The following is a 112,000-nucleotide window of genomic DNA, read 5'->3' as shown; positions in this document are numbered from 1 at the left end:
ATAAAACAGCCAGTGCCGAGGGACGGGCACTGGCTGAGGTTATGCAACTCACTGAGGGGGATGTGAGTTGGCAACCGGCGGTATGCCTCCGACGTCACATTGGGGGCGATGTGCGTCACCGCTCGGCTATCCGCAATAATGCGCAAGCGAGAAAAAGGTTCCGCGAAATAGCGAAGTTTCAGCTATTCGATCGATTCCAGTTCGGCGCGGTGGCGATAGAGCGCCAGCAAGCGCCGATAGTCGCGGTCGTAGAGATCGCGCCTTGCCGGGTTCGGTCGCCTCTCCTGCCCGGCCGAGGCCATGGCGCCGCCCGCATGCGCAAGGTCCGGATAGAGGTTTCCAGCCACGGCGGCGGCCATGGCCGTTCCAAGCAGAACGGCATCCGGCGCCTCGGGCACGACCACCCGGCAGCCGGTCGCGTCGGAGTAAAGCTCCATCAATAGGGGATTGCGCACGTGGCCGCCGGTCACATGCAGCGTATCGAGGTCGTAGCCCGCCTCCTTCATCATCTCGAGGATGTGGCGGATGCCGAGCGCGATGGCGACGCAGGTCCGCCAATAGAGGCGGCAAAGCGCGTCGAAAGAGGAATCGAGCGCCAGTCCGCTGATCACGCCGAGCGCATGCGGATCGGCAAGCGGCGAGCGATTGCCGTGGAAATCAGGAAGGACGTGCAGCCGGTCGGCGAAGCCGTCGCCATGCTCGGCGCGCAATTCCTGGACGCGCTCGATGATCTTCCTGTGGGTCTCGGCCGTCGGCTCCAGCCCGCCGCCATGCAGCCGCACGACATGATCGAGCAGCGCGCCCGTCGCCGATTGGCCGCCCTCGATCAGCCAGAGGCCGGGCAGCACCGCCTCGAAATAGGGTCCCCACATGCCGTAACCCGGCTTCATCTCCTTCGAAAAAGCGACGATGCAGCTCGACGTGCCGGCGATCAGCGCCAGTTGACGTTCGAGCTTCGCCGTATCGCCGGCGAATCCCCCGAGCACACCGAGCGCGCCGGCATAGGCGTCGATCAAGCCCGGCGCGACCCGGCATTCGGTATCGAGTCCGAGGTCGGCTGCCGCGGTCGCCGTCAGCTTCCCGACAGCGCGCTCAACCGGCAGCGTCTCCTCGGGCAAGCCGCCGCGCGTCAGAAGGTCTTCGAGACCGATCCGCTCGAGATAGTCCTGTTGCCAGCCGCGGTCCTTGTGCGCGAGATAGTTCCATTTCGCCGTCAGCGTGCAACGCGACCGCGCCGCGCTCCCCGTCGCCCGCCAGGACATGTAGTCCGCGAGATCGAAGAAATAGCCTGCCCTCTCCCACTGATGCGGCAGGTTTTTCTTCAGCCACATCAGCTTCGGCATCTCCATCTCCGGCGACATCACCCGACCCGAATGATCGAGGACCGGATGGGCCGTCGCCGTACAGAAATCCGCCTCCGCGAGCGCCCGGTGGTCGAGCCAGACGATCGTGTCCCAGCGCGGCTCGCCGCGGCGGTTGACCGAAAGCGGCGCGCCGTCATGGTCGCGCACGACCAGCGAACAGGTGGCGTCGAAGCCGATTGCCGCAACGCCATCGGCGCCTATTGCTGCCCTCTCGCGCGCCACCCGCACGACTTCGCAGACGGCAGCCCAGATATCTTCGGAATCGTGCTCGGCATGGTTCTCCTCGGGGCGGTTCATGGCAATGGCCCGGTCGGCACGCGCAAGAAGCGCACCCTTCCGGTCGAAGATGCCAGCGCGCGCACTGCCGGTTCCTATATCGACCGCCACGACATATTCGCGCATCAATGGATGACCCCGTCCCGAGATAATGATGGATTTTCAGTGTGCCCGAGGAGAGCGCCGGGCCGCTCCACCCTGCCCTGCCTATTGACGGACAAACTGTACCAATTCGCCCATGTCGTCAAACAGGAGGTCGGGCCCGAGACCGGCGAGCGTCTGCCGATGCCGCTCGCTGCGGGCGTGGCTGGCGCCCGCAAAGGCAAAGACCCGCATGCCCGCCGCCTTGGCCGCCTCGATGCCGGCCGGACTGTCCTCGACGACGATGCAGTCGGCTGGCGCGTAGCCCATTTCAGCACTCGCATGCAGGAACAGGTCCGGTGCTGGCTTGCCATGCGACACCATGGTGGCGCTGAAGATATGCGGCTCGAAAAGATCGATGAGGCCGGTGACGCTCAGCGACAGACGAATGCGCTCCGGCTGGCTCGAGGACGCGACGCAGCAGACAGCGTCAAGCTGCTCCACGGCCTCACGTATGCCAGGAACCGGCTTCAACTCTTGGCGGAAGCGCGCATAGAGCCGCGTCCGCATCGCTTCGAGAAATGCATGGTCCGTCGCAAGTCCGTATTCGTCATGCAGGATTGCCGACATGCTCTGAAGGCTGCGGCCGAGGAAGCGCTCGCTCGCCTCCTCCGTCGACATCGAAACGCCGGCCGCCTGCAATGATTCCACCAGCACGCTGAGCGAGATCGGTTCGCTGTCCACAAGCACGCCGTCGCAGTCGAAGATGACCAGTCTGGAGGCGTGCCCCGCCATCGCGCTATTCTCCGAGTTTATCGTCCAGATAAAGTTGCAGCGTGGCGCGCGTACCCTTTTTCCAAAGTGTTTTCAAGGCATGGGCAAAGCGGCGGCGGAAAAGATCGGACTGAGCGACCTCGCCGAAAATATCGGAAAGCGCGAGGAAGGCCATCGGATCGTCTTTCGCCGCAAGGGCTGCTGCCTGCAATCGATCGGCGTTGGCGTCGTTGAAGACGATCTCCTTGCCGCTGTCGGATGTGCCGGCGAAATAACGGCACCAGAGTGCGGAGACGAGAGACAGGCCGACCACGTCCTCGCCGCGCCGCAGGCGATCGGCCGTCGACGGCAGGATGAATTTCGGCTGCCGGTTCGAGCCGTCCTGCGCCAGTCGGGCGACCGTGTCGCCGATCTTCGGATTGGCGAACCGTGTTTCGATCAGCGTGTAATAGTCTCTCAAGTCCGTATCCGGTACAGGCGGAATGACCGGGATGATCTCCTCGTGTTCCAGCTTCGCCAGGAAAGCACGGATCAGCGGCTCCTCCATCGCCTCATGGACGAAATGAACGTCGAGCAGTGCCGCCGGATAGGCGATCGCCGCATGGCCGCCGTTGAGGATGCGGATCTTCATGTGCTCATAGGGTGAAACGTCCGGGACGAACTGCACCCCGACCTCTTCGAGCGCCGGGCGGCCTTGCGGGAAATTGTCCTCCAGCACCCATTGCTTGAACTCTTCGCAAAAGACCGGCCAGGCGTCGTCGATGCCGTAGTCCGAAGCGACGATGCCGATCTCGCGCGGCCCCGTCGCCGGCGTGATCCGGTCGACCATGCCGTTCGGGAAGGCGACATTGGCATCGATCCAGTCGGCGAAGGCCGGATCCGACAGGCGTGCGAGGCCCGACACCGCCGCATGGGTAACTTCGCCATTGCCGGGAATATTGTCGCAGGACATGACGGTGAACGGTGGAACGCCGCGCGCCCTGCGCTCGGCAAGGCCAGCCAGGATGAGCCCGAACACCGTCTTCGGCGATGCCGGGTTGCGAGCGTCCTCGGCGATCGCCGGGTGAGCAGGGTTGAACTCGCCCGAGGCCGGGTCGATGAAGTAGCCGCCCTCGGTGATCGTCAGCGAAACGATGCGAATGTGCGGACTCGCCAGTTGCGCGACGATCGCCGGAATATCGCCCGGCTTCAAATAGGCGATCATCGCGCCGGTGACATGCGCGCCGGTGCGGTTGTTGTCCTGCTCGACCACCGTCGTCAGAAAATCCTGCGCCTCGAGTTTGGCGCGCATGACCTCGTCCGATGCCAGGACGCCGGCACCAATGATCGCCCAGTCGTGGTCGCGCCCCAGATTGAAGAGGTCATCGAGATAGACGGCCTGATGGGCGCGATGAAAGTTGCCGACGCCGAAATGGACGATCCCGGCGCGCAGGTCGTGCCGGTCATAGTTCGGGACGCCGGCCCTGGCCCTGATGACGTCGAGTGCGGCAAGCGAGAGTTTGGTCGTCATGCTATCGTTCCTTTCGAGAACCCGTCCGTTGGACGAAGCCTCAGCTCATCCATTGGCCGCCGTCGACGTTGTAGGTCTGCGCCACCACGTAGTCGCTTTCGGAGGAAGCGAGAAAGATCGCCATGCCGGTCAAATCTTCGGCCGTACCCATGCGCCCGTAGGGAACCGCCTCGCCCACCAGACGCTTCTTTTCGCCAAGAGGCCTATTTTCGTATTTGGCGAAGAGCGCATCGACGCCGTCCCAGTGCTCGCCCTCGACGACGCCCGGAGCGATGGCGTTCACATTGATGCGGTGCTTGATGAGATCTAGGCCCGCGGATTGGGTGAGGCTGATGACCGCCGCCTTCGTCGCGCAGTAGACCGCGACCAGGGCCTCACCCCGCCGCCCAGCCTGGCTTGCCATATTGATGATCTTGCCGCCCCGCCCCTGCCCGATCATCTGCTTTGCCGCCGCCTGCAGCGTGAAGAGCGTTCCGGCGACGTTGATCGAGAACAGCCGCTCATAGCTTCCGCGCGTGATCTCGACGATCGGCGCAAGGTCGAAGAGGGCGGCATTGTTGACGAGGATGTCGAGACCGCCGGCCTGGCGAACCACCGCGGCGATCGCCGCATCGATGGAGTCCTGCCGGGTGACGTCGATCTCGACCGCGAAGGCCGCCGATCCGATCTCCGCCGCCGTCTGCCTTGCCCGCTCGATATTGATATCGGCGATCGCCACGGTGGCGCCTTCGCGCACATAGGCTTCCGCGAAGGCGCGGCCGATTCCCCGCGCCGATCCGGTGATCAGCGCGCTCTTTCCTTCAAGACGTTTCATCGAATTGCCAGTCCCTTCTCGTCGAACCTGTGCAGGCGCTGCGGGTCCGGCGTCAGGAAGACCCGGTCTCCATGCGTGACGGCGAAATCGCCGCTCACACGCGCCGTCATCGTGCCGATGCCATCGGCGTTCACATGAAGGAAGGTGTCGGAGCCGAGATGCTCGGCCACACCGACAGTCCCCTGCCACATGCCGTGGTCCTTCGACAGCACCAGATGCTCCGGACGGACGCCGATCGTGTGGGCCTGATGGCTGGCCGCCGGGCCACCGGAAATGAAGTTCATCTTCGGCGAGCCGATGAAGCCGGCGACGAAGAGATTGTCGGGCCGGTGGTAGAGCTCGAGCGGCGAGCCGACCTGCTCGATGCGGCCGCGGTTCAGGACGACGATCTTGTCGGCCATCGTCATCGCCTCCACCTGGTCGTGGGTGACATAGACCATCGTCGTCTTCAGCTGCTGGTGAAGCTGGCTGATCTCGAGCCGCATGTTGACGCGCAGCGCCGCGTCGAGGTTCGAAAGCGGCTCGTCGAACAGGAAGGCCTCCGGCTGGCGTACGATCGCCCGGCCGATCGCCACGCGCTGGCGCTGGCCGCCGGAAAGCTGGCGCGGCTTGCGGTCGAGATAGTCCGTGAGGTTCAGCACGCGCGCCGCATCCTCCACCTTCTTGTCGATCACCGCCTTGTCCTCGCCCGCCATCTTGAGAGGGAAGGCGATGTTGGCGCGCACGCTCATATGCGGATAGAGTGCGTAAGACTGGAACACCATCGACAGGCCGCGCTTGGCCGGCGGCAGTTCGGTGGCGTTCTTGCCGTCGATGACGATCGCGCCGTCGCTGACGTCCTCGAGGCCGGCAATCAGCCTCAGAAGCGTCGACTTGCCGCAGCCGGAGGGGCCGACGAAGACGACGAACTCGCCGTCATTGATGTCGAGGTCGATCGACGGGATCACGGCATGGGCGCCGAAGACCTTCGAGACGTTCTTGAGTGTGATGCTTCCCATGAGTCTGACCCTTATTTGACCGCGCCGAAGGTGAGGCCGCGCACGAGCTGCTTCTGCGAGAACCAGCCGAGAATGAGGATGGGGGCGATCGCCATCGTCGAGGCCGCCGACAGCTTCGCGTAGAAGAGGCCTTCAGGGCTCGAATATGAGGCGATGAAGGCGGTGAGCGGCGCCGCTTTGGCGGCACTGAGATTCAAGGTCCAGAACGCCTCATTCCAGGCGAGGATGATGTTCAGGAGCAGCGTCGAGGCAATGCCGGGGATCGCCATCGGCGTCAGCACATAGATGATCTCCTTGGCGAGCGAGGCGCCGTCCATGCGAGCCGCCTCGAGGATCTCGCCCGGTATTTCCTTGAAATAGGTGTAGAGCATCCAGATGATGATCGGCAGGTTGATGAGGGTCAGCACCATCACCAGCCCGCTGCGCGTATCGAGCAGCCCGGTGTTGCGGAAGATCAGATACATCGGCACGAGGACGCCGACCGGCGGCATCATCTTGGTGGAGAGCATCCACATCAGGACGTCCTTGGTGCGCTTGGTCGGCGAGAAGGCCATCGCCCAGGCGGACGGGATGGCGATTAGGAGGCCGAGCAGCGTCGAGCCGAAGGATACGACGACCGAATTCATGAAGTGCTTGAAATAGTCCGAGCGGCTTTGCACCTCGAAATAATTCTCCGTGGTCCAGTCGAAGAACAGGAATGCCGGCGGCGATGCAATCGCCTGCGCCTCCGTCTTGAAGCTCGTCAGGAAGGTCCAGAGGATCGGGAAGAAGATCAGGATGCCGATCGTCCAGGCCAGAACGGTGGTGACCAGTTTGCGCTGGGTCGAGACGTTGCGTGCCATGGGTATCAAGCCTCCAGCGTCTTGCCGATCATGCGCATCAGGAAGAATGCGACGATATTGGCGAGAATGACCGCGATGATGCCGCCGGCGGACGCGCCGCCCACGTCGAACTGCAGCAGCGCCTGGGCATAGACCAGGAAGGTGAGAGTCGTGCTCTGCGTGCCGGGGCCGCCATTGGTCGTGACGAGAATTTCCGCAAAGACCGAAAGCAGAAAGATCGTCTGGATCAGGATGACGACGGTGATCGCGCGCGAAAGATGCGGCAGGACAAGATAGATGAAGCGGCTCAAGGCGCCGGCGCCGTCCATCTGCGCCGCCTCCTTCTGCTCCTCGTCGAGCGACTGCAGCGCCGTCAGCAGAATGAGCGTCGCAAAGGGCAGCCATTGCCAGGCGACGATCAGGATGATCGAGAAGAGCGGCGCATTGGCGAGGAAGTCGAAGGGCTGCAGGCCGACGAGCTTGGCGAGCCAGGCGAAGAGCCCGTTGACCGGGTTCATGAACATGTTCTTCCAGACGAGCGCCGCGACCGTCGGCATGATCAGGAAAGGCGCGATCACCAGGATCCGCACGATCCCCTGCCCGAACATCGGCTGGTCGAGCAGCAACGCCAGTCCGATGCCGCCGACGACCGTGATGAAGAGCACGCCGAGCACGATCGCGAGCGTGTTGAAGACGGCCTGGAAAAAGGCGGGGTCGGTCAGAAAATAGGTGTAGTTGGTGAGGCCGGCGAACTCCTCCATCCCTGGCATCAGCAGGTTGTAACGCAGGAGCGAGAAATAGATCGTCAGCGCCAGCGGCACGATCATCCAGGCCAGAAGCAGAAGCACCGACGGGGCGATCATCAGCCGCGCGGCGGAGCGGGTATGCAAGGTCGCCATGGCGTCCCCCATGTGTTCTCAAAGGTGTTCCAAGAAGAGGCGTGCGCATCGTGCCTGCCGAACGCGCCCCATTGGCAAAAAAGACAGAGCGGGACGCGGGTGAGGGCGGGGTTCGCCCCTCCCTCGTCCCGCTCTGGAGGTGGCCGGGGCGCCGGCCGTTTCCGGACGGCGCCCCGGCCCCTTGGGAGCCTCACTTGATGTAGCCGGCCTTGGTCATCTCGCGTGTGGTCAGCTGCTGCGCGCTGGCGAGCGCCTGATCGACACTCATCTGACCGGCGAGCGCGGCCGAGAACACCTGGCCGACCGCCGTGCCAAGACCCTGGAATTCCGGGATCGCCACGAACTGCACGCCGACATAGGGCACCGGCTTCACCGCCGGGTTCTTCGGGTCGGCGGCGTTGATCGAGTCGAGCGTCATTTTCGCAAATGGCGCCGCCTTCTGGTATTCCGGGTTCTCATAGAGCGAGGTGCGGGTGCCGGGAGGCACGTTCGCCCAGCCTTCCTTCTCGGCAACAAGCTTCAGATAGTCCTTGCCTGTTGCCCAGGCGATGAACTTCTGGGCCGCTTCCGCCTTCTGCGAACCCGCCGGGATGGCGAGGTTCCAGGCCCAGAGCCAGTTGCCGCGCTTACCGAGACCGGTATCCGGGGCGAGCGCGAAGCCGACCTTGTCGGCAACCGTCGATTCATGCGGGTTGGTTACGAAGGAGGCCGCCACCGTGGCGTCGATCCACATGCCGCATTTGCCGGTCTGGAACAGCGACAGGTTTTCGTTGAAGCCGTTGGAGGAGGCGCCGGGCGGGCCGGCATCGTTCATCAGCTTGACATAGAAATCGAGCGCGTTCTTCCACTCCGGCTGGTCGAACTGCGGCTTCCAGTTCTCGTCGAACCAGCGCGCCCCGAAGGCGTTGGCCGTCGCCGTGAGGAAGGCCATGTTCTCGCCCCAGCCGGCCTTGCCGCGCAGGCAGATGCCGTAGATCTCATTGTTCTTGTCGGTGATCTTGCGGGCCGCATCCGCGATGAACTCCCAGGTCGGCGCCTCCGGCATGGTGAGGCCGGCCTTTTCGAACAGGTCCTTGCGATACATGACCATCGAGCTCTCGCCGTAGAACGGCGCGGCATAGAGCTTGCCGTCGATGGTCAGGCCGCTGCGGATCGCCGGCAAGAGGTCATCGACGTCGTAGTCGGCACCGAGATTGTCGAGCGGCAAGAGCCAGCCCTGCTTGGCCCAGATCGGCACTTCATAGGTGCCGATCGTCATGATGTCGTACTGGCCACCCTTCGTGGCGATGTCGGTCGTCACACGCTGGCGCAGCACGTTTTCCTCGAGCGTCACCCACTCGAGCTGAATGTCCGGGTTTTTCGAGGTGAATGCGTCCGTCAGCTTCTGCATCCGGATCATGTCGCCGTTGTTCACGGTCGCGATGGTCAGGGTCTCTGCTTGGGCCAGGCCTGCCAAAGCGACTGCCGAGCACGTGCCCAGCAGGAAAGTTCTCAAATTCATCGACTTCCTCCCAGAAGAAAATGAGCATTTGCCTTGCTCGTGGGCAATTACTCGCCTGTTGGCGGAAAAAGTCAATGCGCATTCGTCGCCGCCAGACCGCGAACGCGCTAAGGGTTCATTTTTGTTGAAGAATATTTTATTCCGACAGACTGGGAGGGCGCATCACATCCGGCCAATCGCCGCTGCCGGACTGCTCCCCAGAGGTAGACTCAAGCGCCGAGCAGGTACTCAGCAGTTGTCTCATCGGTGATGAGGCCGTTTATGATCCGTCCCTTGAGCGCCGCTTTCAGGGCTGCGTATTTTCGCTTGCCCTTGGCGATGCCGATCACCGCGGCCCGCTCGCGCGGCGGCAGCGGCACGGAGGCCACGCGCTCGTTGATGCTGCCGGTGAGCAGTGCGCCGTCATGATCGAACATCCAGCCGCAGATCTCGCCGGCCGCGCCCGCCGCCGTCAGCCGTTCCATCTCGTCGCGCGCCAGAAAGCCATCCTCGCAAAGGGGGGCATTTGGCCCGAGCTCGCCGACGCCGACAAAGGCGGCATCGGCTTCCGCGCCAAGCTCCAGAGCCATTCTGACGAGACTCTGTTTGTGCAGCACTTCTCGCTCCTCGGCCGACGAGACGAGCACCGGCAAGGGCATCGGGAAATGCCGTGCATTGATTGTGTCGGCCATGCTGAAGATGACGTTGTAATAAGCGGCCGAACCGTCGAGGCGGATGTTGCCGGTGAGAGAGACAATGCGGTGCTGCGGACATTCCATCGATGGCAGTTGATCGATCGTCGCCTTCAGCGTCCGGCCGGTGCCGATGGCAAGCACAACCGGATCGGTCGACTTCAGCCAGCGCTCGATTTCTGCCGCCCCGGCTTCCGCGATGCCCACGGTCGTCGAACTGGATCCGGGATCGCTCGGTACGACATCGACATGCCGCAACTCGTACTTTTCCTTGAGCCGCGCCGCCGCTTGCAGGCAGGCGGCTATCGGATGATCGAGCCGCACCTTGATCAGCCGTTCTGCCATGGCGAGTGACACGAGGCGCTGCGCCGACTGGCGCGAAATCCCCATGATCGCCGCGATCTCGTCCTGCGTCCGGCCGGCCACGTAATAGAGCCAGCCCGCCCGGGCCGCGTCGTCCAGCCTGTTGTTGCTTTCCGCCCTGCGCGCCATCGCCAGCGAGTCTCCTTCCCCCGATTTGCTGCCATTATTTGCCGTCCACTGTCAAACAAAGGCGTAACGCGTCGGTGCTGGCAAAAACGCCCGCAGCACCAGGAATTCGCGGAAAGCGCGACCAAAATTTTACCGTTTGATAAAAAAATAAAGCGTGTTACCGTTCCCTATCCTGAGAATACATTGGGAGCCAAAAATGGGAACGACGCAATCTGGGATTCTCTACGGGCGGTTGCCGCTCGCGGAGTACGAAACCAATTTCTCCGATCTGCATCCGCCGCTCGACAGGCACGAGGCGCTGGTTGCTTCTGACCGCTGTTACTTCTGTCATGACGCGCCGTGCATGACGGCCTGTCCCACCTCCATCGATATCCCGCTGTTCATCCGGCAGATATCGACAGGCAACCCGGTCGGCTCGGCCAAGACGATCTTCGATCAGAACATCCTCGGCGGCATGTGCGCCCGCGTCTGTCCCACCGAAACGCTCTGCGAGCAGGCCTGCGTGCGCAACACGGCGGAGGAGCGGCCGGTCGAGATCGGCCGTCTGCAGCGCTACGCGACCGACGTCGCGGTGATGGAGAACAAGCAATTCTATGCGCGCGCCGCCGCAACGGGTCGCCGCATCGCCGTCGTCGGCGCCGGGCCGGCGGGCCTGGCCTGCGCCCACCGGCTTGCCGTCAAGGGCCACGACGTGGTGATCTACGATGCGCGCGAGAAATCCGGTGGCCTCAACGAATACGGCATCGCCGCCTACAAGACTGTGGACGATTTCGCCCAGAAGGAAGTCGACTACGTTCTGTCGATCGGCGGCATCGAGGTGCGCCACGGCGAGGCCCTTGGACGCGATTTCTCGCTCGCCGACCTCACGGAGCAATATGACGCCGTCTTCCTCGGCCTCGGCCTCGCCGGCGTCAACGCACTGCGGATCGACGGCGAGAACGCTGAAGGCGTCGACGATGCAGTCGATTTCATCGCGGCACTTCGCCAGTCGAAGACCAAGGCCGACATTCCCGTCGGCCGGCGGGTCGTGGTGCTCGGCGGCGGCATGACAGCGATCGACGCCGCCGTCCAGGCGAAGCTGCTTGGCGCAGAGGAAGTGACGATCTGCTATCGCCGCGGCAAGGAGCACATGAACGCCTCCGAATTCGAGCAGGATCTGGCGGCATCCAAGGGCGTCACCATCCGCCACTGGCTGCAGCCGAAGCGCATTGCCGTGAAGGACGGCAAGGTCGCCGGCATCGAGCTCGAATACACCACGCTTGAGAACGGCAAGCTGACGACGACCGGGGAAACGGGTATTATTGCAGCCGAGCAGATCTTCAAGGCGATCGGCCAGACATTCCAGGCCTCCGGCCTCGGTGCCTTGCGGATGGAAAGCGGACGCATCGTCGTCGATGAAGAGGGTCACACCTCGCTCGCCAAGGTCTGGGCGGGCGGCGACTGCGTGCTCGGCGGAGAGGACCTGACGGTTTCCGCCGTGGCGATGGGACGCGATAGCGCCGAATCGATCAACCGGGCTTTCGCCGCGGACGCGCCGCGGGCGAGCGCCGTCGCTTGAACAGGATCGAGAGGACGAGACAATGGCTGATCTTCGCAACAATTTTGTCGGCATCAAATCCCCGAACCCGTTCTGGCTCGCCTCGGCGCCCCCGACGGACAAGGCTTATAATGTCGAGCGCGCCTTCAAGGCGGGCTGGGGCGGCGTCGTCTGGAAGACGCTTGGCGAGGAAGGACCGCCGGTGGTCAACGTCAATGGCCCGCGCTATGGCGCGATCTGGGGCGCCGACCGCCGCCTGCTCGGGTTGAACAATATCGAGCTCATCACCGACCGCGATCTTTACGTGAACCTGCGCGAGATGAAGCAGGTGAAGATGAACTGGCCGGACCGGGCGCTAATCGCCTCGATCATGGTTCCCTGCGAGGAGCAGGCATGGAAGGCGATCCTGCCGCTGGTCGAGGAAACCGGGGCCGACGGCATCGAGCTCAACTTCGGCTGTCCGCACGGCATGTCCGAGCGCGGCATGGGTTCCGCGGTCGGCCAGGTGCCGGAATATATCGAGATGGTGGTGCGCTGGTGCAAACAGTACACGCGCATGCCGGTGATCACCAAGTTGACGCCGAACATCACCGATGTCCGTAAGCCGGCCCGCGCCGCCAAGGCCGGCGGGACTGACGCCGTGTCGTTGATCAACACGATCAACTCGATCACCTCGGTCAATCTCGACACCTTCTCGCCGGAGCCCTCGATCGACGGTCGCGGCAGCCATGGCGGCTATTGCGGACCGGCGGTGAAGCCGATCGCGCTCAACATGGTCGCCGAGATCGCCCGCGATCCGGAGACCTACGGCCTGCCGATCTCCGGCATCGGCGGCATCACCACCTGGCGCGATGCGGCCGAATTCCTGGCGCTCGGCGCCGGCAACGTACAGGTCTGCACGGCGGCGATGACCTACGGCTTCAAGATCGTCCAGGAAATGATCTCCGGCCTTTCCGACTGGATGGACGCCAAGGGGCACAGGACGCTCGACGACATCTGCGGCCGTGCGGTGCCGAACGTCACCGATTGGCAGTATCTCAACCTCAACTATGTCAGCAAGGCAAGGATCGATCAGGACGCCTGCATCAAGTGCGGCCGCTGTCATATCGCCTGCGAGGACACCTCGCACCAGGCGATCACCCAGTTCGTCAACGGCGTGCGTCACTTCGAAGTGATCGACGAGGAATGCGTCGGCTGCAATCTCTGCGTCAATGTCTGTCCGGTTGAGAACTGCATCACCATGGAGCCGCTCGCCGCCGGCACGCTCGACAAGCGCACCGGCAAGCCGGTCGACCCCAACTACGCCAACTGGACGACCCACCCGAACAACCCGATGGCGCGCCAGGCGGCCGAGTAAGAAAGGTCGAGAGAACAGGAAGGCCGCCGACGACTATCGGCGGCCTTCTTCGTCATGCCGGCACGCGACGACGTGCAACTGCCGCTCCCGCTTCCGTTGCGATCACAAAAACGAAACAGATTGTGTAGAAACGGTAAGTTGTTCGTTCCGGCGATCTGGTGAATAAGGGAAAGAATTCAGATCCGGCCGGCGGCCGCCGGCAGACCCAGGCAGACTGTTTGACGATCATTTCCGCCACTGCACGCAAGAAGACGCACCTGATCTCCGGAGCCGTGCTCGGCGTTTTCGTGCTCTCGCATTTCACAAATCACGCGCTCGGCCTGATCTCCATCGAAGCCATGGAAGCGGGCCGGCGGATCTTTACCTTCGTCTGGCAGAGCGCACCCGGAACCATCCTGCTCTACGGCGCCTTGCTTGCGCATGTCGCAATGGCGCTCGACAGTCTCTATCGCCGACAGACGCTTCGCATGCCGGTAGGCGAGGCGCTGAAGATCATTTTCGGCCTGAGCCTGCCCTTCCTGCTCATCCCCCATGTGGTTGCCACCCGGGTTGAGCCGCTCCTGACCGGGGTCGATGCCGATTATCCGGCCATCCTGCGCGCCCTCTGGTCGAGTTCGATCGGCACGACCCGACAGACAGTCGCGCTTCTTTTTGTCTGGAGCCACGCCTGCCTCGGTGCCTGGTTCTGGATGCGCGGACGTGACTGGTTTCCGCGCTACGAATTCCTGCTCTATACCGTTGCCCTGCTCGTGCCGATCTTCGCGCTGCTCGGCTTCATCAACGGCGCCCGTTCTCTGGGGCGCGACTATGCGGAGCATGGCGGCTATGGCGACCAGGCCTATGTCAGCGAGCGGCCGCGCCTCGATCCGGCCCTCGCCGAGACCATCCGGCTCGCCTTCTATGGCGGCTTTGCCGGCCTGATCGGCGGGACCTTGGCGCTGCGTGCCATGCCGGCACGCGGCCGCATCCGCGTGCGCTATCCGGATGGGCGCGTGGCGGCGGTCGGCCTCGGCTTCAGCGTACTCGAGGCAAGCCGCGCCGCCGGGTTCCCGCATGTCTCGGTCTGCGGCGGTCGCGGGCGGTGCTCGACCTGCCGGGTACGCGTCATCGAAGGTCTTGACGGCCAGCCCGCGCCGGAAGCCGCGGAACGAGCCACACTCGGCAGGATCGGTGCCCCCGATAATGTCCGCCTGGCCTGCCAGTTCCGACCCACCCACAACGTCACCGTCGTCCCCATCCTCGACACCGACAGCCTCGGGATCAAGACGCAGCTCGCCCGGCAGAACGGCGGCGGGCGCGAGCGGCGGGTGGCCGTGCTCTTCTGCGACCTACGCGACTTCACCCGCATTGCCGAGCACAAGCTGCCCTACGACACGGTGTTCCTGCTCAACCGCTACTTCGAGATGGTCGGTGAGGCGGTCGAGAGTTCCGGCGGTGTCATCGACAAATTCATCGGCGATGGGGCGCTGGCGATCTTCGGGCTGAAGTCGCCGCTGCCGGACGCATGCCGCCAAGCGCTCGCGGCCGCCTCGCGGCTGTCGACGGGCATTCGCGCGCTCAACCACACATTCGGGGACGAGCTCGAACAGCCGCTGCGGCTCGCGATCGGTCTGCATGCCGGACCGGCAATCGTCGGCGAGATGGGCTATGGTCAGGCGACCTCGCTGACGGCGGTTGGCGACACCATCAACACGGCGAGCCGGCTGGAGGGCCTGGCCAAGGAACACGATGCCGAGCTTGCCGTCTCTGTCGAGCTCGTCGAACGTGCCGGCCTCAGCCTCGAGGGCGACAGGCGATTGGATATCAGCCTGCGTGGCCGCAAGGCAACGCTCGAGACCTGGATCGTAGACGATGCTGCGCGGCTGTTGGAGGTCATTCCGGCGGAAGACTGAGGCTTGCTACTCGCGCACCTGTAGCCCATCGACGAAGAGCCGCTCGAGAAAACGCGCCGCATCCTCGAAGCGCCCCTCGCCCGCGTGCTCCTGGCCGAGCACCGCCCGCACCTGGACGTCGAAATCGGCGTAGTGCTGCGTCGTCGACCAGATCGCGAAGATCAGGTGATAGGGATCGCAATTGGCGATCTTGCCGGCCTTCGCCCAGGCCCGGATGACCTCGGCCTTTTCGTCAACCAATTGCTTCAGCGGCCCCTTCAGCTCGTCTTCGATATGGGGAGCGCCCTGCAGCACTTCATTGGCGAACAGACGGCTTTCCCGTGGGAAATCCCGCGCCATCTCGAGCTTGCGCCGGATATAGCTGCGGATCTCGGCGACCGGATTGCCCTCGGCGTTGAATTCGCGCAGTGGATCGAGCCAGGTATCGAGGACGCGGTCGATCAAGGCGCGGTGCATGGCTTCCTTCGTGCGGAAGTAATAGAGCAGGTTCGGCTTCGACATCCCCGCCACCTCGGCGATCTGGTCGATAGTCGAGCCGCGGAAGCCGCTCGCCGAAAAGACCTCCAGCGCCGCTTCGAGGATCCGCTCCTCCTTCTCCTCCTGGATACGAGTGCGCCTCTGGGTTTTCGCCGCCCTTGGAAGTACCATCTCTCCCCCTGCCGATGACCGCACCGTCGCGTTCTGCCCAAATTTCGGACGCGCCATCCATTGGGCAACAACCTCGTTTTTTTCGTTTTCCGGCTTGAGTGCAGCTACGGAAGTTGTAATGTTTACCAACCGGTCAAATTATCAGTCAGATTGCCGACAAAGGCAACGGCTGATCGAAGGGCATGAAAGACAAAGCTCCGATTTGACCGACGGGAACATGGCTATCCCGGCGTGGGTCTAGCCGACAAAAAAGGAGAGCGCCATGGCTGCACCTGGCGAGAATAGGCGCGTCAATGCCGACCGCCTATGGGATTCGTTGATGGAAATGGCGAAGATCGGCCCCGGCGTTGCCGGCGGCAACAATCGCCAGACCTTGACGGACGCCGACGGCGAGGGCCGCCGGCTCTTCCAATCCTGGTGCGACAAGGCCGGGCTTTCCATGGGCGTCGACAAGATGGGCACCATGTTCATGACCCGCCCCGGCACCGATCCCGACGCGCTTCCCGTCCATATCGGCTCCCATCTCGACACGCAGCCGACCGGCGGCAAATATGACGGCGTGCTCGGCGTCCTGAGCGGCCTCGAAGTTATCCGCACCCTGAACGACCTCGGCATCAAGACGAAGCACCCGATCGTGGTCACCAACTGGACCAATGAGGAAGGCGCCCGCTTCGCGCCGGCGATGCTCGCCTCGGGCGTCTTCGCCGGCGTTCACACGCTCGATTACGCCTATGCCCGCAAGGATCCGGAAGGAAAAAGCTTCGGCGACGAATTGAAGCGCATCGGCTGGGTCGGCGACGAGGAGGTCGGTGCCCGAAAGATGCACGCCTATTTTGAATATCACATCGAGCAGGGGCCGATCCTCGAGGCCGAGAACAAGCAGATCGGCGTCGTCACCCACTGTCAGGGCCTTTGGTGGCTGGAATTCACGCTCACCGGCAAGGAGGCCCATACCGGCTCGACACCGATGAACATGCGCGTCAATGCCGGCCTCGCCATGGCGCGCATCCTCGAAATGGTCCAGACGGTCGCGATGGAAAGCCAGCCGGGCGCCGTCGGCGGCGTCGGGCAGATGTTCTTCTCGCCCAATTCCCGCAACGTATTGCCGGGCAAGGTCGTCTTCACCGTCGACATCCGCTCGCCGGACCAGGCGAAGCTCGACGGCATGCGCGCGCGGATCGAGGCCGAGGCGCCGAAGATTGCCGAGGCACTCGGCGTCGGCTGTTCGATCGAGGCGGTCGGCCATTTCGACCCGGTCACCTTCGATCCGAAGCTGGTCGCCACCGTGCGCGGCGCGGCCGAGAAGCTCGGCTATAGCAACATGAACCTCATCTCCGGCGCCGGCCACGATGCCTGCTGGGCGGCCAAGGTCGCGCCGACGACGATGATCATGTGTCCCTGCGTCGATGGGCTCAGCCACAACGAGGCGGAGGACATTTCCAAGGAATGGGCCGCCGCCGGCGCCGACGTTCTTTTCCACGCTGTTCTGGAAACGGCCGAGATCGTCGAGTGAGTTTGCGGGCGGGACGACAAGTTCCGCCCTTTTTACTTGGTGGCTCCGGCCGCCGAAGCACCATCCAGAGGAAGATATCCAATGAGCACTGTCATCAAGGGTGGAACCATCGTTACCGCCGACCTGACCTACAAGGCCGACGTCAAGGTCGAAGGCGGCAAGATCGTTGAAATCGGGCCCAATCTCTCCGGCACCGAGACGCTGGATGCGACCGGCTGCTACATCATGCCGGGCGGCATCGATCCGCACACGCATCTCGAAATGCCCTTCATGGGCACCTATTCCTCCGACGATTTCGAAAGCGGCACCAGGGCGGCGCTTGCCGGCGGCACGACCATGGTCGTCGATTTCGCGCTCCCCTCGCCCGGCCAGTCGCTGCTCGAGGCGCTGACCATGTGGGACAACAAATCGACCCGCGCCAATTGCGACTATTCCTTCCACATGGCGATCACCTGGTGGAGCGAGCAGGTCTTCAACGAGATGGAGGCGATCGTCAAGGACAAGGGCATCAACACCTTCAAGCACTTCATGGCCTATAAGGGCGCGCTGATGGTGGACGACGACGAGATGTTCTCTTCCTTCCAGCGCTGCGCGGCGCTCGGTGCCCTGCCGCTGGTCCACGCCGAAAACGGCGACGTGGTCGCCCAGCTTCAGGCGAAGCTCCTTGCCGAGGGCAATAGCGGCCCGGAGGCGCACGCCTATTCGCGGCCGGCCGAGGTCGAGGGCGAGGCCACCAACCGCGCCATCATGATCGCCGACATGGCCGGCTGTCCCGTCTATGTCGTCCATACCTCCTGCGAGCAGGCGCATGAGGCGATCCGGCGGGCCCGCGCCAAGGGCATGCGCGTCTTCGGCGAGCCCTTGATCCAGCATCTGACGCTCGACGAGACGGAATATTTCAGCAAGGACTGGGATCATGCGGCCCGCCGGGTGATGTCGCCGCCCTTCCGCAACAAGCGGCATCAGGACAGCCTTTGGGCAGGCCTTGCCTCCGGTTCGCTGCAGGTGGTGGCGACCGACCATTGCGCCTTCACGACGGCGCAGAAGCGCTTCGGCGTCGGCGATTTCACCAAGATCCCCAACGGCACGGGCGGGCTCGAGGACCGCATGCCGATGCTCTGGACCTATGGCGTCAATACCGGCCGCATCACCATGAACGAATTCGTCGCGGTGACGTCCACCAACATCGCCAAGATCCTCAACATCTATCCGAAGAAGGGCGCGATCCTCGTCGGAGCCGATGCCGACCTCGTCGTCTGGGATCCGAAACGGTCGAAGACGATTGCGGCGAACAGCCAGCAATCGGCGATCGACTACAACGTCTTCGAGGGCAAGACCGTCACCGGCCTCCCCCGCTTCACGTTGACGCGCGGCGTCGTCGCGATCGAGGAAGGGGCGGTGAAGACGCAGGAAGGCCACGGCGAATTCGTCCGGCGCGATCCCTTCCCGGCGGTCAGCACGGCGCTGTCGACCTGGAAGGAAGTGACCGCACCGCGCGCCGTGCAGCGCAGCGGCATTCCGGCAACCGGCGTCTGACGGATTTCAGATGCTGCATTCGTCACCCGCCACGTGTGAGAGGATCGGCCGGTACCAGCCCGTCGAGTTCCGGCAGCAGCACGACGCTTTCCTGCTCCTTCGGATCTGTCCGGGCAATGACCGCCGTGCAAGGTGCGCCCGAGAGGTTCGCCGGCAGGTGCGGCACGCCGGCTGGAATGTAGAACATTTCGCCGGCCCTGACGATCACATGCTCCTCGAGGCGGTCGCCGAACCAGGTATGGGCCTCGCCGGCAAGCACGTAGATCGCCGTCTCATGGCTCTCGTGCAGATGCGCCTTGGCGCGCGCACCGGGCGGCATGGTCAAGAGATGCATGCAGATGCCGGTGGAGCCCACCGTCTCCGCGGCAATGCCTTCGAAATAGTTGAGCCCCTGCTTGCCGGCATAGCCACTGCCCGGCCGCACCACGCGACAGCCAGGATTGGATGATCGAGACATGACCGTTCTCCAGAATTCGCTGAAAAACCTTGAACAGGAGCCTTCTGCGGCAAATCCGCGATTGCAAGTTGCTGGCCCCGATAGCAGTCTGGCACAGGCAAGACATAATGAGAATCCATCCATGACATCCAATCCCGCCTCCGTGGTCTCGGCCCGAAATCTCGGCCTGACGTTTCAGACCAGCGACGGACCGGTCAATGCGCTCACAGGCGTGAACCTCGACGTCGCCAAGGGCGACTTCGTCTCCTTCATCGGCCCTTCGGGGTGCGGCAAGACGACATTCCTGCGCATCATCGCCGACCTCGAGACGCCGACCGCCGGAGCGATCACCGTCAACGGGATGACTCCGGAAGAGGCCCGCCACAATCGCGCCTATGGCTACGTGTTCCAGGCGGCGGCGCTCTATCCCTGGCGGACGATCGAGAAGAACATCGCGCTGCCGCTCGAGATCATGGGCCATTCCGGGCACGAGCAGAAGGCGCGCATCGAACGGACGCTGGAGCTCGTCAACCTCACGGGCTTCGGCAAGAAATACCCATGGCAGCTTTCCGGCGGCATGCAGCAGCGCGCCTCGATTGCCCGCGCGCTCGCCTTCGACGCCGACCTGCTGCTGATGGACGAGCCTTTCGGCGCCCTCGACGAAATCGTTCGCGACCACCTGAACGAACAGCTCCTGAAGCTCTGGGCGCGCACCGACAAGACGATCTGTTTCGTCACCCATTCGATCCCGGAGGCCGTCTACCTCTCGACCAAGATCGTCGTGATGAGCCCGCGCCCCGGCCGGGTGACCGACATCATCGAATCGACGCTGCCGAGGGAACGGCCGCTCGGCATCCGCGAAACGCCGGAGTTTCTGGAGATCGCCCACCGGGTGCGCGAGGGACTCAGGGCGGGGCACAGCTATGATGAATAGTGCCGCCCAAGTTCGCTGTCGGGATGCAACCTTGGCGGACATGAAAGCCTGCGCCGACATCTTCAATCGCTGGGTGGATGCTACGGTCTGGATGCCGAGGATCCATGCGCCCGAGGATGTAGAGCGCCATTACCGGGAAACGCTCTTTGCAAACGGCACGGTCATCATTGCCGAGTCCCAAGGCGAAATTGCAGGCTTTCTCGCGCTCGCCGAGGAGCGATTTGTGTCGGCGCTCTATCTCGATCCATCCCACAGGGGCGCGGGAATCGGGGCTGCCCTACTCAGCGAAGCGAAGAGGCGGGCAAAGGGCGAGCTCAAGCTTTGGACCTTTGCAGAAAATGCCCGCGCCCAGCGCTTTTACCAACGCCAGGGCTTCGTGCCGATACGCCGAACGAGCGGCGACAACGAGGAAGGCTTGCCGGATATTCTCTATCTTTGGCGCCCCCTCGCCTCAAAAGAGGCGATACTTGGGACCGGAGGCAGTGATGTATAAACCCAGCTTCCTCCGCGACAAGCTCGTCCCGATCTCCACCGTCGTCCTGCTTCTGATCGCCGTCTGGTACGTCGCCGTCATCTTCCTCAACGCGCCCTTCGAGCGCGACACGGCGGCGCGCGCCGGCACCGAGATCGCGTATTCCGACCTCGTCAGGAACACAATGGCGCAGGAAAGACCGGTGCTGCCAGCGCCGCACCAGGTCATCGCCGAAATCTGGGACACGACCGTCAACAAGGCGATCACCTCGAAGCGCAGCCTCGTCTATCACGCATGGATCACGCTGTCGGCCACCCTGCTCGGCTTCGGCATCGGCGCCGCACTCGGCGTGCTTCTCGCCGTTGGCATCGTTCACAATCGCGCCATGGACCGCTCGCTGATGCCCTGGGTGATCGCCAGCCAGACGATCCCGATCCTGGCGATCGCGCCGATGATCATCGTCGTCTTGAATGCGATCGGCATCGCCGGCCTCTTGCCGAAGGCGTTGATCTCCACCTATCTGTCGTTCTTCCCGGTGGTGGTCGGCATGGTCAAGGGATTGCGCAGTCCCGAAACGATCCAGCTCGACCTGATGCATACCTACAATGCCTCGGCGGCGCAGACCTTCTGGAAGCTGCGCTGGCCCTCCTCCATGCCCTATCTCTTCACCTCGCTAAAGGTCGCCGTCGCCATCTCGCTCGTCGGCGCCATTGTCGGCGAACTGCCGACCGGGGCCGTGGCGGGGCTCGGTGCGCGGCTGCTTGCAGGCTCCTATTACGGCCAGACCGTGCAGATCTGGGCGGCATTGTTCATGGCGGCTGCCCTTGCGGCAGTTCTCGTCATGGTCGTCGGTTTCGCGCACACCGCCGTCCTCAAGCGCATGGGAGCCAAGCCATGAATCTTCCCGCTCTCGCCGGCGCTGTTTTCTTCTGGCTGATCGCCTGGGCCGTCAACGAATGGCTGGTCCGCCAGCGCTTTGAGAGCGAAGCGGCGAACAGTGCGGCGCGCTTCGCGGTGCCGCTCATCTTCGGCGTCACGATCCTGGTCCTGTGGGAAGGCATCGTCCGCGGCTTTGCGGTTCCCTCCGTGCTGCTGCCGGCACCATCGATGATCTGGGAGCGGCTCGTCAATTCGCTGCCGACGCTTGCGGCCGATTTCCGCCAGACCTTCCTGAAATCCGTGCTGACCGGCTATGCGCTCGGCTGCGGCCTCGGTTTCCTGGTGGCGATCCTCATCGACCGCTCCCCCTTCCTGCAGAAAGGTCTGCTGCCGCTCGGCAACTTCGTTTCCGCCCTCCCCGTCATTGGCGTCGCGCCGATCATGGTCATGTGGTTCGGCTTCGACTGGCAGTCGAAGGTCGCCGTGGTCGTCATCATGACCTTCTTCCCGATGCTGGTGAACACCGTGTCGGGCCTTGCCACCGCGAGCCATATGGAGCGCGACCTGATGCGCACCTATGCCGCCACCTGGTGGCAGACGCTCATCAAGCTGCGGCTGCCCGCTGCGTGGCCATTCATTTTCAACGCACTCAAGATTAACTCGACGCTGGCGCTGATCGGCGCGATTGTGGCCGAGTTTTTCGGAACGCCCATTGTCGGCATGGGTTTCCGGATCTCCACGGAAGTGGGGCGCATGAACGTCGACATGGTCTGGGCCGAAATCGCCGTTGCGGCGGTGGCTGGCTCCGCCTTCTACGGGGTGGTCGCGCTCATCGAGCGCGCCGTCACCTTCTGGCATCCGTCCATCCGCAGTGGCCGAGCCTGACAATCAAGCAATGATAAGAGGGAACTGACATGAACAAAAAACTTGCATCTCTGCTGGCAGCGGGCGTCTTTTCGCTTGCCGCCTTCCACGCCAATGCCGCCGACAAGGTCACGCTGCAATTGAAATGGGTGACGCAGGCCCAGTTCGCCGGCTACTACGTCGCCAAGGACAAGGGGTTTTACGAGGAAGAGAGCCTCGACGTCGACATCAAGCCCGGCGGTCCGGACATTGCTCCGCCGCAGGTGATCGCCGGCGGCGGCGCCGACGTCATTGTCGACTGGATGCCGTCCGCTCTCGCCACCCGCGAAAAGGGCGTGCCGCTCGTCAACATCGCCCAGCCGTTCAAGAAATCCGGCATGATGCTCACCTGTCTCAAGGAATCGGGCGTGAAGACTCCCGAGGATTTCAAGGGCAAGACGCTCGGCGTCTGGTTCTTCGGCAACGAGTACCCGTTCCTCTCCTGGATGGCGCAACTGAAAATCCCAACCGATGGCGGCCCGAACGGCGTGACCGTCCTGAAGCAGGGCTTCAACGTCGACCCGCTGATCCAGAAGCAGGCGGCCTGCATTTCGACCATGACCTACAATGAATATTGGCAGGTCATCGACGCGGGCATCAAGGCGGAGGATCTCGTCACCTTCAAATACGAAGACCAGGGCGTAGCCACCCTCGAGGACGGCCTCTATGTCCTCGAGGACAAGCTCAAGGATGCGGCCTTCAAGGAAAAGATGGTGAAGTTCGTCCGCGCATCGATGAAGGGCTGGAAATATGCCGAGGAGAATCCGGACGAAGCGGCGGACATCGTGCTCGAAAACGACTCCACCGGTGCCCAGACGGAAAAGCACCAGAAGCGCATGATGGGCGAAATCGCCAAGCTGACGGCGGGTTCGAACGGCGCGCTCGACGAGGCCGACTACAAGCGTACGGTCCAGTCCCTGCTCTCCGGCGGCTCCGATCCGGTGATCTCCAAGGAACCGGAAGGCGCCTGGACTCATGAGATCACCGACGCAGCGCTGAAGTAAACTGCGGCAGCAGGACCGATTGAGAGGCGCGCGGCAGTATGCCGCGCGCCTTTTGACAACTCGTCCCGGTTGTTAAGCTTGCATTTAGCTCGCCCCACTATAGCCTCGCAAAAGACGGCGGACAAAAAATATTGAGGCACCATCGCTTCTTGGCCCTTGTAAGCATTTGCTACCGCGCTTACATAGCCCGGAACGTTTGACTGGAGAGCGGGTGCAGGGAGGAACCAGTTTTCGTTGAACTCACCTCCTTGAGCAAATCTCTCCCTGCCGGCGCCTGCGGTTTGAGACCTTGGGTCGGACATTTGCGAGTGCGTGGATCGCGATACCGGGCGGAACACGCAGGAAATAGCATGATTGCAGGCGGAGCTTCGCCCTTGATGAGCGGCGAGGCAGCATGATTTACTTCTGTCAGGACGATAGGCCGATGGCTCAGAAACTTCTTCCTCTTCTCGGTGCATGCGTAGCAATCACGCTGGGCGCATTTTCGGGCGTATCGGCCGAGGAGGCCGCAAAGCCGCAGCCGCCGCAGGCACTGCCATCGATCGTTGTGACGGAAGCGGCAGAAGGCAAGATCAGCGACCGGGTCCTTGCCACCGGCTCGATCGAGGCGGTCGAGGAAACCTATGTCGCACCGCTCGTCGACGGGCTTTCGATCCGCTCGTTGAATGTCGATGTCGGCGACCGCGTCGAGGCGGGTAGCATCCTCATCGTTCTCAACGATGACGCGCTGCTCCTGCAGAAGAGCCAGTTCGAAGCCAATCTCGCCAAGGCGGAAGCCTCGCTGGCACAGCTCAACGCGCAGCTTGCCGAAGCGACCGCGAATTCCGAAGAGGCGACGCGCGTCGCCGATCGCGCCGTACGGCTTTCGGAGAACGGCACTGTATCGACCGCCGAAGCGGACCGCCTGAAGGCACTCGCCGCCGCCACGCGCGCCCGCCTTCGCTCGGCTGAGCAATCGGTGGGCGTTGCGAGAGCGGACATCAAGGTTGTCCAGACGCAGATCGACGATATCGACCTCAGGCTTGCCCGCACCGAGGTGAAGGCGCCGGTCAGCGGCGTGATCTCGGCCAAGAACGCCAAGGTCGGCGCGATCGCCAGCGGCAATGGCGAGCCGCTCTTCGCGATGATCCGCGACGGTGCGATCGAGATGAAGGCCGATGTCGCCGAGTCCGATATCGTCAAGCTTGCCGTCGGGCAGCCGGCAACGGTGAAGCTCGCCGGAAGCAATGCGACGGTCGAGGGCAAGATCCGCCTGATCGCGCCGACAGTCGATGCCGACACGCGCCTCGGCAAGGTTCATATCAGCCTGACCGACACGACCGAGGCGCGCGCCGGGATGTATGCGAGTGCGGTGATCACGGTCGAAGAGAAGCAGACTGTCGTCTTGCCGCAAACCGCCGTTACATCGGAAGACGGCAAGACCATCGTGCGCAAGGTCGAAAACGGTATCGTGCGCCTGGTTCCGGTCGAGACCGGCATTCAGGACGGGCAGTTCGTCGAGATCCTTTCCGGCCTCAAGCCGGGCGAGCAGGCCGTGGCCAAGGCCGGCGCCTATGTGCGTGACGGCGACCGGATCAATCCGGTCAAGTCCGACCAGCCGATAACCAATTGACGGGAACAGAGACCATGAACTTCTCCGCCTGGTCCATCCGCAATCCGGTCGCACCGATTCTGGCGTTTTTCGTGCTTGTCGTGCTCGGCTGGCAGTCCTTCAATTCGCTGCCGATTACCCGCTTCCCGAACATCGACGTGCCGATCGTCTCGGTCGCCGTCGCCCAGAGCGGCGCCGCGCCTGCCGAGCTCGAGACCCAGGTCACCAAGGAGATCGAGGACGCGGTCGCCGGTGTCTCCGGCGTCGACCACATCGAATCGACGATCACCGACGGCAGTTCAACCACCGCTGTCATCTTCCGCATGGAAGTGCCGACGGCGCAGGCCGTGCAGGATGTGAAGGACGCGATCGACCGCATCCGCGGTGATCTTCCGACCTCCATTGAGGAACCAATCGTCTCGAAGGTCGATGTCGAAGGTCAGGCGATCCAGACCTTCTCCGTCTCCTCTCCCGGCATGACGCTCGAGGAGCTGTCCTGGTTCGTCGACGACACGATCAAGCGTGCCATCCAGGGCCAGAGCGGCATCGGCCGCATCGACCGCTACGGCGGGTCCGACCGCGAAGTCCGCATCGAACTCGATGAAGATCGTTTGAATTCCTTCGGAATCACCGCCGCCGACGTCAACGGCCAGCTCCGTCGCATGAACATGGATCTCGGCTCGGGCCGCGGTCAGGTCGGCGGCAGCGAACAGGCGATCCGCACGCTCGGCGACGCCCGCGATGTTTCCCAGCTCGCCAATACAATGGTCTCGCTGCCGAACGGACGTTTCGTTCGTCTGTCGGAGCTTGGCAAGGTTACCGATACCTACGAGGAGCCGAAGTCCTTCTCGCGCTTCAACGGCCATCCCGGCGTCACATTCGCGGTGTTCCGCGCCAAGGGCGCGAGCGAGGTCAGCGTCGCCGAAACCGTTGCCAAGACACTCGACGAAATCCGCGCCAAGCACCCGGACGTCACCATCGAGATGGTCGACGATTCGGTTTACTACACCTACGGCAACTACGAGGCGGCTATTCATACACTGATCGAGGGCGCGCTGCTTGCCGTCGTGGTCGTGATGCTGTTCCTGCGCAACTGGCGCGCCACGCTGATCTCGGCCGTTGCCCTGCCGCTTTCGGCCATCCCGACCTTCTGGGTTATGGAACTCCTCGGCTTCTCGCTGAACCTCGTCAGCTTCCTGGCGATGACCCTCGCGACCGGTATCCTCGTCGACGACGCGATTGTCGAGATCGAGAACATCGAGCGTCACATCCGCATGGGCAAGTCGCCCTACAAGGCCGCAATCGAAGCGGCGGACGAGATCGGCCTCGCGGTCATCGCCACCACCTTCACCATCATCGCCGTCTTCGTGCCCGTCTCCTTCATGCCGGGCATTCCAGGCCAGTACTTCATCCAGTTCGGCCTGACGGTGGCCGTGTCCGTCTTCTTCTCGCTGCTGGTCGCCCGTTTCATCACGCCGGTGATGGCCGCCTATCTGATGAAACCGACGGATGTCGGCGGTCATCACGACGACGACGGCTTCATGATGCGCCAGTACATGCACGTCGTGCGCTTCACCACGAAACGCTGGTACACGCGTTATTCGACACTGCTTGTGGCAATCGCGCTTTCGGTCGGTTCTGTGATCGCCTTGCTCGTCTTCGTGCCGGGCAGCTTCCTGCCGCCGGAGGACAATTCACGTGTCAGCCTGTCGATCGAATTGCCGCCGGACGCGATGCTTGCGGATACCGAGCGGACGACGACGGAGATTTATAACCGCATCAAGGATATTGACGGCGTCGAGAACGTCTTCGTGCTCGGCGGCGCCTCGCCGAAGGGCGATCTCGAACTGCGCCGCGCCGCCGTCACGGTGCTCCTGAAGAAGCTCGACCATTCGCTCGTCAACAAGGTGGTCAACGACGTGATCGGCCGCACGCCGGTAATCGGCGAATATTTGCCAAAGTTGCCGCCGGCGGGCCGCACCAAGCCGCAGTCGCAAATCGAGAAGGAAATTCTCGCTCGGCTGCAATCGATCCCGGACCTTCGCGTTACGAAACTCAACGATCGCGGCGAGCGCGACCTGTCGTTCAACCTGCTTTCCAGCAACGAAGCAGATCTGGACCGGGCCGTGGCCATTCTGGAAGCAAAGCTGCGCCGCGACCCGTCGCTTGCCAATGTGAGCCCCGACGGCGCGCTGCCGCGGCCGGAACTGCAGATCCGCCCGCGTGACGAACAGATGTCCCGTCTCGGCATCACGACAGCACAAATATCCGAAGTCATTCGGGTCGCGACGATCGGCGATATCGACGCACTGCTCACGAAGATTGCGCTCGATGGGCGCCTGATCCCGATCCGGGTCCAGCTCAATCGCGATTTCCGTACCGATCTCGCGGCGATCCGCAACCTCAAGGTCCAGACGGCATCCGGCGCGACCGTTCCGCTTTCGAGCGTCGCCGACATCAACTACGCGGAGGGGCCGAGCTCCATCAAGCGCTACGACCGCTATCGCGTCGTCAAGCTCGGCGCCGACCTGCCCGTGGGCGTTGCACTCGATACCGCATCGGCCCGCTTCAAGGCGACAGCAGCCGATGCGAATCTGCCGGCGACTGTCGAGTTCCTCGAGAGCGGTGACGCCGAAGTTCAGGCGGAGATGCAGCAGAGCTTCGGCAACGCCATGCTCTTGGGCCTGATGATGGTGCTGGTCGTGCTCATCCTCCTGTTCAAGGATGTGATCCAGCCCTTCACCATCCTGTTCTCGCTGCCGCTGGCGATCGGCGGCGTTGCGGCGGCGCTCATCCTGACGCAGAACGCGCTTTCAATGCCGGTGCTCATCGGCATCCTGATGCTGATGGGCATCGTTACCAAGAACGCCATCCTGCTCGTCGATTTCGGAATCGAGATGATGCATCACGGCATGGACCGGACGCTGGCGATGGTCGAAGCGGGCCGCAAGCGCGCCCGCCCAATCGTCATGACCTCAATCGCCATGTCGGCAGGCATGTTACCGTCGGCGCTCGGCGTCGGTGAAGGCGGATCGTTCCGCGCCCCGATGGCGATCGCCGTCATCGGCGGCATCATTGTCTCGACGGTGCTCAGCCTCGTCGTCGTCCCCTCCTTCTTCCTGATCATGGACGACCTGTCGCGTCTTCTCGCCTGGGTCTTCGGCCGTATGGTCGGCAAGAAGGAGGAGGAAGATCTGCCGCTCGACCGCGAGGCGCTGAGCAAACTCGCCGCCGAACAGGGCACGACGATCGAAAGCCTGGAGGAGCGCGTCAAGGCGCTCGAGGCGGAGCGGCGCGGCAAGTCCGACCGCAAGGTCATCAGCCATCCGGCACTTGCCGCCGAATAGGATCGTCCACTCTCAGAACAGCGCTGCTGCACCGTGCCGAGCAAGGACGGGCAGCAGCGCCTCTTTTTGCGAAGTTGTTTGATACGGGTCAATTTAAGACCGGCGAGGAACCGCTAGCTTAGTCACGATCTTTTCGGACGAGCGGTATGAAGACCTTGCGATTGACCTCCAGCGACCGGGCCATCCTCCTCAATGCGCGCTTCTTCTCGCGGCTGCCGCGAACCGCGATAGAGGCAATTGTCGAGGGCGCGACAGTATCGACGCACGAAACGCACGATACCCTGTTCCGCCAGGACGACCCGCTCGACGATGTTCTCGTCGTCCTCTCGGGATTAGTCCGCCTCTATCGTCTGGGCAAGGACGGCCGCGAAGCCGATGTCGCAGTTTTCCCGAGGGGCGAATTGATCGGCGTCAACGCCATATTCCTGGATCGCCGCGCGACCGCCAATGCCCAGGCCGCCGAACCGTCGATCATCGCCCGGCTGGAAGGCGCCAAGCTGCGCCGGCTTGCAGCCGAAGACACGGCTGTTGCCCAAGCGCTCCTCGAGCTTCTTTGTCACCACGGCAAGCTGGCCGAGGACTGCCTTGCCGAAGACCGCCTACTCACCGCACCGCAGCGTGTCGCGAACTACATCTTGAGCCATTGCCCGAACGGTTCCGAGAGCTTCTCCTTTCGTCTGCCGTTTCAAAAAAGCGTACTCGCCGGCAAACTCGGCCTCGCCCCCGAGGCACTGTCGCGCGCCTTCTCCACGCTTCGTCAGTCGGGGGTCGTGGTGAAGGGCCGGGTGATCGAAATTCGCGACCGTCAGGCGCTCGAACAGTTTTAAGGTTCCGAGCCTAGAGGCCGCCCTGCAAGGAAAGGAATTCGACGATCCGGTCGATCCCGTCGCCGCGCTTCATGTCGGAAAACACGAACGGCTTTGCGGCGCGCATGCGCGTCGCGTCACGCTCCATCACCTCGAGGTCTGCGCCAACGTAAGGGGCGAGATCCTTCTTGTTGATTACCAGCAGATCGGACTTGGTGATCCCCGGACCTCCCTTGCGCGGAATTTCCTCGCCCTGGCAGACGGAGATTACATAGATCGTCAGGTCTGCCAGATCGGGCGAGAATGTCGCCGCAAGATTGTCGCCGCCCGATTCAATGAAGACCACGTCGAGATCGGGGATGCGGCGGTTGAGCTCGGCGATCGCCTGGAGATTGATCGAGGCGTCTTCGCGAATGGCTGTGTGCGGGCAGCCGCCGGTCTCGACGCCGACGATCCGCTCCGAAGGCAGCGCCTGCATGCGCACCAGCGCCTCGGCATCCTCCTTCGTGTAGATATCGTTGGTGACGACGGCGACCGAATATTTTTCGCGCATCGCCTTGCACAGCTTGTCGGTCAGCGCCGTCTTGCCGGACCCGACCGGGCCGCCGATGCCGACGCGAAGGGGACCGTTTTTCGATGGCATTTTCTATGTCCTTTCCGGGCGCCTGAGTCTTTGCTTTCCATGCATGTCGTTGGCCCAAAACCGTCGCCACTTTTGGGCGACATGCATCATGAACGAAACAGGCGCGAATGCAGGGTTTCATGTCTGAGCGATGCAATATCGGCCATGATCGCCGCCGACCCAAGGTCGTCGAGCGAGCCGCGCGTTGCGCGAGCGGCCACGGCCGCAATTGCCGCCTCCAGCCCGGCAAACAGGCCGACGCCGTCGCGCTGGCCGATGACGCTGCAACGAATGGCGACCGATACGGCATTCGATGCCGTTGCGTTGAGAAATGCCGCGATCGTCGGCTCAAATCCGGTCCGATGCGCACCGGCGACGGCACCAACCGCCACCGGATAGGCTGCCGTCGATCCGAGCGTCTCCAGCACCGGGTGCGGCCAGTGGCCGGCGGCGGCAAGAAACGCCTCGCCAAGAAGCATGGTTTCCATGTGCCGCTCGCGCGAGCCGGCAAGCGCCTCGGCGAGTTCGGCGACTGCCCGCAGCCGTGCCGGATCGTCATGGCCGCGATAGCTTTCCGCCAGCAGCAGCGCGTCGTTCCAGATCGAGCCGCGGTTCATCAGCGTTTCCAGCCACTGCCGCAGATCGCCTGCACTCGCCACGAGGCCGTCATGAACCGCCTGCTCCAATCCGCCGGAATAGGAAAAGGCGCCGACCGGAAAGGCGGGCGAGAGCCAGGTGACGAGGCGCAGCAGGGCCTGCGTGGCGGCCTCGTCAGCCATGGTCGTGGTGGTGACCGTGTCCATGGTGGTGATGGCCGGTGCCGTGATAGGCGCCACGCAAGGGGTGAAAGGGCTCGACCACTTCGCTTACCGTCGCTCCGAGTCCTTCGAGCATGGCACGGATGACGGCATCGCGGGCAATCAAGATCCGCCGCTGCTCGATCGCGGCCGGCAGGTGCCGGTTGCCGAGATGCCAGGCCAGTTCGATCAGATGCAGCCCGTCGCGTGGAAGGATTTCGTAGAGCGCCTCCTCAGCCGCTTTCACTTCAATATAGCCGCCGCCCTCCAGCACCAGCAGGTCGCCGTCGGCGAGCATCACCGGCTCCTTGAGATCGAGCATCACCACATCCTCGTTTTCGAGATGCAGGAGCTTGCGGCGCAGATGCCGCTGGTCGTGGGTGAGCGTTACCCGGTGAAGCGGCGCGCTATCGGCGGCGCCGGGAGAGAGGATTTCCGTCGAACGATAGGGCACGTCAGACGACCTCGACCTTTTCCGGATGCACGACCTCGACACGCGCTTCGACGAGGAGGTCGGCCATCGCCGCCTGGAAGGCCTTCAGATGCGGTTCGGCGAAATGCGCATCGAGGGCCGCCCGGCTCTTCCATGTCTCGACGAAGACGAGCGCGTCCGGTTCGGCGGGCTTTCGATAGAGATCGTAGCTGATGCAGCCCTCCTCGTTGCAGGTGGCCTCGATCAGCGGTGTGGCACGGGCCACGACGTCGTCGCCCTTGCCCGCATGCGCCTTCAGATATGCGATGACGTAAACCATTGAATTCCGTACCTCCGACGGGCCTCACATTAACAAGAAAAAGCCCCGCCGCCAGCAGCAAGAGGAAAATCGCAGCGACTTTCCAACCTGCTTGCGGCGGCGGGGCATACAATCACAATGCCGTATCAGGCAGCGATCTTCTGCGACTTCAGCGCCTCGAGAATCTTCTGCGGCGAAGAAACGCCATAGGGGTCGCTATCGCAATTGTCGGAATAGCCTTCCTCTTCGAACCACTGCTCGACCGTACCATTGTTGACGACGGCGGCGTAGCGCCAGGAGCGCATGCCGAAGCCGAGATTGTCCTTGGCGACCAGCATGCCCATCTTGCGGGTGAACTCGCCCGAACCATCCGGAATGAGCTTGACGTTTTCCAATCCCTGCGATTTGCCCCAGGCGTTCATGACGAAGGCGTCGTTGACCGAGATGCAATAGATCTCGTCGATCCCGAGCGCACGGAACTCGGTCGTCAGCTTCTCGAAATCCGGCAGCTGATAGGTCGAGCAGGTCGGGGTGAAGGCGCCCGGCAGCGAAAACAGCACGACGCGCTTGCCGGCGAAATAATCGTTCGACGAAACGTCCTGCCAGCGGAACGGATTGGGGCCGCCGACGGATTCGTCGCGGACGCGGGTGCGGAAGGTTACAACGGGAACTTTTCTGCCGAGCATCATCATCTCCTTCGAGTGGGCAGCCGGCGTCAAGTCTTGGGAGAAAGCAACCGCCGGCGAAAGGGAAGGCCCCTTCTATCGGAGTTTCCGCTGCAGTGCAGCATCAAAGCGCGGATCGGGACGGCATCGCATGGCAGCCATGTGAATGCCGCATGGCTGCAGCCCATTCTGGGATGTCTAGAACAGGAAGTACCGCTGCGCCATCGGCAGCACCGTCGCCGGTTCGCAGGTCAGCAGCACGCCGTCGGCGCGCACCTCGTAGGTTTCCGGATCAACCTCGATATGCGGCGTCAGCCTGTTGTGGATCATCGACGCCTTGCCGATGCCACCGCGGGTGTTCTGGACGGCGACGAGTTCCTTGGCGACGCCGAGCCTTCCGGCGAGCCCCGCATCGAGCGAGGCCTGCGAGACGAAGGTGACGGAGGAATTCGTCCGGCTACGGCCATAGGCGCCGAACATCGGCCGGTAATGGACCGGCTGCGGCGTCGGGATAGAAGCATTCGGGTCGCCCATCGGGGCGGCCGCGATCGTGCCGCCGAGCAGCACCATGTCCGGCTTCACGCCGAAAAAGGCCGGGTTCCAGATGACGAGGTCGGCGCGCTTGCCGACTTCCAGCGAACCGATCTCATGGCTGAGGCCATGGGCGATCGCCGGGTTGATCGTGTATTTGGCGACGTAGCGCTTGACGCGGAAATTGTCGTTGTCACCGGTCTCCTCCTGCAGCCGGCCGCGCTGGCGCTTCATCTTGTCTGCCGTCTGCCAGGTGCGGATCGCCACCTCGCCGACGCGGCCCATGGCCTGGCTGTCGGAGGAGATGATCGAGAAGGCACCGATATCGTGGAGAATGTCTTCCGCCGCGATCGTCTCCTTGCGGATGCGGCTCTCGGCGAAGGCGATGTCCTCGGGAATGGACGCGGACAGGTGGTGGCAGACCATCAGCATGTCAAGATGTTCGGCAAGCGTGTTCTGAGTATATGGCCGCGTCGGATTGGTCGACGACGGGATGACGTTCGGCTGGCCGCAGATCTTGATGATATCCGGCGCGTGGCCGCCACCCGCCCCTTCCGTGTGGAAGGCGTGGATGGTCCGGCCCTTGATCGCCGCGATCGTGTCCTCGACGAAGCCGCTCTCGTTCAGCGTGTCGGTGTGGATCATCACCTGCACGTCGTATTCGTCGGCGACCGAGAGGCAGCAGTCGATCGCCCCCGGCGTCGTACCCCAGTCCTCGTGAAGCTTTAGCGAAGTGGCACCGCCGAGCACCATTTCGACGAGCGCGCCCGGCAGCGAGGCGTTGCCCTTGCCGGCGAAGGCGAGGTTCATCGGGAACGCATCGGCCGCCTCGATCATCCGCGCGATGTGCCAGGGCCCCGGCGTGCAGGTGGTGGCGAGCGTGCCGTGCGCCGGCCCCGTGCCGCCGCCGAGCATGCAGGTGAGCCCGCTCATCAGCGCCTCTTCGATCTGCTGCGGGCAGATGAAGTGGATATGGCTGTCCATTCCGCCGGCCGTGACGATCTTGCCCTCGCCGGCGATCGCCTCGGTGCCCGGCCCGACGATGATGTTCACGCCCGACTGCGTGTCGGGATTGCCGGCTTTTCCTATTGCCGCGACCCGCCCGTCCTTCAGGCCGATATCCGCCTTGACGATGCCCCAGTGGTCGACGATCAGCGCATTGGTGATGACCGTATCGACCGCGCCGCCCTCGCGCGTCACCTGGCTCTGCCCCATGCCGTCGCGGATGACCTTGCCGCCGCCGAACTTCACTTCCTCGCCATAGATCGTGAAGTCCTTCTCGACCTCGATGAAGAGCTCGGTATCGGCTAGCCGTACCTTGTCGCCCACGGTCGGACCGAACATGTTGGCATAGGCCGCGCGCGACATTTTGTAGGACATGGGTTCAGGCTCCTTGGGACAAGTCTGACGAAGGCAATGGATTGAGGCGACGGAGGCGGCCTGCAGCGGCATGCGCATCGACATAGCGCCGCTCGGCAGCGAAGGGATGCCACTCCCAACCGGTGTGACCAAAACCGGCGAGCACGATCTCGTCGCCGGCGGAAGCGATGCCGGACAGAATATCGGCGATCACCACCAGGCCACTCGAGGGGGCGACGTAAGGCGGCGGCGCGAAACGGGCGAGATCTTGCTCCAGCCGCTCGTGCGTCTCTGGCGGCACGACCCGGTGACGCCGTCCGGTCAGCCGCGCGAAACTCTCGAAACCGGTGGTGTAGTCGTCACAGAAATCGTCGAGGCCCGGATGGGTATTGGCAAGATCTGCCCGCATCGCCGCGAACTTGGCAGCGGAACGCACGCTCCAGATCTCGCGGGCCTGACGCACCGGCTCGCTCGTCTTCCAGCGGCCACCGCCGAGCATTGCAAGAGCCGGGCGGCCCGTGTTGCAGACGGCAACGATGTCGGTCCGAGTGCCGCCCCGGCCGACCGAGCGGCAATCGTTGAAGCGAATCACCAGGTCGGCGGCATCGATCGCGGCGGCAGCACCCTCCGGCACCTCGCCATTGCCCACGATCATGACGCGCCGGCCCATCAACACTTTAGTTCCCCTGCGCCTCAAGAAGTTCCTTGAGTTCGGCGGTGCGCTTTCGGGTCAGCTCTGCGAGGCAACCCGAGACGAGCATGGGCTCCATCGAGCCGCCCCGCGCCTCGAAGCCGGCGAGCTCGCACTCGCCGTCGCGGTAGCCGATCCAGGCCCGCTGCGCCTTTTTCAATGCCTCGATGGCGCCGACATGAGCCGCGTCGATGTCACCGAGTTCCTTGTCAGTTTGCCGCATCACGGCCATCGCCTGGTTGTAGATTTTGTTCAAGTCCGCATCCGCGGCCTGGTATTCCCGATCAGCGCAAATGTTCAAATCCATCTGCGTCTCCGCCTTTTGGCAGTCCACCTCAGGCTCCTGAGCGAAGCTAGACGTCGCAAGAAAGAGCAGCAGCCCGATGGCGGGTGCGACCGCTCTCATAGCTTGCCCATGACCTGCTGGCGGAATCCGAAAACCTCGCGCTTGCCGGAAAGCGGGATCAGCGTGACCTGCCGCGTCTGCCCGGGCTCGAAGCGTACGGCGGTGCCGGCCGGAATATCGAGCCGCTTGCCGCGCGCCGCGTCACGATCGAAGATCAGTCCGGCGTTCGTTTCCGCGAAATGGTAGTGGCTGCCGACCTGGACCGGCCGGTCGCCGGAGTTCGAGACTTCGATGGTGATCGTCGGAAGACCGACATTGAGTTCGATGTCGCCCGCGGACGCGATGATCTCGCCTGGGATCATGCTCGTCTCTCCTTACGCGGCCTTTTCCGGCGCGCAGCCTTGCGGCTTCAGCACGCGCTCGGTCGAGGCCGGATATTTCTTGAGCATTGCCGTCGGCCGCACAGGACGGCGGACCAGCTCGCCGCTGCAGTTTGGGCAGATCCCGCCGAGCTTCCCCTCGGCGCAATCGGCGCAAAAAGTGCATTCGAAAGTGCAGATCATCGCCTCCCGGCTTTCGGGCGGCAGGTCGCGATCGCAGCATTCGCAGTTCGGGCGCAAGCTCAGCATCGTTGTCTCCTAGCGGATGGGCTCGTGAACGGTGACGAGCTTCGTCCCATCCGGGAAGGTCGCCTCGATCTGGATGTCGTGGATCATCTCCGGGATGCCTTCCATGACCTGGTCGCGGGCCAGCACATGGGCGCCCGCCTCCATCAACTCAGCGACGGACCGGCCGTCGCGCGCACCCTCGACGACGAAATCGGTGATGAGGGCGATGGCCTCCGGATGGTTAAGCTTGACGCCTCGCTCCAGACGTCGGCGCGCGACCATTGCCGCCATGGAAATCAACAGCTTGTCCTTTTCGCGCGGAGTGAGATTCATGCGTCGCTATCCGGATTTATTGCGGGATCAGAGAGTCCAGACTTTCGGCACAGATGCGTCCTTACGCAAGTGCGAAATGAGCGGGATCAGGATTTTTCTAAGCGCAAATCCATCGGCCGCGGCGACACGGGCGACGAGCTTGTCGCAGCCGCCGACCTTGTAGTGGCTGACGCCCGCCTGCACCACCGGCGCGAGTATTGTGCGCAGCTTTGAAAGCATGGCTTCACAATCGGCCGCGACGTAAAGCAAAGTGGCGAAGGCAGCCGCGCCGCCGAGCGTCGCCGGCCTTGCAGCAAGCCCTGCAATATCGCCGGCAAGTGTCAGATCCTCGGCATGCACCAACCTGCCACCGCTCCGCACGCGCCAGCGATCGCGAAACAGCCCGCCATGCACCGCCTCGCCCATCGCCTTGCGGCCGAGGAGCACCGCCTCGACCGCGAGAAAGCTTGCATCGGGCGCCAGCTCTACCTCGAGCGAGCGCGACAGCGAGGCGCGGTCGAAGAGGATCGTTTCCTGCGGCAGCCAATCGACCCGCGCTCCGGCGGCGACGGAGATGTGTGTCGCGATCGCGGCCGTGCCGGCGCTCGCCTTATAGATCTTCTCGCAGGCCTGCGTGGTCAGCGTGAGGTCGGTCCCCTCGCCGGCTTCGAAGCCCCATTCGAGCCGGTCGCCGCCGGTAACGCCGCCCGAGGAGTTGATGAGCACCGCTTCCATCGAGGCATCGAAGGTCTTCGGCAAACGGATCTTGGCGCAGCCTTCCTGATAGAGCTCGGCGATGCGCGTGCGTCCGCGTTCGGACTTGGCAACAAGCCGCCCTTTTCCCCACGCCCTTTGCGGAGCGATGATCGCCGCGTCACTCAAGGTGCTCAGATATCCCCAGCCGGCACGCCCCTGCGACATGCATCGTCATGCGCATCGTCCGAAATGGCATGATCAAAGTCAAGCCTATGTTTCGCAAGCATAATCTGCCCCGAAAGCAGCTAGGCGGGAACGGTCAGCTTTGAAATGGGCACCGGCTGTGGCTTGCAAAAAGAGGGCGCCGGCTTGCGACACCCTCCCATAATGCGCTCGAGACGCCCTATCCTAGGACCGAGCGAACTCCAGCAGGTCCCTGTTCAACTGCTCTTTGTGGGTGTCCGTGATGCCGTGCGGCGCACCCGGATAGACTTTGAGTTCCGCGTGCGGAATGAGCGTCTTCGAAGCCCGGGCGGCAGCATCGATCGGCACGATCTGGTCGTCGTCGCCGTGGATGATGAGCGTCGGCACGTCGAACTTCTTCAGGTCCTCGGTGAAGTCGGTCTGCGAGAAGGCGACGATCGAATCATAGGTGTTCTTGTGGCCGCCCGTCAAACCCTGCAGCCAGAAGCTGTCGATCATCCCCTGCGACGGCTTGGCGCCCGGACGGTTGAAGCCGAAGAAGGGACCCGAGGCGATATCCTTGTAGAGCTGTGAACGGTCGGCGAGGCTCGCGGCCTGCAAGCCGTCGAACACGTCTTTCGGCAGGCCGCCTGGGTTCTTGTCGGTCTTGACCATGAGCGGCGGCACTGCTGAGATCAGTCCAGCCTTGGCGACGCGGCTGGTGCCGTGGCGACCGATATAGCGGGTGATCTCACCGCCGCCGGTGGAGAAGCCGGCCAGAAAGATGTCCTTCAGATCCAATTGCTCGATCAGGTCGGCAAGGTCGTCGGCATAGTGATCCATGTCGTTGCCGTCCCAGGGCTGGCTGGACCGGCCGTGACCGCGACGATCATGGGTGACGACTCGGAAACCGTTGCTGGCCAGATGGAAGGCCTGGGCTTCCCAACTGTCGGATGAGAGCGGCCAGCCGTGGCTGAGGATGACGACCGGGCCGTCCTTCGGACCCCAGTCCTTGTAATAGATTTCAACGCCGTCGCGCGTGGTGATCCTGCTTCCCATGGTCCTTGCTCCTTCTGTGGTTGATGGCTCTGCTGTGCCCGCCGCTGCGGCTGGCGGGGCTGCGGCGAATGCGGCGGCCGCGCTTGCGGCACCGAGTGCTCCCGCCAGCATCTCCCTTCTGGAAACTGCGGTCGCGCTGTCTTGAACCTTCGTCATGGAATCGCTCCTTCGCTTCGTGGCGGCAAGTCGGATCGTTGCGATGTAACCCTTGCAGCAAAGCGCATTAGCAGGCGCTTAGTTATGCAACGATTAAATCGTGCACGATATTTATCCTGGCCGGGCAGAACTGTCAATACCTTGCGATTATATCGCGAACGATTTACTGTGGTTCCTAGGCGAATTTGGAATGAAGGCGATGGCGAAGGCAGAAATCCCCTCCCCGGAAGAGTTGATGAAGATCGATAATTTCCTGTGCTTTGCGATCTATTCCGCGAACCACGCGTTTACGCGTGTGTACAAGCCGCTGCTTGACGACCTGGACCTTACCTATCCACAATATCTCGTAATGGTTGTTCTGTGGGAAAAAGATGATCAGACCGTCGGCAGCCTGGGAGACAAGCTCTTTCTCGAATCAAGCACCCTCACGCCCATGCTGAAGCGCCTCGAGGCAATGGGTTATATTTCGAGGGTCCGCGACCGCGCCGACGAGCGGCAGGTTCGCGTGCGCCTGACCGAAACCGGCAGGGCGCTCAAGGAAAAGGCCGGCACCGTCCCGTGCGGCATCATCGAGGCGACCGGAATGGAGCCTGCGCAGATCGGGCGGCTAAAAGAGGAAATCGCCGCGCTCCGGGCATCGCTGCTACGGTAGGCATGCTTGGAGCGGATGCGGCAGGCAGCTTTGCTATTAGATACCGACGAGCACTGCCCCTCCGGTGAGCCCTGCGCCCGCCGCGGTGAGCAGCAGCCTTTCTCCCGGAAGGAAGGCGTTCGCCCTGTGCGCGAGTGATAGCGACAGCGGTATGGTCGCAGCCGACGAGTTCCCGTGCTCCACGATAGTGCGCACGGTTCTGGACGGGGCGATGCCGAGATTGCCGCAAACCGCATCGAAGATCCGGACATTCGCCTGGTGCGGCACGAAGCGACTGACCCCTGACGGACCGATGCCCGCAGCGGCGAGCGCGCGAGCTGCGCACGCCGTCATCATCTCCACCGCGTGGACGAACACTTCGCGGCCGTCGCGCATCGTCATCAGCACGTCCTCCGCCGCCATGCCCGGTGCGAAGGGCCGGCTGCTGCCGCCGGCCGGAATCGTGATCAGATCGTAGCGGCTTCCGTCGGCCGCGAGGTCGACGCCGAGCACGCCCTTCCCCGGATCGTCCGAGGGCGCGACGACAACGGCGCCGGCCGCGTCCGCGAAGAGAACCGCGCTTGCCCTCTCGGCCGGGTTGATGCGCCGACTCAGAATGTTGGCGGCAACGACGAGGACCGCCTTGCCCTGCGCGCGGACGAACCCGTCGGCAAGCGTCAGCGCGTAGAGGAAGCCCGAGCAGGCACCCGCCAGGTCAATCGCACCGGAATTGCCGAGCCCGAGACGATGGGCGAGCAACGGCGCCGAGGGCGGCAAGAGGTGGTCGGGCGTCGAGGTCGCAAGCAGCGTCAAGGCGATGTCGCCGCGTGGGATAGCCGCGTCCTCGAGTGCCGCCTCTCCGGCCCGGGCCGCAAGACCGGTCAGCGTATCTCCGGGTTCGACCCAGCGCCGCGCCCGGATGCCCGTCCGCCGTTCGATCCAGCCGGATTCAAGGCCGAGTTTCGCTTCGATTTCGGCGTTCTCGACGCATCGCGCCGGCACGGCATGACCGAATCCGACAAGGCGGGATGACCGGGCGATGCTCATAGCCGCCCCCTGGCGAAGGCAGACGCGGCCTCGTCAATCGCGTCATAGGCACGATCGAGATCGGCATCGGCGATGCAATAGGGCGGCATCAGATAAATGACATTCCCGAGCGGCCGGATGAGCAGCTTGCGCTCGCGGAAGAAAGCCCTGAGCCGCGGCCCGACATCGGCCAGATAGCCCCCCGCCGGCACGGAAAGGTCGAGCGCGGCGATCGTGCCGGCCTGGCGTACATTCCGGAAGCGCGGATCGGCGACGAAGCGCTTTAGATGTCGCCGCTGGTTGGCGGCGAGCGCTTCGATGCGGCCGCCGACCGGCTCCTCTTTCCAGACGGCGAGATTGGCGACAGCCGCGGCGCAGGCGATCGGATTGGCGGTATAGGAGCTCGAATGAAAGAATGTGCGGCGCCGGTCCCGCGACAGATGCGCGTCGAATATCTCCGCCGTGCAAAGGGTTGCCGCGAGCGGCAGCGCTCCGCCGGTCAAGCCCTTCGACGTGCACAGGATGTCCGGCGCGATCCCCGCCTGCTCGCAGGCAAAGAGTGTGCCGGCGCGGCCCCAGCCGGTCATCACCTCATCGGCAATCAGGAGAGTACCATGCCGTTCGGCGATCCGCTTCAGTTCCGCGAGTACGAGGCCCGGGTAGATCTTCATCCCGCCGGCGCCGAGAACCAGCGGCTCGATGATGAGCGCCGCCACCCGGCCGGAAGCGCAAAAACGCTCGAAGGCATCGAGCGTCTCCTGTTCGCGGCCGGGCTCCGGGAACGGCAAGCGGTCGACGGCAAAAAGAAGCGGCTCGTAGGCTGCATTGAAGACGCCGCGCTCGCCCGCCGACATGGTGCCGATCGTGTCGCCGTGGTAGCTGTGTTCCATCACCGAGATGCGACTGCGCGACGCGCCGATATTGTGGAAGTAGCCGAGCGCCATCTTCAGCGCGACCTCCACGGCGGTCGAGCCGCTGTCGGAATAGAAGACGTGCTTCAAGCCGGCGGGCGCGATCTCGATCAGACCCGTCGCCAGTTCTTCCGCCGGCGCATGGGTGTATTCGGCAAAAATCACCTGGTCGTAGCTTTCCGCGGCCGACCGGATGGCCTCCATGATCGTCGGGTGCCGATGGCCGTGGGTGATCACCCACCAGGACGAGATCGCATCGACAATGGGCGAGCCATCCTCGTCGATGAGATAGGCGCCCTCGGTGCGGACGATGTGTTTCATCGCCGGTTCCAGCGCGTGCTGAGTGAAGGGATGCCAGACGGGAGAGCCTGTCATGCCGGCACCTCGCGGAAATGGTCCAGCTCGAAACATTCGCGGAAGGCCAGTCGCAAGCCATCGGGCGTCAAAGGATCGAGCCGTGGCAAGCGGCCGAGTATGCGAACGCCTCCCAACTCCGCGATCGTCCTTTCCGTATCCGCCTGCTCGTCGCAGATGAAGGCGACTCCGAGAACCGGGATCGATCGAGCCCGCAGCGCTTCGAGCGACAGCAGCGTGTGATTGATTGTGCCGAGCGCCGTGCGGGCGCAAAGGACGACGGGAAACCGCCAGCGCTGAAAGACATCGGCAAAGACCGCCCGCTCCGTCAGCGGCACCAGGAGCCCGCCCGCTCCTTCAATGACGAGCGGCGCCTCGACCGGGGGTGGCGAGAGGCTTTCCGGCCGGATCGTCACCCCGTCGAGCCTGGCAGAGAGATGCGGTGAGGCGGGTGTCGCGAGCCTGTAGGCCTCCGGCAGGATACGGCGAGCCTCTATGCGGCCAAGCCGCCGGACCGCTTCGCTGTCGGTTTCGCCGTCGAGCCCGGACTGAACCGGCTTCCAGTAGCAGCCGGCAAGCGCATCGGTGAGTGCGGCGGCAAAGACGGTCTTGCCGATGCCGGTATCCGTGCCGGTGATCACGACGCGGGCTGTCATCATCGTTCCTCCGCCATCGCCACCTGCAGCCGTGCCAGCATCTGCGCGATCGCCTGCCTGTCGACGTTCAGGGTGATCGCGATCCGGAGCCGCGCCGTGCCCTCAGGAACGGTCGGCGGACGGATCGCGCGGATGTCGAATCCCTCCTCGCGTAGGCGCTCGGCGGTTCTCACGGCGCGGCCATTGTCGCCGATCATCACCGGCAGGATCTGCGATCCGCTGCCTTCGATCCCGGTTGTTGCGGCGAGCGCCGCATTGGCAAAGGCGCTGAGCGCGTCGAAGTCGGCGCGACGCTGCGGCTCATCCGCGGCGATCCGCAAGGCCTCGCGAACCGCGGCAGCCGTCAAGGGCGACGGAGCAGTGGAATAGATGAAGCCACGGGCGCGGTTGACGAGATAGTCGCAAAGGGTTCCGTTGGCGCAGAGCAAAGCGCCGGAAACGCCAAGCGCCTTGCCGCAGGTGTGCAGGACAACGACATTCTCCCGGCCCTCGAGCGCCGCCGATAGGCCGCGGCCGCCGGGACCGAAAACGCCCGTGGCATGCGCCTCGTCGATGACCAGAAAGCCGTCATGCTCTTCGGCGAGCGCCGCAAGCTCGATCAGCGGCGCCCGGTCTCCGTCCATCGAATAGAGGCTTTCAACGGCGATCCACGGGCATCCCGTTCCGCCAGCACGCCGCCATTTCCGGATGGCGTCGGCGAAGGCCCCGACATCGTTGTGGCCGGCCGCGACCGCCTGCGCCCGGCTTGCGGCGATCCCCTCATGGGCGCTCGCATGGATCAGCGCGTCGTGGACGATGATGTCGTCGCGCGGCGGCAGGGTCGAAAACAACGCGACATTGGCGGCATAGCCGCTGCTGAAAAAGAGCGCCCGATCCGCGCCGAAGAACTCGGCCGCCTCCGCCTCAAGCGCCTCATGCTCCGGATGATTGCCGCGCAATAGGCGGGATCCGCCGGCGCCAACCGGCACGTCGCGGTCGACGGCGGAGGCGATCGCCTCCTTCAGTCGCGGAGAGCCTGCGAGACCCAGATAGTCGTTCGAGGTGAAGTCAACGCCCGCTCGAGCGACCAGAGCGCGTCGCCGCCCCTTTCGCTCGAGTCCTGCCAAGATCTTCTCGTAGCGGCCGAGACCCTCGGCGATCATTCGGCCGGCTCCATAGGCTCGAGTGCCATCGGCTTCAGCCCGAGGCGGCGGAACAGCGCCGCATCGTGGTCCTCGCCGGGATTGTCCGCCGTCAACAGCGTTTCGCCGACGAAGATCGAATTCGCCCCGGCGAAGAAACAGAGCGCCTGCATTTCGTCGCTCATTTCGGTCCGGCCGGCCGAAAGGCGGACATGAGATTTTGGCATCAGGATCCGGGCGAGCCCGATCGTCCGGACGAAGTCGATCGGATCGACTGGCGGCGCATCCGCAAGCTTCGACCCGGGCATGGGAATCAGCATGTTGATCGGCACGCTTTCCGGCGCCGCCGGAAGATTGGCGAGCGTCACCAGCATCGAAATGCGATCGTCGACCGTTTCGCCCATGCCCAAGATGCCGCCGGCGCAGACCTTGATGCCCGCTTCGCGGACATTGGCAAGCGTTTCCAGCCGATCGGCAAAGGTTCGCGTGGTGATGATCTCGCTGTAAAAGCGCTCGGAGGTGTCGACATTGTGATTGTAGTAATCGAGGCCGGCCCCTGCGAGCCGCTCCGTCTGCGAAAGCGACAGCATCCCGAGGGTCATGCAGGTTTCCATCCCGAGCGCCTTGACGCCGCGCACCATGGCGACGATCGCCTCCATGTCGCGTTCCTTCGGGCTGCGCCAGGCCGCCCCCATGCAATAGCGCGTCGCGCCGCCGTCCTTGGCCTCGCGCGCCTCCGCGATAACCCGCTCGACTTCCATCAGCTTCGACGCCTTGAGCCCGGTTGGATAGTGCGCCGACTGGCTGCAATAGCCGCAATCCTCGGCACACCCCCCAGTCTTGATCGAAAGGAGTCGGCTCATCTGCACCGCGTTCGGATCGAAATGCGCGCGATGGATGGACTGCGCGCGGAACAGGAGGTCGTTGAACGGCAAATTATAGATTTTTTTCGCCTCGGCGACATCCCATCTCGTAAAATCGGCGCCGGAGCTGATCGAATCCGCTCCGCTCGTTCCCATCGTTTCCTGCATTCGCGGCTGTCCCCCTCTGATCACGGCCATCGATATAGATAGAATCGTATTTTATCTATAGTTCGCCGGTTGAGCGGGATGCAACTCCTATCGATCGTTCCATGCCGTAGCCCAGCCGCGCCGGGACCGGACTGCGGCGAAATATCCGATGGAGGCATGCGCAAAAAGCAAGGGCCCGGCGCTTCCACGCCGGGCCCTTGCTCGCTTTTAAAGCGCCAGAACGAGACTATTCGTTCTGGAAGTAGCTGTACTTGCCGTCTTCACCCTTCTTCCAGGTGTACATGACGTAGTCCGGGCGGGTGATGTCGCCCTTTTCGTCATAGCCGAGCTCGCCGATCGCGGTCTTGAACGGACCCTTGGCCTTGATCGCTTCAGCGACGGCCTGCGAATCGTTGCCGCCGGCTGCCTTGGCAGCGTCGGCGACGACCTGCAGGGCAGCATAGGAGTAAAGGGTGTAGGCTTCCGGCTCGAAGCCGGCGGCACGGAACTTCTCGACGAGGTCCTTGGATGCCGGGTTCTTGCGCGGATCCGGCGCGAAGGTCATCAGCGTGCCGTCGACGGCGTCGCCAGCGATGGAAGCCAGTTCGTTCGAGACGATACCATCGCCCGACATGAACGTTGCCTTGAGGCCCTGGTCCTTCATCTGACGCATGATGAGGCCGGCTTCCGTGTGCAGACCGCCGTAGTAAACGACCCCAACACCGGCTTCCTTCATCTTGGCGATCAGCGCCGAGAAATCCTTGTCGCCGATATTGATGCCTTCGTAGAGGGCTTCGGTGAGGCCGGCTTCATTCATCGACTTCTTGGTTTCGTCGGCGAGACCCTGGCCGTACGGCGTCTTGTCGTGAATGACGGCGATCTTGGCGTCCTTGAAGTTGGCGGCGAGGTAAGCACCGGCGACTGCGCCCTGCTGGTCGTCACGGCCGCAGGTGCGGAACGTGTTCCACAGGCCGCGCTCGGTGAGTTGCGGGTTGGTCGCAGACGGAGTGATGACCAGGATGCCATTCTCGGCATAGACTTCCGAGGCCGGAATCGTCACACCGGAGTTGAAGTGGCCAACGACGAACTTCACGCCGTCAGCGACAAATTTGTTGGCGACCGAAATGCCCTGCTTCGGATCCGAAACGTCGTCGCCGAGCACGATCTTGATCTGTTCCCCGTTGATGCCGCCTGCCGCGTTGATGTCGGCGGCTGCCTGCTCCGCACCTTTCTGGAGCTGGGCGCCGAATGCGGCGTTCGGGCCGGTCAGCGGACCAGCAACGCCGACCAGGAGATCAGCCCATGCGGTGCCGCTGAAGGCGACCATTGCTGTCAGCGCCACAGCCGACAGAAGAGACTTTTTCATTTTGTTACTCCCAAATATTCGAGCGGGTCTCGTTTCATAAGCCTGCGCAATGCCCACTATAATTGCGCCGGTGTTTCTTCGCACCGGCCGCACCCGACCGGCACGCGCTGTTCCCTTATTTGGCCTTCCAGGAGAAAGGTGAGGTCTTCTCATAGAGCCAGTAGTAGTTGTTCGCCATCTGCTTGGTCCGGTAGAACCGGTAACCGGCGGTAGCAAACAACAAAAGTACGAGCGTGTCTACGACATAGTATTGCAGGCTGAACATCGTGCCTTCGAAAAGTGCGTGGTGCACGAAGCGGATGCCGAGCCCCAGGAGCGCCACGTAGATCAGCAGCCGCGGAACCTCTCCCCAGCTTTCCGCAACGCTTTTGCCCGTGCGCCAGGCGGTCCAGCCGCCGAGAACGCAGCTGATGAACAGAAACTGCCAGATGGAGGCTTCTTCGTAGAGAATTCCCTGCATGTCACTTAACTCCAGCGCGCATCAATGACGGCCGCCTTCGAGATAGGCCGCCCGGACCTCCGGATTGGCGAGCAGGTCCTTCCCGGTTCCGCTCATCGTCACCCGGCCGTTGACGAGGACGTAGGCGCGGTCGGAGAGCTTGAGCGCCCCGAAGGCGTTCTGCTCGACCAGGAACACGGTGAGGCCCTCCTGCTTGTTGAGCTTCTTGATCGCCTCGAAAATGCCCTTGACGATCAGCGGCGCAAGGCCGAGCGAAGGCTCGTCGAGCAGCAGGAGCTTCGGCCGTGCCATCAGCGCTCGGCCGATCGACAGCATCTGCTGTTCGCCGCCGGAAAGCGTTCCGCCGCGCTGCGCCTGCCGTTCCTTGAGGCGCGGGAAGAGCGCGAAAACCTTTTCGACGTCTTCCTTGAAGTGTTTCAGATCGTCGAGGCTCGCGCCCATCTGCAGGTTTTCGAGAACCGTCATGCGCGGGAAGATGCGGCGTCCTTCCGGCGACTGGGCGATCCGGAGCCGCGCGATCTGGTGCGTCGGCATACGCGTGATGTCCTGCCCTTCGAAGAAGATCGAACCGGTGCGTGCCTGCGGCTTGCCGCAGATCGTCATCATCAGCGTCGACTTGCCGGCGCCGTTAGCGCCGATCAGCGAGACGATTTCGCCGCGGTGGACCTCAACATCTACGCCGCTCAGGGCCCGGATATTGCCGTAATAGGTCTCGACACCTTTCACATTCAGCAGCGGAGCAGTCATGGCTGGGTGCCTCCCTGCTCGCTTTCGATTTCCACGATCTGTTCGATCACCTCTTCAACCTCTTCGTCCTCGACACCCAGATAGGCCGCGATGACCCGCGGATCGTTCTTCACGAATTCCGGATTGCCGTCGGAAATCTTCTGTCCGTATTCGAGCACGACGACGTGATCGGAGATTTCCATCACCACCGACATGTCGTGCTCGATCAGCAGGATGGAGGTCCCGGTGTCGCGGCGAATGGCCTGCAACAGCTCGTTGAGAGCGGCCGATTCGCGCGGATTGAGACCCGCTGCCGGTTCGTCGAGGCATAGCAGTTCCGGGCCGGTGCACATGGCTCTGGCGATTTCGAGCCGCCGCTGTGCCCCGTAGGGCAGGTCGCCGGCCGGGTCGTCGGCGCGATCGGTGAGCGACGCCATGTCGAGCCAGTGCTTGGCGATCTCGATCGCCTCCCTGGAGGCCTGGCGGTAGGCCGGGAAGCCGAGCAAGCCGAGGACGGTGTAGCCCGACGCCTGCATCAGCTTGTTGTGCTGTGCCACCAGCAGGTTTTCGAGCACCGTCAGGCCGGAGAACATCCGGATGTTCTGGAAGGTACGGGCCACCTTGGCGTGCTTGGTGATCTCGAAGTCCGGCAGGCGCTCCAGCAGGTATTCCTTGCCGGCCTTCTGCTTCATCGTGATCATGCCCATCGTCGGCTTGTAGAAGCCGGTGATGCAGTTGAACACGGTGGTCTTGCCCGCTCCGTTCGGGCCGATCAGCGCGGTAATGTCGCCGCGATAGGCTTCGAAAGAGAAGTCGTTGATGGCCATGAGACCACCGAAGCGCATCGACAGGCGTTCAACCTTGAGAATTGGGTCTTTTGTCATTGTGTTCGTCTCGAAGGTCATCAGCCGTGCCCTTCCTTGGTGAAGCTGCCGGAGACCGCCCTGCGTTCCCGCAGGAAGGCAGTCGGTTCGCGCGATCCGACGAAGCCGCGTGGCTTCCAGACCATGACGACCACCATTGCAAGCCCGAAGATCAGCATGCGATAGAGTTCAGGCGTGAAGTTCGGGCCGAAGACTACCTTCAGGAACGCCAGTTCACGCAGGATCTCCGTGCCGCCGATCATGACGACAGCCGCAATCGCGATGCCGGTCAGCGAACCCATGCCGCCGAGCACGACGATGGCAAGGATCACCGCCGATTCGAGGAAGACAAAGGATTCCGGCGAGACGAAACCCTGACGAACGGCGAAGAATGATCCGGCAAAGCCGCCGAACATGGCGCCCGTGGCGAATGCAGTCAGTTTCGTTGTCGTCGTGTTGATGCCGAGCGAACGGCAGGCGATCTCGTCCTCGCGAAGCGCTTCCCAGGCCCGCCCGATCGGCATGCGGCGCAGCCGGATGGTGACGAAGGCGGTCAGCAGGGCCAGAGCGAGGATGAGATAGAACAGAAAGATCTTGTAATAGGCCGACGACATCGGCAGGCCCATCATTGCCGCGAAGCCGGTTTTCGTCGCATCGAACTTGAGGCCGAACAGCGTCGCCTTGGCAATGCCGGAAACGCCGAACGTGCCCTTGGTGACCTCGGTCCAGTTGATCAGCACGAGGCGGATGATCTCACCGAAAGCGAGCGTGACGATCGCCAGGTAGTCGCCGCGCAGCCGCAGCACCGGAAAGCCGAGGATCACGCCCCAGCAGGCAGCGAGAAGTCCGGCGACCGGCAGCAGCACCCAGAAGGACAGGCCAAAATAGCTGGAAAGCAGCGCATAGGAATAGGCACCGACCGCGTAGAAGGCGACGTAACCGAGGTCGAGCAGACCGGCGAGGCCAACGACGATGTTGAGGCCCCAGGCAAGCATCACATAGATCAGGATCTGGATGCCGAAATTGTCCACCCATTTCAGCGAACCCTGAACGCCGAGGAGCGCGACGATGACCGGCGGATAGAGCACGAGCGCAATGATCGCGATCTTCGAGAAGTTGCGGCTGAAGAAGGTTTCCTCCTTCGCCACGTCCGGGGCGGCAGCCTTGGCGGCCTTGCGCTGAGCAAGCCACGGCTGGGCGTAAGCGACCATCAGGAAGCGGCCGACCATGGCGACGACCACAAAGATCACCAGGAGGCCCCATCGCTGGTTCAGCACCAGCTCGTTGCGGATGTTTTGCGTGGTCTCAAGACCGACAAACAGGACGAACAGCCCCAGAGTGATGAGCCCCGAGAAGACAGCCTCGCGCAGGGCCCGCGCCGTCAGCTCGGTGCCGGCGCTTGCAGTAGTAGATGCAACATTTGCCATGGAACTATACCTTCTCGACTTCCGGTCGTCCGAGAATACCCGACGGCTTGAAAATCAGGACGATCGCGAGAATGGAGAAGGTCGCGACATCCTTGTAGTCGATTGTGAAATAGGCGGACCACAGCGACTCGATGAGGCCGATCAGCAGTCCGCCGAGCACGGCGCCCGGCAGCGAGCCGATGCCTCCGAGAACGGCGGCGGTAAACGCCTTGACGCCCGGAGCGAACCCGTCGGTGAAGACCACGACGCCATAATACATGAGATACAGGGTACCGGCGACGGCCGCGAGCGCTGCGCCCATGATGAAGGTCACCGAGATGGTGCGGTCGACGTCGACGCCGAGCAGCGCCGCCATCTTGCTATCCTGCTCGGTGGCACGCTGGGCACGGCCGAGCGGCGTCCGGTTGACGATATACCAGAAGACGGAAAGCAGAATCGCGGTGATGACGACGATGATGATTTGCTTCAGCGAGACGGTGATTCCGAACAGATCGTAGACCGACGAGACGAGCGGCGGGATCGGCTTGTTGCGCGGCCCCTGCGTCACCTGGATGAAGTTCGACAGCACGATCGACATGCCGATCGCAGTGATTAGCGGCGCCAGACGGAACGAACCGCGCAGCGGACGGTAAGCCACCCGCTCGATCGTCCAGTTCCAAAGCGCCGCCGTCAGCATGCCGACGATCATCATAAGCAAAAGCGCTAGTACAACTGGTACGCCTGCCATGAATGTCGTGAGAAGCAAGAAGACAATCAATGCGGCAAAGCCGCCAAGCATGAATATATCGCCGTGGGCGAAGTTGATCATGCCGATGATGCCGTAGACCATGGTATAACCGATCGCGATCATACCATAAATAGACCCAAGCGTCAGCCCGTTGACGAGCTGCTGGATGAAATACTCCATCAATCTTCCCCTGGACCGGATCCTATTGGTCCGATCTCTTTTTATTAGTTTTCCTTCATGAGCGTGCTCTAGAGGATTTCATACCTCTTTCAAGCGAAAATGAAAGTCAAAAATTGCGGCGCCCGCAGATTCTTCCGCGATAAAATCGATTTGACGTTTTTCCTGCCAGAAAAACCAAAAAAATTGCAGCTCTCACTCTGAAAATGATCAATTTTCGCCCGGAAACGGAAGAACCGCGGTATCGGCGGCATCAACCCATGACGAAAAGGCATGACTTCCTCTCCGTTGGTTTGCAGTTGATCTGGTCTAGCGCATCGTGATTTAGAACCATCGGCCACCCGCACGGAGTGCCGCCGCAATACACCTCAGAGCAGGGGAACGATGCTGGAGATTTTGGAACGATCGGCGATCGCGGCCGGGCGTGCGATCATGGAAATCTACAATGCCGGACCGGCCGTGACCTACAAGGCGGACACCTCGCCCGTGACCGACGCGGATCACCGCGCCGAGCGCATCATCCTTGACGAGCTTGCCACCGCCTTTCCCGACATACCCGTCATCGCCGAGGAAGCCGTCGCGGCCGGGCACGTTCCGAACATTGCCGGCAAGCGATTCTTCCTCGTCGATCCTCTCGATGGCACCAAAGAATTTGTCGAGCGCAATGATCACTTCACGGTCAACATCGCGCTCATCGAAAACGGGATTCCCGTGGCGGGTGTCGTCCATGCGCCGGCTCTCAGGGTGATCCATGCAGCAAGCCGCGGAATGGCGCGAAAGGCGCCGGTCGAAGGCGGCCAGATCGGATCCTGGCAGCCTATCGGCTGCCGCCCATGCGGCGGGCGACCGGTTGCGCTGATCAGCCGGTGGCACAACAGCGCCGAAACGCTCGCCCACCTCGCCGAAAACGGCATCAACGACTACGAGGCGGTCGGCTCGTCGCTGAAGTTCTGCCTGCTCGCCGAGGGCAAGGCCGACATCTATCCGCGCTTCAGCCGCACGATGGAGTGGGATACCGCCGCCGGCGATGCTATTCTCCGCGCGGCAGGCGGCGAAACGATCGTCATCGAAGGCAGTCCGCTCGCCTATGGGAAGCGCAACCAGCCGAACGATAGCGACTTCGCCAATCCCTGGTTCGTCGCACGCGGCAGGATGTGATTCGCCGCTTAAGGGTTTCCGGGGCGGAAAGCGGCCGCGATGAGGCTGCTGAGACTGCCCTCGCTGAAAGGCTTTTCGATCCGCGGAATCTCGCGGAGATGGCCGGGCAGAGTAAGCAAATCGCTGTAGCCGCTGGTAAATCCGAAGTTGATCCCCCGCGCCATCAGCGATTCGGCAACGGCGAAGCTCGTCTCGTCGCCGAGATTGATATCGAGAACCGCGAAGTCGACCGGGTGTGCCGCGACGATCTCCATCGCCTTCTCGACGGTGGTGGCGATGTGCACTTTCTTGACGCCGAGCGCACCGAGGATTTCTCCCATATCCATGGCGATGAGGAAATTATCCTCGAGAACGAGGACCGATTCGATGGCCGGCGAAATCTGACTTGTCATCTATTTGCATCCCTCGGTCTCCTCGCTCTGCCGAGACCCGACCACTTCGCGCACGCTAGGCCAGACGGATAGACCCCGCATTTAAAAAAGACATGTCGCGCTCCTCGCGCCGTGCACTCCGCGTCAAATCAGCGGCCGCTTCGTTTCGCTGAACCCCTCCCATCCGGCCAATTCCAACAGGCCGTCGATGTCGAGGACATTGCAGCCTTTGTCGACCCAGCGAAGGAGATTCAGCGCGGCCAGTTTCCTGAGGGTCTTGTTGGTGTGGACGATCGACAGGCCGAGCGTATCGGCAAGATGTTGCTGTGTGACCGGTATGACGCCGCGGCCGCCACGAAAAAGCTCCAGCGTCTCTGCCCTCTGATAGAGAAAGGCGACGAGATAGGCCGCCCGTTCGAGCGCGGAACGCCGGCCGATGCTCAAGAGGTTCTCGTCCAAAATACGCTCCTCACGGGCGGCGATCCAGGTCAGGTCATAGGCGAGTTCAGGATAGAGGCGGTAGAGCTCGGCAAGCCGGCTTCGCTTGAACACGCACAGGGTAACCGGCGACAGCGCCTCGATCGAGTGCTGCATCTCTCCCATGAGACTGCCCTGCAATCCGACCATGTCGCCGGGCATCACATAGTTCAGAATCTGCCGGCGGCCATCGTCCAGCATTTTGTAGCGGAACCCCCAGCCGGAAAGCACGGTGAAGAGATGTGCGCTCGTCTCGCCCTCGGCAAGGATGGTCCCGCCGCTTTCGACCGTTTGCTCGCCGATCTTGAAGTCCGACACGAAGGCAAGTTCCTCACCTGTGAAAGGACGGAACACCTCAAGCGGCCGCAGGGGACAGTTCTGACAGGGTATGGCTTTGCCGAACTTGCCTTCAACAGTCATGGAATGTCTCGCGGGGGGTGGACGCGCGCACTCAACGACCGGGCAGGCGGGAGAATGCTTCGAGGAAATGGCGGCGTCCATCCCTCATGGACTTGTGCGTCGCCGGGCCCTATCTCTCGTCGATCGACCGTCGCAAGCAGGATTGTGAACCATGTTGTCCTTTTCCGCCATCGCCAAAAACAACCTCGCCGTCGTCACCGGCTCCGCCTCCGGTATCGGGCTTGCCGCAGCGAAATGTTTCGCTGATCGCGGCATGAAGGTCGTGCTGGCCGATCTCGCCGGCGAGCGGCTGCAGGCGGCCGCGGCGGAAGTGGCGAAGCTTGCCCCGGGCGGAGCGGCTGACGTCGCCGCAATCGCCACGGACATCTCCCGGCCCGATGAACTGGTGGCCCTGGCGCGGGCGACGTACGAGCGGTTCGGCCACGTGCATGTGCTGATGAACAATGCCGGCATTCAGCCCGGCAGCTCCATGTTCGGCCCGCTGGAGAACTGGGAATCGGTGCTCGGCGTCAATCTGTGGGGCGTCATCAACGGCTCGCGCGTTTTCGCGCCCGCCATGATCGCCCATGGCGAGCCGGCGCTGATCATCAATACCGGCTCCAAGCAGGGAATCACCACGCCACCCGGAGACCCGGCCTACAATGTCTCGAAGGCCGGCGTGAAGGTCTTCACTGAGGCGCTGCAGCACGAGTTGCGCAATACCGAGAACTGCCAGGTCAATGCGCATCTGTTGATCCCCGGCTTCGTCTACACGGGGCTGACCGCGCATGGCCGCCCCGAAAAGCCGGCCGGCGCCTGGACGCCCGAACAGACAGTCGATTTCATGCTGGAAAGCCTCAGCCGCGGCGATTTCTACATTCTCTGCCCCGACAATGAAGTCGAAAGGCCCACCGACGAAAAGCGCATCCTGTGGGCGGTCGGCGACATCGTCGAGAACCGCCCTCCCCTTTCGCGCTGGCACCCGGATCACGGCGAGGCGTTCCGCTCCTTCCTCACCGGAAAACGGGATTGATCCACATTCCGGCTTGATCGATCCTTTGGCAATGAACCGCCACAACGGTGGCAAGGAGGGCTAAGACCGTGACCAGCGGCATTCACCACATCACGCTGATCAGCCGCAGGGTCCAGGCAAATGTCGACTTCTATGTCGGATTCCTCGGCCTGCACCTCGTCAAGCGAACCGGCGGCTTCGAAGATCCCAATCAGTTGCATCTCTTCTACGGCGATGCGTCGGGATCGCCCGGCTCGCTCGTCTCCTTCCTGATCTGGGAGGATGGCTCGCCGGGGCGCGTCGGCTCCGGCCAGCCGAGCGAGATCGCCTTCGCCATCCCGACGCAGAGCATCGGCTTCTGGCTGACGCGCGCCCTGCAGTTCAACATCCAGGCGACCGGCCCGGCACAGGAGTTCGGCGAACCGGTGCTGCGGCTCAAGGACCCGGACGGGGTGATCGTCAAGCTGGTCGGCACTGACGCGCTCGCCGAGCCGGCGCCCTGGGCGAGCCGCGACATTCCGGAATCGGATTCGATCAGGCGCCTGCGTGGAGCCACCGTGCTCACCGAAAAGCCGAAGGAAACGGCGCATTTTCTTCAGAGCCATTTCGGCTATCGCGAGGCCGCTGCGACGGAGACGATCCATCGCCTCGTCTCCTCATCCGGCGATGTTGTCGACGTGCGCGACGCGACCGGCTTCTGGGCTGCCGCGCCCGGCACCGGGACGATCGATCACATCGCCTTCCGCGCCCCGGACGAGGGGACGGTCCTTGCGGTGCGCGCCGATCTCGAGCAGGAACACGCCGGCGCCACCAATGCCCACGACCGGAAGTATTTCTTCTCGCTCTATGTGCGCGAGCCTGGCGGTTCACTTTACGAACTGGCCACCGACGGCCCCGGCTTTGCGGTCGATGAACTTCCCGACGCGCTCGGTTCCAAACTCTTTCTGCCGCCGCATTTGAGCAGCGATCCCGCCGCGACCGTGGTCCGGCTACCGCAATTCGCGCTTCCCGGTGAGCCCCGGCTGACGCTCCGTGACCTGCCCTTCATCCACCGCTTCTATCATCCGGAGCGGATGAACGACCGGAGCTTCGTGCTGCTGCACGGCAGCGGCGGCAACGAGACCGACATGCTCCCCTTCGGCCACCAGCTCGATCCGCGCGCGACGCTGATCGGCCTGCGCGGCCGCAGCACCGAGGAAGGCTTTCCCCGCTGGTTTCGCCGCCTCTCGATGACCACGTTCGACCAGCGCGACATCCGCTCGGAAGCAGAAGCCTTCGCCGCTTTCGTCGAGGAGGCGCGCGAGACCTACGGGCTGGATCTCGCAAGGACCGTGTTCATCGGCTATTCGAACGGCGCCAATCTGCTCGCGGCCGTCATGCTCCTTCACCCGGGCGCCATCAGGAATGCGGTGCTGATGCGGGCCATGGCGGCCCTCGAGGATGCGCCGAAGGCGGACCTCTCGGGCACGAATGTCCTGATGCTGACCGGCAAGGACGACATCTACGGCAGACATGCGCCGCAATTGCAGACGGAACTGCGGGAAAGCGGCGCGAATTTTGAGGCCGTCGACCTCGACACCGGGCACGGCATCGGGCCGGAAGACGTCGCCGTCATTCGCCCGTGGCTCGCCGGATTGGGTGTTTAAGCCCGAGAGAGTGAACAAGACGGAGACCAGGCGACCTCCCGGGCTTCCGTCCGCATAGGGCAAGTGCTCTCATCCGAAGCGGCTAGACAAGCAGGAAGTCACCGGAGTTGAAGCCTGCAAGGCCGCCCACCGTGGTAATATTGTCCAGTTCGGCAACAAGCACCGCGCCCCCGGCTGCACTCGGGTTAGAGTCGTAATAGACCGCTGCATGGCCGATCTCCGTATTGTGGAACACGAAAAAGGCGCCGGTCGTTATGTTGTTGTAGCCATTGATTGTGCTCTGAACGCTGGCATTGGTGACGCTCGCATCAGTTTTCATCGCAACTTCAGTTCCCGCGACATTGATCGCCCCATTGTCGCCCGACTTGCAATTGTCAACGACGTTATTGTTGTTGCCGACGGCAAACTCGGAGGTTCCGCTTCCAACATCGAACTCTAGCCTGTCCACGGTGGTACTGCTCGTGCCGGCATTGAAATCGGTCACGTGATTGGCAGTGCTGGAGAACTTCTCGAAGACGAAAATGTCGTCTCCTGCACCTCCGGTCAGGTCGTTGTTGTTGCCGCTGCCGCCATCCAGCGTGTCGTTTCCGTCGCCACCGTCCAGCGTGTCGTTTCCACTTTGACCGAACAGAGTGTCGTCTCCGCCAAGACCAAAAACCATATCCCTGCCACCGCCGCCATAGAGCACGTCATCGGCAACGCTTAGGTTTGGCGAACTATTGCCATTGCTGCCGGTTACGATCGTAAACGTTTCCGTCTTGTCGAAGCCGTCCGGATCCCCGACCTGTACCGCCTTTATGGTTACCGTATAGGTGCTGCTCGGAGAGAGGCTGCCGGAGCTCAGCGTATTACCGCTGACCGAAAAAAGGCCGGTCTCAGACTGCGAAGCGATGCTGAAGATAAATCCGCCGCTGTCAACATCAGTTGCAGTCAGCGATCCGCTGAACTGAAACATATTGAAGTTGACGCTGTCCGGCGGAAAAACCGGGGTCAACTTGATGTCGGTCGGCGCCTGCCTCGGCGGCGCATCGTCAGCGCCGGTAATGTTGACGACGATCGCGTGGCTGGCGGTGCCGTCGAGCGAGGTGACCGTCAGCGTGTCGCTGACGGCCTGGCCCGCTGTCAGCGCCTGGGTCACTGCCCGCTCGTTGTCGAGTATGTAATCCCACTCGCCCGTCGCTGCATCGAAACTGAAACTACCGTAGATGCCCGTGAGCGAGGCCGGCGTCTGGAACGCCGCCTCGCCGGCATCGACATCCGAGACGCTGAGCCTGCCGGAGGCATCCGGGTCACCGTTGCCGGCGGCGCCGGCTTCGCTCACAGAGCGATCGTCCACCACGGTCGCGTCGACGACGATCGCCGCCGCGTCGTTGCTGCCGGTGATGTTGACGACGATCGCATGGCTGGCGGTGCCGTCGAGCGAGGTGACGGTCAGCGTGTCGCTGACCGACTGCCCCGCCGTGAGCGCCTGCGTCGCCGCCCGGCCGTTGTCGAGCGTGTAGCTCCAGGTGCCGGTCGCCGGATCGAACGCGAAGGTACCATAGGCGCCGTCGAGCGAGGCCGGTGTCTGGAACGCCGCCTCGCCGGCATCGACATCCGCGACGCTGAGCCTGCCGGAGGCATCCGGGTCGCCGCTGCCGGCGGCGCCGGCTTCGCTCACACCTCGGTCGTCCGCCACGGTCGCGTCGACGACGATCGCCGCCGCGTCGTTGCTGCCGGTGATGTTGACGACGATCGCATGGCTGGCGGTGCCGTCGAGCGAGGTGACGGTCAGCGTGTCGCTGACCGACTGCCCCGCCGTGAGCGCCTGCGTCGCCGCCCGGCCGTTGTCGAGCGTGTAAGTCCAGGTGCCGGTCGCCGGATCGAACGCGAAGCTGCCGTAGGCGCCGTCGAGCGAGGCCGGCGTCTGGAACGCCGCCTCGCCGGCGTCGACATCCGAGATGCCGAGCTTGCCGGAGGCATCCGGGGCACCGTTGCCAGCCACCCCGGCTTCACTCACAGAGCGATCGTCCGCCACGGTCGGATCGACGACGATTGCCGCAACATCGTTGCCGCCGGTGATGTTGACGACGATCGCATGGCTGGCGGTACCGTCCAGCGACGTCACGGTCAGCGTGTCACAGACCGGCTCACCCTCCTTGAGGGCCTGCGTCGCCGCCCGGTCGTTGTCGAGGATGTAGCTCCACGCGCCGGTCGCCGCGTCGAAGCTGAAGCTGCCGTAGACGCCTTCGAGCGACGCCGGCGTCCGGAACACCGCCTCGCCGGCATCGACATCGGCGACGCTGAGCGTGCCGGAGGCATCCGGGTCACCGGAACTTGCGGTCCCCGCCTCGTAGACCGAGCGATCATCGACAACAGAGGTATCGACGACAATCGCAGCCATATCGTTGCTGCCGGTGATGTTGACGACGATCGCATGGCTGGCGGTGCCGTCCAGCGACGTCACATTCAGCGTGTCGCTAACCGGCTGATCCTCCTTGAGAGCCTGCGTCGCAGTCCGATCATTGTCGAGCGTGTAAGTCCAGGTGCCGGTCGCCGGATCGAACGTGAAGCTGCCGTAGGCGCCGTCGAGCGAGGCAGGCGTCTGGAACGCCGCCTCGCCGGCGTCGACATCGGCAACGCTGAGCGTGCCGGAGGCATCCGGATCGCCGCTGCCGGCGCCGCCCGCCTCGACGACCGCCCGGTCGTCGGCAATGCTCGCATCGACGACGATAGTCGCAGCATCGTTTGCGCCGGTGATGTTGACGACGATCGCATGGCTGGCGGTCCCGTCCAGCGACGTCACGGTCAGCGTGTCGCTGACCGGCTCACCCTCCTTGAGGGCCTGCGTCGCCGCCCGGTCGTTGTCGAGGATGTAGCTCCACGCGCCGGTCGCCGCGTCGAAGCTGAAGCTGCCGTAGACGCCTTCGAGCAACGCCGGCGTCCGGAACACCGCCTCGCCGGCATCGGCATCCGAAATGCTGAGCTTGCCGGAGGCATCCGGGTCGCCAACGCCGTCCGCCCCTGCTTCGATCACAGCCAGCTTTGCGGTCGCCGTCGTATCGATTCCGATTGCCGCCGCATCATTGGCACCAGTCAGCGTCAACGACACATTCGCCTCGCTCAACGTACCATTGCCGAGCCGTATCGCGTAAACGAAGCTGTCCTTGATGGTTTCGCCGGCCGAGAGGGAATTGATATCAACGCCGGCCCCGGGAATTCCGCTTCCGTCGCTCAGACGATATTCGATTTTCCCGTTATTGATCCTGACCCAGTTGCCGAGCAGCGTCTTCTCCCAGGCCGACACGCCGGTCGATCCGACGTCTTTCGCGAGTAGATCATAATCCGCGGTGATCGGGTTGCCGTCGCCGTCCTCTACCGAAAAAAGGGACTTGGCCTTTCCACCGAGATCATTCGCCATCACGTCGAGAATGATGGTGTTGTTGACCGGGTCGTAGTTCTGCAGATCGAGGATCTGGTCTTCTGACCAGAGGTAGGTATCGTCCTGTGCCTGGGGAGTATTGGTGAACGAAGTCGCACTGCCGCCGCTGCTCTGCGTAGCCATTAAAGTACCTCTTAATAAAAAATAATTAGATAATAATGATTATAGTAAAATTCGAACGGAGACTTTTTCTCTATAGCGTTACTCGAGGATAATGCTCCGTATTCCATAAAAAAGACGGATCAACTTGTCTCTTTGCGAATTTTTACCACATCGCCTGTGAAAGGGAAGTAGTTTTTATAGATCACTTGATTTAACGCAGCGGAACCCCGCTGCGCCCCGCGCTAATGCGCTTTCCCGGCTGCAACATAGTCCGCAAAACCCTTGACAAAGCCGCGTAGACGCTCCCGGGTCTCTTCGTCAGTTAGCTGTCCCTGGCCGTCAAAGAGCGTCGCGGCCTTCGGCACCATCAGCCGCTTGCCCGACCAAAGGTCGGCGCCGAGCGTCCGCATCACCGGAAGCCAGGCGTTCTGGCTGAGAATGGTGCCGAAACCCCCGGGCGAGGCGCCGGCAAGCGCGAAGGGGCGTCCGCCGAACACTTTGCGAATATCGGCCGGCGGGCGGCTCAGCCAGTCGATGGCGTTCTTGAAGACGCCGGGCACGGAGTTGTTGTATTCCGGCGTGAAGAGAATGACGCCGTCCGCCGCGATGATCCGCTGTTTCAGCGCCTCTACCGCAGCCGGCACGCCGCTTTCGGCCTCGACGTCCCCGTCATAGAGCGGAATGCCGTGCAGCGTCGCCGTCTCGAACTCGACGCCCTCTGGTGCGACCGCTTTCGCGGCTTTAAGCAGTCCGGTGTTGAAGGAAGCCTTGCGCAGGCTTCCCGATATGCCGAGTAGTTTCGTCATCGATAGGTGCATCCTCGGGTCTGTTCGGTCGCGAATTCCTGGTTGCCAAGAAAACTAGGAGGGATGAGGCGAAAGGAAAGCCAGCGCCCCCTCTCGGCTTGAATGTGGGGCGGCGAATGTGCGCTACCCTATTCCAGCGGCTTCAGCCGCGCCTCGATCTGCGCCCGCTTCGGCTCCAGGAAGGGCGGCAGCGACAGGCTTTCCCCGAGCGACTCCAAAGGCTCGTCCACGGCGAAGCCGGGACCGTCCGTGGCGATCTCGAACAGAATGCCGTTCGGCTCGCGGAAATAGAGCGAACGGAAATAGAAGCGCTCCACCTCGCCGCTCGACGGCAGATGAAACGCCTTCAGCCTCTCCGTCCACTGATGCAGATGGTCGACATCCGGCGCCCGGAAGGCGACATGGTGGACTGCACCCGCGCCCTGCCGGGCGATCGGCAGGCCCGGCTGGACCGCCACATGGAGTTCCGCCGCCGCCCCGCCCTCGCCCATCGAGAACACATGCACCTTGCCGTTTCCGTCCGGTGAGGGATAGTGGCGCACCTCGCGCATGTTCATGACGTGCGTGAGAACCAGCGCCGTATTGGTGATATCCGGCACGCTGATGGTGATCGGCCCGAGCCCCCTAATCTGGTGATCTGGCGGGACCGGGCTCCGTTCCCACGGATGCGAAGGCTGGAGCCCGCCGTCGTCCACCAACCGGAACCGCTGGCCCTCGCCGTCCTCGAAATCGAGAGAGGTGCGGCCGTCGATTGCGCCGACCTCGCCCGAGGACACGTCGAGCTCGTCGAAGCGACGCTTCCACCATTCGACGCTTTGCGCATTGCCGACGCGGAGCCCCGTCAGCGAGATGCTGTGCGTTCCGCGTCCCTCCGGTCCGACCGGCCAGTCGAAGAAGGTCAGGTCCGTGCCGGGCGTCGCCTTGCCGTCGGCATAGAAGAGATGATAGGCGCTCGTGTCGTCCTGATTGACGGTCTTCTTGACGAGCCGCAGCCCCAGCACCTTCGTGTAGAAGCGCAGATTTTCAGGCGCGTTCGCGGTAATCGCCGTCAGATGATGGATACCTGTCAGTTGCAAGCTCATGATTGCCCTCCCGTGGCCTTCCTTTGAGCCGAATATCGGCGTCCGGCCAAGCGTTCCGCAAGTGGAGACGGCTCGAACGGATTGTTCCCTGACAGCGAACGACCGAAATCAGACCCGTCTGAGGTCCTTGAGATAGGTATTCTCCGCCCGTGAAATGGCAAAGGCCTGCGGGTCAATTTCGGCAAAGATCAGCGTCTCGTCGGCGGAATTGGCTTTCGCCATGACCTGTCCATCGGGTGATGCGATGCAGGAAAGACCGGCGAAGGAGAACATCGCGTCCGAGCCGCAATGGTTGACATAGGCGACGAACACCTGGTTCTCGAAGGCCCGGGTCTGGATCATGTGATCGGTTATGAAGGTACCCGACCAGCCGGCCGGAAGCGCCGTCGGCACCAGCACGGCATCGGCCCCGGCCGATGCCAGGCGGCGGACATTTTCCGGGAATTCGACATCGTAGCAGATCAGCATGCCGCAGGTGACGCCCCGATGCTCGAAGAGGCGCGTCGAGGGCTCCGCCGGCGCAAACAGCGAGCGCTCGTAGCCGCCATAGAGATGCGATTTCCGGTAAACCGTCGGTGACGCATCGCCATCCACATGGACGGCGCTGTTGTAGACCGCCGTGCCTGCACGCTCGGCAAAGCCGGCGATGATGGCAATGCCGGCGTCGCGGGAGATTCGGCGCAAGGTTTCAACGGTCGGCCCTTCTGCCGACTCTGCGAGTGCGCGGATGGCTTCACCGGCGCCGTAGCCGGTAATCCCGAGCTCGGGCGATACGAGCAGTGTCGCCCCCTTGGCCGCAGCCTCGGAGGCCGCGCCTTCGATACGGACGAGATTGGCGGCGATATCGCCGCCGACGCTTTTCATCTGCAGGGCCGCAAGCTTCATCATTTTTGATCGGACGCCATCGCACCGAGCAGCTTCGGCAGGTCGCCGAAGCGGGCGACGAGACCGAAGATGACCGCCGCCGTCGAAACGAAGAGGACCGTCACCGAGGCCATGGTCGGCGTGTAGCCATAGCGCAGGGCGTTGAAGATCTTGATCGGCAGCGTCTCCATCGTAAAGCCGACTGTCATGTAGGCGACGATATATTCGTTGAGCGACAGCACAAAGGCGAAGGCGTAGCCCGAGACGACATAGGGCAGGATCAGCGGCAGCACCACAGTGCGGAAGATGGTGCGCTCGTCGGCCCCCATCGTCGCGGCGGCCTCGACCAGCGAGCGATCGATTGAGGTGAATCCGAGCGACAGCGTCACCAGCGGCAAGGTCACGAAGAAGATCGCGTGACTGACCACCGCCGTCCAGGGCTGGCCGTAGAAGCCGGCGGTCGCCCAGAAGGTGAGCAGGCCGAGCGCCGTGATCACCGGCGGCAGCGTGAAGGGCGCGACGCCGAGCAGCTGAAAGATGTTCGCCCAGGGCGCCACCCGCCGCCAAAGGAACCAGGCGAGCGGAAGCGCGATCGCCACGGCAAGTGCCGCCGAGAGGACCGCGAGCGTCACCGAGGCGAAGAGCGCGTTTCGCCACTCCGTGTTCAGGAAAATCTCCCCATACCAGGAGGTCGAAAAGCCTTCGGGCGGAAAGGCCAGCGTCTGCTTCTGATTGACCGAAACGCCAGCGACGACGATCAGCGGCAGCGCCAGGAAAAGGGCGATCAGGAAGAAATAGAACTTTCGGAAAACGGACGTCATGCCGTCTCTCCTTTCCGTCCGGCGATCACCGTGAGCGCCACCAGGCCGAGCGTCACCAGCACCAGGAACACGGCCATCGCGGCGGCGAAGGGCATGTTCGACTGGTAGATCGCCTGATCTGTGATCAACACCGACAGCGTCCAGTGCTGCGGCCGGCCGAGAAGTTGCGGCAGCAGATAGGAGCCCAGCGCGAAGATGAACACCATGATCAGCGTCGCGACGATCGTGTTCCTGAGCGCCGGCACGACGACGGTGAAGAAGGCCTTGAGCGGCGAGGCACCGAGCGTGCGGGCGGCCTCGGTCAGCGTCGGATCGAGCCGGACGAGCGCCGGAAATAGGACCAGCACCGTGTAGGGGAAGGCCTGATAGACCATTCCGGTCAGCACTGCCGCAAAACTCGGCGTCAGGGCCTTGGCCTCGCCCATCAGGCCGAGGGCGACAAGGATATTGGTAATGCCGGCGGTACGCGAGAACAGCGTCGACCAGGCAAAGCCGATGATCACCTCGGAGAGCGAGAGGATCGAGAGCAGCGCCACCAGCCAGACGATCTGTACGCGGCGTGCCATGCGCGTCAGCAGATAGGTGAACGGCAGCGCCAGCACCACGCAGCAGACGGCGACGGCGATCGCCATCATCAGCGAGAATCCGAGCACGCCGCCGAAAAAGGCCGAAAGGAAGCGCTGGTAATTGTCGAAGACGAAGGCCGGCGTGTAGAAGCCGCCCTGCTCGCGCTGGAAGAAACTAACGGCGATCATCGTGCCGAAGGGCACCACGAAGAAGATCGTGAGCATCGCCGCGGGAAAGAGGAGCGGCGAATAATCGCCAAGGGTCTGGGGCGGTTCGCGTCTCATTTGCGCAGCACCACGCAAACGTCGGGCGTGAGCGCCACGCCGATCTCTTGGCCGACGGAGACCTCCGGCCGGGCCCGCGGCGTCGAGACCGCGACGATCTGGCGGCCGGCGACATCGACGAAGGTCTCGATCGTACCGCCGAGGTCGCGCACGAAAGTTACGGTGCCGGTGAGCGCCCCGGGTCCGGGCGCCGTCAGGTGCACATCCTCCGGCCGGATCGAGATCGTCGCCTTGGTTGCATCGGGCGGCAGTTGCAGGCCCGGCACCGACTGGCCGAGCACAGTCACATGGTTTTGGATGTCCGCTTCCGCTTCGATGAGGTTGGTCTGGCCGATGAAGTCGGCGACGAAGCTGTCGGCCGGCCGGCGATAGATTTCGATCGGCGACGCCGCCTGGCGGATTTCGCCGCCGCTCATGACAACCACTGTATCGGCCATCGTCATCGCCTCGCGCTGGTCATGGGTGACAACGATCGTGGTGATGCCGAGCTGCTGCTGCAATTGCCGGAGCTCCACCTGCATCGCCTCGCGCAGCTTCGCGTCGAGTGCGGAAAGCGGCTCGTCGAGCAGGAAGAGCTTCGGCGAGATCGCCAGCGCCCGGGCGATCGCCACGCGCTGGCGCTGGCCGCCCGAAAGTTTGGAGACGGGGCGGTCCGCATAGCCGGGAAGATGGATCATCGACAGGAGTTCGTCGACCCGCTTCTTCTGGTCCTCCTTCGGCGCACCGCGGATGCGCAAGGGATAGGCGATGTTCTCGCCGACCGTCAGATGCGGAAAGAGCGCCAGCGACTGGAACACCATGCCGAGGTTGCGCTTGTGCGTCGGCACGCGGGTGATGTCCTCGCCGTCGAGCCGGATGGCGCCCGCGCTCGGCAGGTCGAGCCCGGCAATCATCCGCAGAAGGGTCGTCTTGCCGCAGCCGGAAGGGCCGAGCATGCAGACGAAGGTGCCGTGCGGCACGGTGAGGTCGACGTCGTTGACGGCCCGGAAGGCCCCGAATTCCTTGACGACGTTCTGAAGGGCAAGTCCCGACATAAGTTCCCCTGCTCTCGCGCCTCATGCGCGGATGCCGGCCGCGCCCCCGTTCAGTCGCAGGCGATGCGGCGCAGCACCATTTTCAATTTCCGCATAGGTTATCCCCAAAACGCTTGCGCTTTAAGGGATCATCCATCGAGCCATCCAGGCCCGCCCCGGATTTTCAAGGGCGGGCGGATTCTCGTTGCCACATCAGCCGACGATCAGCTCAGTCCACTTCTGGTTGAGCCAATCGGACTTCGTCTGGTAGAGATCGTAGCGGGGGACGATCGGCTCGATGTCGGAGGAGACGGCGGCAAATTCCTTGTCCGTCAGGTCGGTCGATTCGCGCTTGACGGTTGGCGAGGTCCCGACTTTGCGCGACAGCGTCGCCTGAATGGCGGGCTGGCACATATAGTCGATGAAGATATGCGCCTCCTCCGACTTCTCAGACGCGCGCGACAGGGCCCAGCAGCCGGAATCCTGGATGCCGCCTTCCTTCGGGAAGGTGGAGCGAACCGGGTGGCCGTCTGCAGCGGCAAGGCCGGTGACGTCGTGATAGTACTGGCCCATCGGGATTTCGCCCGACTTCAGCGCCTGCTCGAACTGCGCTTCGTCGCGGTACCAGAGGCGGACATTCGGCTTCACTTCGGCGAGCTTCTCGAACGCCTTCAGGATGCCCTCCTCCGTGTCGAGCGCATTGGTGCCGCCCATGTGAGTCTTGGCGGTCACTTCCAGTAGGAAGGAGTTGGAGACCAGCGCCAGCAGGCCGAGCTTGTCGGCGTTCGCCGGATCCCAGAGGGCTGTCCAGGAGGTCGGCGCCTCCTTGTAGACATTGGTGTTGGTGACGAGCGTAATGTACCAGGAGACCGCCCCGACGCCGGCAACGCGGCCGTCGGGGTATTTGTTGACGAAGCGATCGAGAAGGTTCGATGCGTTCTTGATCTTCGCCATATCGATCGGCGTCCACAGCTCGGTCGCCTGACCCTTGAGCATCGCGACCTGCGACATCATCGAAACGTCAGCCGGCGCCTGCCCGGCCCGGGCGGCCTGCTCGAGCTGGACCAGCCAAGCCTCGCCGGTCGGTTCGGCGATCGACTCGACGGCGATCCCGGTTGCCTTGGTAAACTCCGGGAAGATGTTCTTGTCGAAGGAATCCTTGAAGTAGCCGCCATAGACGCCGACCTTCAGCGACTTGTCCTGGGCTCTCAGCACCGCCGGCATTGCCAGCATCGATGCACCGGCAAGCCCCGCCCCCAGCAGCGTGCGGCGCTTGATGGAACTGATGTTCATTGCATGTCTCCTTTGTTTTGACGGCAGTCGCCGCGTTCCCGTTATCTTGAATTTTATAACCGTCCGGTGGAAATTACACGCATTCCTCGCGCCCTTGGCGCAAACCCCGCAGGCGCCCTTACGCCTTGCCGACGACGCTCGGGCTGAAGACCATCAGGCTCAGTATTTCGAAGAGCACCTGGGCGCCGGCAAGGGCGGTATTGGTCGTCGCATCATATTGCGGGGCGACCTCGACAACGTCGCCGCCGACGAGATTGACGCCTTTGAGGCCGCGGATCAGCTCCAGCACCTCGCGCGTCGTCAGGCCGCCGACCTCGGGCGTTCCGGTGCCGGGCGCAAAGCTCGGGTCGAGGCTGTCTATGTCGAAGGAAAGGTAGGTCGGGCCGTCGCCGACGATCTTCTTTGCCTTTTCGATGATCGCGGGAATGCCGAGGCCGGTGACTTCCTCCGCATGGATCACGGTCATTCCGGATTCGTAAGAGAACTCCCAGAGATACTCGGCCGAGCCGCGGACACCGATCTGGATGACGCGGGTCGGATCGAGCACGCCGTCGAGCACGGCGTTGCGGAACGGACCCCCGTGATGGAACTTGGTGAGATCGAAGGCGCCGCCGGTGTCGCAGTGGGCGTCGATATGAATCATCCCGACCGGCTGTTGTCTGCCCACCGCCTTCAGGATCGGATGGGTCATCGAGTGGTCGCCGCCGACCGAGAGCGGCACAACGCCGGCGTCGACGATCTGGTTGAGACGCTTTTCGATGTCCTCGTGGCAATGTTCCAGCCGGTAGCGGCTGCGGAACGGCACGTCGCCGATGTCGGCCACCCTAAGATCATGCACCGGCGCGCAGCCGAGCACGTGGTTATAGGGCCCGATCCGCTCGATGGCGCGCAGCGCCCGCGGTCCGAAGCGTGACCCGGGGCGATTGGTGACGCCGAGATCCATCGGGATGCCGACGATCGCCACCTGCAGATTGCCGAAGTCCGGTTGCTCGGCATCGACCGGCATGTAGGGCGCCGTCAGGAAGGTGGGAATGCCGGAATAGGGCGCGAGCCGCGTGCCGCTTTTCGTGAAGATCTTGTCAGCCACTTTGCGGAAAGTCGGGTCAAAGAGCTCGCCGCCATGGCTTTCGCCATATTTCGCCCTCAGTTCGCCGAGCTTCTTCTCGTCCCAGGCCATGCGCCGGAGCCTCCATGTCTGTCGCCGGGGAATAACGGGATCGCGAAGCGGATCGCAATTAAAGGTTTCGCCGGCAGGACCGGCTCAATCATGTTCCCCAGGCATTTTGCCCTTGTTGGACCTATTAGGTGACAAAACGTCTGGAAAATCAATTGACATTGTTATAGCGTTTCGTGTGAGAAAATCTCACATAAACCAAGACGTCTGGAGCCCCGCTTGTCGAGCCGCCTACCCCCTTTGAACCCGCTGCGAGCCTTCGAGGCCACTGCCCGGCGCGGCTCGGTTTCTGCGGCGGCCCGCGAGCTGAACGTCACCCACGGAGCGATCAGCCATCAGATCCGTGCGCTCGAACTCTCCTTCAACGCGGCCCTTTTCGAGCGCGGCGGCAAACGCCTGAGGCTGACCCCGCAGGGCGCGCTGCTGCTGCCGGCGGTCACCCATGCCTTTGCCGAGATTGCCGCCGCGACGGCGGCGATGACCCGGCCCGCCACCAGCGGCGAGCTCCGGATCACCTGCGTGCCGGCGCTGCTCTCCTTCTGGATGATCCCGCGCCTGCATCAGTTCACCGAGCAATTCCCCGACGTGCAGCTGACGCTGGTCGCCTCCAATGATCAGGCTCATCTCCACTCGCCCGAGGTCGACGTCTGTCTCCTCTATGGCGACGGCAATTGGGGAGACTGCTGGGCCAAGCTCTGGAGCCGACTGGAGCTGTTTCCCGTGGTCAGCCCGACGCTCCTCAACATGCGGCCGCTGCGCTCAATCCGCGATCTGCGCGACCATGTGATGCTGCATGGCGACGACGGCCGCGAATGGAACACCTGGCTCGCCGCCGCCGACGCGGCCGACCTTCAGCGCGGCCGCCAGCACTTCATGAGCGACGCGCGGCTTTCGACCGAGGGCGCCCTGCACAACCAGGGCGTGGCGCTCGGCGACACGATCACCGCTGGCAGCCTGATTGCTCGCGGCGAACTGATCGCGCCCTTCGACCTGACAGTGCCGGCCAATGACGCCTTCTTCGTCGCCTGCCGCAACGAGGTACGCGCCGCGCCGATCGTCCGGGTCTTCATCGACTGGCTGTTTGCGGCACTCGAGAGTGATCCGATGCCGGAACTTCAGACCTCCGCCCGCACGATCATTCGGTCCCGCAGGCAGGAAGATCCGAAATCGGCAGCGGAGAGCTTCCGCCCGGTTTCGTCACCCCGCAGCCGGCGCGTGGAAGCCCCGCAAAAACGCAAGATCAAGCCGTAGTGCCGGACCCTCGCCCACGCCACTCGCCCAACCACAGGATACGCCCGATGCCTCATCTCAATCCGCTCGTCGCCAAGCTCTCGCCGCCACCGGTCCCCTCCGTGCTTGCCTGGGCGAAAGCCTATGACGGGGCAAAGGGTCCGCTGATCGACCTGTCGCAAGCGGTACCCGGCTATCCGGCGCATCCGGATATGCTGAAGTGGCTCGGCGAGGCCGCAGCGTCGCCCGCCTTCACCGGCTATGGCGCGATCGAGGGCGAGCCTGAACTGCGCAGCGCCTATGCCGACCAGGTAGCAGCGCTATACGGTGCGGCGATTAGCACCGATAACATTCACATCACCTCGGGTTGCAATCAGGCTTTCATCTGCGCCGCCATGGCGATTGCCGGCGCCGGCGACACGGTGCTGATGACCAATCCCTATTATTTCAACCAGGAAACGACCCTGGCGATGCTCGGCATCAATGTCGAACTCGCACCCTGCGATGCCGGCGCCGGCTTCCTGCCCGAGGTCGAGACCATCGCCTCCGCGCTTCGGCCGGGCATTCGCGCCCTCGCCCTCGTGTCGCCGAACAACCCAACCGGTGCCGTCTACCCGGCCGACCTGCTGCAGCGCATCTATGAGGTCTGCCGCGCAAACGGCACCTGGCTCATCCTCGACGAGACCTATCGCGACTTCCTGCTCGATGCCGCGGTCGCGCCGCACGGCCTGTTCCAGACCAAGGGCTGGCAGGAGGGTTTGATAGGCCTTTACAGCTTCTCCAAGTCCTTCTGCATCCCCGGCCATCGCCTCGGCGCGATCACCGCCGGACCTGCGCTGATCGAGCAGGTGACCAAGATCATGGACAACCTGCAGATCTGCGCGCCGCGCTCGGCCCAAGCCGCCGTCGCCAGGGCGATCCCGGCACTCGCCGACTGGCGGCTCGGCAACCGGGCCGAGATCACGGCCCGCGCCGATGCGCTGAAGGACGTCATGAGCCGCCTGCCGCAATGGAAGCTGCAGGCCATCGGCGCCTATTTCGCCTATGTTCGTCACCCCTTCCGCGACATCGACTCGCAATTCGTCGCCGAGAAGCTGGCAAAGCTTGCCGGCGTCGTCTGTCTGCCGGGCGATTATTTCGGCGAAGGCCAGGAGAGCTATCTGCGCTTTGCCTTCGCCAATGCGGACGTGCCGACGATCCGGAAATTGGAGGAGCGGCTGGAGGGATTTGCGCTGCCGGGCATTTGAGGAGCGCTAAACCGCGTCGCGTTCAAACGTATTCACGCGGCGCGCTTTAGCTCTTTGTTTTTGTGCATGTCGTCATCCCAAAAACCGCTTCACACTTTTGGGCGACATGCATTAGCCGCGGCGGGCGATCAGGATGCCGATGAGCACGATCGCGCCGCCCGTTGCCTGCATGACACCGACAGGCTCGCTCAGCAGGACCCAGGCGAGCACCGCGGCCACGACCGGCTGCACGAGCAGCGTCAGCGATGAAAAGGCCGGCGGCAGGAAGGCGAGCGCATAGGTGATCGCTACCTGCCCACCGGCGTGACTGACGAAGGCGAGCCCGAAAAGGATCGCCCAGCCGAAGCCCGTCGGCGGCACCAGCGTTGGCTCGGCGAGCAATGCCATCGGCAGCGTGCAGACGGCGGCCGAGGCGGTGCTCCAGATCATGATGCGATTGGTGCCGAAGCGGCTGCGCAATTGCCCGATGGCGAGGATATAGCCGGCATAGAACATCGCGGCGACAATTGCGATGCCGTCACCGATGAGATCGCCGCCGCCAAGCGCGCCCGGGCCGCCCTTCAGCACCACGACGCCGGCGACAGCCGTGACGAGACCGGCCACGAAAATGCGACTCACAGGCGAGCGGAACAGTGCCCAACTGGCAAGCGTCACGAAAACCGGGGCGAGATTGGCAAGCAGCGTCGCGTTCGCCACAGAGGTCATGGTGAGCGAGAGGTGCCACGCGCCGAGGTCGATGGCGAGGAAGACGCCCGGCAGAATGAGCAGCGCATAGTCGGACAAGCGCTCCGGGCGTCGGTCGGCGGCTGCTTCCTTGCCAAGCCCCGACCAGGCAAGGAGCGGAATGAGCGCCAGGGCCACACGCCAGAAGGCCGTTGCCATCGGCCCCACTTCCGACAGCCTGACGAAGATCGGGGATCCGGCAATGGCGACACCGCCGACGAGCAGCGCGGCCATGGCGAGGGATTGTTGCGAGGAGGCGGAAGTGACGGCTTGACTCACGGCAATGTCCGGATGCTGGGAGGGAACGCCCCAAGGCGCCCCCGCCAGCTATCAGAACTGCCTGGCCAGCAACAGCCCCGAAAATTCGCCCGGGAAGGCGATCATGAGCGGCCGCTGCACGAAGAGTTACAGCGACCGAGCACCAGCTGCCGCTCAGGCCGCGTCCGGCAGATGTACGGTCTTCACCTCGAGAAAATCCTCGAGGCCGAAGGTACCGCCCTCGCGGCCATTGCCGGACTGCTTGTAGCCGCCGAAGGGGCTGCCGTAGCGGTGCGGCCCGCCATTGATATGCACCATGCCGGCGCGCAATCGCGCCGCGACCCGCTCGGCGCGCTGCCGATCGCCCGTCTGAACATAAGCCGCGAGACCATAGTTCGTGTCGTTGGCAAGCGCGATCGCTTCCTCCTCCGTGTCGAAGGGAATGATCGCCAGCACCGGCCCGAAGACTTCCTCGCGCGCGATCCGCATCGAATTGTCGACGTCCGCGAAAATCGTCGGCTTGACGAAATATCCGGTCTCGAAGCCCTCCGGCTTGCCGGGGCCGCCGACGAGGAGCCGCGCCCCTTCGCCGACGCCCGCCTCGATCAGCGCCTGCACCCGCTCGAACTGGATGTGGCTCACCAGCGGACCGATATGCGCGCCTTCCTTGCTCGGATCGCCGACGGTCGCCTCCCGGCCCACGCGCCTTGCGATCGCCACCACGTCGTCATAGACGCTGCGCTCCACCAGCATGCGGGTCGGCGCATCGCAGGACTGGCCGGAATTATTGAAGCATTCGAGGATGCTGGCCGTCACCCGCTCCTCGATATCGGCATCGGCAAAGACGATGTTCGGCGACTTGCCGCCGAGCTCCAGCGTGACGCGCTTGACCGTGTCGGCAGCGTCCTTGCTGACGGCGATGCCGGCCCGCGTCGAGCCGGTGAAGGACATCATGTCGATGTCCTTGTGCTTCGACAGCGCGGCGCCGGCATGAAGGCCGTCGCCATTGACGAGGTTGAAGACACCCGGCGGGAATCCCGCCTCTTCGACCATCTCCGCATAGAGCATGGCATTGAGCGGCGTGAACTCGCTCGGCTTCAACACGCAGGTGCAGCCGGTCGCAAGCGCCGGCACCACCTTGAGCGCAATCTGGTTGACCGGCCAGTTCCACGGCGTGATGAGCCCGCAAACCCCGATCGGCTCGCGCATCAGCGTGTCGCCATTCGGAAGCTTTTCGCGCAGCTTCAAGCGCTTCAGCGCGTCGATGTAACCCTTGAGGTGGCCGACGCCGACGTCGGCCTGTTGCTCGCGGCTCATGGTTTTCGGCGCGCCGAGTTCCGCGGTGAGCGTGTCGGCCATCTCGTCGTAGCGGCGTTCATAGATCGCCAGCAGCCTTTCAAGAAGCGCCAGCCGTTCCTCCAGGCTGGTCCGGCTGTAGCTCTCGAAGGCCTTCTTGGCGGCCGCAACGGCCCGGTCGATGTCGACTGCAGTACCGAGGGAGATCACCGCGATCGGCTTTTCGGTGGCAGGATTGAGCACATAGAGGTCGTTCTGTGCTGCTGGTTCGACCCATTCGCCGTTGATGTAGAACTTGCGTTTGTCGAGCATGCCGCTCCTCCTTCCCGTCAAGGTCTCTCTTGCTTCGCGGCAGACGGGACATCGGATCGCCACCCGCCGGCGAGCGGCTTCCGCGCAATGGCGAGGGCTTTGAGCGTAGATGAATGGTTCGCCGCCTCGATTGCATTCCCGCGTGCCTCGGCACGCTACGACGCAGGCGGCGTGGCCCGCAAGGGGGTAGGATGGCGCAACCGCGTTGTGTTGAGCGTCGAGCGCGGCGTTCGCGACGCGTCCTGAAGAGTGCTGTGGTGGGAACCGTCAGATGGCGCCGATGATGAGGGCCGAGACGAAGCTGAACGCTGCGACGATGGCGATCGAGTGAGGAATGAGGTTGACCGGCATGCGCCTTGCCGGCTGCGCCACATGGAACGGATAGCGGGAGTGGGTCATCGCCTTTGTCGGGTTCATTTTTCTCTCCGCTGTTGGCCTTCGGCCTGTATCTATGTTCTCCTATATTCTCGATTGAGTTTATAGATATTATTTTCCCCAGAACGTGCAGGGGATGAAAAATCCGTTTCCGCCGACGTCAGTGGCTGTTGTTGCGCTCGCGCTCCTGCAGGTGGCGCGACCAGGTCTCGCTGAACCACGGGTTCAGCAGCGAAACGTCGGCCGAACGGTGCGAGCGGCTGAGCCGGCCGTCGGGCTCCACCGACGTCCAGACGGTGAAGTGCGTCAGCTGATGCTTGCCGAAGGTCTGGATCAGCGGAATGTCTGCCGCATCCCGGCCGCGGGCGACAGGAATGCGGCCGGCCCGCCGGCCATTGTTCTTGGCGTCGAACGTGTACCATCGGTCGCCGAGGAACACCTCGAACCAGGCGTTGAAATCCATCGGCGCCGGGCTGTTTGAAGCGCCGATGTCGGCCATATAGCCGTGAACATAGCGGGCCGGCATGTTCATGCAGCGGCAGAAAGCGACGGCGAGATGGGCATAATCGCGGCTGACCCCCAGCCGGTCCTCGTGCGCTTCGAGCGCCGTGCGCATCGCCTGCGCATAGCCGTAGCTGAAGATCAGCCGGTCATGCACATAGTCGCAGATGGCTTGCACCCGTTGCCAGCCTGCCGGAGCGCCGCCGAAAAGCCGCCAGGCAAGCGCGCTCAGCCGATCGGTTTCGCAATAGCGGCTGGCGCAAAGATAGGGCAGCAGAGAGGGAGGCAGCTTTTCGACCGGCACCGCCTCGGCCAGCGGATCCGACGCGTCGAGCCGCCCGTCGTCGCTGATCACCGCGTCGTAGCCGAGCCGGGTTTCTCCCCGAGAGAGAACCATGCGCAGGCAGATATTGTGATGCGGGTCGGTGATTTCTTCCATCGGGATGAGCGGTGACGCGACCGGCCCGCGCTCCGTCACGACTGCATTACGCCGTTCCTTGGCGACGGACAGAAACGTCATCATCGGCGTGGGTTGCGGACAATCGATGCCAATCTCATAACCGAAGCGGATGAACATGTTCGACCTCCCCACTGCGATTTGCCGACACTTGCTCCCGCACGCCTGAAACGCCGGCGGCAGCCCGGGTTTGCAACCCGTTCGAAGTTCAATCCCTGAAGTTCCCTTGATGTCCGCGCCACGCCGGCGGGCGACCCGCCCGCGGGCCGGAATACTAGCGCATCGCCGCAGCAAGCGGTATCGATTTCGACGCGGAGCCGACAGCCGACGGCAGCCGCAAGACTACCAGCCGACGGCGTCCTTGAAGGAATACCACCAGGAGCCGATCGTCGAATATTGCGCGCGGAACATCCGTCCGCCGGGAAAGGGATACCAGGGCAGCTTCGCGAACATGTCGAAGCGCGACTGGTCGCCGTCGATCGCCTCGGCGAGCGTCCGGCCGAAGAGATGCGAGCCGGTCACCCCGTGACCGCTATAACCATGGGCGAAATAGGTGTTGGCACCGATGCGGCCCATCTGCGGCACGCGCGTGAAGGACAGCGCGAAATTGCCGCTCCAGGCATAGTCGATCTTCACGCCTTTCAGGCGCGGGAAAACCTTTTCGAGATTGGGCTGGAGCTTCGCCACCACATCGGCCGGATCGGTTCCGCCATAAACGGTGCCGCCACCGAAGATCATCCGCTTGTCGGCCGAAAGCCGGAAATAGTCGAGGATGTAGCGCACATCCTCGACGCACATGTCGCTCGGGATCAGCGCGTCCGCGAGTTCCTCGCCGAGCGGTGCCGTGGTGATCATCTGCGTCGAGACGGGCATGACGCGCGAGACGAGCTCGGGCACCGCATCGCCGAGATAGGCATTGCCGCAGAGCACCACAATGCGGGCTGAGACTTCTCCCTCCGAGGTGTGGACGGTCGGCCGTGCCGCCTTGTGATCGACGCGTGTCACCGGAGACATCTCGCAGATGGTGCCGCCGAGGCTCTCGAAGGCGCGTGCCTCGCCAAGTACCAGATTGAGCGGATGCATATGGCCGCCGGTGATGTCGAGCATGCCACCGCAATAGGCTTCGGAATTGACGAGCTTGCGCAGCCCCTCCCGGTCGAGCAGCAGATGGTCGTCCATGCCGTATCTGCGCCAGAGCGCCTGCTTGGCTTCGAGCTCCTTCATATGCGCGCTGGTATAGGCGGCATAGATGTTGCCGGACTTCAGGTCGCAGTCGATCCGGTATCGGCTGACGAGCCGCCGGATGATCCGCCCGCCTTCCTGGACAAGGCCGCCGATGAAGCGTGCCGCGTCCTCTCCGAAGCGGCGCTGGATCGTCGGGAGACTGGCGTTGAGGCCATTGACGATCTGGCCGCCGTTGCGCCCGGAAGCGCCCCAGCCCACCTGGGCGCCCTCCACCACCGTAACCTTGTAGCCCTTCTCGGCGAGATGAATGGCCGTCGCCAGCCCTGTGTAACCGGCGCCGACGACGCAGATGTCGGTTTCGACCCGCCCCTCCAGCCTGACCGGCGTGCGGACGATGTTGCGGGTGGCGGCGTAGTAGCTCGCCGGATAGCCGCCGTCGCCGGCATAGGACTTCGTGGCGCTCACCCCATGGATCCCCGTCTGCCGTAGGTCTTTGTCGGCACGAGCCATATCGCAAATCTTGCCCCTTGACCATGCGGCGCGACGGCTGTCATATTGCTCAGATGTCAGACCAATTCTGAGCAACCTGGATGCCCAAGCCGGAGAAAGCGATGCTTCTGCCCCTGCCCCCGGTCGATCGGGTGCAGCAGGTGATCTCCGCGCTCGCCGACTATGTCCAGCGCTCCGGCCTGAAGCCCGGCGATCGCCTTCCCGCCGAACGCGAACTGATGGCGGCGCTCGCCGTCGGGCGCTCCACCATCCGCGAGGTCATCAGCCATTTTCAGGCGCTCGGCGTCGTCGAGGCGCGCAAGGGCAGCGGCACCTATCTGTTGCGTGCCATTTCCGGCGCCACCATTCACATGCCGCTGACCCTCGACACCCAGCACCTTCGCGATGCGCTGCTGCAGACGCTGGAAGTTCGCCGCGGCATCGAGGTCGAGGCCGGCATGGTCGCCGCGCGCCGCCGCACCGACGCCGACCTCATCAACATCGAAACGAAGCTCGACGCGATGGAGCGCGTGCATCTCGCCAAGGGCACGTCCGGCCCCGAGGACCTCGCCTTCCACCTGGCGATCTACGACGCGACCCACAATCCGCTCTTTCGACAGCTGCTCGAGCAGATGCGCGAGGCTTTCGAGCGCTTCTGGGAGAAACCCTTCGACCGGCCGGATTTCGCGCGGCGGTCCTTTCCGTATCATCGGACGCTCTTCGACGCGATCGCCTCGCAGAATCCGAATGCCGCCCGGGAAGAAACACTGAAAATCCTCGCAATCGTCGAGGAAGACATCAAGGAAATGTCCAAATGAATGACGGCATCGACCCGTTCGACAGAGCCTCGCTGATTGCCGCCCATGACGAGGCCCATGCCTTCGACGCCGTCGTTCCGCCGATCGTCCAGACCTCGCTGTTCACCTTCAAGGACTATGACGAGATGATCGCCTCCTACCGGGGCGAACGCGTCCGGCCGATCTACACCCGCGGCCTCAATCCGACCGTCCGGCTGTTCGAGGAGATGCTCGCAAAACTCGAAGGCGCCGAAGACGCGATCGGCTTTGCCAGCGGCATGTCGGCGATCTCCTCGACCGTGCTCACCTTCGTCGAGCCGGGCGACCGCATCGTCGCGGTGAAGCATCTTTACCCCGATGCCTTCCGGCTGTTCGGTACGCATCTGAAGCGCATGCGCATCGAGGTTACCTATGTCGACGGACGCGACGAGGAGGCGGTTACCAAGGCGCTGACCGGCGCCAAGCTCTTCTACATGGAGAGCCCGACGAGCTGGGTGATGGACACCCATGACGTGGCGGCGCTGGCAGCGCTTGCCAGGGCGCAAGGGATCGTCACCGTCATCGACAACAGCTGGGCGAGCCCGGTGTTCCAGCAGCCAATTTCGCTCGGCGTCGATCTCGTCATCCACTCGGCCTCGAAATATTTGAGCGGTCACAGCGACGTCGTCGCCGGTGTCGTCGCCGGCTCCAGGGAACTGGTCGGCCGCATCCGCTCCGAAGCCTATCCCTATCTCGGCGGCAAGCTGTCTCCGTTCGATGCCTGGCTGCTGATCCGCGGACTTCGCACCCTGCCGATCCGGATGAAGGCGCATGAGCGCTCGGCGCTCGCCCTTGCGCGACGCCTGCAGGAGCACCCGCTGGTCGAAACGGTCTGCCATCCGGGGCTTGGGAATCACCTGCCGCCGGGTCTTTCGGGAACCTCCGGCCTGTTTTCCTTCATCTTCCGCGAAGGCGTCGACATCCGCCGCTTCGCCGATCATCTCGAACTGTTCAAACTCGGCGTATCCTGGGGTGGCCACGAAAGCCTCATCGTCCCGGGCAAGGTCGTCCTGGCGCAGAAAGCGCAACCCAATTCCGCGGCCGCCTTCGGCATTTCTCCGCGGTCGGTACGGCTCCATGTCGGCCTGGAGGGAACGGAGGCCCTCTGGAGCGATCTCGAAGCGGCGCTCGACGCTGTTTCATCAGGCTGACGACGAGTGGGATGGAAAAACGCAAGCGGTTTCTCCATCCCGCCCCTGAGAAAATCGATCAACGCCAAGAACAAAGGGAACAACAATGAGGAAACTGATCACAGCCACCCTGCTCGCCACGCTGATGGCCGGCAGTGCCCTTGCCGATACCAAGCTGAAGCTCGTCGAGGTCATCACCAGCCCCGAGCGCACCGAAACGCTGAAGTCGATCGTCGCCAAGTTCGAGGCGGCGAACCCCGGCACCACTGTCGAGATCATCTCGCTGCCCTGGGGCGAAGCCTTCCAGAAATTCGCGACCATGGTCTCGGCCGGGGAAATCCCCGACGTGATGGAAATGCCGGACACCTGGCTGTCGCTCTATGCCAATAACGGCATGCTGGAGAGCCTCGAGCCCTACCTTGCCAAGTGGGAGCACACGCCGGGCCTCACCGAGCGCGCCCTGGAACTCGGCCGCGACGTCAACGACACCGCCTATATGCTGCCCTACGGCTTCTATCTCCGGGCAATGTTCTACAACAGGAAGCTGCTCTCTGAGGCCGGCGTCGCGGAGCCGCCGAAGACGATGGACGACTTCGTCAGGGCGTCGGAAGCCGTCTCGAAGCTGCCCGGCAAGTCTGGCTACTGCCTGCGCGGCGGTCCGGGCGGGCTGAACGGCTGGGTGATGTTCGGCGCCACCATGGCCGGCGACAACACGTTCTTCAAGGAGGACGGCACCTCGACGATGAACAGCGAAGGCTGGGTCAAGGGGCTGACCTGGGTCATCGACCTCTACAAGAAGGGTCTCGCGCCGAAGGACAGCGTCAACTGGGGCTTCAACGAGATCGTCGCCGGCTTCTACAGCGGCACCTGCGCCTTTCTCGATCAGGATCCGGATGCGCTGATCGCCATCGCCCAACGCATGAAGCCGGAGGATTTCGGCGTCACCACCATGCCCAAGGGACCGAGCGGCAAGGCCTTCACGACGATCGGCTTCGCCGGCTGGTCGATGCTTTCGGCAAGCCAGAACAAGGACCTCTCCTGGAAGCTGATCGAAACGCTGGAAGGGCCGGAAGGCAACATCGAGTGGAACAAGCGCACCGGCGCGCTGCCGGTCCACAAGTCCGCAGAGAAGGACCCCTTCTATTCGGGCCCGCAGTTCAAGGGCTGGTTCGACGAACTCGCCGACAAAGACGTCGTGCTGACCGTCATGCCGACCTATCTCGAGGAATTCGCCTTCTTCAAGGATTCACTCGCGATCAAGACGAGCCAGGAAGCGCTCCTCGGCGACATCACGCCGGAAGAGCTCGCCAATCAATGGGCGGACTACCTGACCAAGGCACAGCAGAAACATCTGGCGAACAAGAAGTGATCCGACATGAAGGGCGGCAGGGTCGCCTGTCGCCCTTCATCAACATGGGACTACGCTCCGCCCGCCGGGCGGCCAGGAGGAACTCCGATCGATGGATTATGCCGCACGCCAGCACGGTCTGTCCGCAAGCCGCCGGCCGCTGATGAAGCGCATCGCGGACGCCTCGGCGCCCTATCTCTACAGCGCGCCGGCGCTGATCCTGATCGTCACGGTGATGCTGGTGCCGCTGGTGCTCGGCGTTTCCTATGCCTTCCGCGACGTGCAACTCCTCAACCCGTTCTCCGGCGCCTTCATTGGACTCGATCATTTTCGGGCGCTCTCTCAAGACCAGGCCTTTTTCCGCTCGCTGCGCAACACGCTCTGGTGGACCGGCGCATCCGTTCTTCTCCAGTTCGCCTTCGGACTGATCCTGGCGCTGCTGCTTGACAAACCGTTTCGCGGCCGCGCCATCGCCCAGGCGCTCGTCTTCCTGCCCTGGGCAGTGCCGAGCTTCCTTGCCGGCCTCAATTGGGCCTGGCTCTTCAACCCGGTCGTCGGGCCGCTGCCGCACTGGCTCTATGCGCTCGGGATCATGAGCCAGCCGGCGAACATCTTGTCGGATCCGCAGCTTGCCATGTGGGGGCCGATCGTCGCCAATATCTGGTGGGGCATTCCCTTCTTCGCGATTACCCTGCTCGCCGCGCTGCAGGCGATCCCGCGCGACCTCTACGAGGCGGCGAGCATAGACGGCGCCGGCGCCTTTCAGCGCTTCCTGTCGATCACGCTGCCTTTCCTCGCGCCGACGATCGCCATCACCATTCTGTTGCGCACCGTCTGGATCTCGAATTTCGCCGATCTGATCATCGTCATGACCAATGGCGGGCCGGCCGACCGGACGCAGATCGTCGCCAGCTACATCTTCACCCAGGCCTTCAAGCGGCTCGATTTCGGCTATGCCTCGGCGATCGCGCTGGTGCTCCTGGCGCTCCTGCTCGCCTATTCGCTGCTGATCGTCATCCTGCGGCAATGGCTCCTGAGCAAGGATTGAACCGATGCGCGCCAAGTCAGTCTTCCTCACCGTCGCGCATCGTCTGGCGATCCTAGCCTATATCGCCTTTGCCCTCTTTCCGCTCTTCTGGCTGCTGAAGGTGGCGGTTACGCCCAACGACCTGCTCTATTCGGAAGGCATCCGCCTCTGGCCGTCGCGCGCCAGCCTCGAGCACTTCGACTTCGTGCTGCGGCACAGCGCCTTCCCGGTCTTCTTCCGCAACAGCCTGATCGTCTCCGGCTCGACGGCGGTCGTCGTGACGATCCTTGCCTCGCTTTCCGGCTATGCGCTGTCGCGTTTCCGCTTCCGCGGCAAATACTGGTTGGTGACGCTGATGCTTTTGACGCAGATGTTCCCGCTGGTCATGCTCGTCGCGCCGATCTTCAAGATCCTCTCGCCGCTCGGGCTCACCAACAGCCTGACCGGCCTCGTCATCGTCTACAGCGCCTTCAACGTGCCCTTCGCCACCTTCCTGATGCAGTCCTTCTTCGACGGCATTCCGAAGGACCTGGAAGAGGCTGCGATGATCGACGGGGCCACGCAATTCGTCGCCTTCCGCCAGATCATCCTGCCGCTGACCCTGCCCGGCATCGCCGCAACGCTCGGCTTCGTCTTCACCGCCGCCTGGAGCGAACTGCTCTTCTCGCTGATGCTGATCTCCGGCAACGATCAGGCGACCTTCCCGGTCGGGCTCCTCTCCTTCGTCTCGAAATTCTCGGTCGATTTCGGCCAGATGATGGCGGCCGGCGTCCTGGCGCTGATTCCGGCCTGCCTCTTCTTCCTGCTCATTCAACGTTATCTCGTCCAGGGCCTCACGGCCGGCGCGGTCAAAGGCTGAGGATTGCTCATGGCTTCCATCGACATCGCCAATATCCAGAAATCCTACGGCGTCCACCCCGTCCTGCACGACGTCGACCTCAAGATCCGCGACGGCGAATTCGTCGTGCTGGTCGGCCCGTCCGGTTGCGGCAAGTCGACCTTGCTGCGGATGATTGCGGGGCTTGAAAGCGTAACCGGCGGCGAGATCCGCATCGCCGGCAAGCGGGTGAATGAGCTCGCGCCAAAGGATCGCGACATCGCCATGGTCTTCCAGTCCTACGCGCTCTATCCGCACATGTCGGTCGCCCGGAACATGAGCTACAGCCTGAGGCTTCGCAAGACGCCGAAGGAGAGGATCGCAACCGTCGTGACGGGTGCCGCCGCCAAGCTCGGTTTGGAGCCGCTGCTGGAGCGAAGGCCGAAGGCGCTTTCCGGCGGTCAGCGCCAACGCGTCGCGATGGGCCGCGCCATCGTGCGCCAGCCGAAAGCCTTCCTCTTCGACGAGCCGCTCTCCAATCTCGACGCACGGCTGCGCGAGCAGATGCGCGCCGAAATCAAGAAGCTGCACAAGGATCTCGGCGCCACCTCGATTTACGTGACGCATGACCAGATCGAGGCGATGACGCTCGCCGACCGGATCGTCGCCATGAATGCCGGCGTCGTCCAGCAGGTCGGCAGCCCCCTCGACCTCTATGATCGCCCCGCCAATCTCTTCGTTGCCGGCTTCATCGGATCGCCCGGCATGAACTTTTTCGAGGGGACGAGTCGCGCTGGCGATAGGCCTCTGTTCGAAATCGCCGGGGACATCGGAATTCCCCTCGACGCCCCTCCCCCGCTTGCGAACAACGCCCAAGCAACGCTTGGCATTCGCCCCGAGCACATCGTGCTTGCCGGCCATGGGCCGGAGACGCTGCTTGCCACCGTCGACCTCGTCGAGCCGACCGGCTTCGGCATCATCCTGCACCTCTCGCTCGGGCGGGCAGGCTTCAAGGTCTTCACCAACGATCGCTCCTTCCTGACGGCCTCCGGCACCGTCCCCGTCCATTTCCCGGCGCACAGCCTGCATTTCTTCGACAGCGAGGGTAACCGCGTCTGACGGGTTGCCTATCCCTCCACACGCTATCCCGAAGGAGCAATTGACTTCTCCCCAGCGAGGACTAGCTTCTTTTCTGTCGCAAGTATCAACCGCTCCGGCGCGCATTCTTAGAGAGCAAGCACCGCCAAAGCCCTGAATGACGATACTCTTCTTTGCCCGCGCCGGGCGAAATTGGGGAAGTATCATGCGAATTGCAGTTGTTGCCCTGTCCTTTTCCGCACTCCTTCTCTGTCCGGCCGTCGGCCAGGCGCAGGAGGGCGACGCCGAGGCTGGCGCCACCGTCTTCAAGAAATGCTCCGCCTGCCACGTCGTGGACAAGGATCAGAATAGGGTCGGGCCGTCGCTCATGGGTGTCATCGGCCGAACCGCCGGCACGCATGCGGATTTTAAATATTCGAATGCCATGGTCGATGCGGGCAAGAACGGGCTCGTCTGGGACGAGGCGACGCTACACGAGTATCTCCGGGATCCCAAAGCCAAGGTCAAAGGCACGAAGATGGTCTTCCCCGGCCTCAAGAAGGACGAAGAGATCGTCAATGTGATCGCCTATCTCAAGCAACACCCCAAATAGGAGCGTCTCCCGGCAAGGCAGAATTCTTCGCCTTACCGAGGATTTGCCAGTATTATCCGTTCGTGCAATAATTCTGATCGGAACGCCGCGGATTGCGTATTCGTCTCACGGCCAATCGCGGCGGGGAGGGACAGAAAATGGCGGTGGTAGTGATTCTGGTTCTGTTGGCCGCCGGATCAGTGTTGTTCCATTTGCTCAGTCCTTGGTGGTGGACGCCGATCGCCTCCAACTGGAATTACATAGACAATACCATCATCATAACCTTCTGGATCACCGGCATCGCCTTTACCGCCGTGGTCCTGTTCATGGCCTATTGCGTGCTGCGCTTCCGCCACCGGCCCGGCAACACGGCCGCCTATGAGCCCGAGAACAGGAAACTCGAAGGCTGGCTGGCGACGAGCACGACGCTCGGCGTCGCCGCGATGCTGGCGCCCGGCCTGTTCGTCTGGAACCAGTACATTACCGTCCCTCAGGACGCAGCGGAAGTGGAGGTGATCGGCCAGCAATGGCTGTGGAGCTTCCGGCTTCCCGGCGCCGACGGGCGGCTCGGCACGAGCGAAACGCGCGACATCACCCCTGAAAATACGCTCGGCCTCAACCGCAATGACGCCGCCAGCCTTGACGATCTGATCATCGAGGGTGGCGAGCTTCACCTTCCCATCGGCAAGCCCGTCAAGGTCCTGCTCCGCTCCGTCGATGTGCTGCACGATTTCTACGTGCCGGAATTTCGCGCCAAGATGGACATGGTGCCGGGCATGGTGACCTATTTCTGGTTCACCCCGACGCGCACCGGCACCTTCGAAATCCTCTGCGCCGAGCTCTGCGGCGTCGGCCATCCGCAGATGCGCGGCACCGTCGTGGTCGACACCGAGGAAGACTATCAGGCTTGGCTCGCCGAGCAGCAGAGTTTTTCGCAACTATCCGCATCGTCCGAAACGAGCCCGGCGGCAACGATTGCCGCCGCAGCGGCGCGGTAGGAGGCGCCGTGCAGTAGCAACCTGGGGAGGATTATGATGGTCGACGTCCGGTCCGGTATTGGCGAGGCGCTTCCGCCTCCCGAAGTCGAGGATGTTGAGCTCTATCATCCGCATAGCTGGTGGACGCGCTACGTCTTCAGCCAGGATGCGAAGATCATCGCCATTCAGTATGCGACGACCGCCATTGCCATCGGCATGGTGGCGCTGGTACTGTCCTGGCTGATACGCCTGCAGCTCGGCTTTCCCGGCACATTCGATTTTATCGATGCCGATGCCTATTACCAGTTCATCACCATGCACGGCATGATCATGGTGATCTACCTCTTGACGGCGCTCTTCCTCGGCGGCTTCGGAAATTATCTCATTCCGCTGATGGTCGGCGCCCGCGACATGGTGTTCCCCTACGCCAACATGCTGAGCTATTGGATTTACCTGCTCGCCGTCTTGGTCTTGGTGGCGAGCTTCTTTGCTCCCGGTGGACCGACCGGGGCCGGCTGGACGCTCTATCCGCCGCAGGCGGTGCTTTCCGGCACGCCGGGCGGCAAGGACTGGGGCATCATCCTGATGCTCTCGTCGCTGATCATCTTCATCATCGGCTTCACCATGGGCGGCCTCAACTATGTCGTCACCGTGCTCCAGGGCCGCGCGCGCGGCATGACGCTGATGCGCCTGCCGCTGACCGTCTGGGGCATCTTCACGGCGACCGTGATGGCGCTGCTCGCCTTCCCCGCGCTGTTCGTCGCCTGCGTCATGATGCTGTTCGACCGGCTGCTCGGCACCAGCTTCTTCATGCCGGCGATCGTCGAAATGGGCGAGCAGTTGCAGCATGGCGGCGGCAGTCCGATCCTGTTCCAGCATCTCTTCTGGTTCTTCGGCCACCCTGAGGTCTATATCGTCGCGCTGCCCGCCTTCGGCATCGTTTCCGATCTCATCAGCACCCATGCGCGCAAGAACATCTTCGGCTACCGCATGATGGTCTGGGCGATCGTCATCATCGGCGGCCTCTCCTTCATCGTCTGGGCCCACCACATGTATGTGAGCGGGATGAATCCCTATTTCGGCTTCTTCTTCGCCACCACGACTCTGATCATCGCCGTGCCGACGGCGATCAAGGTCTACAATTGGGTGCTGACGCTGTGGCGCGGCAACATCCACCTCACCCTGCCGATGCTCTTCGCGCTCGGCTTCATCGTCACCTTCGTCAATGGCGGGCTGACGGGCCTCTTCCTCGGCAACGTCGTCGTCGACGTGCCTCTCTCCGACACGATGTTCGTCGTTGCGCATTTCCACATGGTGATGGGCGTGGCACCGATCATGGTCATCTTCGGCGCGATCTACCATTGGTACCCGAAGATCACCGGGCGCATGCTCAATGAGGCGCTCGGGCAGATCCATTTCTGGGTCACGTTCGTCGGCGCCTATTTGATCTTTTTCCCGATGCACTATGTCGGCCTCGTCGGCGTGCCGCGCCGCTACTACGAACTCGGCGAAATGGCATTCGTGCAGGAGTCGGTCCATAGCCTCAATGCCTTCATCAGCGTCATGGCGCTGATCGTCGGCGCCGCCCAGATCGTCTTCCTCTTCAATCTCGCCTGGAGCCTGCGCCACGGTCGCGAAGCCGGCGGCAATCCGTGGCGGGCGACGACGCTCGAATGGCAAACGCCGGAGACGCCGCCGCCGCACGGCAACTGGGGCAAGGAACTGCCGGTGGTCTATCGCTGGGCTTACGATTACAGCGTCCCGGGAGCGCCCGAGGATTTCATCCCGCAGAACCAGCCGACGCCGGGGCTCGTCACCCACGAGACGGCGTCATGAGCGTCGCTGTAATCTTCCTCACGCTGGTCGCTGCAGTCATCGTCTGGTGGCTCGCCCAGCAGCGGCTGGCATCACGGCCCTGGCTGGAGGTCGGCCACCGCTATGACCGCCGGAGCGGCGCGCCGTTGCCGGCGGCAAAAATCGGTCTTGGTGTCTTCCTCGGTGTTGTCGGTGCGCTCTTCTCGCTCGCCATCAGCGCCTATTTCATGCGCATGGCCTCGTCCGACTGGGGCTCCCTGCCTCTGCCGGCTCTGCTCTGGGTCAATACCGGCATCCTTGCCGTCGGCAGCGTTACGCTGCACCGGGCAAAGGTCGAGGCTGAGAGGCGCGATGACGAGGCAACCAGAACCGCCCTGCTCGCCGCCCTCGCCGGTGGCCTCGCCTTCCTCGTCGGACAGCTTTTCGCCTGGCGCGAGTTGACGGCTGCCGGGTATCTGCTCGCCGGAAACCCCGCCAACAGCTTCTTCTACCTGTTGACCGGCATGCACGGCCTGCACATCGTCGGCGGACTTGTCGCGCTCGGCAGGCTCACTCTGCGCGCCTGGGGCGGACCGCTCGACCGCAGAATGCGGCTGACGGTCGAGCTCTGCGCCATCTACTGGCATTTCATGCTGTTCGTCTGGCTGGTGCTCTTCGCCCTCTTTTCCGGCTGGGCCAGCGACGTCGTCGATTTCTGCCGCCAACTCCTGACATAGGAACCGCTGACAATGTCTGCCCCGATCAAGACCCCCGCAGCAGATACGCTTCCCCGCCCGGCCGGGTTGGCCGGGCTGGCGTCGGACTGGGCCTCGGACCAGCGCACCTTCAAGAACGTCTCCTGGGGAAAGGCCATGATGTGGATCTTTCTCCTCAGCGACACCTTCGTCTTCGGTTGTTTCCTGCTCGCCTACATGGCAGCGCGCATGTCGACCACCGTTCCCTGGCCGAACCCCAGCGAGGTCTTCGCTCTCGAAATAGGCGGAACGCATATGCCGCTGATCCTGATCGCGATCATGACCTTCGTGCTGATCTCGTCGAGCGGCACCATGGCGATGGCCGTCAATTGCGGTTATCGCCGCGACCGCCGGAAGACCGCAATCCTCATGCTGGTGACCGCCCTGTTCGGCGCCACTTTCGTCGGCATGCAGGCATTCGAGTGGTCGAAGCTGATCGCCGAAGGCGTGCGGCCCTGGGGCAATCCCTGGGGCGCAGCGCAATTCGGCTCCTCCTTCTTCATGATCACCGGTTTCCACGGCACCCATGTCACCATCGGCGTCATCTTCCTGTTGATCGTCGCCCGCAAGGTCTGGCGCGGCGATTACGACACGGAGCGGCGCGGCTTCTTCACCAGCCGCAAGGGCCGCTACGAGATCGTCGAGATCACCGGCCTCTACTGGCACTTCGTCGACCTGGTCTGGGTCTTCATCTTCGCATTCTTCTATCTCTGGTGAGGAGGGCACCATGGCTCATGCAGAGGTTCACGCCGCGCAACATGCTGCACATGCGGAACAGCAGCAGCACCCGATCAAGCTCTACCTCCTGGTCTGGGGCCTGCTCTTCGTGCTCAGCGCCTTTTCCTATCTGGTCGATTATTTCGGTCTTGAGGGCTATCTCCGCTGGTCGCTGATCCTGATCTTCATGATGCTGAAGGCCGGATTGATCGTGGCGGTGTTCATGCACATGGCCTGGGAACGGCTCGCGCTCACCTATGCCATCCTCCTGCCGCCGCTCTTGGTCCTGGTCTTCGTGGCGCTGATGGTATCGGAGTCGAACTACGTCCTGTTCACCCGCCTCGCCTTCTTCGGCACAGGGCCCTGACTGTCGAGGCGAGCAAATGAGGGCGCAATATCCGCTTTTTTGGCACACGCCGCCTGCGACAGAGGTCAAATCAAGGATTCTTACGGGAGTGACTTAAAATTCATCGCCGTGGAGTACCAGTTCCAGTGAAACTGGCTTGCAGATTAATTCACCAAAAACTATTTACTTAGTAAGAAATAATAGACGTGCCTGCGCGCCATCCGGCGCGTGCGCGATCGACACCATTCGAGTCCCACAATGCTTACGAAAAAAGGCAAGTACGGATTGAAGGCGCTTGTTGATCTGGCGCGCCTTGGTCCTGGAGAAACCGCGTTCGTCACCGAGATTGCGACGCGCAACAATATTCCGAAGAAGTTCCTCGACACCATCCTCCTGGAACTGCGCAACACCGGCATCCTGCGCTCGAAGAAGGGCCCCAATGGCGGCTATTCGCTGTCGAAGCCTGCCACGGAGATCATGATCGGCCAGGTCATCCGCGCGCTCGACGGTCCGCTTGCTCCGATCCGCTGTGCGAGCCGCACGGCCTTCGAAGCCTGCGACGATTGCAACGATCCGGTCGGCTGTCAGGTTCGCCTGTCGATGACGGAGGTTCGCGACGCCATCGCCACCATCCTCGACAACATGACGCTTGCGCAGTTCGTCTCGAAGGACCGGACGAAGACGGTCGAGGAAGCGCTCATCGCCGGCGAGTAAGCCCGCGTTCAGTCGGTGAACAGCATGCGCCCGAGCTCGGCGAGCAGGTGCCCGGTACCGCGCGTGCCTTCCGACGGAAAGGCGATCTCGATCGTTGTCGCTAGCCTGACCACGACGGCAATGCCGGCTGGCGTGGAGTTCACCTGCGCGAGGTCGAGAGCCGTCGACGCCCGATCGATCAACGCCGCCAATGTCTCGATCTCAACCTGGAACCGTCCAATCCGCTCGTCCCAGGGCCGGTCGCTCGAAGCCCGGCCGTCGCGCCACATGCACAAATTGCCGGCCAGTTGCCGGCGCTTCTCGCCAAGGACGATCGCCGCCTGCAAGATCGTTCCGAGCGATCGGGCAAGCAGAAGCGCATCGCGATTGAGGACAAGCACCGAGTCGGCCGGCACGTGCGCCTCGCCGAGTCGATAAAGTGCCGGCTCGCCGGTACGCACGACGTGGGTTTCCGTGCAGCCGCGCTGGACGAGCAAGAGGCTCGACGCCTCAACCTCGTTCTGCGCCAGAATGGCAAACCAATCCGGTTCACCGAGACAGGCGGCCTCGAGCGCATCGGTCAACTTGAAGCCGATGCCGTCGGGGACGTAGCGTGGTGTGCCCTGATCGCTCGGGCCTGCGGCCGACAGCCTCTCACCCGATGCCACATGCGCATAGATGCTGCGCCGCTGTTCCTCGCTGCCTGCATTGCGGACCAATTCGAGGGCGCGATAATGATGAACGAGGGCACCGGCCGCAGCGGGCTGGACTTCGGCGATCTTCGACACGGCCTCGGCTATCAGCCCGTTCGATACGTCCGCACCGTCGAAATCGGAGGGGATGGAGATCGCGAGCAGGCCGGACCGCACCAGCGCGTCCGCCAGGACAATGGCGGGAGCCTCGGCGCCAAGCGCCACGAGCTCGCCGGCCGCCGTCAATACCTCCTCGTCGGACGCTATGCTAAGCGGCACCGGCCGAAGACGCTCATGCAGATGTGTAATGGACCCCATCTCGTGCATCCTTACTGATGCGGGCTCAGCTGGAACCGGCGAATCGATCGCAAAGGCGGCGCGTCCGACATTAGGCGCGGCGTCGTAGGATGATGGCTCGCGGCGAGGCTCCATTCCATTGGCCGGGCTGCGATCTGCACAGAGGCCGCATACATCGCTTGCCATTCCGCCTTAGAGAACCGGGAACAGTCCCCAGAACAGGGCCTGCCGGCGCTCCTGCTCCTCGTCGCTGCGGTCGACCATGTCGGTCCTTGGCTCGTCGGCAGCTTTCCTCGGTGCGCTTTCGGAGCGGATACGAAACTGCTCGCGCCAAGGTGCGAACAGATCGAAGGAGAAGTTCACAATACCGAGCGGCATTTCGGCGTTCCTCCCGTTGAGCCCCTCATGGGTCGGCGCGCAGTGTCGCCGCATTCTGCTCGTTCGTCAATAATTTCGATGTAAACTGTGCATTACAAGTGCTCGACACATCGCTCGACGAATGCCCTATCGGGACAGTGCAAAATACCGGCCCTCCCGATAGATCAGGGTTTCACCCCCGCCAATACGGATGCCGACCACACGGCCGAGCACGATTGCGTGGCTGTGCCTTTCGATTGCCTCTTCCACCTCGCAGTCGATCGCCGCCACCGCATCCTGAAGCACCGGCGCGCCGCTGGCAAGGCGGGTCCATTCGCCGCCACGGTAGCGGTCCGGCCCCTTGAGCCCGCCACGGCCGGCGAACTGGTTGGCGAGGAACTCGTGCTGTTCGCCGACGATATTGACGCAGAAATGACCGAACCGCTCGACGACCGGCCACGTCGATGACGCACGATTGAGGGAGACGAGCATACGCGGCGGCTCGACCGAGAGGGCGGTGGCCGAGGTGACGGTCGCCCCGGTCCGCGCCTCCCCTTCTCCCGCGGTTATGATGCTGACGCCGCCGCCCAAGACGCGCAATGCCGCCTTCAGACTGTCGGCATCGGCCGGCCGGTTCGTGGACCGGCTGGCGCTCTCCTCGATCTCGAAGGCTCGTACTGAAGGCTGAACCGACATTTTTCGCTCCTCTGCTCGGCACATCCACGGTCTCCCGATTGGTAACAGCGACGGCGCGGCCCCCGTAGACATCGGATTCTTTAGTCTATATATTTTATAGAAAATATGACTAGCCCTCGCACGAGGCACTTCAAAGCCGCCGCTCCAACCGAAGGGAGATCGGAATGCTGAGAATAACGCTGCCACTGCCGAAGGATGTCACGCCGGCTCCGACCACCAGCAGAGTAGCAATCATCGGCGGAGGCTTCACCGGAGCAAGCCTTGCCCGCCTTCTTGCCGTGAACGGCCAATATGGACCTGACGACATCGTCGTCTTCGAGTCCCGCGCCGGTCTTGGCGGCGGCTTGGCCTACGGTACCCGTAATCCGTCGCTCCGCCTCAACGTCGCGGCCCACCGGATGCGCGCCGTGCCCGGCGACCCGCAAGCCTTCGTCCATTGGCTGTCGGCCTCGGGCCGTCTCGATCTGGACCCGGATGCCGTGGGGGATGGCGGGATCTATGCGCGCCGGGCCGATTTCGCAGCGTTCATGGCCGAGCAGATCCAGCCTTTCCTCGACAGGGGAAGCGTCAGGCATGTGCGCGAGCGCGCCGAGCGGATTTGCCGCCGGCACGGCCGCTGGCAGATCGAGGGAGATCGTGGTGCATCGGTGCAGTCCGATATCGTCGTGATCGCGACCGGCCATCCGCCGCCGACACCGCCGGACCTGCTTTCCGACAGTCTCGGCGGTGACGCTCGCTTGATATCGGACCCTTTACCGTCCGGCGCCCTCCAGGCGATAGGGCCGGACGATAAGGTCCTCGTTGTCGGTGCCGGCCTGACGGCGCTCGACGCCCTGGGTGTCTTGCGCGCGAAAGGCCATTGCGCGGAGGTGACGCTCCTTTCGCGAACGGGACAGTTGCCACAGCCCCAGGCGTCCGGTGATTTCGCGCCGCATGGCGACTTCCTTATCGGTGTGCCGAACACCGCCCTTTCGCTTCTCGAGCGGGTGCGCTTCGCCCTTGAGGAGGTGACGGAAGCCGGCCTGCCCTGGCAGAGCGTCTTCGACGCCCTGCGGCACCAGGGCCAAGCCATCTGGCAGGCATTGCCGCTCGTCGAACAGCGTCGCGTCCTGCGCCATCTTCGCCGGCGCTTCGAAGCGCACCGTTTTCGCATGTCGCCGCAGATCGCCGAACTCGTCGAGCGCGAAAGAGCGGCCGGCCGACTGCGAAGCCGTGCGGGTCGGATCGTCGCGGTCCGGCCGGGCCACGCGGAAATTGTCGTCGATATTGCGACGAAGCCGCACGGAATTGTGGTGCGCCACGCTGCACGGTGGATCATCGCGGCGACCGGACCCGACCATGGCAACGTGATCGGCAGCCAAAGCTGTCTTGCCGATATGGAAGGCTCCGGCCTCCTGAGGAAGGACCCGCACGGCCTCGGCATCGCATGCGATGAAGACAGCCGGGCCGTGGCGCGGGACGGCTATCCTGTCGAGGATCTGTTCATCGCCGGGCCGCTGGCGCGCGGCGCCTTCGGCGAACTCACAGGCGTGCCGGAGATCGCCGCCCAGGCGGAAAGGATCGTCCAGCAAGTCCTGGCGATGCGCTTCGCCACGACTCGGACGATCACGATCCGATCGCTGTAGCCGGCAAGGCCCGGGCGTCGTCAGCCGAGGATGGCATCCAGCAGGCGGCGCTCGACGACGGCGAGATCCGGATCGCCATGGCGACGCGGATGCTCCGTCGGAATTTCGAGATCGAGCGCCACCTTGCCGCCATCGAGGACAATCACCCGGTCGGCCAGATGCACCGCCTCGCTGACATCATGGGTGACCAGGACCGCAGTGAATCCCAACTCCCGCCAGACCCGGCTGACAAGTTCCTGCATCGTGATGCGCGTCAATGCGTCGAGCGCCCCGAGCGGTTCGTCGAAGACCAGCAGACCGGGGCGGCTGACGAGCGAGCGAGCGAGCGCCACCCGTTGCCGCTGGCCGCCGGAGAGCCGTGCCGGCCATTGATCCGCCTTGTCGGTCAATTGTACGTCGTCCAGCGCCATTAGCGCTTTCACGCGTGCCGTATCCTTGTCGATAACCTGGCCGAGGCCGACCGCCACATTGTCGACCACCCTCGCCCAGGGAAGCAGCCGAGGCTCCTGGAAGACGATGCGCGCATTGGCCTCCACCGTGTTTCCCGATCGGTCGGCGAAGCGAAGCGAGCCGGCGGCCGGGCGGTCCAGCCCGACGAGCAGGCGCAACAAGGTACTCTTGCCGCAGCCGCTCTTGCCGACGATCGCCAGGAACTGCCCGGCCGGGACGTCAAGGTCGATGCCACGAAGGACCCGGTTTTGACCGAAGGATTGCTCGACCCGCCGCAGCTCGATCGAGACCGCTTCGGTCGCTGCGGCGGAGACCGTTCGCCCCTGTTCTCCCAAGGGTTCGACAGTGCCTTGGCGCCGCTCGAACCTGCTGACATAGCCGCTCATGCTGGCCTCCTATTTCTGATAGACCGGGTTCCAGGATAGGGCATTACGCTCCAGGGCCCTCGCAATCACGTCGGCGAGCTTGCCGAGCGCCGCGTAGATGAGCAGCGACAGGACCACCACGTCCGTCATCATGAATTCACGCGCCTGGTTCGCCATATGGCCGATCCCGGATGATGCGGCGATCGACTCCGAGACGATGAGTGTCAGCCACATGATGCCGAGCGCATAACGCAGTCCGACGAATATCGAAGGCAGGGCGCCGGGCAGGATGACTTTCCTGAACAGCGTCCAGCCGCTCATTCCATAGATCCGGCCCATCTCGATCAGCTCGCGATCGACGTTCCTGACACCGTGAAAGGTGTTGAGATAGACCGGAAAGAGCACGCCCAAGGACGTGAGGAACAGCTTCGATTCCTCGCCGATCCCGAACCAGAGGATCACCAGCGGGATCATGGCCAGATGCGGAATGGTCCTGAGCATCTGCAGCGAGGTATCCGTCAGTTGCTCGGAAAGCTTGGAGACGCCGTTCGTAATGCCAAGCAGCAGGCCGATCGTTCCGCCGACGATAAGTCCGGCCAGGGCGCGCGCGCCCGAAACTGCCACGTTATGAAGCAGCGCGCCGGAGAGCAATTGCTCGACGAAGGCGGCTGCCACATCCGTCGGCGCCGGCATGATCCGCGTCGAAATCCAGCCGAGCGACGAAAATAACTGCCACACCAGAACCAGGACGATCGGCACGGCATAGGGCAAGAGCCACTCCAGACGGATCCGCCGCGCCGGTAGGGCCGGCAAGACCCAGCTCCGTCTTTGCCGCGGGCGATCGCTTGCAACGTCGTATGCGGTCATATTCTTCTCCTTCTCGATTGGCGAGCGCGGCCCGCACGGATTTCGCGTTCGGGATCAGGAGCCGGCGACGACCCGCAGATTGCCTCCATGGCCGCCGCCAGCGAAAAGCGGCCGCTCGCCGAAGGACGAGCGGACCTGGTTGCGCGGACCAGCAAGGCCGATCTCGGGGAACAGCAGTTCGGAAACCCGATAGGCCTCCTCGAGATGGGGATAACCGGAGGCGATCACCGTATCGATACCGATTTCCTGGTATTCCCGGAGACGGGCGGCCACCGTCTTCGGCGAGCCGACAAGCGCGGTGCCGGCGCCCGAGCGGACAAGGCCGATGCCGGCCCAAAGGTTAGGCGATACTTCGAGCCTGTCGCGCCGCCCGCCGTGCAGCGCCCGCATGCGGGCCTGGCCGACGGAATCGGAGTTTTTCGCAAATCCTTCCTGGGCTGCGGCAATCGTCTCGTCGGAGAGCTTGGAGATCAGTTTGTCGGCGGCGGCCCAAGCCTCCTCGTCGGTCTCGCGGACGATCAGGTGCAGGCGAATGCCGAAGGTCACCTCCCGCCCCTTGGCGGCAGCCGCCTTGCGGACCGTGGCGATCTTTTCCGCGACCTGGGCCGGCGTCTCGCCCCAGGTCAGGTATTTGTCGACCACGCCCGTCGAAAATTCGATCGCGGCATCCGATGATCCGCCGAAATAGAGTGGCGGGCGCGGCTCCTGCACCGGCGGGAAGCCCAGGTGCGCGTCGTGCGCCTTGATGTATTTGCCGTCGAGATGCGCCTTGCCCGTCTCGAGGAGCTGATTGAAAACCTGGAAGAACTCCTCTGCATGCGCATAGCGTTCGTCGTGCGGCAGGAAGACGCCGTCGCCGGCAAGCTCCTTGGCGCTTCCGCCCGCGACGATGTTGAGGAGCAGCCGCCCCCTCGAGACGCGGTCAAGCGTCGCGGCGAGCCGCGCGTAATAGGCGGGCGAAGCGATGCCGGGTCGTATGGCCACGAGAAACTTCAGGTTCTCCGTGGAGGCCGCGAGGTGTGCTGCAAGGATGAAGGATTCCTCGCAGGCGATCCCGGTCGGAATGAGGACGCCGGAATAACCCAGCCGGTCCGCTGCCGTGGCGATCTCGCGAAAATAGCCGATATCCGCAGGGCGGCTCAGATCATCGGAGCCGAGATAGGCCCCATCGCCGGAGGTCGGGATGAACCAGAGGAAATCAAGCGGTTTGTCTGTATTTGTCATGGTCTGATCCTTTCAGCGTGCGCCATTTCAGCTTGCCTTCGGTCGCCAGGCGACGTCGGCGATCGTCAGCGTCTTCGGCAGGATGCCGAGGCCATGGAATTCGTCTGCCAGCGCCTGCTGGTAGGTGAGTGCCTCGTCCGACAGCGTCGCCACCTTGCTGAGGTCGGCGCCCTTTCGCGTCAGGATCGTACGCGTAACCTCGGCTGGAATGCCCGTGATCTGCGCGAGCGCCGGAACGGTCTCGTCGAGATTGGCCTGCGCCCAGGCTCCGACCTTGGAGAGTTCATCGATCACATCCGCGATGACCTCCGGCTCGGAGGCGGTGAAATCGCTATTTCCGAAGAAGAAGCTCCAGCTGTCGACGATGCCTTCCGCCGTGATCAGGACTCGTGTCTGCGGGTCCGCCTGGGCAACGGCAAAATAGGGATCCCAGATCGCCCAGGCGTCGATACCGCCGGTCTTGAAGGCGGCCGCCGCATCCGGCGGAGCAAGATCGGCCGCTTCGATGTCGTCGGTCGTCAGGCCAACCGAGCGCAGCGCCTTGACGGTGAAGTTATGCGCGCTGGAACCGCGCTTGAAAGCGATCCTCTTCCCCTTCAGATCCTCGATCGCGGCGATCGGCGAATCCTTCGGCACGAGGATGGCGGAGCCCGATGCCGTACCCTTGTAGCTTCCGACATAAAGAAGATTGGCCCCGGCCGCCTGGGCGAAGAGCGGCGGGACGTCGCCGGTCGGACCGAAGTCGAGCGAGCCGGCGCCAAGTGCCTCGAGGAGCGGCGGACCCGAAGTGAACTCGGCCCAGCTCACCGTCAGGCCGCGTTCGCCAAGTCGCTTCTCGAGCGCGCCGGTGCGCTTCGCCAAGGCGAGCACGCCGTTCTTCTGCCAGCCGATACGAAACTCCTTTGCCGCCCTTGCCGGCCGGATGTTCGGTGCACTCAAGGCCGCGGCGGTGGCGCCGATGAGCGCGAGGGTCTGTCTGCGAGTGATCATCTTCCACCTCTGTCTTGTCGCTGAAGAACAATGCAGTTCGGCAGAATGATAAGATAGTATATAAATTTACTAAGGAAACTTTTTCCAAAGAGTTCCCGACCGGTGGAGATTATCGTCACTCTCCGACGCAAGACGCGAATGGATTGCTGCAACTCCAGAAAGCGAACCGGCAGCCTTTTGGCGCAATCCGCCTTCTTGAGCAGCATATTCGATGCGCCTGCGTTACCCCCTAGCCTCCGGCGTTGCCATCCGCTACCGCATGGCTCTGGTCGTGCAGCACGATGATTATGTCGTAGACAGGCTCAACTCGCGTCGCCGCAAAATCTAATATCCGGCTTCCATACCAACTAGGGTCGCAAGCAATGGCAGAGTTTCCGCAAAGGGCGAAGGTCGTAATCATCGGTCTGGGTGGCATCGTTGGCGCATCGATCGCCCATCACCTGATCGAGCGTGGCTGGGACGATATCGTCGGCATCGACAAGTCGGGCATCCCGACCGACATCGGCTCAACGGCGCATGCCTCGGACTTCTGCTACACGACGAGCCACGACTTTCTCTCGGTCTGGACGACGCAATATTCGATCGACTTCTTCGAGAGGATGGGTCACTACGCCCGCATCGGCGGCCTGGAAGTCGCACGCACCGGCGATGACGTCTGGATGGAGGAGATCAAGCGCAAGCTTTCCTCCGCCAAGGCCTTCGGCACCCGCGCGCACTATGTCTCGCCGGCCGAAATCAAGAAGATGTTCCCGCTGATCGAGGAAGATCAGGTCATGGGCGGCATGTTCGATCCGGATGCCGGCCTCGTCGTCCCGCGCTCGCAGACGGTCGCCGGCAAGCTGGTCGATACGGCGGAAAAGTCCGGCAAGCTGCAGGTCTTCGGCAATACGCCGGCAACGTCGCTCCTCGTCGAGAACGGCCGCATCAAGGGCGTCGTCACGCATCGCGGCACGATCATGGCCGATCATGTCATCGTCTGCGCCGGCATCTGGGGTCGCCTGATCGCCGAAATGGTCGGCGAAGACCTGCCGGTCATGCCGGTTGACCATCCGCTGACCTTCTTCGGCCCCTATAACGAATTCGAAGGCACCGGCAAGGAAATCGGCTTCCCGCTGCTGCGCGATCAGGGCAACTCCGCCTATATGCGCGACACCGGCGACCCAAAGACCACCGAAGGCGGCCAGATCGAGTGGGGCTATTACGAGGCCACCAATCCGCGCCTCTGCCATCCGCGCGACATTCTCGAAAAGCACGAGGCACGCCTGTCGCCCTCGCAGCGCGACCTCGAAATGGAGCAGATCATCGAACCGCTCGAGCGCGCCATGGAGCTGACGCCGATCCTCGGCGAGCTTGGCTATAACGAAGGCCACTCCTTCAACGGCCTGCTGCAGGTATCGGCCGCCGGTGGCCCCTCCTGCGGCGAAAGCCAGAAGGTGCGTGGCCTCTGGTACTGCGTCGCCATCTGGGTGAAGGACGGCCCGGGCTATGGCAAGCTGATCGCCGACTGGATGACGGACGGGCGCACCGAGATCGACCATGCCTCGATCGACTATGCCCGCTTCTACCCGCACCAGCTCGAGGAGAAGTTCATCGAGAACCGCTGCTTCGAGGCGGCGCAGAAGATCTACTTCCCGGCCGTGCATACGCGTGAACCCTATGCGAGCAGCCGCAACGTCAAGCGCTCGCCCTTCTACGAGCGCGAGAAGGAGCTCGGCGGCTACTTCATGGAACTCGGCGGTTGGGAGCGCGCCCACGGCTATGCCGCCAATGAGCACCTCCTGGAAAAATACGGCAACCGCGTTCCGGTGCGCGAGAACGAGTGGGACAGCCGCCATTTCTGGCGCGTCTCCAATGCCGAGCATCTGGCGATGAGCGAGGATTGCGGCATCGTCAACCTCTCGCACTTCCACATGGTCGACATCGAAGGTCCGGACCACGTCGAGCTTCTCGAATGGCTCTGCGCCGCCAAGATCGGCGGAGACGGCAATATCGGCAAGGGCATCTATACCCACTTCCTCGATGACGAGGGCATGGTCAGGGCCGACTTCACCGTCTTCCGCATGGCCGACCGCTGCCGCCTCGTAAACGGCGCCGATGCCGGCCCGCGCGACTTCCACTACATGCGCCGCGTCGCCGAAGACCGCGGTCTCGACGTCACCATCACGGACGTTTCGGAAAAGTTCATCACCATCGGCATCTGGGGGCCCAATGCCCGCGAGACGCTGAAGAAGGTGGTTGCCGATCCGGCCGGCCTCGATCCCCAGAACTTCCCCTTCGCCGCGATCACGCCGATCGAGATCGCCGGCAAGCCGGTCTCCGCCTTCCGCATCTCCTATGTCGGCGAGCAAGGCTGGGAACTGCACATGAAGTACGAGGACGGCCTGGCGGTCTGGGATGCGCTGCGCGCCACCGGCGTCATGGCCTTCGGCGTCGAGACCTATGCGAATTCGCGCCGCATGGAAAAGAGTCTGCGCCTGCAGAACGCCGACCTTCTCACCCAGTACAACCTCATTGAGGCCGACCTTGCCCGTCCGAAGGTCAAGGAAGCGGACTTCCGCGGCAAGGCGAAGCATCTGGAATACAAGGCGCGCGAGCACCAGCCCGCCATGCTCTGCACGCTGGTCATGACGGAGAACACCGACAGGAACGGCGTGAAGCGCTACCCGGTCGGCAACCTGCCGGTCATGGACCCCGAAACCGGTGAGGTGCTGATCGACGAACTCGGCCGCCGCTCCTACACCACCTCCATCGCCTACGGCCCGACGATCGGCAAGAACATCGCGCTCGCCTATCTGCCCTGGGCCTATTGCCAGGAAGGTCGCAAGCTGAACGTCGAATATTTCGCCGAGACCTATCCGGTCGAAGTCGCAGGCGTCGGCTACAAACCGCTCTACGACCCGGAAAACCTCAAGCCGCGCAGCTGACGTTCCGAAGGACTTTTTTCGCGATGAAGAAAAGCGAGCCTTCCAGCCGGAAAGGCCCGCTTTTTCGTGGGCAGTCCCCCGCCGCTTGGCCGAGGCCGTGCAATCGTCCGCGTCTACCGGGTGTCAGCGCCGATCAGCACGAAGGCGACGGTCGCCGGCTCGCTGTTCGGGTTGCGCCAGGCGTGGCGCGTGCCGTGCTGAACCACACTGTCTCCGGTGGCAAGAGCCACCGTTGCGCCGTCATCAAGCTCGAGCGTGATCCGACCGCTGAGCACTACGCCGTAATCCATGGTCGGCGTCGTGTGCATGCCGGGACTATCCACCTCGAAGGTTTCGGCGATGCCCGGTGCGGCCGCCAAGTGCTCCGCGCCCGCAAGAGCGGGCTGGAATTCCGGCGACATCATCACCGCATCCGGGGGAAAGGTGACGATCAGAAAGGTCGAGCCGCCGGCCGGCTGCAGCAGGGTTCCGTCGCTCGCCATCGGGTCCTCGCCGTCATATGGCAGCGACGGAACACCAGCGGTTGTCCAGATCGGCGCGGAGATGAAACCCGGCGTGTGCTTGAGCGCCACCTCCCGGGGCGATGCCCCGTCGCTGACGACCACCGATTTGCCGTCGGCATTCTTCGCGGTTACCACGCGTCTGAAAGTCATGACTTCCTCCAAGCCATTAGGTCGTTTGGTGTGGAATGCCCGGCGGGCAGCGTCGGACATTCCGAATATCAAGGGCAGATCACATAGTTCGAAAAGCCGCCGTGACGCTGGGCGATGCCGGAGATCGCCGAGTTGACCTCCGAAAGAGGATAACTCTGCGTTTCCAGAAGCGACAGATCGACGACGCCGGAACCGACCATATCGGCCATTTCCTGCCCTTCCGCCGTCGTCAGCCAAGCCGAACCGTATAGCCGCTGATTGCGGTCCATCAGCCGGTGAACGTCGATTTCCACAGGCCCGGCGATCGCGCCGATATCGACGGCGATACCGCCACGGCGCAGGCTCAGCAATCCCTGGCGGAAGGTTTCGTGCAGCCCGCCCGGGCCGAGGCAATCGAGAAAGGCGTCGACGCCCTCGCCGTCCGTATGCTTCATGGCGAAATCGGTGACGCTGCCATCGGCGATCGAGAAGACCTCGACACGGTTCGGCGCCAGCGCCTTGATCTCTTCGAGAAGTGCCTTGTCGCGCCCGGTGCCGAGAATCTTGTTGACGCCCATGGCGAGGCCGAAAATCGCCGCACCGATGCCGAGCGTGCCGCTGATGCCGTTGACGAGGATCGTGTCGCCGGGTCCGGCATTGACCTTCTTCAGTGCCGAATAGGCGGTGCCAAGATAGCCGAGGCGTGCCGCCTGCCCATAGTCCATATGGTCGGGGATCTTCACGATCGCGGAGACCGGCGCAACCATATACTCGCTCAAGCCGCCGATCGGATAGTCGGCGAAGGTCTGCATGGCGTGCTCGGAAAAACCGAAATAGCCCTGGAACGCATAGTGCTTGCAGGAGATCGGGTCGCCGCGGCGGCAGTGGCGGCATGAGCCGCAGCTCCGGCCGGGATTGACGTAGACCCGATCACCGGGCTTCAGACCGTGCACCTGCCGCCCCAAAGCGGCGACTTCGCCGGCCGGATCGAGACCGAACACGGCAGGCAGCGGCGGCAGCGGCATATGCGGGAACCAGGTCGTCCAATTGGCTAGGATATTGCCGAGATTCGGCACGATGCCGCAGGCCTTGACCCGCACCAGCACATCCATATCGCCAGGCTTCGGCGTTTCCAGCGTCTCAAGCCGGAGCTCGCCGCCGACAGTATGCATGCGCGCGGCAGTCATTGTTTGCGAAATGGTCATGAAGTCCTCCTCGAATACGAAACTGGCTCCCGAAAGGGCTCGGCGCTCCTCCGCCTGGGCATTTCTTATCCCAGTATTTTCGAAATTTCAACTGATTTCGTAAAATTTGGGCGTCACATGGCATCGCTGCCTATGTCGGATTGTGCGCTTCGCGGACTTTGAAGCCGTATAGGAATGCGTTTGCAAAACATGTCCGCTGCAGTGACAGGTTTCTTCCCCATCGACCAACACGTTGGTGCTTCTTGGCCATCGACCAGTGGGCGAGCCCTGCCCGACGTACCCAGAAAGCGCCGCCTTCGTGTATTTTCGATAATCAATATTATTTCGAAATATCTTGCCGCCGCCCGACATATGCGGTATCAGAAGGGCAGCAACCGATTTCAGACTTGAGGAGGAAGCCATGACGCATATTGTGCACGCCGTCGGGCACATGAAGGTCAATGTCACCGATCCGCAGGCGGTCCTTGTGGATGCAACGGACATCCTCGGCCTGCACGTCACGCATCAAGACGATCGCCAGACTTGGCTGAGCTCGAACGGCCGGGCCGCGGAGCTGGTTCTGGTTCATGCCGACGAAAATTCCGCCCATACTATCGGTCTCGAGGCCTTGAGGCCCGAACTGGTCGCCGAGGCCGCCTCGCGCGTCGAGGCCGCCGGATGCCGGATCCTCGCCCGGGAGCCTAGCCTCGACTGCATTGCCGAAGGCGTAACCTTTGCCACGCCGGAGGGGCTGCGCTTCGAAGTCCACACGCCAATCCGCAACAAGACCTATGGCCGGCGCTATCCGACCAAGGGCGTCGGGCCGAACCGGATCGACCACATCAACCTGATCACCCCCGACCCTGCGGCCACTCGCGCCCAACTCGAGGCGATCGGCGGCATGAAACTGTCCGAACGGATGGTCAATGACAGCCTGAGCTGGATGTATGGCGGCAATCGCCAGCACCACGTGCTGGGACTGGTGAAGGGCAAAGCCGCCGGTCTTCACCATGTTTCCTTCGAGTTCCTCGAATTCAACCAATATCTGCGCCTCGGCGATATTCTCGACCAGTTCGACCGGCAGCTCCTGTGGGGACCGGGCCGCCACCGCCCCGGCGATAACACCTACGCCTATTACACCGACGCCAGCGGCATGATGATCGAATGCTCGGGCGTGATGGCGCAGATCGCCGACGACGCCGATTTCACCGCCAATGTCATCACCAATCTCGAGCGGCCGGGCAATGTGCGCGCCATGAATGTTTGGGGCACGCCGGCGCCGCTCGAATGGCGCGAATATTTCCACCCCTTCGCCAAGATCGCCTGATCCAGACCGAGGTGAAAGCCAATGCAGGAAAAGCTTACATTCATGTCCGACGGGCTGAAGCTCTCGGCCGTCCTTCACGTTCCTGATCAACGCAAGCCCGGCCAGCGGCTGCCGGCCTTCATCGTCTGCCACGGCTTCGTCGGCTCGAAGGACGAGAGCCACGCCCAGATCCAGGCCGAAATGATGGAGGCCTTCGGCTATGTCGCGCTGCGGTTCGATTTCCGCTGCTGCGGCGAAAGCGAAGGCGAGCGCGCCCAGGTCCGCTGCTTCGATCAGGTGGCCGATGCCAAGAATGCGCTGACTTTCCTAGCGGGGCGTGAAGAAGTCGATCCCGAGCGCATCGGCATTACCGGTCACAGCTTCGGCGCCGCCGTGTCGGTCTATGCCGCCGGCGTCGATGACCGTTTCGCCTGCTGCCTTTCCTCCTGCGGCTGGGGCAATGGCGAGCGCAAGTTCCGCGGCCAGCACCCAACCCAGGAATCCTGGGACAAGTTCATCGGCATTCTCGAAAACGGCCGCAGGCACAAGCAGGAGACCGGCGAAAGCCTGTGGATGTCGCGCTTCGACGCCGTGCCGATCCCGGAGCACCTGCGCAAGAATCTCTCGCCCAAGGCGATCATGGAGATCCCCGTCGAAACCGCCTGGTCGATGTACAACTTCCGTGCCGATGACGTCGTCGCCAATATCGCGCCGCGCCCGCTGCTCCTGTTCCACACCGCAAACGACATCATCACGCCGACGATCGAATCCGTGCGGATGTTCGAGAAAGCGGGGCAACCGACCGAACTCATGCTCATCGACACGACGGCGCATTTCCCGCTGGCGCCCAACGACGCGCCGCGCACGAAAATGATGCTCAAGGGCTGGCTCGACAAGTTCTTCCCCTCACCGCTCGGAGCCGCCGCATGAGCAACGAACTGGCCAGGAGAGTGATTGCCAAAGATACCTTGGAAGCGTTCTCCGCGTCGCTGCTGGAGGCAGGCGGGTTCAGGGGGGACTACGCCCGCCAAACCGCCGGGCTTCTGGTCTGGGCCAATCTGCGCGGGGCGGATTCGCACGGCGTCCTGCGCATTCCCCGTTACATCGAGATGGCGGAACTCGGCATCGTCAAGGGCGATGCGAAGCCGGAACTGTCGCGGGAATTCGGGGCCGTCGCGATGATCGACGGCGATCACGTGCCGGGCGCCGCCGGCATGTCGATGGCGGCCGACAAGGCTGCCGCGCTTGCGGAGAAATTCGGCGTGGGCCTTTGTTCCATCATCAGAACGAGCCACGCCGGAGCGGTCGGCTATTTCACCGAGAGAGTTGCACGGGCCGGCAAGGTCGGCATCGCCATGACGGCCTCGAAGCCGCTGATGATCTATCACGGCTCCAGGGTCGAAGGCGTCTCCACCAACCCGATCTCGATCGCCGCGCCCGGTCGAAACCCGACCCGCCCGATCGTCCTCGACATGTCGACGGCAGCGGTGGCGCTGGGCAAGGTGATGGCGGCGAAGGACGCCGGCAAGTCCATCCCACCAGATTGGGGGGTGGATGCAGCCGGCATCGCAACCACAGATCCGGCAAAGCTCAAGGCGGTCTTGCCGATAGCGGGACCAAAAGGCTCCGGGCTTTCGCTGATGATCGAGATTCTGGTGAGCCTTCTCGGCGGCAATCCGCTCATTTCGGCCGCCCTGACCGACAACAGGGACAGCGGGTTCAACGGACTGGTGATTGCGCTTGATCCGAAGGCCTTCGGTGTTGGCGAGGATTTCGAGGAGGAGGTCGATCGGCTTGCCCGCGCCATCAAAGCCTTGCCGCCGGCCGAAGGAACGGACGATGTGCTGCTCCCCGGAGAGCGTGGCTTCCTGCTGGCGGAGAAGCGGCTTCGGGAAGGCATTCCGCTCGCCGGGGGCACGATCGACCGCCTTGCGGCGGAAGCCGCCAAGCAGGGCATAGCGATTCCGACAGAACTCCGCTGACGCGGCGGCGAACGACTTGCAAAATCTGATGCGCCCCCCGGGCCCGTAGTTGTCATCGCCAATCAGTGTCCATTCCGTTACTCTTTAAACAGCTAAAGGAAGAGCGGCGCCTAGAACCGGCATGGGGCCGGCGGAGTTTCGCGCCGCCCGTCGCCGGTTGGCGGAGCGATGAAACCGCACTGGATGCTCTTGGCTGCTCCCTATCTCCTCGCCGCCGGCACCGCCGGGACGCAGGAGCCTGTAGCCGTCGACCTTCAGCTGGTCCTGGCCGTCGACGTTTCCTATTCGATTGGATTGGACGAACTGCGGCTTCAGCGGACAGGCTATGTGGAGGCGTTTCGCAGGCCCGAGATAGTGAGGGCGGTCGGGACGGGGCGGCTCGGCAGGATTGCGGTGACCTATGTCGAGTGGGGCGGCAAGGCCGTCCAGGTGCTGCCCTGGACGCTGATAGAGGGCCAGCAGAGTGCGGCACAGTTTGCCGAGGCCTTGCGCCGCCAGCCAATCAGACGGATCTCGTTCACCTCCATCTCCAATGTGCTTGCCTTCGCGCGTAGGCTTATTCACTTGAGCCCCTATCGGGGAAGCCGACGCGTCATCGACATATCGGGCGACGGACCCAACAACGCCGGGGTACCGGCGCCGGTTGCCCGCAACAGCACCGTTGCCCAGGGGATCGTCATCGACGGGCTGGCGATCATGCTGAGAGACAAGCCGGATTCGGCCTCGATTCCGGACCTCGATGCCTATTACAATCAATGCGTCGTCGGCGGAGAGGGGGCGTTCGTCATGAAGGTATCGGAGGCCAGTCAATTCTCGGCCGCTATTTTGGCCAAGCTCACGGCCGAGATTTCCGGACTGAAGGTCAGCGGCGCCCGGCAGCCCCGTCCGGAACCTGCCGGATATGCGCCGTCCTACAATTGCTTCATAGGCGAAGAGATGCAGGAGCGTTCCATTGGAAGGTAGGTCTCCCGCAGACCCGTCGGCTCGACCGGAGACAGCGCCTCAACGGCGGACCTCGGAGAATCCACCGCGTCGGGCCGCCTCGAGCAAGCGGTCGCAAGGCGGTTCGGCCAGCCCCTCACGGGCAAGCGCGCGCAGCGTCTCGGCGACGGTATCAAGACCCTGGGCCTCCGCATGGTGCATCGGCCCGCCGCGCCAGCGCGGAAAGCCGTAGCCGTGGATTTTCACAAGGTCGATATCGGACGGCCTGAGCGCCGTGCCGTCTGCAAGGATGCGTGCCCCCTCGTTGACCATCGGCCAGAGGATGCAGTCGGCAATGGCGTTCTCGTTCCAGTCCCGCCGAGGCAAGGCCTTCGCCTCCCCGGCGATGACCGCCGCGACCGCTTCCGAAGGCCGCGGAGTGCGGTCGCCAGGCTCGTAGTCATACCAGCCACCGCCGCTCTTCTGGCCGTAGCGCTCGATCGCGCAGAGGCGATCGGCAATCGGCGCGAAGCACGCCTCGCCGCGCGCACGCGCGGCCTTGCGCTGGAACGCGGCGATGTCGAGCCCGCCGAGATCCTGCGCCTCGAACGGCCCCATCGGCAGCCCGAAGGCGCGCATGGCAGCGTCGACCGCCGTAGGCGTGGCGCCGGAGAGCAGCAGCCGCTCGGCCTGTGCTCGGGTGATCTTCAAGATGCGGTTGCCGATGAAGCCGTCGCATATGCCGGCGCGCACCGGGATCTTGTTCAGCATCCGCGCCAGCGAGAAGCCGGTTGCCAGAACCTCCGGCGTCGTCGCCTTGGTCGGCACGATTTCCAAGAGCTTCATCACATGCGCCGGGCTGAAGAAATGTAAGCCGAGGAAGCGCTCCGGCCAGCGGATGCGCTCTGCGATCCGCTCGGGATCGAGATAGGAGGTGTTCGTCGCGAGGATGGCATCCTCACGGCAGCTGTCGGCAAGACGCGCAAAGACGTCCCGCTTCACGTCCAGATCCTCGAAGACCGCCTCAATGGTGAAATCGACATCGGCGAGCGCCGCGTAATCCCTCGTCGCGGTGATGCCCGTTATCCGCTCGGCAGCCACGTCGGCGGAAATACGGCCGCGCTTTGCCGCGCCGTCGAAGATCGCCCGCACGTTGGCGAGCCCTCTTTCGATCGCCCCATCGTCGCGCTCGACCAGGATCACCGGCAGGCCGGCATCGCGCAGCGCCGCGGCGATGCCGGCGCCCATGGTGCCGCCGCCGATCACGGCCGCCGAACGGATCATGCACGGCGTCAAACCGGCAAGCTCCGGCGGCCGGGTCGCTGCCCGCTCGGCGAAGAACACGTGGCGGAGTGCGGCGGCCTGCGGCGAGCCGCGCAGCGTCAGGAACGTCTCGCGCTCGAAAGCGATCGCCGCTGCGAAATCCGTCTCGGCCGCGCGCCGCACGCAGGCAAGCGCTTTCAGCGGCGCCTCTTCCCGCTTGGCGCGGGCGGAAACGGTCCTTTCCGCTGCCTCCCAGAAGCCCACAGGAGGTACCGCGACGGGGCGATCGCAAAGCGCGTCCGGCAGCGGCCGGTCGAGAATAGAGCGTGCAAAGGACACGGCACCGGTCACAAGATCGTCCTCGATCAACGAGTCGATCAGTCCGGCCACGTGGGCCTTGCGCGCTCCGAGCGGCGTCCCCGTCGTGACCATGTCGACCGCCGACTCGACCCCTGCGAGCCTCGGCAGGCGCACCGTCCCGCCGGCGCCCGGCACGATGCCGAGGCGGACCTCAGGCAGTCCGACGCTTGCCGAGGGAACCGCGACGCGGAAGCGGCAGCCGAGGGCGACTTCGAAGCCGCCGCCGAGCGCGCTGCCATGGATGGCGGCGACCCACGGCTTTGCCGCCCGCTCGATCCGTGACACGAGATCGGGCAGTTGCGGCGGCATCGGGGGCTTGCCGAATTCACCGACATCGGCGCCGGCGATGAAGGTGCGCCCGGCGCAGGTCAGTACGATCGCCTTCACCGACGGGTCGGCATCGAGCGCCTTCGCCGCCTCAAGAAGACCCTGGCGCACGACCTGCGACAGCGCATTGACCGGAGGATTATCGACGGTGACGACGGCGATCTCCCCCCGGTGTTCGATTTTGATTGTCATGTCCAGTTTCCCCGATCGACGCCTTGGATCATAACGCATCTCCTCCCGGGAAGGTCGCTCCGGCGTGTCCAAACGCTATTGCAAGGCTAAGGTCCGCTCGAACGGCAGCCTGAGTGCCGCGACGCCGCACCACCTGCCTTAGATGCATTTATTATTGACTGACCGGTCGGTTTATGCAACGGTTTTCTGCCCCGGATCCAGCTGGCGGCAGGGAGGAACCATGGCCGAATCCGACACCGTTCTGTCGGCGCTTGAAGCCGGCGTGCTGCGCCTGACGCTAAACCGCCCCGACAAGCTGAACGCCTTTAACGAGGAAATGCATCTCGCGCTGCGCGCCGGTTTCGAGCGCGCTCACTCGGATGACACGGTGCGCGCCGTGCTGCTCACGGGCGCCGGGCGAGGCTTCTCCGCCGGCCAGGATCTCGGCGATCGCGACCCGCGCAATCACGGCGCTCCCGACCTCGGCCACACGATCGAGACCTTTTACAATCCGCTCCTCAGGCTGATCCGCAGCCTCGAAAAGCCTATCGTCTGCGCCGTCAACGGCGTCGCCGCCGGCGCCGGCGCCAATATCGCCTTTGCCTGCGACATCACCATTGCCGCCCGCTCCGCCCGCTTCATCCAGGCCTTTGCGAAGATCGGGCTGGTTCCCGATTCCGGCGGTACCTGGAGCCTGCCGCGGCTGATCGGCGAGGCGCGCGCCAAGGCGCTGGCGTTGACGGCAGAGCCGCTCGATGCGGAGACAGCGGCGAACTGGGGGCTTATCTGGCGCGCCGTCAACGACGCGGCGCTGATGGACGAGGCCTGCGCCCTTGCCGCCCGTCTCGCCGCCGGCCCGACCAAGGGGCTTGGCATGACCAAGCGGGCGATCCAGGCCGCTGCCGTCAATTCCTTCGACGAGCAGCTCGAGCTCGAACGCGACCTGCAGCGTCAAGCCGGCCGCAGCGGCGACTATGCCGAGGGCGTGACTGCCTTCCTCGATAAGCGCAAGCCGGAGTTCAAGGGGAGATGATGGACGCGGCAAGAATGAACGCCGAGGAACTCGCCAGCGCCTGTGCCCGTGTCATGTGGGACGACGATCAGGCCTCGCAGCGGCTCGGAATGACGCTCGATCGCGTCGCGCCCGGTACGGCGACAATCTCGATGACGATCACGTCGGAGATGACCAACGGTCACGGCATCTGCCACGGCGGCTACATCTTCACCCTCGCCGATTCCGCCTTCGCCTTCGCCTGCAACAGCTACAATCAGCGCGCGGTCGCCCAGCACTGCTCGATCACCTACATCGCCCCGGCCCTCGAGGGCGACCGGCTTACGGCGGCGGCCAGCGCGGTTTCGCGGCGCGGCCGGGGCGGCATCTATGACATCCGCATCACCAACCAGCGCGGCGAACACCTCGCCGAGTTCCGCGGCCACTCGCGCACTGTCAAGGGCACGCACCTGCCACAGGCAGATGGCAAACCGGAAGCGTGAGCGCCGCCACGCTTTGAAATGCTGCATGATTCCGCGAGGCCAACACGGACATCATGCGGAGGACAATTCCCGGAGGAGAGATTCATGGAAGACCTTTCGCCCCGCCCCGGCGATCTCGACCCGATCGAAACCGCCTCGCGTGACGAGATCGCGGCGCTTCAATTGGAGCGGATGAGGTGGTCGCTAGCCCATGCCTATGAGAACTCGCCCTTCTACCGCGCGCGCTTCGACGCGACGGGCGTCCATCCCTCCGACCTGAAGACGCTCGCTGATCTCGCGAAATTCCCCTTCACCACCAAGCAGGACCTTCGCGAAACCTATCCCTTCGGCATGTTCGCCGTTCCGCGCCAGAGGATCTGCCGCATCCACGCCTCTTCGGGCACCACGGGCAAGCCGACGGTGGTCGGCTACACACTCAAGGACATCGACACCTGGGGGGCGGTCGTCGCCCGTTCCATTCGCGCCTCCGGCGGCAGGCCGGGTGACATCGTCCACATTTCCTATGGCTACGGTCTTTTCACCGGCGGCCTCGGCGCCCATTACGGTGCGGAAAGGCTCGGCTGCACCGTCGTGCCGATTTCCGGCGGCATGACCGAGCGGCAGGTGACGCTGATCGCCGACTTCAAGCCGCGCATCATCATGGTGACGCCCTCCTACATGCTTTCCATCCTCGACGAGTTCCGCCGTCAGGGACGGGACCCGCGCGAGAGCTCGCTCGCCGTCGGCATATTCGGCGCCGAGCCATGGACCAACGCCATGCGCGAGGAGATCGAGCGGGCCTTCGACATGCACGCCGTCGACATTTACGGTCTTTCGGAGGTCATGGGCCCGGGCGTCGCCAACGAATGCGTGGAAACCAAGGACGGCCTGCATATCTGGGAAGATCATTTCTATCCCGAGATCATCGATCCGGTGACCGGCGACGTGCTGCCGGACGGCGAGATGGGCGAACTCGTCTTCACGACGCTGACCAAGGAGGGCCTGCCGATGATCCGCTATCGCACCCGCGACCTGACGCGGCTCCTGCCCGGCACCGCGCGTTCGATGCGCCGCGTCGAGAAGATCACCGGCCGCTCCGACGACATGATGATCCTGCGCGGCGTCAATGTCTTCCCGACCCAGATCGAGGAGCAGATCCTGAAATGCCACGGCCTGGCGCCCCATTTCCAGATCGAGCTGACGCGCAAGGGTCGGATGGACACCATGACCGTTCACGTCGAATGCACGATCGAGGCAGCGGACGAAACCGCGCGAGCCGGCTCGGAGAGCGAACTCGCCCACCACATCAAGAGCGTCGTCGGTGTCAGCACGAGGATCGAGATACACGATCCGGGCGGCGTCGCACGCTCGGAAGGAAAAGCAAAAAGGATCGTCGACAACCGCCCGAAGGAATGACAGGCGCAACGGCACTCGCGGGCAACAGAAACGGGAGGACTTTACGGTTCTCCCTTATTCGTGGGATTGGCTAGGTAGAGAGTTTGAGCAGGATCAACATGGCACGAACACGCGCAGTCGATTTCGAGGAAAAGCAGCGTGGCATTCTGACAAGCGCCGCGGCGGTCTTCGCCGAAATGGGGATGGAAAAAGCCTCGATGGCGCAGATCGCCGCGCACAGCAACGTCTCGAAAGCACTGCTCTATCACTATTATCCGAGCAAGGACGCGCTGATCTTCGATATCGTTCGCACGCATCTGGCCGAGCTCGATGCGGCAATAGAAGCTGCCGACCGGCCGGATCTCGCTCCGGGGGAGCGGTTGCGGCTGCTCGTGCGCCAGGTGCTCGAAAACTATCGCGACGCCGACGACCAGCACAAGGTTCAATTGAATGGAACGAGCGCGCTCTCGCCCGAGCAGATGGCCGAGATCCGCACCATCGAGCGCCGCATCGTCAAGCGGTTCTCGAGCGTTCTCAACGACATCAATCCGATTCTCAACAAGGATCGTCCCCTGCTGATGCCGGTGACGATGTCGCTCTTCGGCATGATGAACTGGGTCTATATGTGGTTCCGCCCCGACGGCCCGATCAGCCGGGACGAATATGCCGAGATCGCCACGACGCTGATCCTGGAGGGCGTCAAGGCGGTGCGCTGACTTTTCGCCTTACAGCGAGGGCCGCACCCTAGGCGCCACTCGCTATCCTCTCGTCTTCGCCACCATCGTCAATACATCGTATTGCGCCACGGTCGCGCCGGTCTGGTTGGTGACGCGGCAGTCCCAGCGGACCTCGCCATGCTCCGCATTGATCCGCGGATTGATCTCCTTGCAGGTGAGCCGGACCTGCAGCGCGTCGTCGGGATAGACCGGCGTCAGGAGGCGCAGGTTGTCGACGCCGTAATTCGCCAATACTGGCCCCGGGGCGGGATCGACGAAGAGACCGGCGGCGAAGGAGACGATCAGATAGCCATGCGCGACGCGTCCGTCGAAGAACGGATTGGCGCGGGCCGCCTCCTCGTCCATATGGGCGTAGAAGGTGTCGCCGGTGAAATTGGCGAAATGCTCGATATCTTCGAGCGCCACCGTGCGGGTCGCCGTCACCAGCTGGTCGCCGATCCGGAGCTCGGCAAGCGACTTGCGGAACGGATGTTCGCCGTCGGCGCGCACCGGGGCACCCTCGATCCATCGGCCGGTAACCGCCGAGAGCAGCCCTGGCGCCCCTTGGACGGCCGTGCGCTGCATATAGTGCTTGACGCCCCGGATGCCGCCGAGCTCCTCGCCGCCGCCGGCCCTTCCCGGGCCGCCATGGACGAGACCCGGCAGCGGCGAACCGTGCCCGGTCGAGGTCTTGGCGCTCGCCCGGTTGCCGATCATCACCCGGCCATTGAACGGCGCAATGCCGAGCACCAGTTCCTCGGCAATGCGAGGGTCATTGGTGAAGACGGAGGTGACGAGGCTGCCCTTGCCGCGCTTCACGAGGTCCACCGCTTCTTCCGCGGTATCGTAAGGCATAACGGTGCTGATTGGACCGAAAGCCTCGATATCGTGCACGGCCCGCGCGGCGCCGGGCTTGCCGCAAAAGAGCAGGACCGGATTGAGGAAGGCGCCGGCTTCCACGTCGCCCGAAACAACCTGCGGGTTCGCGGGATCGCCGGCGACGATCTCCGCATCGGCGGCAAGATCGCGGATGCGCGCTCGGACCTCCTCGCGCTGCCCCAAGCTTGCAAGCGGCCCCATCCGGACGCTCTCATCGGCCGGGTTGCCGAGGGCAACCTTGCCGAGCCGCTCATCAAGGGCCGCGATCAGAGCGTCGGAATGCGCACGCGGCGCGATCACCCTGCGGATGGCGGTGCATTTCTGCCCTGCCTTCGCGGTCATCTCGCGGGCGACTTCCTTGACGAAAAGCTCGAATTCCTCCGTTCCCGGACCTGCGTCGAGACCGAGGACGGCCGCGTTGAGGCTATCGGCCTCCATCGTGAACCGCACGGAATTCTCGATGATCGCGGGATGCATCTTCAGCTTGCGCCCGGTTACGGCCGAGCCCGTGAAGGTGACGACATCCTGGCCATCGACATGATCGAGGAGATCCCCGACAGAGCCGCAAACCAACTGGACCGATCCCTCCGTCAGAAGTCCGGTCTCCACCATCCGCCGCACCATCAGCTCGGTGAGATACGCGGTCTGGCTTGCCGGTTTCACGATCGCCGGCATGCCCGCAAGCAGCGTCGGCGCCAGCTTCTCGAGCATCCCCCAGCAAGGGAAGTTGAAAGCATTGATGTGGATCGCCACGCCTTCGAGCGGTGTCAGGATGTGCCGGGCCGAAAACGTGCCGTCGCGCGAGAGCGTCTCGACCTCGCCATCGGCGAGTACGCGGGTGTTCGGCAATTCCCGCTTGCCCTTGGATGCGTAGGAGAACAGCGTGCCGATGCCGCCCTCGATGTCGATCCAGCTGTCCGTCCTCGTGGCGCCGGTGGCGGTCGAGAGTGCATAGAACTCCTCTTTTCGGTCCATCAGCGCCTGAGCGAGCGCCTTCAGCATCGCCGCCCGTTCATGGAACGACATGCGACGGAGCGCCGGGCCGGCCTTTTCGCGCCCGTAGGCGAGTGCGGCGGCAAAGTCGATGCCGCTCGAATCGATCAGCGCCACCGGCGCGCCGGTCGCGGCGTCGAGCAGGGCCACGCCGTCCTTGGCACCCCGCGTCCAGACGCCGCCGACATAGCTTTCAAGCCGACGGGGACGATCTGCCAGTATGTACATCGGATATTCCTTCCGTCAGTTCAGGTTCAGTGCGGCGAGCTCGGCGTCGATCGCCTTCTGCCACTCGGCGAGCAGCGCCTCGTTGGGGGTGTGACGCAACCCAAGCCGGGCGAGCATGTGGTAGCGGGTCGAGCCGGAAAGACCGAAGCTCGCGGCAACCCGCGGACGCCAATAAGCGAGCGCTTCCCGGGCAGCGCGGCGCCCCTCCTCCGTCTCGGCAATTCGCTTCAGCCCCTCGATGCCGAGCTCTGCATGGCGGGTTTCGCGCGGCAAAATCGACCGGAGAACCTCGGCAAGTGGCTGATAGGAGATGCGCGCCAGTTCGCCGAGCTGGATGACGACCGCCTTGCCCATCAGCACGTTCATGACGACCGCATCGATCCAGCCCTCGAGCGGGTAGTGGAGGACCGAAAGCCGCATGTCGCCGCCGCGGCGCTCGGCACCGATATCGGCATCGCGGGGAAGCCGCGCCGACCACGGGTGATGGACCGCATAACGCGCCGTATCGGCGCCAAAATCGCCCATGATCTCGAGCACCCGGCCCGCATGGTCCGCCTTTTCCAACACGATCCGCGCCGCCGCGATGCGCTCCTTGATTCCCGGAGCATCGTTGATGACATCGGCGAAGCCGGCCGAGCCCGCGAGTTCGCTGTCGACGAAGCTCGCCATCAGCCGGAGAAGCTCGCCACGGTAGCGCGGCGGCACGTTGTCCGGCGAGGTGAGCAGGCCGCCCTGGGCAAGATAGTCCTCGATCGGCATCGTTTCATCGGACATGGAACTTCTCCCTGGGAGCATCACTGGTCGTAGCTGACGACGATGCGGTCGCTCAGCGGATAGCATTGGCAGGTCAGCACATAGCCCTGCTCAACCTCGTAGTCCTCCAGCGCATGGTTGATCTCCATCTCAACCTCGCCCTCGACCACCTTGGCGCGGCAGGTGGAACAGACGCCCGCCTTGCAGGCGTAGGGCGCATCCATCCTGTTTTCGAGCGCGGCTTCGAGCAGGCTCTGCCCCTGCTTCGGAAAGCTGAAGTTGCGGGTCGCACCATCGAGGGTGACGGTCGCCTCGCAACTCGATTGCCTGTCGGCACTGGCAGCGCTTGCGACCTTGCGCCGTGCACGGCCGGGCTGCGAGGAGGCGAACAACTCGAACTTGATCTGCTCGTCGCGGAGCCCGTGCGCGCGAAGCGCCGCGGCGATCGCCAGCATCATCGGTTCCGGACCGCAGATGAAGACAGTGTCGACCGATTTCAGATCGATCCAGCTGCGGAACAGCGCTTCGCATTTCTCCACGTCGACGCGTCCGGTGAAGAGGTCGATATCCTGGGCTTCGCTCTCGAGGACATGCAATGCCGCAAACCGCCCGAGATAGAGGTTTTTGAGATCTTCGAGCTCCTCGCGAAACATGATCGAGCTGACATGACGGTTGGCATAGACCAGCGTGAACTGGGACCGCGGCTCGCGTGCAAGCGTCGTCTTGATGATCGAGAGGACCGGCGTGATGCCGCTGCCGCCGGCGAAGCCGAGATAGTGTTTTGCCACATCCGGCTCAATCGGCGTGAAGAAGCCCCCCATCGGCGGCATCGCCTCCAGTACCTCGCCGCGTTCGAGCTCCTCGTTCGCCCAGGTGGAGAAGCAGCCCCCGTCGACGCGCTTGATGCCGACCCTCAGCACACCCTCGTCCTTTCCGGCGCAGATCGAATAGGAGCGGCGCAACTCCTCGCCGTCGAAAATCCGGCGAAACG

General features: G+C 63.4%; 107 protein-coding genes (1 of these 107 running past the window's edge). 43 read left to right on the top strand and 64 right to left on the bottom strand.

The features are described 5' to 3' along the window. Positions 1 to 182: 182 nt before the first annotated feature. From ATC00_RS29245 to ATC00_RS29205, 9 genes are all read right to left on the bottom strand, one after another. Positions 183 to 1,766, bottom strand: a complete 1,584-nt coding sequence (locus tag ATC00_RS29245) for an FGGY-family carbohydrate kinase (protein ID WP_037387619.1) — start codon at positions 1,764 to 1,766, stop codon at positions 183 to 185. A gap of 81 nt (positions 1,767 to 1,847) precedes the next feature. Then, positions 1,848 to 2,516, bottom strand: a complete 669-nt coding sequence (locus tag ATC00_RS29240) for an HAD family hydrolase (RefSeq protein WP_037387621.1) — start codon at positions 2,514 to 2,516, stop codon at positions 1,848 to 1,850. 4 nt (positions 2,517 to 2,520) lie between these two features. Beyond that, positions 2,521 to 4,005, bottom strand: a complete 1,485-nt coding sequence (locus ATC00_RS29235; protein WP_064255352.1) for a mannitol dehydrogenase family protein — start codon at positions 4,003 to 4,005, stop codon at positions 2,521 to 2,523. Positions 4,006 to 4,045: 40 nt separating this feature from the next. Continuing rightward, entirely contained in the window at positions 4,046 to 4,819 is a 774-nt protein-coding gene (locus ATC00_RS29230; RefSeq protein WP_064255351.1) for an L-iditol 2-dehydrogenase, read from the bottom strand. Continuing rightward, the gene (locus ATC00_RS29225; protein WP_037387626.1) at positions 4,816 to 5,817 is read right to left on the bottom strand and encodes an ABC transporter ATP-binding protein; all 1,002 of its coding nucleotides are present in this window, start codon (positions 5,815 to 5,817) and stop codon (positions 4,816 to 4,818) included. The genes ATC00_RS29230 and ATC00_RS29225 overlap by 4 nt, the downstream gene beginning before the upstream one ends. Before the next feature lie 11 nt (positions 5,818 to 5,828). Next, positions 5,829 to 6,659 (bottom strand): carbohydrate ABC transporter permease, encoded by an 831-nt coding sequence (locus tag ATC00_RS29220; RefSeq protein ID WP_037387628.1) that lies wholly within the window; start codon positions 6,657 to 6,659, stop codon positions 5,829 to 5,831. A gap of 5 nt (positions 6,660 to 6,664) precedes the next feature. Continuing rightward, positions 6,665 to 7,537, bottom strand: coding sequence for a carbohydrate ABC transporter permease (locus tag ATC00_RS29215; protein ID WP_037387952.1), 873 nt, complete (start codon positions 7,535 to 7,537; stop codon positions 6,665 to 6,667). A 190-nt stretch (positions 7,538 to 7,727) separates the two neighbouring features. Next, positions 7,728 to 9,038: an ABC transporter substrate-binding protein gene (locus ATC00_RS29210; protein ID WP_037387630.1), complete on the bottom strand. Its 1,311-nt coding sequence runs from the start codon at positions 9,036 to 9,038 to the stop codon at positions 7,728 to 7,730. 209 nt (positions 9,039 to 9,247) lie between these two features. Continuing rightward, entirely contained in the window at positions 9,248 to 10,201 is a 954-nt protein-coding gene (locus ATC00_RS29205; RefSeq protein WP_064255350.1) for a sugar-binding transcriptional regulator, read from the bottom strand. Between the two features lie 196 nt (positions 10,202 to 10,397). On the opposite strand from ATC00_RS29205, the gene ATC00_RS29200 reads away from it, so the two are divergent. The 3 genes from ATC00_RS29200 to ATC00_RS29190 all read left to right on the top strand — a co-directional run bounded on the left by ATC00_RS29200 (position 10,398) and on the right by ATC00_RS29190 (position 14,987). Continuing rightward, positions 10,398 to 11,759 (top strand): NAD(P)-dependent oxidoreductase, encoded by a 1,362-nt coding sequence (locus ATC00_RS29200; protein WP_064255349.1) that lies wholly within the window; start codon positions 10,398 to 10,400, stop codon positions 11,757 to 11,759. Between the two features lie 22 nt (positions 11,760 to 11,781). After that, entirely contained in the window at positions 11,782 to 13,095 is a 1,314-nt protein-coding gene (preA, locus tag ATC00_RS29195; protein ID WP_037387636.1) for an NAD-dependent dihydropyrimidine dehydrogenase subunit PreA, read from the top strand. 218 nt (positions 13,096 to 13,313) lie between these two features. Continuing rightward, positions 13,314 to 14,987, top strand: coding sequence for an adenylate/guanylate cyclase domain-containing protein (locus tag ATC00_RS29190; protein ID WP_064255432.1), 1,674 nt, complete (start codon positions 13,314 to 13,316; stop codon positions 14,985 to 14,987). Between the two features lie 6 nt (positions 14,988 to 14,993). On the opposite strand, the gene rutR is transcribed toward ATC00_RS29190, so the two are convergent. Continuing rightward, a complete protein-coding gene (rutR, locus tag ATC00_RS29185) occupies positions 14,994 to 15,635 on the bottom strand; it encodes an HTH-type transcriptional regulator RutR (protein ID WP_012708997.1) in 642 nt (213 codons plus the stop codon). Between the two features lie 262 nt (positions 15,636 to 15,897). On the opposite strand from rutR, the gene ATC00_RS29180 reads away from it, so the two are divergent. Both ATC00_RS29180 and hydA read left to right on the top strand, forming a co-directional pair. After that, on the top strand, positions 15,898 to 17,148 hold the full coding sequence (locus tag ATC00_RS29180; RefSeq protein ID WP_037387638.1) for a Zn-dependent hydrolase: 1,251 nt from the start codon (positions 15,898 to 15,900) through the stop codon (positions 17,146 to 17,148). A gap of 81 nt (positions 17,149 to 17,229) precedes the next feature. Beyond that, positions 17,230 to 18,684, top strand: coding sequence for a dihydropyrimidinase (gene hydA / locus ATC00_RS29175; protein WP_064255348.1), 1,455 nt, complete (start codon positions 17,230 to 17,232; stop codon positions 18,682 to 18,684). A 22-nt stretch (positions 18,685 to 18,706) separates the two neighbouring features. Here the strand turns inward: hydA and ATC00_RS29170 are convergent, their stop codons facing one another. Further along, positions 18,707 to 19,141 (bottom strand): cupin domain-containing protein, encoded by a 435-nt coding sequence (locus tag ATC00_RS29170; RefSeq protein ID WP_037387642.1) that lies wholly within the window; start codon positions 19,139 to 19,141, stop codon positions 18,707 to 18,709. 121 nt (positions 19,142 to 19,262) lie between these two features. On the opposite strand from ATC00_RS29170, the gene ATC00_RS29165 reads away from it, so the two are divergent. The 8 genes from ATC00_RS29165 to ATC00_RS29130 all read left to right on the top strand — a co-directional run bounded on the left by ATC00_RS29165 (position 19,263) and on the right by ATC00_RS29130 (position 29,077). Beyond that, positions 19,263 to 20,054 (top strand): ABC transporter ATP-binding protein, encoded by a 792-nt coding sequence (locus ATC00_RS29165; RefSeq protein WP_064255347.1) that lies wholly within the window; start codon positions 19,263 to 19,265, stop codon positions 20,052 to 20,054. A gap of 40 nt (positions 20,055 to 20,094) precedes the next feature. After that, positions 20,095 to 20,547 carry a GNAT family N-acetyltransferase gene (locus tag ATC00_RS29160; protein ID WP_234782439.1) on the top strand — a complete coding sequence of 151 codons (453 nt, stop codon included), beginning with the start codon at positions 20,095 to 20,097 and terminating at the stop codon, positions 20,545 to 20,547. Continuing rightward, positions 20,540 to 21,424, top strand: coding sequence for an ABC transporter permease (locus ATC00_RS29155; RefSeq protein ID WP_064255345.1), 885 nt, complete (start codon positions 20,540 to 20,542; stop codon positions 21,422 to 21,424). The genes ATC00_RS29160 and ATC00_RS29155 overlap by 8 nt, the downstream gene beginning before the upstream one ends. Beyond that, positions 21,421 to 22,290 (top strand): ABC transporter permease, encoded by an 870-nt coding sequence (locus ATC00_RS29150; protein WP_037387648.1) that lies wholly within the window; start codon positions 21,421 to 21,423, stop codon positions 22,288 to 22,290. Before ATC00_RS29155 ends, ATC00_RS29150 begins: the two co-directional genes overlap by 4 nt. Before the next feature lie 29 nt (positions 22,291 to 22,319). Then, positions 22,320 to 23,312, top strand: a complete 993-nt coding sequence (locus ATC00_RS29145; RefSeq protein WP_037387650.1) for an ABC transporter substrate-binding protein — start codon at positions 22,320 to 22,322, stop codon at positions 23,310 to 23,312. Between the two features lie 424 nt (positions 23,313 to 23,736). Next, positions 23,737 to 24,924: an efflux RND transporter periplasmic adaptor subunit gene (locus ATC00_RS29140; protein ID WP_037387652.1), complete on the top strand. Its 1,188-nt coding sequence runs from the start codon at positions 23,737 to 23,739 to the stop codon at positions 24,922 to 24,924. Between the two features lie 14 nt (positions 24,925 to 24,938). Further along, positions 24,939 to 28,250, top strand: a complete 3,312-nt coding sequence (locus ATC00_RS29135; protein ID WP_064255344.1) for an efflux RND transporter permease subunit — start codon at positions 24,939 to 24,941, stop codon at positions 28,248 to 28,250. Positions 28,251 to 28,396: 146 nt separating this feature from the next. Further along, positions 28,397 to 29,077: a Crp/Fnr family transcriptional regulator gene (locus ATC00_RS29130; protein ID WP_064255343.1), complete on the top strand. Its 681-nt coding sequence runs from the start codon at positions 28,397 to 28,399 to the stop codon at positions 29,075 to 29,077. A gap of 10 nt (positions 29,078 to 29,087) precedes the next feature. Here ATC00_RS29130 and ureG read toward each other — a convergent pair whose 3' ends face one another. The 13 genes from ureG to ATC00_RS29065 all read right to left on the bottom strand — a co-directional run bounded on the left by ureG (position 29,088) and on the right by ATC00_RS29065 (position 37,812). Then, positions 29,088 to 29,699 carry an urease accessory protein UreG gene (gene ureG, locus ATC00_RS29125; RefSeq protein ID WP_037387658.1) on the bottom strand — a complete coding sequence of 204 codons (612 nt, stop codon included), beginning with the start codon at positions 29,697 to 29,699 and terminating at the stop codon, positions 29,088 to 29,090. 86 nt (positions 29,700 to 29,785) lie between these two features. Continuing rightward, positions 29,786 to 30,457, bottom strand: a complete 672-nt coding sequence (locus tag ATC00_RS29120) for an urease accessory protein UreF (protein ID WP_064255431.1) — start codon at positions 30,455 to 30,457, stop codon at positions 29,786 to 29,788. Further along, complete coding sequence (gene ureE, locus ATC00_RS29115) at positions 30,450 to 30,929, bottom strand: urease accessory protein UreE (protein WP_037387660.1); 480 nt, start codon at positions 30,927 to 30,929, stop codon at positions 30,450 to 30,452. Before ureE ends, ATC00_RS29120 begins: the two co-directional genes overlap by 8 nt. A gap of 1 nt (position 30,930) precedes the next feature. Continuing rightward, positions 30,931 to 31,227, bottom strand: coding sequence for a putative quinol monooxygenase (locus ATC00_RS29110; RefSeq protein WP_064255342.1), 297 nt, complete (start codon positions 31,225 to 31,227; stop codon positions 30,931 to 30,933). Between the two features lie 125 nt (positions 31,228 to 31,352). Continuing rightward, positions 31,353 to 31,892, bottom strand: coding sequence for a peroxiredoxin (locus ATC00_RS29105; protein ID WP_037387665.1), 540 nt, complete (start codon positions 31,890 to 31,892; stop codon positions 31,353 to 31,355). Positions 31,893 to 32,069: 177 nt separating this feature from the next. Then, on the bottom strand, positions 32,070 to 33,782 hold the full coding sequence (ureC, locus tag ATC00_RS29100) for an urease subunit alpha (protein WP_064255341.1): 1,713 nt from the start codon (positions 33,780 to 33,782) through the stop codon (positions 32,070 to 32,072). 4 nt (positions 33,783 to 33,786) lie between these two features. Continuing rightward, positions 33,787 to 34,431 carry a hypothetical protein gene (locus ATC00_RS29095; RefSeq protein WP_064255340.1) on the bottom strand — a complete coding sequence of 215 codons (645 nt, stop codon included), beginning with the start codon at positions 34,429 to 34,431 and terminating at the stop codon, positions 33,787 to 33,789. 7 nt (positions 34,432 to 34,438) lie between these two features. Next, positions 34,439 to 34,858: a lysozyme inhibitor LprI family protein gene (locus ATC00_RS29090; RefSeq protein ID WP_064255339.1), complete on the bottom strand. Its 420-nt coding sequence runs from the start codon at positions 34,856 to 34,858 to the stop codon at positions 34,439 to 34,441. Next, on the bottom strand, positions 34,855 to 35,160 hold the full coding sequence (locus ATC00_RS29085; RefSeq protein ID WP_064255338.1) for an urease subunit beta: 306 nt from the start codon (positions 35,158 to 35,160) through the stop codon (positions 34,855 to 34,857). Before ATC00_RS29085 ends, ATC00_RS29090 begins: the two co-directional genes overlap by 4 nt. Before the next feature lie 12 nt (positions 35,161 to 35,172). Further along, a complete protein-coding gene (locus ATC00_RS29080) occupies positions 35,173 to 35,427 on the bottom strand; it encodes a DUF1272 domain-containing protein (protein ID WP_037387675.1) in 255 nt (84 codons plus the stop codon). 9 nt (positions 35,428 to 35,436) lie between these two features. Then, on the bottom strand, positions 35,437 to 35,739 hold the full coding sequence (locus ATC00_RS29075) for an urease subunit gamma (protein WP_064255337.1): 303 nt from the start codon (positions 35,737 to 35,739) through the stop codon (positions 35,437 to 35,439). A 27-nt stretch (positions 35,740 to 35,766) separates the two neighbouring features. Further along, a complete protein-coding gene (locus ATC00_RS29070) occupies positions 35,767 to 36,600 on the bottom strand; it encodes an urease accessory protein UreD (RefSeq protein WP_132073777.1) in 834 nt (277 codons plus the stop codon). A gap of 222 nt (positions 36,601 to 36,822) precedes the next feature. Further along, positions 36,823 to 37,812 (bottom strand): alpha/beta fold hydrolase, encoded by a 990-nt coding sequence (locus tag ATC00_RS29065; RefSeq protein WP_037387677.1) that lies wholly within the window; start codon positions 37,810 to 37,812, stop codon positions 36,823 to 36,825. A gap of 199 nt (positions 37,813 to 38,011) precedes the next feature. On the opposite strand from ATC00_RS29065, the gene ATC00_RS29060 reads away from it, so the two are divergent. Beyond that, the gene (locus ATC00_RS29060; protein WP_037387960.1) at positions 38,012 to 38,464 is read left to right on the top strand and encodes a MarR family winged helix-turn-helix transcriptional regulator; all 453 of its coding nucleotides are present in this window, start codon (positions 38,012 to 38,014) and stop codon (positions 38,462 to 38,464) included. Positions 38,465 to 38,500: 36 nt separating this feature from the next. On the opposite strand, the gene ATC00_RS29055 is transcribed toward ATC00_RS29060, so the two are convergent. The 11 genes from ATC00_RS29055 to ATC00_RS29005 all read right to left on the bottom strand — a co-directional run bounded on the left by ATC00_RS29055 (position 38,501) and on the right by ATC00_RS29005 (position 49,270). Beyond that, positions 38,501 to 39,490, bottom strand: coding sequence for a beta-ketoacyl-ACP synthase III (locus ATC00_RS29055; protein ID WP_064255335.1), 990 nt, complete (start codon positions 39,488 to 39,490; stop codon positions 38,501 to 38,503). Beyond that, positions 39,487 to 40,755, bottom strand: coding sequence for an adenosylmethionine--8-amino-7-oxononanoate transaminase (locus tag ATC00_RS29050; RefSeq protein WP_037387681.1), 1,269 nt, complete (start codon positions 40,753 to 40,755; stop codon positions 39,487 to 39,489). The genes ATC00_RS29055 and ATC00_RS29050 overlap by 4 nt, the downstream gene beginning before the upstream one ends. Next, entirely contained in the window at positions 40,752 to 41,390 is a 639-nt protein-coding gene (bioD, locus tag ATC00_RS29045; RefSeq protein ID WP_064255334.1) for a dethiobiotin synthase, read from the bottom strand. Before bioD ends, ATC00_RS29050 begins: the two co-directional genes overlap by 4 nt. Beyond that, positions 41,390 to 42,532: an 8-amino-7-oxononanoate synthase gene (locus ATC00_RS29040; RefSeq protein ID WP_064255333.1), complete on the bottom strand. Its 1,143-nt coding sequence runs from the start codon at positions 42,530 to 42,532 to the stop codon at positions 41,390 to 41,392. Before ATC00_RS29040 ends, bioD begins: the two co-directional genes overlap by 1 nt. After that, complete coding sequence (bioB, locus tag ATC00_RS29035; protein ID WP_412458443.1) at positions 42,529 to 43,530, bottom strand: biotin synthase BioB; 1,002 nt, start codon at positions 43,528 to 43,530, stop codon at positions 42,529 to 42,531. Before bioB ends, ATC00_RS29040 begins: the two co-directional genes overlap by 4 nt. Positions 43,531 to 43,768: 238 nt before the next feature. Next, positions 43,769 to 44,887 (bottom strand): branched-chain amino acid ABC transporter substrate-binding protein, encoded by a 1,119-nt coding sequence (locus ATC00_RS29030; RefSeq protein ID WP_037387691.1) that lies wholly within the window; start codon positions 44,885 to 44,887, stop codon positions 43,769 to 43,771. A 115-nt stretch (positions 44,888 to 45,002) separates the two neighbouring features. Beyond that, on the bottom strand, positions 45,003 to 45,347 hold the full coding sequence (locus ATC00_RS29025; protein ID WP_037387693.1) for a DUF6867 family protein: 345 nt from the start codon (positions 45,345 to 45,347) through the stop codon (positions 45,003 to 45,005). A 21-nt stretch (positions 45,348 to 45,368) separates the two neighbouring features. Continuing rightward, positions 45,369 to 46,094: an ABC transporter ATP-binding protein gene (locus tag ATC00_RS29020; RefSeq protein ID WP_037387695.1), complete on the bottom strand. Its 726-nt coding sequence runs from the start codon at positions 46,092 to 46,094 to the stop codon at positions 45,369 to 45,371. Next, positions 46,091 to 46,978 (bottom strand): ABC transporter ATP-binding protein, encoded by an 888-nt coding sequence (locus ATC00_RS29015; RefSeq protein WP_037387698.1) that lies wholly within the window; start codon positions 46,976 to 46,978, stop codon positions 46,091 to 46,093. Before ATC00_RS29015 ends, ATC00_RS29020 begins: the two co-directional genes overlap by 4 nt. Further along, on the bottom strand, positions 46,978 to 48,363 hold the full coding sequence (livM, locus tag ATC00_RS29010) for a high-affinity branched-chain amino acid ABC transporter permease LivM (protein ID WP_037387701.1): 1,386 nt from the start codon (positions 48,361 to 48,363) through the stop codon (positions 46,978 to 46,980). Before livM ends, ATC00_RS29015 begins: the two co-directional genes overlap by 1 nt. 4 nt (positions 48,364 to 48,367) lie before the next feature. Beyond that, a complete protein-coding gene (locus ATC00_RS29005) occupies positions 48,368 to 49,270 on the bottom strand; it encodes a branched-chain amino acid ABC transporter permease (RefSeq protein ID WP_037387703.1) in 903 nt (300 codons plus the stop codon). A 381-nt stretch (positions 49,271 to 49,651) separates the two neighbouring features. Between ATC00_RS29005 and cysQ the strand changes: the two genes are divergently transcribed. Beyond that, the gene (gene cysQ, locus ATC00_RS29000) at positions 49,652 to 50,425 is read left to right on the top strand and encodes a 3'(2'),5'-bisphosphate nucleotidase CysQ (RefSeq protein ID WP_064255331.1); all 774 of its coding nucleotides are present in this window, start codon (positions 49,652 to 49,654) and stop codon (positions 50,423 to 50,425) included. A gap of 8 nt (positions 50,426 to 50,433) precedes the next feature. On the opposite strand, the gene ATC00_RS28995 is transcribed toward cysQ, so the two are convergent. Together ATC00_RS28995 and ATC00_RS28990 are read right to left on the bottom strand one after the other, a co-directional pair. Beyond that, entirely contained in the window at positions 50,434 to 50,817 is a 384-nt protein-coding gene (locus ATC00_RS28995; protein WP_064255330.1) for a response regulator, read from the bottom strand. A gap of 123 nt (positions 50,818 to 50,940) precedes the next feature. Then, complete coding sequence (locus ATC00_RS28990; RefSeq protein ID WP_037387709.1) at positions 50,941 to 51,693, bottom strand: Crp/Fnr family transcriptional regulator; 753 nt, start codon at positions 51,691 to 51,693, stop codon at positions 50,941 to 50,943. Between the two features lie 151 nt (positions 51,694 to 51,844). Here ATC00_RS28990 and ATC00_RS28985 point away from each other — a divergent pair, with 151 nt between their 5' ends. Together ATC00_RS28985 and ATC00_RS28980 are read left to right on the top strand one after the other, a co-directional pair. Next, positions 51,845 to 52,705, top strand: coding sequence for an SDR family NAD(P)-dependent oxidoreductase (locus tag ATC00_RS28985; RefSeq protein ID WP_064255329.1), 861 nt, complete (start codon positions 51,845 to 51,847; stop codon positions 52,703 to 52,705). A gap of 68 nt (positions 52,706 to 52,773) precedes the next feature. Beyond that, complete coding sequence (locus ATC00_RS28980) at positions 52,774 to 54,330, top strand: VOC family protein (protein WP_064255328.1); 1,557 nt, start codon at positions 52,774 to 52,776, stop codon at positions 54,328 to 54,330. 82 nt (positions 54,331 to 54,412) lie between these two features. Here the strand turns inward: ATC00_RS28980 and ATC00_RS28975 are convergent, their stop codons facing one another. The 9 genes from ATC00_RS28975 to speB form a co-directional block, all read right to left on the bottom strand. Continuing rightward, entirely contained in the window at positions 54,413 to 57,874 is a 3,462-nt protein-coding gene (locus ATC00_RS28975) for a VCBS domain-containing protein (RefSeq protein WP_064255327.1), read from the bottom strand. Between the two features lie 221 nt (positions 57,875 to 58,095). After that, the gene (locus ATC00_RS28970) at positions 58,096 to 58,659 is read right to left on the bottom strand and encodes an NADPH-dependent FMN reductase (protein WP_064255326.1); all 564 of its coding nucleotides are present in this window, start codon (positions 58,657 to 58,659) and stop codon (positions 58,096 to 58,098) included. 128 nt (positions 58,660 to 58,787) lie between these two features. Then, positions 58,788 to 59,741: a ring-cleaving dioxygenase gene (locus ATC00_RS28965; protein ID WP_064255325.1), complete on the bottom strand. Its 954-nt coding sequence runs from the start codon at positions 59,739 to 59,741 to the stop codon at positions 58,788 to 58,790. 108 nt (positions 59,742 to 59,849) lie between these two features. After that, positions 59,850 to 60,629 carry a carbon-nitrogen hydrolase family protein gene (locus ATC00_RS28960; protein WP_064255324.1) on the bottom strand — a complete coding sequence of 260 codons (780 nt, stop codon included), beginning with the start codon at positions 60,627 to 60,629 and terminating at the stop codon, positions 59,850 to 59,852. Continuing rightward, positions 60,626 to 61,426, bottom strand: coding sequence for an ABC transporter permease (locus tag ATC00_RS28955; RefSeq protein ID WP_064255323.1), 801 nt, complete (start codon positions 61,424 to 61,426; stop codon positions 60,626 to 60,628). The genes ATC00_RS28960 and ATC00_RS28955 overlap by 4 nt, the downstream gene beginning before the upstream one ends. Then, positions 61,423 to 62,277, bottom strand: a complete 855-nt coding sequence (locus tag ATC00_RS28950; protein WP_037387720.1) for an ABC transporter permease — start codon at positions 62,275 to 62,277, stop codon at positions 61,423 to 61,425. Before ATC00_RS28950 ends, ATC00_RS28955 begins: the two co-directional genes overlap by 4 nt. Further along, complete coding sequence (locus ATC00_RS28945; RefSeq protein WP_037387722.1) at positions 62,274 to 63,311, bottom strand: ABC transporter ATP-binding protein; 1,038 nt, start codon at positions 63,309 to 63,311, stop codon at positions 62,274 to 62,276. The genes ATC00_RS28950 and ATC00_RS28945 overlap by 4 nt, the downstream gene beginning before the upstream one ends. Before the next feature lie 192 nt (positions 63,312 to 63,503). Next, positions 63,504 to 64,583, bottom strand: coding sequence for an ABC transporter substrate-binding protein (locus ATC00_RS28940; protein ID WP_037387724.1), 1,080 nt, complete (start codon positions 64,581 to 64,583; stop codon positions 63,504 to 63,506). A 118-nt stretch (positions 64,584 to 64,701) separates the two neighbouring features. After that, positions 64,702 to 65,760: an agmatinase gene (gene speB, locus ATC00_RS28935; RefSeq protein WP_037387727.1), complete on the bottom strand. Its 1,059-nt coding sequence runs from the start codon at positions 65,758 to 65,760 to the stop codon at positions 64,702 to 64,704. 216 nt (positions 65,761 to 65,976) lie between these two features. Here speB and ATC00_RS28930 point away from each other — a divergent pair, with 216 nt between their 5' ends. Both ATC00_RS28930 and ATC00_RS28925 read left to right on the top strand, forming a co-directional pair. Next, on the top strand, positions 65,977 to 67,008 hold the full coding sequence (locus ATC00_RS28930) for a LysR substrate-binding domain-containing protein (RefSeq protein WP_037387730.1): 1,032 nt from the start codon (positions 65,977 to 65,979) through the stop codon (positions 67,006 to 67,008). A gap of 47 nt (positions 67,009 to 67,055) precedes the next feature. After that, a complete protein-coding gene (locus ATC00_RS28925; protein ID WP_037387732.1) occupies positions 67,056 to 68,234 on the top strand; it encodes an aminotransferase in 1,179 nt (392 codons plus the stop codon). A 111-nt stretch (positions 68,235 to 68,345) separates the two neighbouring features. Here ATC00_RS28925 and ATC00_RS28920 read toward each other — a convergent pair whose 3' ends face one another. Both ATC00_RS28920 and ATC00_RS28915 read right to left on the bottom strand, forming a co-directional pair. Then, a complete protein-coding gene (locus ATC00_RS28920) occupies positions 68,346 to 69,236 on the bottom strand; it encodes a DMT family transporter (RefSeq protein WP_037387734.1) in 891 nt (296 codons plus the stop codon). A gap of 153 nt (positions 69,237 to 69,389) precedes the next feature. After that, positions 69,390 to 70,823 (bottom strand): aldehyde dehydrogenase family protein, encoded by a 1,434-nt coding sequence (locus tag ATC00_RS28915; protein ID WP_037387736.1) that lies wholly within the window; start codon positions 70,821 to 70,823, stop codon positions 69,390 to 69,392. A gap of 99 nt (positions 70,824 to 70,922) precedes the next feature. On the opposite strand from ATC00_RS28915, the gene ATC00_RS32710 reads away from it, so the two are divergent. Next, positions 70,923 to 71,069 (top strand): hypothetical protein, encoded by a 147-nt coding sequence (locus ATC00_RS32710; protein ID WP_156911500.1) that lies wholly within the window; start codon positions 70,923 to 70,925, stop codon positions 71,067 to 71,069. A 21-nt stretch (positions 71,070 to 71,090) separates the two neighbouring features. On the opposite strand, the gene ATC00_RS33115 is transcribed toward ATC00_RS32710, so the two are convergent. The 3 genes from ATC00_RS33115 to ATC00_RS28905 form a co-directional block, all read right to left on the bottom strand. Next, on the bottom strand, positions 71,091 to 71,240 hold the full coding sequence (locus ATC00_RS33115) for a hypothetical protein (protein ID WP_037387738.1): 150 nt from the start codon (positions 71,238 to 71,240) through the stop codon (positions 71,091 to 71,093). A 118-nt stretch (positions 71,241 to 71,358) separates the two neighbouring features. Continuing rightward, a complete protein-coding gene (locus ATC00_RS28910) occupies positions 71,359 to 72,276 on the bottom strand; it encodes a transglutaminase-like domain-containing protein (RefSeq protein ID WP_037387740.1) in 918 nt (305 codons plus the stop codon). 222 nt (positions 72,277 to 72,498) lie between these two features. After that, complete coding sequence (locus ATC00_RS28905; protein WP_052035576.1) at positions 72,499 to 73,851, bottom strand: NAD(P)/FAD-dependent oxidoreductase; 1,353 nt, start codon at positions 73,849 to 73,851, stop codon at positions 72,499 to 72,501. Between the two features lie 80 nt (positions 73,852 to 73,931). Here ATC00_RS28905 and ATC00_RS28900 point away from each other — a divergent pair, with 80 nt between their 5' ends. The 13 genes from ATC00_RS28900 (at position 73,932) to ATC00_RS28840 (ending at position 85,960) form a co-directional block, all read left to right on the top strand. Beyond that, complete coding sequence (locus ATC00_RS28900) at positions 73,932 to 74,648, top strand: FadR/GntR family transcriptional regulator (protein ID WP_064255322.1); 717 nt, start codon at positions 73,932 to 73,934, stop codon at positions 74,646 to 74,648. Continuing rightward, the gene (locus ATC00_RS28895) at positions 74,645 to 75,817 is read left to right on the top strand and encodes a PLP-dependent transferase (RefSeq protein ID WP_064255321.1); all 1,173 of its coding nucleotides are present in this window, start codon (positions 74,645 to 74,647) and stop codon (positions 75,815 to 75,817) included. Before ATC00_RS28900 ends, ATC00_RS28895 begins: the two co-directional genes overlap by 4 nt. 85 nt (positions 75,818 to 75,902) lie before the next feature. Next, positions 75,903 to 77,165: an ABC transporter substrate-binding protein gene (locus tag ATC00_RS28890; protein ID WP_037387746.1), complete on the top strand. Its 1,263-nt coding sequence runs from the start codon at positions 75,903 to 75,905 to the stop codon at positions 77,163 to 77,165. 91 nt (positions 77,166 to 77,256) lie between these two features. Next, positions 77,257 to 78,192: a carbohydrate ABC transporter permease gene (locus ATC00_RS28885; protein ID WP_037387747.1), complete on the top strand. Its 936-nt coding sequence runs from the start codon at positions 77,257 to 77,259 to the stop codon at positions 78,190 to 78,192. Between the two features lie 4 nt (positions 78,193 to 78,196). Next, positions 78,197 to 79,030, top strand: coding sequence for a carbohydrate ABC transporter permease (locus ATC00_RS28880; protein WP_037387748.1), 834 nt, complete (start codon positions 78,197 to 78,199; stop codon positions 79,028 to 79,030). A 9-nt stretch (positions 79,031 to 79,039) separates the two neighbouring features. After that, positions 79,040 to 80,107 (top strand): ABC transporter ATP-binding protein, encoded by a 1,068-nt coding sequence (locus tag ATC00_RS28875; RefSeq protein ID WP_064255320.1) that lies wholly within the window; start codon positions 79,040 to 79,042, stop codon positions 80,105 to 80,107. A gap of 184 nt (positions 80,108 to 80,291) precedes the next feature. Beyond that, entirely contained in the window at positions 80,292 to 80,678 is a 387-nt protein-coding gene (locus ATC00_RS28870; protein WP_037387752.1) for a c-type cytochrome, read from the top strand. Positions 80,679 to 80,815: 137 nt separating this feature from the next. Next, entirely contained in the window at positions 80,816 to 81,655 is an 840-nt protein-coding gene (locus tag ATC00_RS28865) for a cytochrome c oxidase subunit II (RefSeq protein ID WP_037387754.1), read from the top strand. A gap of 33 nt (positions 81,656 to 81,688) precedes the next feature. Next, a complete protein-coding gene (gene ctaD, locus ATC00_RS28860; RefSeq protein ID WP_082912607.1) occupies positions 81,689 to 83,470 on the top strand; it encodes a cytochrome c oxidase subunit I in 1,782 nt (593 codons plus the stop codon). After that, positions 83,467 to 84,165, top strand: coding sequence for a cytochrome c oxidase subunit 3 (locus ATC00_RS28855; protein ID WP_064255319.1), 699 nt, complete (start codon positions 83,467 to 83,469; stop codon positions 84,163 to 84,165). Before ctaD ends, ATC00_RS28855 begins: the two co-directional genes overlap by 4 nt. Before the next feature lie 12 nt (positions 84,166 to 84,177). Next, positions 84,178 to 84,900 carry a heme-copper oxidase subunit III family protein gene (locus ATC00_RS28850; protein ID WP_037387759.1) on the top strand — a complete coding sequence of 241 codons (723 nt, stop codon included), beginning with the start codon at positions 84,178 to 84,180 and terminating at the stop codon, positions 84,898 to 84,900. Between the two features lie 10 nt (positions 84,901 to 84,910). Beyond that, positions 84,911 to 85,267 (top strand): cytochrome C oxidase subunit IV family protein, encoded by a 357-nt coding sequence (locus tag ATC00_RS28845; protein WP_037387761.1) that lies wholly within the window; start codon positions 84,911 to 84,913, stop codon positions 85,265 to 85,267. A gap of 237 nt (positions 85,268 to 85,504) precedes the next feature. Next, positions 85,505 to 85,960, top strand: a complete 456-nt coding sequence (locus ATC00_RS28840) for an RrF2 family transcriptional regulator (RefSeq protein WP_037387763.1) — start codon at positions 85,505 to 85,507, stop codon at positions 85,958 to 85,960. A gap of 8 nt (positions 85,961 to 85,968) precedes the next feature. On the opposite strand, the gene ATC00_RS28835 is transcribed toward ATC00_RS28840, so the two are convergent. The 3 genes from ATC00_RS28835 to ATC00_RS28825 form a co-directional block, all read right to left on the bottom strand. After that, complete coding sequence (locus tag ATC00_RS28835) at positions 85,969 to 86,949, bottom strand: acyl-CoA dehydrogenase family protein (protein ID WP_064255318.1); 981 nt, start codon at positions 86,947 to 86,949, stop codon at positions 85,969 to 85,971. A 171-nt stretch (positions 86,950 to 87,120) separates the two neighbouring features. Continuing rightward, positions 87,121 to 87,306 carry a hypothetical protein gene (locus tag ATC00_RS28830; RefSeq protein ID WP_037387765.1) on the bottom strand — a complete coding sequence of 62 codons (186 nt, stop codon included), beginning with the start codon at positions 87,304 to 87,306 and terminating at the stop codon, positions 87,121 to 87,123. 126 nt (positions 87,307 to 87,432) lie between these two features. Beyond that, positions 87,433 to 87,981, bottom strand: coding sequence for a flavin reductase family protein (locus ATC00_RS28825; RefSeq protein ID WP_082912606.1), 549 nt, complete (start codon positions 87,979 to 87,981; stop codon positions 87,433 to 87,435). 164 nt (positions 87,982 to 88,145) lie between these two features. Between ATC00_RS28825 and ATC00_RS28820 the strand changes: the two genes are divergently transcribed. Further along, positions 88,146 to 89,606 (top strand): FAD/NAD(P)-binding protein, encoded by a 1,461-nt coding sequence (locus tag ATC00_RS28820; protein WP_064255317.1) that lies wholly within the window; start codon positions 88,146 to 88,148, stop codon positions 89,604 to 89,606. A 20-nt stretch (positions 89,607 to 89,626) separates the two neighbouring features. Here ATC00_RS28820 and ATC00_RS28815 read toward each other — a convergent pair whose 3' ends face one another. Genes ATC00_RS28815 through ATC00_RS28800 form a run of 4 tightly spaced genes read right to left on the bottom strand, consistent with a single transcriptional unit; the run spans position 89,627 to position 93,502 of the window. Further along, positions 89,627 to 90,442: an ATP-binding cassette domain-containing protein gene (locus tag ATC00_RS28815; protein ID WP_064255316.1), complete on the bottom strand. Its 816-nt coding sequence runs from the start codon at positions 90,440 to 90,442 to the stop codon at positions 89,627 to 89,629. A 9-nt stretch (positions 90,443 to 90,451) separates the two neighbouring features. Next, positions 90,452 to 91,288, bottom strand: a complete 837-nt coding sequence (locus ATC00_RS28810) for an ABC transporter permease subunit (RefSeq protein WP_064255315.1) — start codon at positions 91,286 to 91,288, stop codon at positions 90,452 to 90,454. A gap of 54 nt (positions 91,289 to 91,342) precedes the next feature. After that, positions 91,343 to 92,512, bottom strand: a complete 1,170-nt coding sequence (gene ssuD, locus ATC00_RS28805) for an FMNH2-dependent alkanesulfonate monooxygenase (RefSeq protein WP_037387774.1) — start codon at positions 92,510 to 92,512, stop codon at positions 91,343 to 91,345. Positions 92,513 to 92,539: 27 nt separating this feature from the next. Next, positions 92,540 to 93,502 (bottom strand): aliphatic sulfonate ABC transporter substrate-binding protein, encoded by a 963-nt coding sequence (locus ATC00_RS28800; protein ID WP_064255314.1) that lies wholly within the window; start codon positions 93,500 to 93,502, stop codon positions 92,540 to 92,542. Between the two features lie 362 nt (positions 93,503 to 93,864). Here ATC00_RS28800 and ATC00_RS28790 point away from each other — a divergent pair, with 362 nt between their 5' ends. Then, entirely contained in the window at positions 93,865 to 96,426 is a 2,562-nt protein-coding gene (locus ATC00_RS28790; protein WP_064255312.1) for a GcvT family protein, read from the top strand. Positions 96,427 to 96,539: 113 nt separating this feature from the next. Here ATC00_RS28790 and ATC00_RS28785 read toward each other — a convergent pair whose 3' ends face one another. Together ATC00_RS28785 and ATC00_RS28780 are read right to left on the bottom strand one after the other, a co-directional pair. Further along, entirely contained in the window at positions 96,540 to 97,079 is a 540-nt protein-coding gene (locus ATC00_RS28785; RefSeq protein WP_064255311.1) for a cupin domain-containing protein, read from the bottom strand. 68 nt (positions 97,080 to 97,147) lie between these two features. After that, positions 97,148 to 98,263, bottom strand: coding sequence for an alcohol dehydrogenase catalytic domain-containing protein (locus tag ATC00_RS28780; protein WP_064255310.1), 1,116 nt, complete (start codon positions 98,261 to 98,263; stop codon positions 97,148 to 97,150). A gap of 400 nt (positions 98,264 to 98,663) precedes the next feature. Between ATC00_RS28780 and ATC00_RS28775 the strand changes: the two genes are divergently transcribed. The 4 genes from ATC00_RS28775 to ATC00_RS28760 all read left to right on the top strand — a co-directional run bounded on the left by ATC00_RS28775 (position 98,664) and on the right by ATC00_RS28760 (position 102,493). After that, positions 98,664 to 99,569, top strand: coding sequence for a VOC family protein (locus tag ATC00_RS28775; RefSeq protein ID WP_064255309.1), 906 nt, complete (start codon positions 98,664 to 98,666; stop codon positions 99,567 to 99,569). Positions 99,570 to 99,590: 21 nt separating this feature from the next. After that, on the top strand, positions 99,591 to 100,478 hold the full coding sequence (locus ATC00_RS28770) for an alpha/beta hydrolase (protein ID WP_037387783.1): 888 nt from the start codon (positions 99,591 to 99,593) through the stop codon (positions 100,476 to 100,478). Further along, entirely contained in the window at positions 100,475 to 101,530 is a 1,056-nt protein-coding gene (locus ATC00_RS28765) for an Ldh family oxidoreductase (protein ID WP_037387785.1), read from the top strand. The genes ATC00_RS28770 and ATC00_RS28765 overlap by 4 nt, the downstream gene beginning before the upstream one ends. A gap of 168 nt (positions 101,531 to 101,698) precedes the next feature. Beyond that, positions 101,699 to 102,493, top strand: coding sequence for a DUF1194 domain-containing protein (locus ATC00_RS28760; protein ID WP_037387787.1), 795 nt, complete (start codon positions 101,699 to 101,701; stop codon positions 102,491 to 102,493). Positions 102,494 to 102,532: 39 nt separating this feature from the next. Here ATC00_RS28760 and ATC00_RS28755 read toward each other — a convergent pair whose 3' ends face one another. After that, positions 102,533 to 104,593 (bottom strand): 3-hydroxyacyl-CoA dehydrogenase NAD-binding domain-containing protein, encoded by a 2,061-nt coding sequence (locus tag ATC00_RS28755; RefSeq protein WP_037387789.1) that lies wholly within the window; start codon positions 104,591 to 104,593, stop codon positions 102,533 to 102,535. Positions 104,594 to 104,813: 220 nt separating this feature from the next. Between ATC00_RS28755 and paaG the strand changes: the two genes are divergently transcribed. From paaG to ATC00_RS28735, 4 genes are all read left to right on the top strand, one after another. Beyond that, positions 104,814 to 105,605, top strand: coding sequence for a 2-(1,2-epoxy-1,2-dihydrophenyl)acetyl-CoA isomerase PaaG (gene paaG / locus ATC00_RS28750; protein ID WP_037387791.1), 792 nt, complete (start codon positions 104,814 to 104,816; stop codon positions 105,603 to 105,605). Beyond that, positions 105,602 to 106,066, top strand: coding sequence for a hydroxyphenylacetyl-CoA thioesterase PaaI (gene paaI, locus ATC00_RS28745; RefSeq protein WP_037387793.1), 465 nt, complete (start codon positions 105,602 to 105,604; stop codon positions 106,064 to 106,066). Before paaG ends, paaI begins: the two co-directional genes overlap by 4 nt. A gap of 84 nt (positions 106,067 to 106,150) precedes the next feature. Further along, positions 106,151 to 107,461, top strand: coding sequence for a phenylacetate--CoA ligase PaaK (gene paaK, locus ATC00_RS28740; RefSeq protein WP_037387795.1), 1,311 nt, complete (start codon positions 106,151 to 106,153; stop codon positions 107,459 to 107,461). A gap of 98 nt (positions 107,462 to 107,559) precedes the next feature. Beyond that, positions 107,560 to 108,156, top strand: a complete 597-nt coding sequence (locus ATC00_RS28735) for a TetR/AcrR family transcriptional regulator (RefSeq protein WP_037387797.1) — start codon at positions 107,560 to 107,562, stop codon at positions 108,154 to 108,156. A gap of 42 nt (positions 108,157 to 108,198) precedes the next feature. Here the strand turns inward: ATC00_RS28735 and paaZ are convergent, their stop codons facing one another. The 3 genes in view from paaZ to paaE are tightly spaced (at most 20 nt apart) and all read right to left on the bottom strand, a layout consistent with a single transcriptional unit that may run on beyond the window. Then, positions 108,199 to 110,256, bottom strand: coding sequence for a phenylacetic acid degradation bifunctional protein PaaZ (paaZ, locus tag ATC00_RS28730; protein ID WP_037387799.1), 2,058 nt, complete (start codon positions 110,254 to 110,256; stop codon positions 108,199 to 108,201). A 15-nt stretch (positions 110,257 to 110,271) separates the two neighbouring features. Further along, entirely contained in the window at positions 110,272 to 111,030 is a 759-nt protein-coding gene (locus ATC00_RS28725) for a Phenylacetic acid catabolic protein (protein ID WP_037387801.1), read from the bottom strand. A 20-nt stretch (positions 111,031 to 111,050) separates the two neighbouring features. Next, on the bottom strand, positions 111,051 to 112,000 hold the 3' portion of the coding sequence (gene paaE / locus ATC00_RS28720) for a 1,2-phenylacetyl-CoA epoxidase subunit PaaE (RefSeq protein ID WP_037387803.1). Its footprint extends 127 nt past the window's final position; 950 of the gene's 1,077 nt are visible here — the last part of the coding sequence; its start codon lies off the right edge, out of view — the gene reads right to left on this strand; the stop codon is at positions 111,051 to 111,053.

It is taken from the genome of Sinorhizobium americanum (genome assembly GCF_001651855.1).
GTDB lineage: Bacteria > Pseudomonadota > Alphaproteobacteria > Rhizobiales > Rhizobiaceae > Sinorhizobium > Sinorhizobium americanum.
Note: the sequence above shows the minus strand (reverse complement) of the source record. Positions and strands in the feature narration are given on the sequence as shown.

Excerpts from the sequence above, each read along its gene's own strand:
- ATC00_RS29245 (WP_037387619.1), bottom strand. The coding sequence starts at position 1,766 with ATGCGCGAATATGTCGTGGCGGTCGATATAGGAACCGGCAGTGCGCGC.
- ATC00_RS29240 (WP_037387621.1), bottom strand. The coding sequence starts at position 2,516 with ATGGCGGGGCACGCCTCCAGACTGGTCATCTTCGACTGCGACGGCGTG.
- ATC00_RS29235 (WP_064255352.1), bottom strand. The coding sequence starts at position 4,005 with ATGACGACCAAACTCTCGCTTGCCGCACTCGACGTCATCAGGGCCAGG.
- ATC00_RS29230 (WP_064255351.1), bottom strand. The coding sequence starts at position 4,819 with ATGAAACGTCTTGAAGGAAAGAGCGCGCTGATCACCGGATCGGCGCGG.
- ATC00_RS29225 (WP_037387626.1), bottom strand. The coding sequence starts at position 5,817 with ATGGGAAGCATCACACTCAAGAACGTCTCGAAGGTCTTCGGCGCCCAT.
- ATC00_RS29220 (WP_037387628.1), bottom strand. The coding sequence starts at position 6,659 with ATGGCACGCAACGTCTCGACCCAGCGCAAACTGGTCACCACCGTTCTG.
- ATC00_RS29215 (WP_037387952.1), bottom strand. The coding sequence starts at position 7,537 with ATGGCGACCTTGCATACCCGCTCCGCCGCGCGGCTGATGATCGCCCCG.
- ATC00_RS29210 (WP_037387630.1), bottom strand. The coding sequence starts at position 9,038 with ATGAATTTGAGAACTTTCCTGCTGGGCACGTGCTCGGCAGTCGCTTTG.
- ATC00_RS29205 (WP_064255350.1), bottom strand. The coding sequence starts at position 10,201 with ATGGCGCGCAGGGCGGAAAGCAACAACAGGCTGGACGACGCGGCCCGG.
- ATC00_RS29200 (WP_064255349.1), top strand. The coding sequence starts at position 10,398 with ATGGGAACGACGCAATCTGGGATTCTCTACGGGCGGTTGCCGCTCGCG.
- preA (WP_037387636.1), top strand. The coding sequence starts at position 11,782 with ATGGCTGATCTTCGCAACAATTTTGTCGGCATCAAATCCCCGAACCCG.
- rutR (WP_012708997.1), bottom strand. The coding sequence starts at position 15,635 with ATGGTACTTCCAAGGGCGGCGAAAACCCAGAGGCGCACTCGTATCCAG.
- ATC00_RS29180 (WP_037387638.1), top strand. The coding sequence starts at position 15,898 with ATGGCTGCACCTGGCGAGAATAGGCGCGTCAATGCCGACCGCCTATGG.
- hydA (WP_064255348.1), top strand. The coding sequence starts at position 17,230 with ATGAGCACTGTCATCAAGGGTGGAACCATCGTTACCGCCGACCTGACC.
- ATC00_RS29170 (WP_037387642.1), bottom strand. The coding sequence starts at position 19,141 with ATGTCTCGATCATCCAATCCTGGCTGTCGCGTGGTGCGGCCGGGCAGT.
- ATC00_RS29165 (WP_064255347.1), top strand. The coding sequence starts at position 19,263 with ATGACATCCAATCCCGCCTCCGTGGTCTCGGCCCGAAATCTCGGCCTG.
- ATC00_RS29160 (WP_234782439.1), top strand. The coding sequence starts at position 20,095 with ATGAAAGCCTGCGCCGACATCTTCAATCGCTGGGTGGATGCTACGGTC.
- ATC00_RS29155 (WP_064255345.1), top strand. The coding sequence starts at position 20,540 with ATGTATAAACCCAGCTTCCTCCGCGACAAGCTCGTCCCGATCTCCACC.
- ATC00_RS29150 (WP_037387648.1), top strand. The coding sequence starts at position 21,421 with ATGAATCTTCCCGCTCTCGCCGGCGCTGTTTTCTTCTGGCTGATCGCC.
- ATC00_RS29145 (WP_037387650.1), top strand. The coding sequence starts at position 22,320 with ATGAACAAAAAACTTGCATCTCTGCTGGCAGCGGGCGTCTTTTCGCTT.
- ATC00_RS29140 (WP_037387652.1), top strand. The coding sequence starts at position 23,737 with ATGGCTCAGAAACTTCTTCCTCTTCTCGGTGCATGCGTAGCAATCACG.
- ATC00_RS29135 (WP_064255344.1), top strand. The coding sequence starts at position 24,939 with ATGAACTTCTCCGCCTGGTCCATCCGCAATCCGGTCGCACCGATTCTG.
- ATC00_RS29130 (WP_064255343.1), top strand. The coding sequence starts at position 28,397 with ATGAAGACCTTGCGATTGACCTCCAGCGACCGGGCCATCCTCCTCAAT.
- ureG (WP_037387658.1), bottom strand. The coding sequence starts at position 29,699 with ATGCCATCGAAAAACGGTCCCCTTCGCGTCGGCATCGGCGGCCCGGTC.
- ATC00_RS29120 (WP_064255431.1), bottom strand. The coding sequence starts at position 30,457 with ATGGCTGACGAGGCCGCCACGCAGGCCCTGCTGCGCCTCGTCACCTGG.
- ATC00_RS29110 (WP_064255342.1), bottom strand. The coding sequence starts at position 31,227 with ATGGTTTACGTCATCGCATATCTGAAGGCGCATGCGGGCAAGGGCGAC.
- ATC00_RS29105 (WP_037387665.1), bottom strand. The coding sequence starts at position 31,892 with ATGCTCGGCAGAAAAGTTCCCGTTGTAACCTTCCGCACCCGCGTCCGC.
- ureC (WP_064255341.1), bottom strand. The coding sequence starts at position 33,782 with ATGTCCTACAAAATGTCGCGCGCGGCCTATGCCAACATGTTCGGTCCG.
- ATC00_RS29095 (WP_064255340.1), bottom strand. The coding sequence starts at position 34,431 with ATGGGCCGGCGCGTCATGATCGTGGGCAATGGCGAGGTGCCGGAGGGT.
- ATC00_RS29090 (WP_064255339.1), bottom strand. The coding sequence starts at position 34,858 with ATGAGAGCGGTCGCACCCGCCATCGGGCTGCTGCTCTTTCTTGCGACG.
- ATC00_RS29085 (WP_064255338.1), bottom strand. The coding sequence starts at position 35,160 with ATGATCCCAGGCGAGATCATCGCGTCCGCGGGCGACATCGAACTCAAT.
- ATC00_RS29080 (WP_037387675.1), bottom strand. The coding sequence starts at position 35,427 with ATGCTGAGCTTGCGCCCGAACTGCGAATGCTGCGATCGCGACCTGCCG.
- ATC00_RS29075 (WP_064255337.1), bottom strand. The coding sequence starts at position 35,739 with ATGAATCTCACTCCGCGCGAAAAGGACAAGCTGTTGATTTCCATGGCG.
- ATC00_RS29065 (WP_037387677.1), bottom strand. The coding sequence starts at position 37,812 with ATGACGAAGGTTCAAGACAGCGCGACCGCAGTTTCCAGAAGGGAGATG.
- ATC00_RS29060 (WP_037387960.1), top strand. The coding sequence starts at position 38,012 with ATGGCGAAGGCAGAAATCCCCTCCCCGGAAGAGTTGATGAAGATCGAT.
- ATC00_RS29055 (WP_064255335.1), bottom strand. The coding sequence starts at position 39,490 with ATGAGCATCGCCCGGTCATCCCGCCTTGTCGGATTCGGTCATGCCGTG.
- ATC00_RS29050 (WP_037387681.1), bottom strand. The coding sequence starts at position 40,755 with ATGACAGGCTCTCCCGTCTGGCATCCCTTCACTCAGCACGCGCTGGAA.
- bioD (WP_064255334.1), bottom strand. The coding sequence starts at position 41,390 with ATGACAGCCCGCGTCGTGATCACCGGCACGGATACCGGCATCGGCAAG.
- ATC00_RS29040 (WP_064255333.1), bottom strand. The coding sequence starts at position 42,532 with ATGATCGCCGAGGGTCTCGGCCGCTACGAGAAGATCTTGGCAGGACTC.
- bioB (WP_412458443.1), bottom strand. The coding sequence starts at position 43,530 with ATGGGAACGAGCGGAGCGGATTCGATCAGCTCCGGCGCCGATTTTACG.
- ATC00_RS29030 (WP_037387691.1), bottom strand. The coding sequence starts at position 44,887 with ATGAAAAAGTCTCTTCTGTCGGCTGTGGCGCTGACAGCAATGGTCGCC.
- ATC00_RS29025 (WP_037387693.1), bottom strand. The coding sequence starts at position 45,347 with ATGCAGGGAATTCTCTACGAAGAAGCCTCCATCTGGCAGTTTCTGTTC.
- ATC00_RS29020 (WP_037387695.1), bottom strand. The coding sequence starts at position 46,094 with ATGACTGCTCCGCTGCTGAATGTGAAAGGTGTCGAGACCTATTACGGC.
- ATC00_RS29015 (WP_037387698.1), bottom strand. The coding sequence starts at position 46,978 with ATGACCTTCGAGACGAACACAATGACAAAAGACCCAATTCTCAAGGTT.
- livM (WP_037387701.1), bottom strand. The coding sequence starts at position 48,363 with ATGGCAAATGTTGCATCTACTACTGCAAGCGCCGGCACCGAGCTGACG.
- ATC00_RS29005 (WP_037387703.1), bottom strand. The coding sequence starts at position 49,270 with ATGGAGTATTTCATCCAGCAGCTCGTCAACGGGCTGACGCTTGGGTCT.
- cysQ (WP_064255331.1), top strand. The coding sequence starts at position 49,652 with ATGCTGGAGATTTTGGAACGATCGGCGATCGCGGCCGGGCGTGCGATC.
- ATC00_RS28995 (WP_064255330.1), bottom strand. The coding sequence starts at position 50,817 with ATGACAAGTCAGATTTCGCCGGCCATCGAATCGGTCCTCGTTCTCGAG.
- ATC00_RS28990 (WP_037387709.1), bottom strand. The coding sequence starts at position 51,693 with ATGACTGTTGAAGGCAAGTTCGGCAAAGCCATACCCTGTCAGAACTGT.
- ATC00_RS28985 (WP_064255329.1), top strand. The coding sequence starts at position 51,845 with ATGTTGTCCTTTTCCGCCATCGCCAAAAACAACCTCGCCGTCGTCACC.
- ATC00_RS28975 (WP_064255327.1), bottom strand. The coding sequence starts at position 57,874 with ATGGCTACGCAGAGCAGCGGCGGCAGTGCGACTTCGTTCACCAATACT.
- ATC00_RS28970 (WP_064255326.1), bottom strand. The coding sequence starts at position 58,659 with ATGACGAAACTACTCGGCATATCGGGAAGCCTGCGCAAGGCTTCCTTC.
- ATC00_RS28965 (WP_064255325.1), bottom strand. The coding sequence starts at position 59,741 with ATGAGCTTGCAACTGACAGGTATCCATCATCTGACGGCGATTACCGCG.
- ATC00_RS28960 (WP_064255324.1), bottom strand. The coding sequence starts at position 60,629 with ATGATGAAGCTTGCGGCCCTGCAGATGAAAAGCGTCGGCGGCGATATC.
- ATC00_RS28955 (WP_064255323.1), bottom strand. The coding sequence starts at position 61,426 with ATGACGTCCGTTTTCCGAAAGTTCTATTTCTTCCTGATCGCCCTTTTC.
- ATC00_RS28950 (WP_037387720.1), bottom strand. The coding sequence starts at position 62,277 with ATGAGACGCGAACCGCCCCAGACCCTTGGCGATTATTCGCCGCTCCTC.
- ATC00_RS28945 (WP_037387722.1), bottom strand. The coding sequence starts at position 63,311 with ATGTCGGGACTTGCCCTTCAGAACGTCGTCAAGGAATTCGGGGCCTTC.
- ATC00_RS28940 (WP_037387724.1), bottom strand. The coding sequence starts at position 64,583 with ATGAACATCAGTTCCATCAAGCGCCGCACGCTGCTGGGGGCGGGGCTT.
- speB (WP_037387727.1), bottom strand. The coding sequence starts at position 65,760 with ATGGCCTGGGACGAGAAGAAGCTCGGCGAACTGAGGGCGAAATATGGC.
- ATC00_RS28925 (WP_037387732.1), top strand. The coding sequence starts at position 67,056 with ATGCCTCATCTCAATCCGCTCGTCGCCAAGCTCTCGCCGCCACCGGTC.
- ATC00_RS28915 (WP_037387736.1), bottom strand. The coding sequence starts at position 70,823 with ATGCTCGACAAACGCAAGTTCTACATCAACGGCGAATGGGTCGAACCA.
- ATC00_RS33115 (WP_037387738.1), bottom strand. The coding sequence starts at position 71,240 with ATGAACCCGACAAAGGCGATGACCCACTCCCGCTATCCGTTCCATGTG.
- ATC00_RS28910 (WP_037387740.1), bottom strand. The coding sequence starts at position 72,276 with ATGTTCATCCGCTTCGGTTATGAGATTGGCATCGATTGTCCGCAACCC.
- ATC00_RS28905 (WP_052035576.1), bottom strand. The coding sequence starts at position 73,851 with ATGGCTCGTGCCGACAAAGACCTACGGCAGACGGGGATCCATGGGGTG.
- ATC00_RS28900 (WP_064255322.1), top strand. The coding sequence starts at position 73,932 with ATGCCCAAGCCGGAGAAAGCGATGCTTCTGCCCCTGCCCCCGGTCGAT.
- ATC00_RS28895 (WP_064255321.1), top strand. The coding sequence starts at position 74,645 with ATGAATGACGGCATCGACCCGTTCGACAGAGCCTCGCTGATTGCCGCC.
- ATC00_RS28890 (WP_037387746.1), top strand. The coding sequence starts at position 75,903 with ATGAGGAAACTGATCACAGCCACCCTGCTCGCCACGCTGATGGCCGGC.
- ATC00_RS28885 (WP_037387747.1), top strand. The coding sequence starts at position 77,257 with ATGGATTATGCCGCACGCCAGCACGGTCTGTCCGCAAGCCGCCGGCCG.
- ATC00_RS28880 (WP_037387748.1), top strand. The coding sequence starts at position 78,197 with ATGCGCGCCAAGTCAGTCTTCCTCACCGTCGCGCATCGTCTGGCGATC.
- ATC00_RS28875 (WP_064255320.1), top strand. The coding sequence starts at position 79,040 with ATGGCTTCCATCGACATCGCCAATATCCAGAAATCCTACGGCGTCCAC.
- ATC00_RS28870 (WP_037387752.1), top strand. The coding sequence starts at position 80,292 with ATGCGAATTGCAGTTGTTGCCCTGTCCTTTTCCGCACTCCTTCTCTGT.
- ATC00_RS28865 (WP_037387754.1), top strand. The coding sequence starts at position 80,816 with ATGGCGGTGGTAGTGATTCTGGTTCTGTTGGCCGCCGGATCAGTGTTG.
- ctaD (WP_082912607.1), top strand. The coding sequence starts at position 81,689 with ATGATGGTCGACGTCCGGTCCGGTATTGGCGAGGCGCTTCCGCCTCCC.
- ATC00_RS28855 (WP_064255319.1), top strand. The coding sequence starts at position 83,467 with ATGAGCGTCGCTGTAATCTTCCTCACGCTGGTCGCTGCAGTCATCGTC.
- ATC00_RS28850 (WP_037387759.1), top strand. The coding sequence starts at position 84,178 with ATGTCTGCCCCGATCAAGACCCCCGCAGCAGATACGCTTCCCCGCCCG.
- ATC00_RS28845 (WP_037387761.1), top strand. The coding sequence starts at position 84,911 with ATGGCTCATGCAGAGGTTCACGCCGCGCAACATGCTGCACATGCGGAA.
- ATC00_RS28840 (WP_037387763.1), top strand. The coding sequence starts at position 85,505 with ATGCTTACGAAAAAAGGCAAGTACGGATTGAAGGCGCTTGTTGATCTG.
- ATC00_RS28835 (WP_064255318.1), bottom strand. The coding sequence starts at position 86,949 with ATGGGGTCCATTACACATCTGCATGAGCGTCTTCGGCCGGTGCCGCTT.
- ATC00_RS28830 (WP_037387765.1), bottom strand. The coding sequence starts at position 87,306 with ATGCCGCTCGGTATTGTGAACTTCTCCTTCGATCTGTTCGCACCTTGG.
- ATC00_RS28825 (WP_082912606.1), bottom strand. The coding sequence starts at position 87,981 with ATGTCGGTTCAGCCTTCAGTACGAGCCTTCGAGATCGAGGAGAGCGCC.
- ATC00_RS28820 (WP_064255317.1), top strand. The coding sequence starts at position 88,146 with ATGCTGAGAATAACGCTGCCACTGCCGAAGGATGTCACGCCGGCTCCG.
- ATC00_RS28815 (WP_064255316.1), bottom strand. The coding sequence starts at position 90,442 with ATGAGCGGCTATGTCAGCAGGTTCGAGCGGCGCCAAGGCACTGTCGAA.
- ATC00_RS28810 (WP_064255315.1), bottom strand. The coding sequence starts at position 91,288 with ATGACCGCATACGACGTTGCAAGCGATCGCCCGCGGCAAAGACGGAGC.
- ssuD (WP_037387774.1), bottom strand. The coding sequence starts at position 92,512 with ATGACAAATACAGACAAACCGCTTGATTTCCTCTGGTTCATCCCGACC.
- ATC00_RS28800 (WP_064255314.1), bottom strand. The coding sequence starts at position 93,502 with ATGATCACTCGCAGACAGACCCTCGCGCTCATCGGCGCCACCGCCGCG.
- ATC00_RS28790 (WP_064255312.1), top strand. The coding sequence starts at position 93,865 with ATGGCAGAGTTTCCGCAAAGGGCGAAGGTCGTAATCATCGGTCTGGGT.
- ATC00_RS28785 (WP_064255311.1), bottom strand. The coding sequence starts at position 97,079 with ATGACTTTCAGACGCGTGGTAACCGCGAAGAATGCCGACGGCAAATCG.
- ATC00_RS28780 (WP_064255310.1), bottom strand. The coding sequence starts at position 98,263 with ATGACCATTTCGCAAACAATGACTGCCGCGCGCATGCATACTGTCGGC.
- ATC00_RS28775 (WP_064255309.1), top strand. The coding sequence starts at position 98,664 with ATGACGCATATTGTGCACGCCGTCGGGCACATGAAGGTCAATGTCACC.
- ATC00_RS28770 (WP_037387783.1), top strand. The coding sequence starts at position 99,591 with ATGCAGGAAAAGCTTACATTCATGTCCGACGGGCTGAAGCTCTCGGCC.
- ATC00_RS28765 (WP_037387785.1), top strand. The coding sequence starts at position 100,475 with ATGAGCAACGAACTGGCCAGGAGAGTGATTGCCAAAGATACCTTGGAA.
- ATC00_RS28760 (WP_037387787.1), top strand. The coding sequence starts at position 101,699 with ATGAAACCGCACTGGATGCTCTTGGCTGCTCCCTATCTCCTCGCCGCC.
- ATC00_RS28755 (WP_037387789.1), bottom strand. The coding sequence starts at position 104,593 with ATGACAATCAAAATCGAACACCGGGGGGAGATCGCCGTCGTCACCGTC.
- paaG (WP_037387791.1), top strand. The coding sequence starts at position 104,814 with ATGGCCGAATCCGACACCGTTCTGTCGGCGCTTGAAGCCGGCGTGCTG.
- paaI (WP_037387793.1), top strand. The coding sequence starts at position 105,602 with ATGATGGACGCGGCAAGAATGAACGCCGAGGAACTCGCCAGCGCCTGT.
- paaK (WP_037387795.1), top strand. The coding sequence starts at position 106,151 with ATGGAAGACCTTTCGCCCCGCCCCGGCGATCTCGACCCGATCGAAACC.
- ATC00_RS28735 (WP_037387797.1), top strand. The coding sequence starts at position 107,560 with ATGGCACGAACACGCGCAGTCGATTTCGAGGAAAAGCAGCGTGGCATT.
- paaZ (WP_037387799.1), bottom strand. The coding sequence starts at position 110,256 with ATGTACATACTGGCAGATCGTCCCCGTCGGCTTGAAAGCTATGTCGGC.
- ATC00_RS28725 (WP_037387801.1), bottom strand. The coding sequence starts at position 111,030 with ATGTCCGATGAAACGATGCCGATCGAGGACTATCTTGCCCAGGGCGGC.